Below are 113,658 nucleotides of genomic sequence, written 5' to 3'. Positions count from 1 at the left end.
TGGCGTGGGTGTCCTGGAACCCCTGGGGACCCGTACAGGCGTTGGCACCGCCGGAGTTGAGGACGACGGCGGTGACCTCGCCGCCCTTGAGGACCTGCTCCGACCAGAGCACCGGGGCGGCCTTGACACGGTTGGAGGTGAAGACGCCCGCGGCGGCGCGACGCGGCCCGTTGTTGACCACGAGGGCCAGGTCCGGGTTACCGCTCTCCTTGATCCCCGCGGCGATGCCCGCCGCCGAGAATCCCTGTGCTGCCGTGACGCTCACGGTGCAACTCCGATCGTCGAAAGACCTGTGTCCTCGGGGAGCCCGAGGGCGATGTTCATGCTCTGCAGGGCGCCGCCGGCGGTGCCCTTGGCGAGATTGTCGATGGCGCAGATGACGACGATCCGTCCGGCGGCCTCGTCGTGGGCGACCTGTACCTGTACGGCGTTGGAGCCGTACACCGCGGCGGTGGCGGGCCACTGCCCCTCGGGCAGGAGGTCGACGAACGGCTCGTCCGCGAAGGCCTTCTCGTACACCGCGCGCAGGCTCTCGGCGCCCACGCCGGGCTTCGCCTTCGCGCTGCAGGTGGCGAGGATGCCGCGCGGCATGGGAGCGAGGGTCGGCGTGAAGGAGACGGTGACCGGCTCGCCGGCGGCGGCGCTGAGGTTCTGGATCATCTCGGGCGTGTGGCGGTGCCCGCCGCCGACGCCGTACGGGGTCATGTTGCCCATCACCTCGGAGCCCAGCAGATGCGGCTTGGCCGCCTTGCCCGCCCCGGAGGTGCCGGACGCGGCGACGATCACGGCCTCCGGCTCAGCGATTCCCGCTTCGTACGCCGGGAAGAGCGCGAGGGACACGGCGGTCGGGTAGCACCCCGGCACCGCGATCCGCTTGGACCCGGCGAGCACGGCCCGCCCACCCGGCAGCTCGGGCAGCCCGTAGGGCCAGGTCCCGGCGTGCGGGGACCCGTAGAACTTCTCCCAGTCACCGGCGTCCCGCAGCCGGAAGTCGGCCCCCATGTCGACCACGAGCACCTCGTCCCCGAGCTGCTCGGCGACGGCGGCGGACTGCCCGTGCGGCAGCGCCAGGAAGACGACGTCGTGCCCGGCCAGCACCTCGGCGGTGGTGGGCTCCAGCACCCGCCCGGCCAGCGGCCGCAGGTGCGGCTGGAGCGAACCGAGCGTCTGCCCGGCGTTGGAGTGTCCGGTGAGGGCACCGATCTCGACGCCGGGGTGCACCAGCAGGAGACGTAGCAGCTCACCGCCGGCGTATCCGCTCGCCCCTGCCACTGCTGCGCGTACCACCATCGGAACCCTCCTCGTTGATGGCATGACTATACGCAGGGCTGCACTTTTATGCAATCAATGTCGGCTGGGCGGCGTCCGGCGCATGAGACGTTGCGCTTCAAATGGCGGGCTTGCAGTTGATGTGGCGCGCTAAGCACGGACTGGACCGGCATGTCGCCTGCATCGACGAGCACGACACCCAGCGGGCCACGCCTCCGATAATCCGATAGGATGCCGCACCTCTCGGCGGTGCCATACCCATGGCCCTCCCACCCGCCGGTGATCTACAGGGAGACGATCTTGAGCCTACCGATACCTCAAGGCCACCAGCGCGACGTTGTCTACTTGACTGCGCAAGGCCATCAGGTTGTCCTGGGAACCGCTGGCACTGGCAAGACCGTGATGGCTATCCATCGCGCAGCACATCTCGCTGACGCCCGCACCCGAAACGCCGGGCCCACGCTGCTACTCACGTACAACAACTCTCTGGTGACCTACCTGCGGCATCTTGCCAGCAAGCTGCCGGGCGTCACGATCGAGACGTACGGGACATTCACCCGCGGATATCTGGCCGCGCAGGGGCGGATGGGCTACAACCAGATCGCCGGCCCAGACCAACGCAGGATATTCATCGAGCAGGCTGTCAAGGAAGCCGCAGCGTCATACAAGCCAAGCTCATTCTTCGATCGTGCGACAGACTTCTTCCTGGACGAGCTGGAGTGGATCGACGGTAACGGCCTCGCTACCGTCGAGGCGTACCTCGCCGTGAACCGGGTCGGCCGGATGGCTGCGCTGCAGCCAGGGCAACGCCGAGCGGTCTGGGATATTCGTAAGAACTATCTGATCGCCCGCTCATCTGGCGGATACCCCTATGACTGGGCCTCACTGCCGGCCGCGGTTCGCGCATCGTTGGCGGCCGATGCGACTGCCCGCCGGTACAAGCACATCGTCGTTGATGAGGCACAAGACCTCTCCCCCGAGTCGATCCGTTCGCTGGCTGAGGCGATCCCCTCAGAGGGCAGCCTGACGCTGTTCGCAGACTACGCCCAGCAGATCTACGGACAGCGGGTGTCATGGCGCTCCTGCGGCCTGAGAGTCGCCAAGACCGAGGTGTTCCTCGACAACTATCGCAACAGCCCTGAGATCGCTCGCCTTGCCATCGCCATGGCCCAGATGCCCCACTTCCGGGACTCTGCTGATCTTGTAGAGCCACGGGCGCCGCAACGCGCAGCTGGCGCCAGGCCCACTCTGGTTGGCTACCCGTCGATCGAGACCGAGGCGGCCGCAGTCGCCACAAGTGTTGCGAGCTTCGCCAAGGTTGCACGCGTCGGGGTGCTGGCCCGCACACGCGCAGAAGCGCGCCTAGCCGTCCACGGTGTGACGGGCGTCCGGATGCTGCACGACAGGATGCAGCGATGGGAAATCGAAGCAGGCGTGTACGCGGGTACGTATCACTCAGCCAAGGGCCTGGAGTTTGATGTTGTGTTCCTCCCCTTCTGCGGAGCCACCCGTTGCCCCGATGGCGATACGGTCGCTGCCTTCGGGTACGACGAAGCCGCTAGCCGGGAGAGTCGCTTGCTCTACGTCGGCGTGACTCGTGCTCGCGATGAACTCGTGATCACCCATACCGGCGAATTGACACCGCTACTCCCCACCTCCGAATCTGGTCTCTACCAGGTGACAACGTGACCGGCCGCGTCAACACCGAGGTGGCCGCTGCGCTGGCCACAATGCCGCTGGCCCGGCTGACGCACTTCAGCCCTGCGTTGAATTTGCCCAGCATCTTCGCCGACCAGCAGCTGCGCAGCGTCAAAGACCTGTCTGAGGACGTGCGTGCCTGCTACCGGGCCACTGATCTCCAGCGTCTTGATGGCTACCCGGACAGAGTCTGTTGCAGCATGCAATACCCGAACGGCTTCTACTTTGACATCGCCCGGCGTAAGGACCATGTCGTCAACTACCCCGACTGGGTCTGCCTTCTACTGGACAAGTCCGTCGCCGCATTGGAGGGCACCCTGTTCTGCCCGCGGAACGCTGCCGCAGCCCCTGGCCTCGCCGTCCCTGGTGTGACCGGCCTGAACGGGTGCTACGCAGCGGCAGTACGAGGCCAGGGTGGACAGACCCGCACCCGCAGCCCACGCCACGACCCTGGCAGTCCGACCGATGTCCAAGCCGAAGTGCTGGTGACGACGCCAGTGCCAGTGTCAGCAATCCAGGCGATCGTGTTCCCAACCGAAGCCGCAGCATCGGAAGAGTACGGTCGGCTGGAACGATTCGGCACGCTCCCACCGAACGGGATCCGTTGGGTGATTTCGCCGGGTATGTTTGACAAGGGGACCATCACAGCCGCCGTCCAGAACAGCCGCTACTTCCCCGAGGCCACCTGGTCATCGGTGGCCTCATCAAAGGCAACACCATGACCAATACCAGCGACGCCATGACACAGACCGCACGGGGTATTTTCTTGGGCGCAGCAGTCGGCGACGCGCTTGGATGGCCGCAAGAGCTCCGTGGTGGTCTCATTGGCGGGCAGAAAGAACGCGACCGCGCTACCACACGGCCGGAGTTTCGGAACTGGACTCGAAACGCTGGCCACTACTCCAAGCGCTATCACGACCCGGTTCACGCTGGCGAGTACAGCGATGATACTCAACTGTTGCTTGCCACAGCCCGATCGTGCCTAGCAGGTGAGCGTTGGTGGGAGCGACTCACCGAGGTTGAACTTCCTACGTGGCCGCTATATCAACGCGGCGGCGGCGGAGCAGTCCTAGCCTCAGCGTCGTGCTGGGCTGACGGGCGTCCACCCTGGCAGGGCAAAGGCTCAGCGCGTACCCAGGCTATCGCGAAGCGGTATCGCGACGCCGGAGCCAATGGCGTCGCGATGCGCATTGCCCCCCATGTACTTTGGGCCGAGAACTCCGACGACCTGATCCGGCGGATTGTGCGCGACGGCATCACGACCCACGGCCACCCCCGGGCACTGGTTGGTGCGCTGGTCTATGCCTTTGCGCTCCGCGGCGCCGCCTCCTCACGAACGACGCACGGATTCGGCGACAGCGTCGAGGCCGCCGCCGCTGGTCTTATTGACGTGGACCGAGTCCTCCCAGTATTGCCCCCCGAATGGGGCAGCGCCCACGACCTTGAACGGTTCGCGGCCACTTGGCAGGACACCAATAAGGAGACCTCGCAACTCCTCTCACTCATCTCGGATTCCTTGCATCGCGGCGCCATGAGCAACCCCGAAGAAACGCTAGAACGGCTCGGATGCGCAGACCCAAAGATCAATGGCGCTGGGACCGTAAGCGCAGCCGCAGCTATTTACCTCGCGAGCCGATTTGCCGCCCGCCCGCAAGGTGGTCTACTCACTGCAGCGTTCCTCCGCAAGGCCGACACGGACACTTTGGCCTCGCTCGCTACCGCAATTCTCGGCGCATTGCATGAAACAAATTGGCTTGGCAACCTGGCGATCGACGTGCAAGATGCCAACTACATCGCAAAGTTGGCTGATCTCAGCGCCACCCACATCGCCGATCCACCAAAGTCGCCGACTCGTCGCCCTAAAGCGTTGCGCAACGCACTAGTTGAGGCCATGCTCTCTCGCCGTGCTACCCATGGAGAATTTCCCGATGGGCGCCAGTGCCGCTTCGATGACCTTGTCGTTCTCAATGACGGTCGCGTACTGCGCGCACGGATTTCCCTTGAAGATGGCCAAACCGTGCTTGTCGACCTGCCTACAGATCCCGCTTCAAGGCTCGGTGGGGAAAACCAGAAGCAGTCACCCCTACAGCGGCCAACATCCGGGCAAACCAGCGATACGCGTGAACTAGCTTCCACAGAAATCCGAAGCACAACACATTCCTCTCCGCTTACGACATCAGCAGCAGCCAACTCCCAGCCCGAAGCCGATGCGGTCCTCTCCACCCGTAGCCTCGCCCGCTCAGCGGCTTTTTATGCTCAAGTTACCGGCCATGACATCCCAGTCCGCGCTGGTACTGCAGAAATCACCCCTGGCCTACTCCTCCGTCAATCCGTAGCTGGCAGGCTATTCGACGTTACGTCTGTCACCGTGCACATCACTGTTGAAAGCCTTTCCGGGACGACACGCCGCCTTGGCATCGAAAGTGCCACAAAAAGCAGTTCACCCGAAACAATTGAGGTCCGTGATCCCGACGGGCGCACTGTCCGTATCAGCGAGCGCTCTGCGACGTAAAACCGGAATGATGAGCGAGTCGGGATTCCGTTCCTGACGTACAACTACAGCCGCAAGCACCGTCGGATGCTCCACCAACCTCAGAAGCGTGCACCAGGCCGGAGAGAACCTCTACTCACCGCACTTGTACTTAACCTGTCCAGAGTCACGGTCACCGAACCCCGAATCGACTCAGCCGGTATCAGCGGCGATCGCTGCTGACCCAGCGCCGTCACCATGCCGTCGAGTGCGGTCTCCGCACTCGAAGCAAGCGCCTCGACCAGGCGATCACCGAGCCTCCGTAGGCGCCCTCGATTTAGTGCGTAACTGACGGCTTCCTCTTCCAATTCCTGCGAGAGCTGCTCCGCCACGATCTGCTGCTGCTCGTCCAGGCCCGAGCTGAACAGGCTCTGCCGAGCCTCCGCTGCGAAGTGAACCAGCTGAACAAGTTCTGCTGGATCACTGCCCGAAGCGTTGTTCTGCGTAAGAGGTGGGCCGCTTCGCCGCCGAACACCGCCCGCTCCTCTGTGCTGTCCTGCCGGACAGCGACGGCGTACTGCGCGCCCGGTGGTGAGCTGTTCACCCACCCGGCGAGCACTGGGACGGGGAGGCTTTCCCCCGCCGGGCGGGCGGCGCAGCCGAAGGCGTCCGGAGGGTCATCCGGTCGGTTGGCCGAGACTCTTCTCGGCGTCCGAGTGGCGTCGGGTGATCAGGTAGCCGAAGGCCGTCGCGAGGACGTACATGAGGACCGAGTAGACGGCGCTGGGGATGGCGACCTCGGTGCTTTCCAGAACGCTGAGCGCGATGGTGAGCGCCACGGTCGTGTTGTGGATGCCGACCTCCATGGAGCTCGCTATCGCCTGGCGCTTGTCCAGACGGAGCAGCCGGGCACCGGCGTAGCCGAGGGTGAGGCTCGCTAGGCAGAAGATGCCGGTCACCAGCCCGACCTGCTGCATGTAGTCGGCCAGATTCTCCCGCTCACCCAGCAGGGCACCGACCGAAACGATCACCAGCACGACGATGGAGAAGATCCGGACCGGGCGGTCGGCGCGTGCGGCGAAGTCGGCGGAGCGCCGACGGACCGCCATACCGACGGCGACCGGGATGAGCACGATGGCGATCACCTGCACCACCTTGCCGAGTTGCAGACCGAGGTCGCCCTCGGCGTCGAAATGGTCGATGGCGAGGTTGGTGATGATCGGGATGGTGATGGCGGCGAGGACCGAGTTGATCGCGGTCAGCGTGATGTTGAGGGCCACGTCTCCGCGGAAGAGGTGGCTGAACAGGTTGGCCGTGGTCCCGCCGGGGGAAGCGGCCAACAGCATCACGCCGACGGCGAGCAAGGGGTCGAGGTCGAATATCTTCACCAGCCCGAACGCCACGAGCGGGAGTACCAGCACCTGCAGCACCAGCGCGACGACCACCGCCTTCGGTGACCGGGTGACCCTCCTGAAGTCGTCGGTGGTCAGGGACAGCCCGAGGCCGAACATGATGATCGCCAGGGCGATCGGCAGACCGGTGGTGATGAGTGCTGAGTCGTTCATCGGTGTCCTTCAGGTCTGGAACTGGAAGGGGCGAGGGCGGCGAGCGCGTTCCGGTCCACGTGGGTGCGCGTGCGAGGGGCGGGGGTTGTGGCCGCACGGAGGTTTGTGGAGTGGGCTGTCACCGTGGGGATGCCGGGACGCGTAGGACTGACTGCACGCTCGTGGACCTTGTCGGCCGCTTCAGGGCGTAGGTGAGTCTGACCCACCGCTGAGCTGATGGGGAAGGGTGGCGCAGACAGCGAATCCCCTCTGTGGTGGAGAGGGCCGAACCCGCCTGCCACGCGGCTTCCACTCCCCCGCACGGGGGAGGTGGATTCGTCCTGCGGGGGATGTGGCGAGGTGCGGTGACGTCGGACGCTGGGATTCCTGCTGATGGAAGGGGAGTTCGGGTGGAACGGTGGGATCGGATCGGGCGGGGGGCCGCTTATGGGGCCGCCCTGGCGTTGCTGCCGTACCTGCTGATCAAGGTGGTGTGGGTGGTCGGCTCGCTTGTGGGGACGCTGCCCGTCGGCACCGGATTCGGCGTGGCGGAATGGGTGGTCCTCAACACCGTCACGGTCGGTATGGCCGGGATCGGGGTCGCGCTGGCGCTCGCCCTCGTACGGCCGTGGGGGATGCGGATTCCGGGGGCCCTGGTCGCCTTCTGTGCCTGGGTGGGGTCGGGGCTCCTCGTCTCGATACTGCCGTTCGGCGTGCTCAGTACGCTGCTGGGCGCCGGCGCCGACTCACAGGACGGCGGCGACGAGCCGGTGAGGCCGGTCTGGGAAGGCTTGCTGGTCCAGTTCAGCTTTCTGGGGATGGGGCTGGGGCTGGCCCTCGCGGTCCCCGCCCATCTGCGGCGCCGCTGGCCGCAGGCGTTCACCGGGCGGGTCGGCGACGCACCACGTGCCGCGCCGCCGTGGGCTGCCGTCGTCGGCGCGGCGGTCGGGCTGGTCTGGCTCTACTGGGCGGCCGGCGGCACCGTGGGTATCGCGCACCCGGCCGAGCGAACCACCCACGGGTACGCGCTCGGGGCTGTCTCCGGGTTCTGGGCCCTCGCCGGATCAGCCGCCGTCTGGATGATCGCGCGGGCACGTCCTGCCCGGCTGCCCCGCCGGCTGCCCCTGGTGTTCGGCTGGGTCGGGTCGGGCTCGCTGTTCGCATGGAGCGGCTGGAAGCTGCCCTTCACCCTGTATGCAGCGCTGGCGGAGCCGGCCGGCTTCACCCCTCCGGAAAGCCCCGGCGCCGCGGTGATCCTGCATCTTGGTGCTGTAGCGAGCGGCGCGGCGATGCTGCGAATACTCGTCCGCGAACGCGAACGCGACCGGCTCACCGAGTCCCGTCACCGGCCCACACCGCACTAGCCTGGGGTCCCATGATCGTATGGCTCAACGGCACCCACGGCGCAGGCAAGACGACGACCAGTGCGCTTGTGCAGCAACTGATCCCGGATTCGCGGGTGTTCGACGCCGAGAAGGTCGGCGAGACGCTCATGGACATCACTCCGGGACTGCCCGGTACGGACAACTTCCAGCACTGGCCGCCGTGGCGGCCGCTCGTGGTCGAGACCGCCCGCCACGTACTCGACTACACCGGCGGCACCCTGGTGATGCCCATGACCGTCCTGGTCGAGCAGTACTGGCGTGAGATCAGCGCGGGCCTCGCCCAACACTCCATTCCGGTCCGGCACTTCGTCCTCCACGCCGACCAGGAGACGCTCCGCGGGCGCATCGAGGGAGATACGGCCATGGGCCCCTCCGCCTTCCGCCTCAAGTACCTCGCCCCCTATGCCGAGGCGGCCCGCACGTGGCTGCACGACGAGGCCGAGGTCATCGACACCACGCACCTCACGCCCACCCTGGCCGCCCAGCGGATCGCGGAGGCCGTCACGAGCTGAGGTCCTGCCCCGCACGGTCCGGAACGGGGCGCCGCCCACCCCGGAGGGAACCGTCAGGGAACGTCGTAGCGCACGAGGGCCCTGGCAATCGGTTCGCCGCTGCGCCCGGCGTACGCCATCCGTTCGCGCACCTCGCGGAGCGTGCGAGGCCGGTACCCGGGTCCACCGCAGCAGCTCTTGTGGAAGCCGACACCGGCGTTCAGCAGCACGGAGAGGGTCCGCCATGCCGCCACGTCACGTCGGCGGGGCACGGCGAACGCCGACCCCGCGTGAATCAGCGGCTCCGCACAGCGCGGACAGATCCGTTGCCTGGTGGAGTCATAGGGCTGCTTGTACGAAGCCCGGCACGGGAGGCAGACGTACGAGGTCTTCGCGTTGGCCATGTGCGCAGCTTAGGGATCTCGCCGTCACCGCACCATCGAGTTCTGCCTCAGGCAGTCTCAGCATGTGGCGTCGGGCGCGGACGGGCGCTGCCCGGTGCGCCACGGTCGGCGCACCGGGCGGGTCCGGGCCCGGTCGAGGCGCCCGGCGTGGTCCGCTCCCCCGTCGGACCGCGGGCCCGCCGTGCGCCTCACCGTCGGTCGGCGCCCCCGGGCGCCTCTCAGCCGGGGATCAGCGGGCGTTGGCGAATCGCTTGAACGCCGCCTGGGTGCCCGACCCGGCGATACCGTCGATCGCGCCGGTGTAGCCGTAGTGCGCCTTCAGCCAACGCTGCAGCGCCTTCACCGTGTTGGGTCCGACGACTCCGTCGATGGCGTCGTTGTAGTTGGCGGCCGACCTCAGGAACCGCTGGAAGGCCTTCCAGCTGTTGGTCCCGAGCTGCCCGTCGATCGCGTCGTTGTAGTTCCAGGAACCCGCCAGCCAGCGCTGGACCTCCTTCGCCTGCGCGGTGCTCAGCCCGAGGTTGACGACCGCGAGCGGCGCGACCTGCTGGGCGCTGACCGCAGGCGCCTGCTGGGCCGGCGTGGCCGCGAAGCCGGTGCCCGCCGCCGCCAGCGTTCCGGCCGCGATACCCACGGCGGTGGCGACACTCACGAACGTCCTTGTCATGGCTCGCATGTACTTCCCCTCCCCTGCACGGAACCGACCGGACGGGCCGGCTGACGACAACCCTGCGGGACGGGGGCAGCGGGCACCACCGCTGCCGGGGAAGTGACGCAATCCCGGGAATTCCCATCCCCTGACCTGCTGGGACGCCGTCCACGGGATCTGTCCGACGGGACGTCGGGACGTCGGGACGTCGGGACGTCGGGACGTCGGGACGTCGGGATCGTGTGGGGCAGAGAGGGGACCGTACAGATGCGGGGCGAGGCGTCCGCTCTACCGGCCGCGCGGCTTTCCGCGCTTGCCGCCCGCCTGGCCGCCCTTGGGGGCGCCCCCGCGGCGGCCGCCGGCGCCGGTCTGCTTGCCGGGGGCGGGCTTGCGCCCGGTGGAGCCGCCCGTTCCGGCCCGCTTGGCCTTCGCCTTCGCCTTCTCCTTCGCCGATGGCTGCGGAGGGGTCACCGCGCGGCCTCTGGTGCTGTTGACCGTGCGCCCCCGGACGATGCCGATGAACTCCTCCACCAGATCGGGGGTGGGCTCCTCCTGCGGCCACGACAGGGCGACGCGGGACTCGGGAGCGTCCAGGACCGGCCGGTACGTGAGGTCCTTGCGGTGGTGCAGGCGGGCCAGGGACTGCGGGACGAGGAGTACTCCGACGCCCGCCGCGACCAGCTCGATGGCGTCCGCAGTGGTGGCCGGGCGCTCGATCGCGGGGCTGCCGGGGAGCTTCTCCCAGTCGAGGAGGTCGTCGAGCGGGTGCAGGACGATCTCGTCGGCCAGATCGGCGAGCGTCACGTCCTCCGCCGCCGTGGCGACGTGGTCCTTGGGGATCACGACGACGGTCGTCTCGGTGTAGAGGGGGATCGCGCTGAGGACGTCCCGGTCGACCGGCAGCCGTACGAGCCCGGCCTCCGCACCGCCGTCCGCCAGCAGCCGGGAGGCCTCGGCAGCCGGGACCTGGACCAGCTCCAGGGGGGTGCCGGGCAGCCGCTCGTTCCAGACCCTCACCCACTTGGTCGGCGTCACGCCGGGGACGTACGCGAGCCTGAAGGAAGAGGGCTTAGCAGAGGGGGTATCCGAGCCTGTCACGGAACAAGGCTACCGGCAGGTGGTCGGAGGTATGTCCCATGGTCGATACCCTGGACCCATGACGTCGCACAAGACCGCCCAGACCATGAAGCCCGCCACCGCGGCGAAGAAGCTGGGTGTGTACCTCCAGGCCACCCCCGCCGAGTTCCAGGAGGGTGCCGTCTCGCGCACCGAGCTCAACGCCCTCCAGACCGATCCGCCCGCGTGGCTGGTGGAGCTGCGCCGCACCGGTCCGCACCCCCGCCCGGTGATCGCGGCGAAGCTCGGCATCTCCATCGCGGGGCTCGCCCGCGGCGGGGTCGCCGATGCCCTCACCACCGAGCAGGTCGACGCCCTCAAGGACGAGATGCCCGAGTGGCTCAAGAAGGAGCGGGCCACCCAGGCGGAGGTCCGCAAGGAGGCCGCCCGGATCAAGGAGCGCAACGCGGAGCGCGCCGCCCGGTCGAACTGACCGCAGCCGACGAAGACCAGGAAGCCCGGCCGACGCAGTGCGTCGGCCGGGCTTCCTGGTCTGCCGGGCCCGAAGGCCCCGCTTCGCTCAGAGGGTGCCGGACTCGGCGATGGTGACCTTGGCGCTGGTGCGGCCGCTGGAGGAGCCGAGCGCCTCGATCTTGCGGACCAGGGCCAGGCTGTCCTCGTCGGCGACCTCGCCGAAGACCACGTGCTTGCCGTCCAGCCACGGGGTGAGCACCGTGGTGATGAAGAACTGCGAGCCGTTGGTGTTCGGGCCGGCGTTGGCCATCGAGAGCAGGCCCACGCGGTCGTGCTTCAGCTTGAAGTTCTCGTCGGCGAACTTCTCGCCGTAGATGCTCTTGCCGCCGGTGCCGTCGCCGCGGGTGAAGTCCCCGCCCTGGAGCATGAAGTCGGTGATCACGCGGTGGAAGGAGGAGCCGGCGTAGCCGAAGCCCTTCTCACCGGTGGCGAGCGCGCGGAAGTTCTCCGCCGTCTTGGGGACGACGTCGTCGAACAGGTTGAACGTGATCCGCCCTGCGGGCGCGTCGTTGATGGTGATGTCGAAGTAGACCTTGGTTGTCATGGTGACATCCTCACATTCCTGGCAACCGCAGGCGAAACCCGGGTTGGGTAGGCGCAGTGGAATGTCACGTTCCTCTCACCCCGGGTCATCCGCGGGCGGCGTTCCGGGTCACCCTCGGGCGGCGTCCCGGTGGGCCGCGTAGACCGCGTCGACCAGGGCCGTCTTCCGCGGGTCGTCGGCCACACCGGAGCCCATGCGGTTCATGACGTACCCGAGGGCTATTCCCGCTTCCGGGTCGGCCAGTCCGCAGGAGCCGCCCGCGCCGTCGTGGCCCATCGCCCGCGGGTTGGGTCCGTAGGAGCGGTTGCGGCCGCTCAGCCAGAGGCCGAGGGCGATCTCCGTCTCGTGGGCGAAGGCATCCCCGAGGACGAGGTCGCGGCAGGAGCCCTGGCTCTCACGGACCCGTTCGACGGCCTGCTCGGAGAGGATCCGATGGCCGCCGAGGCTACCGCGTCCGGCGAGGATCCCGTAGAGCGCGGCGACCGCGCGGGCGGTGCCGTGGCCGTTGGCGGCGGGGATCTCGGCGGCGCGCCACCCGGGTGTGTTGGCGGCGGCCCGGCCGGTGGGCGGGTTGAGCAGGGAGGCGACGGCCACCGGTTGCATCCGGGCCAGCAGCGCGGCCTGGGCAGCCCGGTCGGTGCGGTCCTGGACGAGTTCGGCGAGCCGGTGGGTCTCCTTCTCCGGGAGGCCGAAGGTGAAGTCGATGCCCAGCGGGCCGGTGATCTCCTGCCGGAGAAACTCCCCGGGCAGCACCCCGCTGACCCTGCGGACCACCTCGCCGACGAGGAATCCGTACGAGATCGCGTGGTAGCCGGACCGGGTCCCCGGCTCCCACATGGGCGCGGTCGCGGCGAGCCGGGCGCAGGTCAGTTCCCAGTCGTACAGCTCGTCCAGGGTGTGCGGCACGCCCACTCCGGCGACCCCGGAGCGGTGCGACAGGAGGTGGCGTACGAGAACGGATCCCTTGCCGTTCGCCGCGAACTCCGGCCAGTACGCGGCGACGGGCGCGTCGAGGTCGAGGAGGCCCCGGTCGGCCAGGACGTGGGCGCAGAGCGCGGTGGGGCCCTTCCCGGTGGACCAGACGTTGACCAGGGTGTCCCGCTCCCAGGGGCGGGTGCGGGCCTCGTCGGCCCAGCCGCCCCAGAGGTCCACCACGGGTATGCCGTCGGAGAGGACGGTGAGCGCCGCGCCCAGTTCGCCGCGGGCCGTGAAGTTCTCCTCGAAGGCGTCCCGGACCCCGGCGAACCGGTCGTCGCAGTGGCCGTGGATCTGCGGCACGTGGCCTCCTTGGATACGGTCCGGACCGATGCCCCAGCAACGTACCGACTGGTCGGACTGGAGGGAAGGGCGGGTGCCCGCCGAGGTCAGCGGATGCCGGACTCCAGGCTCAGGCTCCAGCGGCCGGGCGAGCCGGCGAGCGTGATGGTGGAAAGCGGGCGGACGTCGATGTTCCAGTACGCCGTCGGCGGCACGTTCAGCGCGTAGACGAGGGCCGCGCGGATCACGGCGGGTTCGGCGACCGCGACGATGAAGCCGTCGCAGGCCGGGCGGGTGTCCAGCCAGCCCCCTATCCGCCCGATGAAGCCGAGGAGGGACTCCCCGCCGTGCGGGGCGCTGCCCGGGTCGGCGAGCCAGGCGTCCACGGCGGCCGGTTCCCGGGCGGCGACCTCGGCCAGGGTCATACCGCGCCAGCGGCCCATGTCGCAGTCGCGCAGGGCGGGCTGGGCCATCGGGGCGTAGCCGAGCGCGTCGCCGGTGGCACGGCTGCGCGGGGTGGGCGAGCAGTAACGCAGTTCGGCCGCCCCGAGCGGGACCAGGGTGTGGGCGACGAGCTGCACCTCGTGCCAGCCGGCGTGGTCGAGCGGCCGGTCGTCGTCGAAGCGCTCGGCCAGGCGGGGGGAGGTGCGCGCCGCCGCGACCAGGGTGACCCGATGCGTCATGGCCGGATGGTGGTGCCGAACGCCTGTCCGGTCAAGAGGGCGCCGGTGCGCGCGGGCCCGCCAGGTCGCATTCCGGGCGCGGCCGGGGTGCACGCGTCGCCTTGTGAGTTTGCGGACTCGCTGAAGTGCACGGGCCCGCCCGGTCGCATTCCGCGCGCCCGGTGTGCGCAGGTCTGCCCGGGCGCACGAGCCCGCCCGGTCGGATTCCGGGCGCGCCCGGTGCGCGCCCGTGGTGCCCGGACTCCCCCGGTCAGCTCCCGGACGCCCCGGGAGGCCGAAGCCCGTCGTACGCGGTACGGAGCCGGCGGACGCCCTCCGCGATCTCGGCCGCCCCCGAAACCGCGGCGAAGCTCAGCCGTACGTGTCCCGCCGGGGGTTCGGCGCAGAAGTACGGGCTGCCCGGGGCGATGGCGACCGAGGCGCGCAGGGCCGCGGAGGCGACGGCGGACTCGTCGGGGCCCGTTCCCGCGCCGGTCGCCGGGATCCGGAGCCAGAGGCTGCCGCCGCCCGTCGGCACGTGGGGCAGGGCGAGGGCGGGCAGCTCGGAGCGGAGGGCGGCGGCCATCACCGTACGGCGGCTGCGCAGCTCAGCCGCCACCGCGGCCAGGTGGCGGCCCCAGGAGGGGGAGCCGACGAGTTCGAGCGCGGCCTCCTGGAGCGGCCTCGGTACGAAGAAGCTGTCGACGACCTGGATGGCGCGCAGGCGTTCGAGGACCGGGCCCCGGGCGGCCAGTGCGCCGACCCGGAGGCTGGGCGAGGTGACCTTGGTGAGGGAGCAGACGTGGACGACCACGCCGTCGGGGTCGTCGGCGGCCAGGGGAGCCGGGAGCGGTCCGGCGTCCTCGTGGACGAGCCGCCGGGCGAAGTCGTCCTCGATGACGAACGCCCCGGCCGCCCGTGCGATCGCCAGGATCTCGGGCCTGCGGGCGGGGGTGAGCGTGACCCCCGTGGGATTCTGGAAGAGGGGCTGGGTGACGAAGACCCGGGCCCCGGTGGCGCGGAACGCGTCGGCGAGCAGCTCGGGCCGGACCCCGTCCCCGTCCATCGGGACGGGGACCGGGCGCAGCCCCGTGGCACGGGCCACGGCGAGCATCCCGGGGTAGGTGGGCGACTCGACCAGGACCGGGGCGCCGGGCGGGGCGAGGGCGCGCAGCGCGGTGGCCAGGGCGCTCTGGCCGCCCGCTGTGATCAGGACGTCGGAGCCGGAGACGGCCGGGCCGATCTCGCGGGCGAACCAGGACCGCAGTTCGGGCAGCCCGTCCGTGGGCGGGCGGCCCCAGGCGCCCGGGCGGCGGCCGGCCCTGGCGAGGGCGGCGGCCAGGGCCCGCTCGGGCTGGAGGGAGGCGTGGAGGTAGCCGCCGTTGAACTCGACGGTGCCGGGCGGTGGTGCGGCGAGGGTGGCCAGGACCCCGGAGGCGTCGACCGTACGGGGCACGACCTCGGGTCCGCCGTCGCCGCTCAGCGACACTTCCTGCCAGGAGGTGTCCCCGGGGGCGGGGACCTCGGCGCGGGGCTCGGCCCGGAAGGCGCCGGAGCCGGGGCGGGTGGTGACGAGCCCTTCGGCGGCGAGCTGGGCGATGGCGCGGGAGACGGTGACGGGGCTGACCCGGAACCGCTCGACGAGCGCACGACTGGACGGCAGCTTCCCACCCGGCGAGTAGCGGTTCAGTTCGGACCGCAGGGAAGTGACCAGTTCCGCGACGCTGCTACGCTCTTGCATGAGAGCACAGGATAGCGCTACCGCAGCAGGAACGATAGCGGTCACCATCGGTACGGAGACCTCCCCGACGCCCGGTACCGGCGCGCCGCAGCACACCGTGAAGGCCCCCGCCCGCCGCGGCTCCCTGCTCGCCGCGCTCGGCGTCGTCGCGTTCTCGCTCACCTTCCCCTCCACCGCCTGGGGCCTGGAGAGCTTCGGCCCCTGGTCACTCGTCGCCCTGCGCTCCACGCTCGCCGCCGTGATCGCGGGCGGCTTCCTGCTGGCGGTCCGGGCGCCGGTGCCCGCGCGCCACCACTGGGGCGGGCTCGCGGTGGTGGCGGGCGGCGTGGTCGTGGGGTTCCCGCTGCTGACGACCCTGGCCCTGCAGACCTCCACCACCTCGCACGCCGCCGTGGTCGTGGGGCTGCTGCCGCTGACGACCGCGGTGCTGGGGTCGCTGCGTACCGGCGAACGCCCCTCCCGTACGTTCTGGGCCGCGGCCCTGGCCGGGGCGGCCGTCGTGATCGGCTTCACCGTGCAGCAGAGCGGTGGCGCCCTGGCCCCGGGTGACCTGTATCTGTTCGGCGCGCTGCTGGTGTGCGCGGCCGGGTACACCGAGGGCGGCCGGCTGGCCCGGGTGATGCCGGGGTGGCAGGTGGTCGGCTGGGCGCTGATCCTGTGCCTGCCGCTCGCGGTGGCGGGCAGCGCGGTGGCCCTGCCGCTGGAGCCGGTCCACCTCACCGCGCACGGCATCCTCGGCCTGGTCTGGGTGGCCGCCGGATCGACCTTCTTCGGGCTCTACGTCTGGTACAAGGGCATGGCCGAGATCGGCGTCCCCCGGGCCAGTCAGCTCCAGCTCGCGCAGCCGCTGCTGACGCTGGCATGGTCCTTCCTGCTGCTCGGCGAGGAGGTGTCGGCGGCGGCTCCGCTCGCGGCGGTGGCGGTGCTGGTCTGCATCGCCGCCACCCAGCGGACGGGCCGCCGGGACCGGGCGGCCCAGCGTGCGGCAGGGGAATCCGCGCCCGTACGGTCATAGACTTGGCCGTACGGACAGGCGGACCGCCACCCCTGAGGAGGTCACCCCCGATGGAGGCACACGCGGGCGACCGGCTGCTGATGCACGGCAGGACCGTGGGACAGCACGACCGGGTCGCAGAGATCATCGAAGTACTCGGGGACGGGGGCGCCCCTCCGTACCGGATCCGGCTCCCCGACGGCCACGAGCACCTGATGTCCCCCGGCCCCGACAGCGTCGTCCAGCACGTCGAGGCGCCCCGGGACCAGCACTAGCAGGGCCGGGGCCGGGGTCCGAGCGGCTCCGGCCCCACTGCTCTCAGCGCGGCGCGCGCACCCGGTCCTGGTAGTGGTCGGCGACCACCCGGGCCATCGCCCCGATCCGGTCGGCCGCCACGTGCTTGGCGGAGAAGAAGATGTGCCCGCCCACCTCCTCGTGGTCCCTGGCGAGGGTGAGGTGGCGGGAGAGCTCCGCCGGGTCCTGCCAGGGGGCCGGCTGGGCCGGGTCGCCCGCCTTGTACAGCGCCTCCCCCACGTACAGGCCCACGCCCGTGCCCCGTACGGTCGCGCTCCACCAGGCGAGGACCTTGGCGTAGTCGGCGGCGGCGAGGCCGATATGCCAGTAGATCTGCGGGGCGATGTAGTCGATCCATCCCTCCTTGACCCATTTACGGGTGTCGGCGTGCAGGTCGTCGTAAGTCTCCACGCCGGCCCGGGTGTCGGAGCCGAGCGGGTCGGTCGAGGCGTTGCGCCAGACGGCGAAGGGGCTGATGCCGAACCGGACGCCCTGCCGGGTCTCCCGGATCCGCTCGCCCATCTCGCGGACCAGCCGGTCGGTGTTGTCGCGGCGCCAGGCGGCCCGGTCCGGGAACCCGGCCCCGTACCGCTCGTAGGCGGCGTCGTCCTTGAACGCCTCACCCGCCACCGGGTACGGGTAGAAGTAGTCATCCCAGTGCACCGCGTCGATCGCGTACCGGCGGACGGCGTCCAGCATGGCGTCCTGGACGAAGCTGCGGACCTCCGGCAGCCCGGGGTTGTAGTAGAGCTTCCCGCCGTACGGCAGGACCCACTCCGGGTGGAGCCGGGCCGGGTGGGAGGCGGCGAGGCGGGTGGGGTCGGTGTGGTTCGCCACCCGGTACGGGTTGAACCAGGCGTGCAGTTCGAGCCCCCGGTCATGTGCCTCGCGGACGGCGGTGGCGAGCGGGTCCCAGCCGGGGTCCTTGCCCTGGACCCCGGTGAGACACGCGGCCCACGGCTCGTACGGGGAGGGCCACAGGGCGTCCGCGGTCGGCCGGACCTGGAGCACCACCGCGTTGAGCCGCAGCGCGACCGCCCGGTCCAGGTGGGCGATCAGCTCGGCCTCCTGGGCCGCCGCCGTGAGGCCGGCCCTGGAGGGCCAGTCCAGGTTGGCGACCGTGGCGATCCACACCCCGCGCAGCTCGCCCCGCGCGAACCGGTCCTCGCCGTCGCCCCCTCCCCGCAGGGCCCGATCCGGCTGGGAGGCCACCGCGTCACCGCCCGTCGTCATCGCCGCCACCAGCGCGGCCGCACTGGCCACGAGTGATCTCCGGGTCATCCCTGTCCGTCGCATGCGCCACCCTCGTCTCTCACGTCGACCACGACCCCCCTTGCTGTACGTAACAGAATGATGCCCGTCCGTAGCCGGATGACCCGCAGGTCACCGGGGTGGGCTCGCGGAGTAACGTCGTGGGGTCGAGGCGGGCACCGGAATCACACGGGACCCTGCAATGCGGAGAACATCGAAAGGCACGAGGTGACGGACTCTATGGCCGACATTGCACGCGTCGGGGTGGTGGGCTGTGGCCAGATGGGCGCAGGGATCGCGGAGGTGTGCGCGCGCAGCGGCCTCGAAGTGAAGGTCGCCGAGACCACCGGCGAGGCGCTGGAGATCGGCCGCACCCGGCTGCACAACTCCCTCTCGAAGGCCGCCGAGCGCGGCAAGATCAGCGCGGAGGAGCGGGACGAGACCCTCGGCCGGCTGAGCTTCACCACCGATCTCGGGGAGTTCGCCGACCGCGATCTCGTCATCGAGGCCGTCGTGGAGAACGAGCAGGTCAAGACCGAGATCTTCCAGGTGCTCGACCAGGTGGTGACCCGGCAGGACGCGATCCTGGCCTCCAACACCTCCTCCATCCCGCTGGTGAAGCTGGCCGTGGCGACCTCGCGCCCGGACCGGGTCATCGGCATCCACTTCTTCAACCCGGCCCCGGTCCAGAAGCTGGTCGAGCTGATCCCGGCGCTGACCACGTCGGACGAGACGATCAAGCGCGCCGAGGCCGTGGTGCAGGACGTGCTGGGCAAGCACCCGATCCGCGCCCAGGACAGGTCCGGCTTCGTCGTGAACGCGCTGCTGATCCCGTACCTGCTCTCCGCGATCCGGATGTTCGAGTCGGGCATCGCGAGCCGTGAGGACATCGACAACGGCATGGAGATGGGCTGCGCCCACCCGATGGGCCCGCTGAAGCTCGCGGACCTGATCGGCCTGGACACCGTGGCCTCCGTCGCCGACTCGATGTACGCCGAGTACAAGGAGCCGCTGTACGCCGCTCCCCCGCTGCTCCAGCGCATGGTCGACGCGGGCCGCCTCGGCCGCAAGACGGGGTCGGGCTTCTACCCGTACGCCTGACGCCCCCGTCACCTCGTGGAGCCGGTCCCGGACACCCCGGGGCCGGCTCCTCGTGCGTACGAGGCGCTCAGGTGCCGGAAGGGCCTCAGCCCAGCCTCAGGTGGTGCAGCATCAGCAGCGCGGCCGCCATGTTCGCCGCGGGCACCTCTCCCCGGGCGATCATGTCCGGGACCAGCTTCAGCGGTATCCACTCCCGGCGCGAGGACTCGAAGGCGTCCTGCGGAGGCCCCGTGTACTGCGCCTCTTCTGCCCAGTAGAGGTGGTGGCGGGCGTCGGTGAGGCCGTTGGCGGGCTCCACGGTGAGCAGCGGGCGCAGCGGGCCGGGGCGCCAGCCGGTCTCCTCCTCCATCTCACGGGCCGCCGCCGCCGCGATGTCCTCGCCGTCATCGACGACCCCCGCGGCCAGCTCCCACCCCCAGCTGTCGGTGATGAACCGGTGGCGCCAGAGCAGCAGCACCTCGTCCGCCTCGTTGACGACGGTGGCCGCGGCGACGGGCCGCAGCCGGATGACGAAGTGGTCGAGATGGCTGCCGTCGGGGAGCTGGACATCCGCCAGGTTCACCCGGAACCAACGGTTCTGATACACATTCTGTTCGCTCAAGTTCGTCCACTGCACAGTTCTGCCGCCTTTCGACATGTTGGTGGCAACATGCCAGCAGGGTCGGCCGCGAAGCGGAATGAACGGCGGGTGCGCGGCGGAGCTCACAGAGGCACGCGGAGCGCCCCGCCGATCAGATGGGCCGTCTGTACGGCATCGGCGCAGCCGCTCTCCGCGAGCTGCTGCCGGACCTCGCACAGCCGGTCGCGCAGCCGCCGGGACTCCATGCCCCGGGCCCGCTCGGCCATTTCGGCCGCCGTACCGGCCGCCCGGTCCGGCTCGCCCTGGAGCAGCTCGATATGGCTGAGCATGGCCAGGCGGTGCACGCGCCCCCGGTCGTGCGCCGGGGCGCGCACCGCGGAGGCCGCGTGCTCCCGTGCTGCGGGCAGATCCCCGAGGCTGAGCAGTGCCTCCGCCACCTGGACGTCGACCAGACCCGGCTGGACGTATCCGGTCTCGTCCGGCTCCCGTCCGGTGTGGATCCGGCCCGCCTGGGCCTCGGCCCGGCCGATGCAGGCCCGGGCGGCCGCCGCGTCGCCGAGGTGGGCGTACGCCTTGGCCTGCATGGCGTGCAGATCGGCGGCGAGCGCCGGGGTGATGTGGCCGCCCGAGGCCCGCAGCGCGGCCTCGGCGAAGGCGATGGAACGGCGGTGGTCGCCGAGGAAGAGCGACTGGGTGACGAGCAGGGCGATCACATAGCCGCCGAGCGCGCGGTCGCCGCTGGACTTGGCGAGCCGCAGGGCCTGGTGGAAGTAGCGCTGGGCGAGGCCGTGGGCGTCGGAGTCGTACGCGCAGATACCGGCGACCGCCACCAGTGCCGCCGTCGCCCGGTGCAGCCTGCGGCCGAGTGCGTCGCTGTGGCCGCCACGCAGCAGGGGCGCGGCCTCGGCGTTGAGGAAGCGGACGATCCGGGGTCTGGTCGCGATGCCGCCCGCCTTGCGGTACATCTGCTCGTAGTGGTCGCGCGCGGACCGGAGGGTCTCTATGTCGGCCGAGCTGACCAGGGCGGGGCCCGGGCGGGAGACGTCGGTGTCCTCCGGCGGGTTCTCCCACTCCCAGACCGGCATCACCGCCGTCGTGCCGGTGACGGCGGGCACGGTGGCCAGGTGGGGGCGCTGCTGTTCGTCGGAGCGCCAGAGCGCGGTGGCCCGCTCGACGAAGCCGGAGAGGGAGGCGCTGCGCGGTGCGGTCCCGGTGTCGTGGCCGCCGGAGATGCCCATGCCCACGTCGTCCAGTGCGACCGGGCGCCCCAGCCGGCCGCCCAGCACCTCGCAGATGAGGTCCGGCACCTGACCGCGCGGACGCTGCCCCTTGAGCCAGCGGGAGACCGCGGTGTGTTCGTACCGCAGGCTCAGGCCGCGGGCCCGGCCCGCCCGGTTGATGTGACCGGCGAGCCCCGCCCGGGACATCCCGGCCTCGTCGATCAGGGATTCGAGCAGGACATTCGGCTCCATCGTCCCCCCAGTGCGTGTCGCAATGAGCCTAGTGGAGCACGATTCACACGGGGTGTGAACGGAATGCCCGAACCCTCCTGCTGTGCACTCTGCCGCGCACCACCGGGGCTCGGTTGAATGAGCTCCTCGCAAGAGGCGGCCGGGTCGTCGGCTCCCCCTCGTAACGGTTGACGACCCGCACCCGCGTCCGTCCGCACCGCCGGCCTGCCCGACACTCCGTGGCCGTGCGGACGGGCGCAGGATCGCACGACCCACTGCCCAACGACGAAGGAGGGTGGCTGCGGGTCGGGGCCGGAACCGCGCTTCCTCCCGGTTCCGTGTCCGGTCCGCGTGCGGTCCCTCCGCCGCCCGGCGGGACAAGAAGAAGGGGCGTATCCGGTGGCCGGATACGCCCCTTCTCCACGCTCCGGGGGTGCTACGCCCCGCGCAGCACCGCGCCCGTGCGCTCGGCGGCCAGGGCCACCGCGCTGTCCCGGGCGGCCGAGGCCTCCTCGACGGTCAGCGTGCGGTCGGCGGCGCGGAAGCGCAGCGCGTACGCCAGGGACTTGTTGCCCCCGCCGATCTGCTCGCCGGTGAAGACGTCGAACAGCCGCAGCGATTCGAGGAGTTCACCCGCGCCCTCGCGCAGCGCCCGCTCCACGTCGGCGGCCGGGACGTCCCCGGCGACGACGAGCGCGACGTCCTGGGTCGCCACCGGGAAGGTGGAGATCCGGGGTGCCTGGAGCGCTCCGTCGACGGCCTTCTCCAGGACGTCCAGCTCGACCTCGGCGGCGCAGGTCCGCTCGGGCAGGTGGAGCGCCTTGATGACGCGCGGGTGGAGTTCGCCCGCGTGTCCGAAGAGGGTCTCCTCGCCGTTCACGGTGACGTACAGCGCGGCGCAGCGGCCCGGGTGCCACGGGGCGTGCTGATCGGCGCGGACGATGACCTCCACACCGGCCTCGGCGGCGATGGACCGGGCCGCCTCGACGGCGTCCGCCCAGGTCGCCGGGGTGCCCTTGCCCCACCAGCCGGCCTGCTCACGGGCGCCCGCGAGGACGACGGCGGCGCGGCGCGGCTGACGCGGCAGGGCCGCGTCGAGACCGGCGATCTCCTCGTCGGTGGGCCGGCGGTCGACCGGGAGGCGGACGGCGGGCGTCTCCTCGCCGGTGGGCCGGAAGACCAGACCGGTCTCGAAGAGCGCCAGGTCGTGGCTGCCGCGGCCGTCGTTGCGCCGCAGTGCGCCGAGGAGGCCCGGCAGCAGCGTGGTGCGAAGCGCCGGCTCCTCGTCGGAGATCGGGTTGACGAGCTTCACCGTACGGCGGCGCTCGTCGTCCTTGTCCAGGCCGAGCTGGTCCAGGACCGCGTCACCGATGAACGGGTAGCTCAGCGCCTCGACGTAACCGGCTCCGGCCAGCACCCGGCCGATGCGGCGGTGCAGCCGCTGGCGGTCGGTGAGACCGCGGCCGGAGGGGGGCGTCGGCAGGGTGGAGGGCAGGTTCTCGTAGCCCTCAAGCCGGATGACCTCTTCGGCCAGGTCGTTCGGCTCGCCCAGGTCGGGCCGCCAGGACGGGACGGTGACGATCAGCTCGTCCTGCCCGTAGACGTCGCAGCCGACCTCCTGGAGGCGGCGGACGACGGTCTCGCGGCCGTACTCCACACCGGCCACCCGGTCGGGGTGGTTCGCCGGCATGGCGATGGTCCGGGGCGCGTGGGGCGAGGTGATCTCGGTGACCCCGGCCTCGGCGGTGCCGCCCGCGAGGAGGACCAGCAGGTCCACCGTGCGCTGCGCGGCAGCGGCGGCGGCCTGCGGGTCGACGCCCCGCTCGAAGCGCTTGGACGCCTCGGAGGACAGCTTGTGGCGGCGCGCGGTGCGGGCGATCGAGATCGCGTCGAAGTGCGCGGCCTCGATGACGACCTCGGTGGTGAGCGCGTGCTCGCCGTCCGCGTCGGCGATCTCGGTGTTGGCACCGCCCATGACGCCCGCGAGTCCGATCGGCCCGCGGTTGTCGGTGATGACGAGGTCCTCGGCGTCCAGCACGCGCACGGTGCCGTCCAGCGTGGTGAGCTTCTCGCCCTGCGTGGCGCGGCGCACACCGATCGGCCCGTCGACCCGGGTGCGGTCGTAGGCGTGCAGCGGCTGGCCGAGCTCCAGCATCACGTAGTTCGTGATGTCGACGGCCAGCGAGATCGGCCGCATCCCGGCCTTCTGCAGACGGCGCTGCATCCAGATCGGGGAGCGGGCCTCGGGCTGGAGACCGGTGACGGTGCGCGCGGTGAAGCGGTCGCAGCCGATCGGGTCCGAGATCTTGACCGGGTAGCCGTACGCGTTGGGCGCGGGCACGTCCAGGAGCGCCGGGTCGCGCAGCGGCAGCCCGTACGCGGTGGCGGTCTCGCGGGCGACACCGCGCATCGACAGGCAGTAGCCGCGGTCCGGGGTGACGGCGATGTCGAGGACCTCGTCGACGAGCTGGAGCAGCTCGATCGCGTCGGTGCCGACCTCGTGCTCCGGCGGCAGCACGATGATGCCGTGCGTTCCGTCGTCGCCCATGCCGAGCTCGTCGGTGGAACAGATCATGCCGTGCGAGGTCTTGCCGTACGTCTTGCGGGCGGCGATCGCGAAGTCGCCGGGCAGGACCGCGCCCGGGAGGACCACGACGACCTTGTCGCCGACCGAGAAGTTACGGGCGCCGCAGACGATCTCCTGCGGTTCGCCGGTGCCGTTGGCGGTGCCGACGTCGACCGTGCAGAAGCGGATGGGCTTCTTGAACCCCTCCAGCTCCTCGATGGTCAGGACCTTGCCGACGACCAGGGGGCCCTTGAGGCCCGCACCGATCTGCTCGACGGTCTCGACCTCGAGGCCGACGGAGACGAGCTTGGCCTGTACGTCACGGCCGGTCTCCGTCGCCGGCAGGTCGACGTACTCCCGCAGCCAGGAAAGCGGGACGCGCATCAGATCTCCATCCCGAACGGCCGGGTGAACCGGACGTCACCCTCGACCATGTCTCTCATGTCTTCGACGTTGTGGCGGAACATCAGCATCCGTTCGATGCCGAACCCGAAGGCGAATCCGCTGTACTTCTTGGGGTCGACACCGCAGGCGGTGAGCACCTTGGGGTTGACCATGCCGCAGCCGCCGAGCTCGATCCAGCCCTCGCTGCCGCAGGTGCGGCAGGGGCGGTCCGGGTTGCCGACGGACTCGCCGCGGCAGACGTAGCAGACCATGTCCATCTCGGCGGACGGCTCGGTGAACGGGAAGAAGTTCGGCCGCAGCCGGGTCTTCATGTCCGGTCCGAAGAGCGCCTGGACCATGTGGTCGAGGGTGCCCTTGAGGTCGGCCATGGTGAGGCCCTCGTCGACGGCGAGCAGCTCGATCTGGTGGAAGACCGGGGTGTGCGTGGCGTCCAGCTCGTCGGTGCGGTAGACCCGGCCGGGGCAGACCACGTAGACGGGGGGCTTGCGCTCCAGGAGCGAGCGGGCCTGGACCGGGGAGGTGTGCGTACGCAGCACGACGCCGGACTCGTCGCCCTCGGTCGCCTTCCCGTCGGGCGTGGTGCCCTGGACGAAGAAGGTGTCCTGCATCTGGCGGGCCGGGTGGTCGGGCACGAAGTTCAGGGCGTCGAAGTTGAACCACTCCGCCTCGACCTCGGGGCCCTCGGCGATCTCGTAGCCCATGGCCACGAAGACGTCCGCGACGCGCTCCATGATGGTCGTCAGCGGGTGGCGGGCGCCGGCCGGGATGCGGTCGTAGGGCAGCGTGACATCCACGGCCTCCTCGACGAGCACCCGGGCGTCGCGCTCGGCCTCCAGCTCGGCCTGGCGGGCGGCCAGTGCCTTGGAGACGGCGCCGCGGGCCTGGCCCACGCGCTTGCCCGCCTCGGCCTTGGCCTGCGGGGGCAGGGCGCCGATCTCGCGGTTGGCGAGCGACAGGGGCGAGGTGCCTCCGGTGTGCGCGGTCTTCGCCTGGGCGAGCGCGTCGAGGTCGCCGGCGGCGGCGAAGGCGGCGAGCGCCTCGTCCCGCATGCGCTCGATCTCTTCCGGTTTCAGTGCCTCGACCTCGACTGGGTCGTACGACTTGTTCGGTGCCGACATCTCTTCCCGTGCTTCCGATTGGCTGATACTGCGCTGAACCGGGGAGAACCCCGGACCCCGTGACCCCGCTCGACGGCTGGAGGACGCAAAGGTGCCAAAGGTCGAGTCTAAAGGCCGCGGGACGGTCGGGCGCCCGTGGGCCGCTCACACCAGGTAGGCGGGCATGCTCACGGGCAGAATAAATCGGAACTCGGCCCCGCCGCCGGGCCCCCGGCCGACGGTGATGGTGCCGCCGTGCGCCTCGACGATGCCCTTGACGATGTACAGGCCCAGCCCGGTGCCGCCGCGCTTGCTCCCCCGCCAGAAGCGGGTGAAGACACGGCCCATCGACTCCTCGGGGATGCCGGGGCCTTCGTCGCTCACGGTGACAGCCGTTCCCATCTCGTCGCTCGTCCCCGGCGCGGGTGCGGGGGCGATCTCCATGGTGACGGTTCCCTCGCCGTGACGCACCGCGTTTTCCAGGAGGTTCCCGAGGATCTGGTCGATCTTGTCGGGATCGGCCCACAGGTCGGGCAGCGGCCCCCGGGCGCGGACCCGGAAGCGGTCGGGGTCCTGGCCGCCCGCGATGAGGGCCTGGATGTGGCGGGCGACGGCGGCGGAGATGTCGACGGGCTGGCGGCGCAGCTCCAGCCGGCCGGAGTCGATCCGGGAGATGTCGAGCAGCTCGGCGATGAGCCGGGTGACCCGGCCGGCGTCGGCGTCGACGGTCTCCAGCATCAGCCGCTTCTGGTCGTCGGTGAACCGTTCCCACTTGGCGAGCAGGGTGGCGGTGAACCCTTTGACGGAGGTCAGCGGGGAGCGCAGCTCGTGGGCGACGGTGGCGATCAGCTCGGCGTGGCTGCGTTCGGTACGCCGGCGGGCCTCGGTGCCGCGCAGCGAGACGACCACCCGGCGCACCGGGCCGAGCGGGTGCTCGCGTACGTAACGGGCGGAGACCAGCACCTCACGGCCGCCGGGCAGCAGCAGGTTCCGCTCGGGCTGGCCGTTACGGGTGGCGAGGCCGCCGTACGGGTCGGTCAGCGTCCACCAGCGCTTCCCCTTGAGGTCCTCCAGCGGGAGGGCCACGTCGAGGGGGCGGCCGATCGCCTCGGCGCCGGGGGTGGCGGTGATGCGGGCGGCGGCGGCGTTGAAGCAGATGACCCGGCCGCTCCCGTCGGCGACGACGAGCCCGTCGGGAAGGTCGTCGGGGTCGATCCCGGTGGAGAGGGCGTCCAGGTGTCCGGTGCCGGTGGTGTCCGGAGCGGCCGTTTCCCCTCCCCGGTCCTCGCCCGCGGCGCGCGCGGCGGTGTGCGCCGGTCCCGGCGAGCTCATGCCGACAGCCATTCTCCCGTATCCCCACCTCTCGAACCGGTGCAGTGGGCCCCCGAGTTCGTCACCCTACTAGCCGTCGGCGAACCCGCGACACCCTGTGGGGGCGCGCGGTGGGAGTGCGCCGGTGGGCGGGAAAGCGGAATGGCCGGGACCGATCGGTGACGGGCCGTCGGAAGGCCCGGAGTTACGCCCCGGAGGCGCGGCGCGGGCGCTGGGCGCGGGCGGAGGCGTAGAGGCAGACGGCGGCGGCGGTGGCCAGGTTGAGGCTCTCCGCCCTGCCGTGGATCGGGACCCGGACGACGGCGTCGGCGAGGGCGCGGGTCTCCTCGGGCAGGCCCCAGGCCTCGTTGCCGAAGACCCAGGCGGTGGGCCCGCCCATGGTGCCCGCGTCCAGCTCGTCGTCCAGGTCGTCGGACCCGGCCCCGTCGGCGGCGAGAATGCGCACCCCGGCGTCCCGGAGCCCCTGCACGGCCTGCTCGACGGGGACGCCGACGGCGACGGGCAGGTGGAAGAGCGAACCCACGGACGCCCGTACGGACTTGGGGTTGTACAGGTCCACCGAGGCGTCGGTCAGCACCACGGCGTCCGCGCCGGCGGCGTCGGCGCAGCGCAGTACCGTACCGGCGTTCCCGGGGTCGCGGACGTTGGCCAGAACGGCCACCAGGGTGGGCTTCGCGTCCAGGATCTCCTGGAACGGGGAGTCCAGGAACCGGCAGACGCCGATGAGGCCCTGCGGGGTGACGGTCTGCGAGACGTCGGCGAGGACGTCGTCGCCGGCCAGGTGGACCCGGGCGCCCGCCGTGTGGGCGGCGTCGATGATGTCGGCGTACCGGTCGGCGGCCTCGGGGGTGGCGAACAGCTCGATGAGCGTCGGCTCGCCGTCACCGCCCCGGTGGGCGGCGGCCTCGCGTACGGCCTGGGGCCCCTCGGCGATGAACCTGCGCTCCTTGCCGCGGAAGTTGCGGCGGGCCAGCCGGCGGGCGGCGGCGACGCGCGGGGAGCGCGGGGAGATCAGTTCGGGGATGCCCATGGTCGGCGGCGAGCCTCTCTGCGTACGGCGGTGGGATTCAGCGGCAACGCACCGGACCCGCAGACGGCGTGCGCCTGCGGGTCCGGTTCACGTACCTGGAAGGTGGTGCCTGGATCAGGCGGCCTTCGGGGCGTTGACGTCGCTCGGGAGGGCCTTCTGAGCGACCTCGACGAGAGCGGCGAACGCGTTGGCGTCGTTGACCGCGAGCTCGGCCAGGATCTTGCGGTCCACCTCGATGTTGGCGGCCTTCAGACCCTGGATGAGGCGGTTGTACGTCATGCCGTTCTGGCGGGCAGCGGCGTTGATGCGCTGGATCCACAGCTGACGGAAGTCGCCCTTGCGCTTCTTGCGGTCGTTGTAGTTGTAGACCAGGGAGTGGGTGACCTGCTCCTTGGCCTTGCGGTACAGGCGCGAACGCTGCCCGCGGTAGCCCTTGGCCGCCTCGAGGATTGCCCGGCGCTTCTTGTGGGCGTTGACTGCCCGCTTGACGCGTGCCACTTGTTAACTCCTTGTAGCGGGGCCGTGGGTGTCTTCACACGGCCCGGAAACGAATTGGTCCCGGTGTGATCGAGGTCGTGCCCCCGGAACGGACCGGGGGCCGAGCCTCACTTGCCGAGAAGCTTCTTGATCTTCTTGGCGTCGGCCGGAGCCACGACGACCGTGCCGGTCAGCGAGCGGGTCTTCTTGGACGACTTGTGCTCGAGCAGGTGGCGCTTGCCGGCCCTCTCGCGGAGCACCTTGCCGGAGCCGGTGATCTTGAAGCGCTTGCTGGCACCGCTGTGCGTCTTGTTCTTCGGCATCGCGCCGTTCTCTCCTCGTCAGTGGCGCCCCTCGCGGTGCTGGGCACCGGACTGCAGGGGCGTCAGATCTCTATGGGATTCCGGGGGGACCCGGGGGCGCCTGGATGGCAGCCCCCGAAGGTCACGCCTCGGAAGGTGTCTCGGCCGGAGCCTCGACCGCTTCGGCCGGAGCCTCGGCGGTGTCATCCTCGGACGGTGCGTCGGTCGTGCCCTGACGCTCCGCCTTGCGGGCGGCCTGGGCCTCGCGGGCCTCGGCCATGGCTTCGGTCTTCTTCTTGTGCGGGCCCAGAACCATGATCATGTTCCGGCCGTCCTGCTTCGGGTTGGACTCGATGAAGCCCAGGTCCTCCACGTCCGAAGCGAGACGCTGGAGCAGTCGGAAGCCCAGCTCGGGGCGGGACTGCTCACGACCACGGAACATGATCGTGATCTTGACCTTGTCGCCCTGCTTGAGGAACCGGACGACGTGACCCTTCTTGGTGTCATAGTCGTGCGGGTCGATCTTCGGCCGGAGCTTCATCTCCTTGATGACCGTGTGCGCCTGGTTCTTGCGCGCTTCACGGGCCTTCATGGCCGACTCGTACTTGAACTTCCCGTAGTCCATGAGCTTGCACACGGGCGGACGGGCTGTCGCCGCCACCTCGACCAGGTCGAGGTCATACTCCTGTGCGAGTTCCAGGGCCTTGGCAAGCGGAACAATCCCGACCTGCTCACCGCTGGGACCGACAAGTCGGACCTCGGGAACGCGAATCCGGTCGTTGATGCGGGGCTCGGCGCTGATGGATCCTCCTCGGTAGCACCACGCGACCGCCTGGCGGACAGCCGCGTTACGTGTGTGACGTCAAGACCAACCGAGCCGGAACGGCAAAAATGCCCCGGACGGGACACAGGCGGGGCTCCTGGAAATACCGGAGCACCGCCGCGGTCAACCGCGGGGCGCATCGAGCGGCTCCATCGTCCGTACGGAACGATGGGGACCGCCTGACCGGTGACCCGCCGTCCGTGAGGACAGTCGGGTGGGAGATCGGAGCCTCCACTTGTGGGCCGAGCACATAGGTGTCCGGCCGGTCGTTACACAAGGTTAGCAGCCCGCTCGCGGAGGCGCTAATCCGCGGCCCGCGCGACTCCCGCGGACAGGACGGCCGCTCCCTGGCCTTATCGTGTGGGCATGAGTGACGCGACCCCCAGCACTGAGAATCCCGGCTTCGACGCCATGGCCCGCGACATCGCGGAGGTCCCGGCCGTCGAGGTGATCGTGACGGTCGCCGTCAACCTGATGAGCGCCGCCGCTGTGAAGCTCGGCCTCACCGAGGAGGGCGAGGAGCACAAGGACCTCGACGAGGCCCGCAAGCTGGTCCAGGCGCTGGCCGGACTGCTGGACGCGAGCACCACGGAGATCAGCACCTTCCACGCGTCCCCGCTGCGCGACGGCCTCAAGTCCCTCCAGCTCGCCTTCCGCGAGGCCTCGCTGGTGCCGGACGAGCCCGGCCAGGGTCCCGGCGAGAAGTACACGGGCCCGGTCTACGGCTAGACACCTTCCTCGTACGTACGAGAGCCCGCCTCCCCCTCGTCGGGGCGGCGGGCTCTCGCATGTCCGGGCTCAGCGGCTGAACAGCGGCTCCCCCGGTGCGGCCGCCCCGGCCGGCAGCAGCGCCAGGTCCAGTCCGCCGACCAGCCGGGCCCTCAGGGCCTCGCTGCCGGAGAGCGCCTCGGCGACCCGGCGGGCCGCCTCGGCGGGAGCGGCGTCCGGGGCGAGGACGAGGGCGAGGGTGCCGTCCGCCGGGCCCGGCCCGAGGTGGGCGCGGAGCACGGCGGGCTCGGCGGCGACGACCTCCCGTACCGCGTCGATCACCGCGGGGTCCTGGAGCGGGTCGGTGCTGGTGCGGTTCTCCGCCAGGGCCAGGAGCGTCTGGCCGGTCAGCTCGAAGGCGACGGGCCCGGCGAGGTCCAGCACCACGGTGTCGGCCTTCTCGTGCGCGGCGGCCTGGAGGGCCTGGTGCAGCGGTACGGCGACGGGGCGCGCCTCGGGGTCCCAGCGGGCCAGCGACTCGGTCGAGGTGAAGGCGGGCAGCGCACGCCGGTCGCCCGCCTGGAGGGTGGGGACGGCCATGTCGCTGGTCTTTTCGCGCCGCAAGCCCTTCTCGTCCTCCTCGACCTCGCCGAGGACGGCGACGACGGGGACCAGGAGCCGGGCCTCCCTGAGGGCCGCGAGGACCGGGCCGACGGCGGTGCGGTCCCGCGACCAGGCGTCGAGTGCACCGGTCAGGGCGGGAGAGGCCGAGCCGTCGTCGTCGGAGAAACCGGAGTCCGGGATGTTCTTGAGCGCCACGGGACGAGCGTAGTGCCTGGGCGTGGGGCCCTCGGCCGCCGGGTGGGGCGGGGGCCGGCCCGGTGCGGTGGAGTCTCAGCGGCGGCCGGGGGCGTTGCGGCCGCGCCACAGGACGACGGCCGCTGCCAGCAGGGCCGCGCCGAGGCCGCCCGCGAGCGGGGCCGCCCAGTTGACCGGGTCGTCGTCGGCGGGCGGCGGGGTGGGGCCGGGGCCGAAGTACTTCTTGCGGTGGCCGGCCGTGGCGGCCTGGGCGCTGAGGTCCCCGGGGCGGAGCCGGGAGCCCCCTTCGATGGCCTCCGCCGGGTCGACGATGCCGTACCCCCTGGCGTCGTCGCGCCCCTCGGTGGGGGCGTCGCGGGCGGTGTCCGCGAGCAGCTTCTTGATCTGGGCGGGGTCGAGGCCGGGGTGGGCCGCCCGGACCAGGGCGACGGCACCGGAGACGAAGGCGGCGGCGGCAGAGGTGCCCCACTCGATGTAGTAGTGGCCGTCCGGGTTGGCGACGACGATGTCCACGCCGGGGGCACTGACGGTGGCGTACCAGCGGCGGGTGGAGAAGGAGGCGTGTGTGCCGTACTCGTCGACGGCGGCGACCGCGATCACGCCCGGGTAGGCGGCCGGGTAGGAGATCCGGTCCCCCTTCTCGCCGCCGTTGCCCGCCGAGGCGACCACGGAGATGCCCTTGGACAGGGCGTACTGGATGGCGGAGTCCTCGCCGGGGTCCGGGTGGGCGGACTCGCTGTCGTCGCCCAGGGAGAGGTTGATGACGTCGGCGCCGTTGTCGGCGGCCCAGCGGATGCCCTGGGCGAGCGCGGTGCCCCGGGTCTTGCGGGCCTTGGCGCGGGCCGGGTCCTTGGATTCCAGGATCACCCGGACGGGGAGGATCCTGGCCTCGGGCGCGATGCCGAGGATGCCGTCGGCGCGGTCCGGTCCGCTGCCGCGTCCGGCGATGATCCCGGCCATCGCGGTGCCGTGCAGGGCCCAGGAGGAGTCGCCCCGGGTGGCGCCGAAGCCGACGAGGTCCTTGCCGGGGAGCACCTGGCCCACGAGGTCGGGGTGGGAGCCGTCGACCCCGGTGTCCAGCACCGCGACGGTGATGCCCCGGCCCTGGGTGGTCTGCCAGGCACGGTCGGTGTGCATCGCCGCCAGGGCCCACTGCTGGTCGCGGATGGCGTCCGCGTGGGCGGGGACGGGGGTGAGCGCGAGGACGGCGGCGGCGCAGACCGCGGCGAGGGCGCGGTGGGGTCGTCGTCGGGTCATTCGGGCGGCTCCACGAGATCGGTGACGGTCGTGCGCACCCCTCGCTCCACGCGGTCCGCGATGCCCTTCGCCTCGTGGCCGAGCCCGGCCTGGGCGATGTCCGTGGTGGCGGGTGTCTCCAGCGCCGCCTCGGCGGGCTGCGGCTCGTCGACGGTGCGCGCGTCGGCGAAGCCGGAGACGGCGAAGACGACGACGGGGATCTCGGTGAGCGGCCGCACGGTCCAGCTGGCGCGCTGACGGTCGCCGAACCCGGCGGCGAGGGTGCCCTCGGGGGCGTACGTACGTGGCATCAGGTCCTTGCGCGCGGCGAGCTTCTGCTCGGCGAACCGGGTGCTGAGGGCCTGCATCCCCGCGGCGTCCGTCTCGGTGACGACCATGCCGACGGTGGTGACGGCGGAGCGGGTCGCGTCGGTGTAGGTGGCCCGCACCATCCGCTCGCAGCCGACGGACCGGAGGGTGGTGCGCAGCAGCGGGTCGAGCCCCTTGGAGCAGTCGCTGTCGGCGGCGACGGCGAGCCGGGTCCAGTTGCGGTTCGTACCGCCGGGTCCGGCCCCGGTGCCCTTGAGCGTGCGCGGGAAGAGCGTGTCGACGGGGACGCTGTGCCAGACGGTACGGCCGGCGGTGTACGGGGTCCGGGTGGGTTCGGCGGAGGAGTCGCCGGTCAGCCAGGCCCCGGTGGCCGCACCGCCGATCAGCCCGAGGCCGAGGACGACACAGGCGGCGGCAGCGGCGCCCCGCCACCGCTGCCGGGGCGGGACCGGGCGGAGCCGGGTGGTGGTCTCCGCGGGGGTCTCGGGGTAGCCGTAGCGGGCCGGTACCCGGTACGCGCCCGGGGGCGGCGGGACGGCCCCCGGCGCGGGCGTCAGGTCGACGGCCCCCACGGGCCTGCGCCGGGTGGTGAAGGCGGCGGGCGGCCCGGAACCGGGGTGCGTGGGGTACGGGGCGGTGGCGGGCGCGGCCGCCGGCGGTACGGGGCCGGGCGGTGCGGGCGCCGACGGGGCCGCGGGGGCCGCCGTGTTCGGTGGTACGGGTGGGGCGGGGGGCGCCTGGGAGGTGCGCGGGGCCGCCGGGGCGGACCGTGCCTGTGGGGCAGCCTGTGCGGATGCGGCGCCGGATGCCTGCGGGGCTCTCGGTGCCTGCGGGGCGACCGATGTCTGTGGGGCGCTCGATGTCTGTGGGGCGCTCGAAGCGTGCGGGGCGGCCGCGGCGCGAGGCGTCGACGCAGATGGCGGGGGTGTCTGTGACGGTGGTGTCGTCGGGCGGGGCGGCACAGGAGCGCGCTGCGCTTCGGTACTCATCCGGCCCCCTGGTTCACGTCCCCGTACCGACCACGGATCACCGCCACCGTCAGGCGCGTTGGTGCTCGCGTGCCCGTCACTCTACGGGCTGCGGACGCACGGCGGGGAACGGGACGCCCGGCCTCGGCGGATCTGCCCCGAACGTCCCCTACCCAGCCGTAGCGCCTCTCTGGCAAGCTGCGGCCATGACTGCCCGCACCGCTGACCGGACCCGGTACGACCGGGCCACCGCCCATCTCGACGGACCGATCGCGATCGTCGATCTGGACGCCTTCGATGCCAACGCCGACGCCCTGGTGGCCCGGGCGGGCGGGAAGCCGATCCGGGTCGCGAGCAAGTCCGTGCGGTGCCGGACCCTGCTGGAGCGGGTCCTCCAGCGGCCCGGGTTCGCCGGGATCATGTCGTACACGCTGGCGGAGTCGCTCTGGCTGGCGCGGGCCGGGGCCAGGGACGTCCTGCTCGCCTACCCGTCGGCCGACCGGGGCGGCTTCGCCGAGCTGGCCGCCGAACCGAAGCTGGCCGCCGCGGTGACGGTGATGGTGGACGACCACTCCCAGCTGGAGCTGATCGACGCCTCCCGGGCCGGCGGGCAGGAGGAGATCCGGGTCTGCCTGGAGCTCGACACCTCGCTCCGGCTGCTGGGCGGCCGGGTCCGTATCGGGGCGCTGCGTTCACCGCTGCGCTCCCCCGCCCAGCTCGCCGAGCTGGCCCGCTCGGTGGCTCGCAGGCCGGGCTTCAAGCTGGTGGGGCTGATGGCGTACGAGGGGCACATCGCCGGGGTCGGCGACTCACTGGTGGGACGGCCGCTGCGGTCCCGGGCGATCCGGCTGATGCAGGCCACCGCCCGCAAGGAGCTGGCGGCCCGGCGGGCCGAGGTGGTGCGGGCGGTCCGCGCGGTCGCCCCGGACCTGGAGTTCGTGAACGGCGGCGGCACCGGCAGCGTGCAGCACACGGCGGCCGAGGCCGCGGTGACGGAGATCGCGGCGGGATCGGGGCTGTACGTGCCCCGCCTCTTCGACAACTACACGTCGTTCACCGCCCGCCCGGCGGCCCTGTTCGCGCAGCCCGTGGTGCGCCGGCCCGGCGTGGGCGTGGTGACGGTGCTCGGCGGCGGCTACCCGGCATCCGGCGCGGCCGGAGCGGACCGCTCACCGGTTCCGTACCTCCCGGAAGGGCTGCGCTACGACCCGCAGGAAGGCGCGGGCGAGGTCCAGACGCCGCTGCTGGGTTCCCCCGCCGACGATCTGCTGATCGGTGACAAGGTCTGGTTCCGGCACGCCAAGGCCGGGGAGCTGTGCGAGCGCTTCGACGCGCTGCAGCTGATCGAGGGCGACCGGATCACGGCGACCGTTCCGACGTACCGGGGCGAGGGGAAGACCTTCCTCTGACACCCGGCGTGACGTGGCTCAGGGGCCGATCGACGCGCCCACGCCGCCGCTGGTGGCGCTGTCCCCGATCGGGCGGATCGACCGGGTGATCGTGTCCATCAGCGAGACCGGCAGCTCCGGCCGGTCCGCGTCGAAGGCGAGCCGGACGATCACCGGCGTGCCGCTGCCCGTCTCCGAGGGGAAGGCCACGGACTGCACCACCCCGCCGGGGCCCTTCGCGGTGACGACCTGCCAGCGCACCAGGTGGCCGGTGCGTCCGGCCACGGTCACCGGCCCCGCCTTGAGCACCTTGTGGGACGTGATGCCGCCGTGGGTGCGCTGCCCGAGGATGTCCTCCTCGTAGGCCCGGTCGGCGGCGGCGGTGATGTCGGCCTCCGCGACGGCCTTGGGGTCGCTCCGGCCGGCCCTGGCGGTACGGGTGGAGACGGTGCCCCGGTAGCAGAAGGACGCGGCGGTGCCGGGGCAGTCGTAGGAGACGGCGGTACGGATGGTGGGGGCGTCGTCGGGGGTGTTCTTCGCCTTCTCCCAGCCGTCGGGCACCGCCAGCGTGATGCCGTTGAGCTGGTCGACGAGGACGGCGGGGTCGCCGTCCGGGCCGCCTTCGCCGGAGGGCGTGGCGGAGGCCGAGGCGGTGGCGGGTGCGGTGGGGGCCGGGTCGGAGGTGCTCGGTGCCGGGGCCGTTCGCGTACCGCTGTCGTCGGGGCCCAGCAGGAGGAAGGCGGCGGTGGCCGCGCCCAGGACCAGCAGGCCCGAGAGCGCGATGGCCAGGACTCGCGTACGGCCGCCGCCCCGGGCGGGCGGGGGTGGCACCGGGGGCCCGAACGACTGGGGCGCGTACGGCTGTCGCACCGGCTCGTGCTGTACGACGGCGGGCGGGCGGGTGTGCGCGGTCCAGGCCGTGCCGTCCCACCAGCGCTCGGTGCCGGGTGTCCCCGCGTCCGGGTACCAGCCGGGCGGTGTCGCGAAGCTCATGGAGCCACTCTAGGCGGCGTCCACAGCGTGTCCGAAGCGGTTACCCGGCGCGGTTACGGGGCGGAGGTCACCGGGTCCCGGCCGGTGCGGGAGAGCAGGTCGCGGGCCGGTCCGGTGGGGCGGTGGCCCGCCGGCCAGACGGCCCGGAGCTGGCGGCGCAGCCGTACACCGGCGACCGGGATCTTGACCAGGCGGCGGGACGACAGCTCCTCGCCGAGGGCCAGTTCGCTCAGGACGCAGGGTCCGGCGCCGCTCTCGGCCGCACCCTTCACGGCGGTCGTGGAGGAGAGTTCCAGCAGGGGCTGGGCGAGGCCGCCGTGGACGGCGAGGGCCGCGTCCAGGACCTGCCGGGTGCCGGAACCGCGCTCGCGCAGGATCAGCGGGGTGGCGGCCAGTTCACCGGGGAGCAGCGGGGTGCGGCGACGGGCCCACGGGTGGCTGGGGGCGACCACGACGACGAGGCGGTCGTGGGCGATGACGGTGCCGTCCAGGCCCTCCGGTATCGACAGGCCCTCGACGAAGCCCAGATCGGCCTCGCCGGTGACCAGGCGGCGGGCGACGTCCGCCGAGTTGCCGACGAGCAGCGAGACGGCCGTGTCCGGGCGCTCCGCGCGCAGGGCGATCAGCCAGCCGGGCAGCAGGTACTCGGCGATCGTCATGCTGGCCGCGACCCGCAGCCGGGAGTCCCGCCGGTCGCGCAGCGCCTGGGCCCCCGCGTCGAACGACTCGGCGGCCTCCACCACCCGGCGCGCCCAGTCGGTGACGAGCGCGCCCGCGTCGGTCAGCCGGGAGCCGCGCGGGGAGCGGTCGAGCAGGGCGACGCCGAGCTGCCGTTCCATGGAGCGGATGCGGCTGGAGGCGGCGGGCTGGGTGATGCCGACGTCCTTGGCGGCCCGTCCGAGGCTGCCGTGCCGGGCGACGGCGAGCAGCAGCTCCAGCGCTCCGAGGTCGGGGACCCGGTGGGAGAGGGGGGCGCGGGGGGCTCGGTCGTCGTTGGGCATAAAGCCAGCTTATGACCTCATAGGAACGGGGTCCCTGGTGGGCGGCGGCGGGCGCGCGAAGAATCGTGGCATGGCCATCTTTCCGCAGACCCGGACCGCCGCTCTCCTCCCCCGCCCCGCAGCCGGGTGGACGGACACGCGGCCGGTCGTGCGGCGGCTGCCGTCCCTGCGGCACATCGGCCCGAACTGGTACGCGAGCGTCATGGGCACCGCGATCGTCGCGAGCGCCGGGGTGGCGCTCCCGGTGGACGTGCCCGGGCTGCGTGCCGCGTGCACGGTGGTGTGGGCGCTGTCGGCCGTGCTGCTCGCCGCCGTCCTCGCCGCCCGCGCCGGCCACTGGCTCCACCACCGCGACCAGGCCCGCGCCCACCTCCTGGATCCGGCCGTCGCCCCCTTCTACGGGTGCCTGGCCATGGCGCTGCTCGCGGTCGGCGGGGCCACGCTGACCGTGGGCGTGGACGTCGTCGGCGTACGGGCCGCTCTCGCCGTGGATGTGGTGCTGTTCGTCGCGGGGACGGCGATCGGTCTGGTGGCCGCCGTCGTGGTCCCGTACCTGATGGTCGTACGCCACCGTCCCGCGCCCGGGACCGCTTCGCCGGTCTGGCTGCTGCCGCTGGTCGCCCCGATGGTCTCGGCCTCTCAGGGCGCGCTGCTGGTGCCCCACGTGGCGGCCGGGCAGGGGCGGGAGGCGCTGCTGCTGGCCTGCTACGCGATGTTCGGGCTCTCCCTGCTGGCCACGCTGGTGGTGCTGCCGCTCGTCTTCGCCCGGCTGGTCCACCAGGGGCCGCTGCCGCTCGCGCTGACCCCGACGCTGTTCCTGGTGCTGGGGCCGCTGGGCCAGTCGACGACCGCCGTCAATCAGCTGGCCGACGCGGCTCCGGGAGCGGTCGCGGGGCCCTATGCCTCGGCGTTCGGTGCGTTCGCGGTGCTCTATGGGGTGCCTGTGATGGGCTTCGCGCTGCTGTGGCTGGCGCTGGCCGGGGCGATGGTCATAAGGGCGACGCGTGACGGTATGGGTTTCGCGATGACGTGGTGGGCGTTCACGTTCCCTGTGGGTACGTGTGTGACGGGGGCGGCCGGGCTGGCCCGGCACACCGGGCTGGACGCCCTGACCTGGCTGGCCGTGGCCCTGTACGCGTTCCTGGTGGTGGCGTGGGCGGTGGCCGGGGCGCGGACCGTGCGCGGGGTGGTCAGCGGAGCGCTGACGGCAGCTCCCGTGCCGCCTGCAGCAGCGACGGCCCGTACCAGGTGAGCAGGCGGCCGTCGACGAGGGCCGCGGGCAGTCCGGGGAAGGCCTCGGGCCCGTCGTCGGTGGTGAAGCGGTAGGGCTCGTCGGGCAGCACGACCAGCTCGGCGCCGGACCCGTTCAGCTCGGCGAGCGGGATGCGCGGGTAGCGCTCGGCATGGTCCGCGTAGACGTTGCACACCCCGAGGCGGGCCAGCAGATCACCGGCGAAGGTGTCGCTGCCGAGCACCATCCAGGGCCTGCGCCAGATCGGCACGATCGCGGGGCGCGGGCTCCCGGACGGGGCGGGCAGCGCGGCCCAGGCGGCCTCGGCCTCGTCCAGCCAGCGGGGGCGGGGCAGACCGCAGCCGGTGGTGAGGACCCGGTCCAGTTCGGTGAAGGCCTGGTCCAGGGTGCGGATCTCGGTGACCAGGACGTCGATCCCGGCCTGGCGGAGGGCGGCGAGGTCGGGGGCGCGGTTCTCCTCCTCGTTGGCGATCACCAGATCCGGGGCGAGGGCGGTGATCGCGGCCACGTCCGGGTTCTTGGTGCCGCCGATCCGGGCGGCGGTGAGGCCGGCGGGGTGCGTGCACCAGTCGGTGACCCCGGTGAGCAGCCCGGGGGCGGTGGCGGCGACGGCCTCGGTGAGGGAGGGGACCAGGGAGACGACGCGCATGGGCCCGGCTCTCAGCGGCGGGAGTCGTACGTGGCGTCGATGTGCTCGGCGACCGCGACGAGCAGCAGCCGGGTGCCGGGCAGGGTGGCCCGCCAGCGGTGCCGTACGCCGCCGGAGAGAAACAGGGTGTCGCCGCGCTCCAGCCGGTACGCCTGGCCCTCGGCCTCGACCTCGGCGGCGCCCTCGACAACGTACATCAGTTCGTCGTTGCGGTGCTGGAACTCGCGCCCGAGGTCCTGCTCGCCGGTGAACTCCAGGGCGCTGAGCTGGTGGCGCCCTCGCACCACCCGGCGTACGCCGTCGCCGTCCTCACCCCGTACGACATCGACCGCGCGCGCCGAGTCGGCGGCGGCCCGCAGCCGTGAGGTGGTGGTCTCCAGGGCCTCGGCGACCCGGTCGAGGGAGCGGGCGCTGGGGCGGGCGCGCTCGTTCTCGATCTGGCTGAGGAAGGGCACGGAGAGCCCGCTGCGCTCGGCGACCACGGCCAGCGTGAGGCCCAGGGTGCGGCGCCGACGGCGGACCGCGGCACCCACGCGCGGTGTGTCCTTGTCGTCCATGTCCGGGCTCCCTCCCGCCTCAGCCATCCTCCCGGCTGCCAGCACCTTACGCACATGGTTGCGCGAGACGTCCGGTAATCGGCCCCCGGACAGCCGGAAGGGGTGGGCCCCGCCCGACGGCGGCACCCACCCCTCACCTGCGCTTTTCCGGTCCTGGATGCCCTACTGGGGTGCCAGGGTGTCCGCGATGCCGGGATTTTCGTCCATCCAGGCCTTCACGGCTTCCTCCTCGTGACCCGCGCCGTGCTTCTGGATCTCGTTCTCCAGACCGCCGAGCTGCTTCTCGGTCAGCTCGAAGTCCTTGAACCACTTCGTCAGCTGCGGGTACTGCTCGGGGAACGCCTTGGAGGCGATGGTGTGCAGCCGGTCGCCGTCACCGAACGCCTTCTTCGGGTCCTTCAGCTTGGTCATGCCGTACTCGTTGTACGCCCAGTGCGGGGTCCAGAGCAGGACGGCGACGGGCTCCTTCTTGGCGTACGCCCGCTTCAGCTCGGCGAGCATGCCGGGTGTGGAGGAGTCCAGGACCTTGTACTCCTTGTCCAGGCCGTACTGCGGCAGGACGTTCTTCTTGAGGTTCTCCATGGTCGCGGTGCCGGGCTCGATGCCGACGATCCGGCCCTTGAAGTCGGAGCCCTTGCCCTTGAGGTCGTCGAGGGTCTTGACGTCCTTGACGTAGTCGGGGACCGCGACCTCGATGGAGGTCGGCCCGTACCAGGAGCCGATGTCCGTCAGCTTGTCGCCGTACTTGTCCCAGTAGTTCTTCTGGGTGTACGGCAGCCAGCCGTCGAACTGCACGTCGATCTGGCCGCGTGACATGGCGGCGTACATCGGACCGACCTCGAACTGCTTGAGATTGATCTTGTAGCCGCGCTCCTCCAGGACCGCCTTCCACAGGTACGTGGCGGCGATGTCCTCCTCCCAGGGGAACCAGGCGACCTCCAGGGCACGGTCACGCTCGTCCTTGCCCCCGGGGGCGGCCTCGGCGCCCTTCGGGGCGGGGGACCACTTCTCGGCGACGCCCGGGTTGGCCTTCAGCCAGGTGCGGACGGCCTCCTGCTCCTTGCCGGAGCCGGCCTTCTGGATCTCGGCCTCAAGGCTGGTGAGCTGCTTCTCGCTCATCTTGAAGTCCTGGAGCCACTTGGCGACCACGGGGTTCTCGGCGGAGAAGCCCTTGCGCGCCAGGGTGTGGACGCCGTCGCCCTCGCCCCAGAGTTTCTTGGGGTCCTTGAGCTTGGTGAGGTCGTACTCGTTGTACGCCCAGTGCGGCGACCAGAGCGGAACGACGATCGGTTCCTTCTTGGCGTACGCGCGCTTCAGCTCGGCCAGCATGGACGGCGTGGAGCCGTCGATGAGCTTGTACTCCTTGTCCAGGCCGTAGCCCGGCAGGAGCTTGTCCTTGAGCAGGCCCATCTCACCGGCGCTCGGCTCGATGCCGACGATCCGGCCCTTGAACTCGGAGGCCCGGCCCTTCAGGTCGTCCATCGACTGGACGTCCTTCATGTACGCGGGGACGGCGAGCTCCAGCGAGGTGGGCTCGTACCAGGCGCCGAGGTCCTCAAGGCGGTCCTGGTACTTCTCCCAGTAGCTGGCGTGGGTGGTCGGGAGCCAGGAGTCGGTCTGGAAGTCGATCTGCCCGTTGGCCATGCCGGTGTAGAGCGAGCCGGCCTCGTACTGCTTGACGTCGACCTCGTAGCCGCGCTGTTCCAGCATCTCCTTCCAGAGGAAGGTGGAGGCGATGCCCTCGTCCCACGGGATGTAGCCGATGGAGACCTTCTTGCCGTCGCCGACCTGCGCGTCCGCGCCGGACGCGGTGTCCTTGGCGGAGCCGCCGAAGATGCCCATGCCGCCCGCGACGAGCGCGAGGGCCACGATGCCGGCGACCGCGACGACGGGCTGCGGACGGTAGGTCCAGATCTTCCAGCCCTCGGCCGAGGCCTGGACCTTGGCGGCCGCGCGGCGGGCCAGCGGGGAGACCTCGCGGCCGAGCGCGCCGGTCATCCGGTCCAGGTACATGGCGAGGATGACGATGGAGATGCCCGCCTCGAAGCCGAGACCGACGTCGATGTTGCCGATGGCGCGGTAGACGGAGCCACCGAGGCCGCCGCCGCCGACCATGCCCGCGATGACGACCATGGACAGGCCCAGCATGATGACCTGGTTGATGCCCGCCATGATCGTGGGCAGCGCGAGCGGCAGCTGGACGCGGAGGAGGGTGTTGCGCGAGGTGGTGCCGAAGGCCTCGGCCGCCTCGACGAGTTCGCCGTCGACCTGGCGGATGCCGAGTTCGGTCATCCGGACGCCCGGGGGCAGCGCGAAGATGATGGTGGCGATGATGCCGGGGACCACGCCGACGCCGAAGAAGATGACGCCGGGGATCAGGTAGACCATGGCGGGCATGGTCTGCATGAAGTCGAGGACCGGCCGGACCACCGCGCTGACGGTCTTGGACCGGGAGGCCCAGATGCCGAGCGGGACGGCGATGACCAGCGTGACGAGGGTCGCGACGAGCACCAGGGTGAGGGTGTCCATCGCCTCGGCCCACAGCTCGACGGAGTCGATGAGGGCGAAGCCGACGAAGGCCAGCAGCCCGGCCGGAAGCCCGCGCAGCCACCAGGCGATGACCGCGACGATGCCCGCGAAGAGGAGCGGGTGGGGGGCGGAGAGTACGGCGGCTATGCCGTCGAACATGCCACTGACGACGGAGCTGATCGCGTCGAAGAGCCAGGCGAGGTGGGTCTGGAGCCAGTCGACGGCGGAGTCGACCCAGTCACCGAGAGGGAGCCTAAACACTGGCCACCTTCTTCACGGCATCGTTGTCGGAGAGCGTCCTGGACGGCGCCTCGGAGTCCTTCATGGTCTCCGTGGGCGTCATCGGGTCGCCGAGCACGGCAAGGAGCCGGGAGCTCGGGACGACGCCGACGAGCTTGCCCTTGGAGTCGGTGACGGCCACCGGGTCCCCGCTCTGCGAGCAGGGGGTGAACAGCTCGATGATCGGCGTGGACTCCGAGACCGTGGCGGGGGCCGCCGCGATGACGTCCTGCGGGGTGCGCAGTTCCTTGCCGTCCTTCGTGGTGGAGCCCATGACGGTGTGCGGTTCGGCCATGATGGCGCCCGCGGTGAGCACCCGGGAGCGGTCGACGTCCTGGGTGAAGGAGGCGACGTAGTCGTTGGCCGGGGTGACGAGGATGTCCTCGGCGGTGCCGAGCTGGACGATCTTCCCGTCGCGCATCACGGCGATCCGGTCGCCCAGGCGCATGGCCTCGTTGAGGTCGTGGGTGATGAAGACGATGGTCTTCTTCAGCCGCTTCTGGAGCTCCAGGAGCTGGTCCTGCATGTCGCGCCGGATCAGCGGGTCGAGCGCGCTGAAGGACTCGTCCATGAGGAGCAGGTCGGCGTCGGTGGCGAGCGCGCGGGCGAGGCCGACGCGCTGCTGCATACCGCCGGACAGCTCGTCGGGCCAGGAATTCTCCCAGCCGGCGAGGCCGGTGAGCTCCAGCGCCTCGGTGGCACGCCTGATCCGCTCGGAACGGGGTACACCCTGGACCTCAAGGCCGTACGCGGCGTTGTCCAGGACGCTTCGGTGAGGGAAGAGCGCGAAGTGCTGGAAGACCATACTGATCTTGGAGGAGCGCACATGGCGCAGCTCGCGGGGGCTCAGGGCCGTCAGGTCCTGGTCGTCGAAGAGCACGCGTCCGGCGGTGGGTTCGAGCAGCCCGTTGAGCATCCGCAGCAGCGTGGACTTGCCCGAACCGGACAGTCCCATGACGACGAAGATCTGGCCCGGTTCCACCGTGAAGGAGGCGTCGATCACCGCTGCGGTCGTTCCTTCGGCGCGGAGTTCGTCGCGGTCGGTGCCGCTCTCCAGCTTTCGGACGGCTTGATCGGGTCGTCGGCCGAACACTTTGTACAAGTTCTCGGCTTGCAGCCTGGACACATACACCTCACGGGTTGAACCGAAAAACGGTCTGCCACCCCCGCCAGCAGACCGTGGAGCGGTGCGGGTTCGGTCCGCATGGCACGTGCACTAGTTGAAAAAGCGACGTGGTCCGCTCCGGTGGCGCGCCTGCCCGTACTTACACAGCCCAAACACAACAGTGATCCAGGTCACGGGCAGGGCTGTTTCCGGTCACCGGGAGCCATCGACGGCGACTGTCAGTGGTGTGGGGCATCATCGGTTCCGTGACGCGACGCCTGATGCTCCTCGACACCGCCTCCCTCTACTTCCGCGCCTATTTCGGCGTCCCCGACTCGGTGCGCGCGCCGGACGGGACCCCGGTCAACGCCGCGCGCGGACTCCTCGACTTCATCGCCCGCCTGGTGCAGGACCACCGGCCGGACGATCTGGTGGCCTGCTGGGACAACGACTGGCGCCCGCAGTGGCGGGTGGACCTGATCCCTACGTACAAGGCGCACCGGGTGGCCGTGGAGACGCCCGCGGGGCAGACCGACGAGGAGGAGATCCCCGACACGCTCTCCCCGCAGGTCCCGATCATCGAGGACGTGCTGGCCGCGCTCGGGATCGCCCGGATCGGCGTCACGCCGTACGAGGCGGACGACGTGATCGGCACGCTCACCGCCCGCGCGACCGGGCCGGTGGACATTGTGACCGGCGACCGCGACCTCTATCAGCTGGTCGACGACGCCCGTCAGGTGCGGGTGCTCTATCCGCTCAAGGGCGTCGGCACGCTCCAGATGACGGACGAGGCGTGGCTCCGCGAGAAGTACGGGGTGGACGGCGCGGGCTATGTCGACCTGGCCCTGCTCCGCGGCGACCCGAGCGACGGCCTCCCGGGCGTGCCCGGCATCGGCGAGAAGACGGCCGCGAAGCTGCTGGACGCCTACGGGGACGTGGCCGGGATCATGGCGGCGGTGGACGACCCGGCCGCGAAGCTGACCCCTTCGCAGCGCAAGCGGCTGGACGAGGCGCGGGACTACGTGGCGGTCGCACCGAAGGTCGTGCGGGTGGCCCAGGACGTGCCGCTGCCCGACTTCGACCCGGCGCTGCCGCGTGAGCCGCGCGATCCGGCCGCGCTGGAAGCGCTTGCGGACCAGTGGGGGCTGGGCGGGGCGCTTCAGCGGCTCCTCACCACTCTTCAGGCCTGAGGTGTTAACTTAGGCATACCTAAGTCATCGGGGCCGGAGGTGTACCGGGCCCGGTGCGCCGATATGTACGCCGCACCGGCACGTCCACCCGACGTGCGTGCCCGTACGTCGAACCCAGGGAGTACCTCGTGGCAGAGCGGCCGGCCCGGCAAGGACCCAAGGCCCAGGGGGCGCAGGTCGTGCGCACCGAGCAGATCACCCCGCACATGGTGCGGGTGGTCCTCGGCGGCGAAGGGCTCGCCGACTTCTCCCTCTCCGGCTTCACCGACCACTACATCAAGCTGTGCTTCGCGCCCGAGGGCGCGGACTACGCGCACCCGTTCGATATCGCCGCCATCCGCGAGAGCCACCCGCGCGAGCTGTGGCCCACCACCCGCACGTACACGGTGCGCTCGTGGGACCCGGCCGCCCGGGAGATGGCCGTGGACTTCGTCGTCCACGGCGACGAGGGCCTCGCGGGACCATGGGCGCAGCGTGCCCAGGTGGGCGAGCAGGTGACCTTCCTCGGCCCCGGCGGCGGCTACGGGCCGCAGGCCTCGGCCGACTGGCACCTCCTGGCCGGTGACGAGAGCGCCCTGCCGGCGATCGCCGCATCGCTGGAGCAGATGCCCGCGGGCTCCTTGGTGCACGCCTTCGTCGAGGTGCCGGACGCCTCCGAGGAGCAGAAGATCGTGACGCCCGACGGGGTGGCCGTGACCTGGCTGCACCGCGGCGGCCGGCCGGTCGGCGAGCTGCTGACCGCCGCCGTGAAGGAGCTGGACTTCCCCGAGGGCGAGGTCCAGGCGTTCGTGCACGGGGAGGCGGCCTTCGTGAAGGAGATCCGCCGCCACCTGCGCGTGGAGCGGCAGATCCCCCTCCAGCAGCTGTCGATCTCCGGCTACTGGCGCCTCGGCCAGAACGACGACGCCTGGCGCGAGGTCAAGCGCGAGTGGAACGAGCAGGTGGAGCGCGAGCAGGAGGGGCCGGGGGCGGCCGCGTAGGCGCGCCTCGCACCCGGAAGCACCCGGACCCCGCCCGCCGTCCTCGGCGGGCGGGGTCCGTGCACGTCCGCGGGGAATGTCAGGCCCCCGCAGCACCCCCGCCGGCCAACGGCCCACCGGCCGCCCGCGACTCGTACCGCCGGACCGAGACGTCCTCGTGGGCGAGCCTGCGCAGCGCGCCGAACATCGCCTCGCCCAGGACCGTACCGACGACGACGCCCTCGACCAGCTCCTCGCGCGCCACCCGGCTCATGACGTAGTCGAGGTCGGCGCCGGCGACCTTCTCGGCCGCGTCCGCGTAGACGTCCATCAGGTCGACGAGCCCGCCGTGCCCGACCCCGCGCAGTGCGGCGACCACTCCGGCCAGTGACTCGGCGGCCGAGGCCCCCTCGTCGACCTGCCAGCCGCGCCGCCGCAGCAGCTCGGCCACATCCTCCCGGGCCTGTTCCAGCTCCGGCCCGGCCTCGCCCTCACCGAGCGGGGGGACACCTTCCGCCGCCCGGCCCAGCACCCGTATCACCGGCTGTTCGGGGTCGTCCGCGGCCTCCAGGACCTCGGCGATGGCCGCGAGCGAGAGACCGCCCACCTCCAGCAGGACCCGGATCAGGCGCAGCCGCCTCTCGTGGTCCGGGCCGTAGTCCGCCTGGTTGGGGCTCGTCAGCTCCCCTGCGGGCAGGAGCCGTTCCCGTACGTAGAACTTGATCGTCGGGACCGGGACCCCGGACCTGCGACTCAACTCACCGATGCGCACCGCGTGTTCATCCTTCCGCCCTTGCCAGATCAGACCCCCATCATAGATAGTGCCACTAACCGATAGCAGTAAGTGCCACTATCCATACATCTCACGGGGGTCCCTCATGTCGTCCTGGCGTTCCTGGCATCGCCCCTTAGTCGTCTTCTCCGCCGTGATGGCCCTCTGGGCCCTCGTCTCCGCCGTGGGCCTCGTGGTCGACGACCGGGTGCTGGCGGGAGCTCCGATCTGGGCGAAGCCGTTCAAGTTCACCGTCTCCCTCGCCGCCTACGGTCTGACGCTGGCCTGGATGCTGACGCATCTCACCCGGGGGCACCGGACCGGCTGGTGGGCGGGGAACGTGGTCGTCCTCACGAGCCTCGTCGAGATGACGGTCATCACCGTGCAGGTGGTCCGCGGGAAGCGCAGCCATTTCAACGCCGCGACCCCGCTCGACACGGCCCTGTTCAGCGTGATGGGGATCACGATCATCGTGCTGTGGGCGGCGACCCTGGCGATCGGGATCCTGCTGCTGCGCGCCTCGATCGCGGACCGGGCGGCGGCCTGGGCGATCCGGGGTGGCGTGCTGATCGCCCTGGTGGGCGCGGGGCTCGGCTTCCTGATGACGCTGCCGAGCGCGGAGCAGCAGGCGGCCGGGAACCTGGACACCGCCGAGGTGATCGGCGCCCACTCGGTCGGCGTGCCGGACGGCGGCCCCGCGATGCCGCTGACCGGCTGGTCCACGACCGGCGGCGATCTGCGGGCCCCGCACTTCGTGGGCATGCACGCGCTCCAGCTGATCCCGCTGTTCCTGATCGCCCTGGTGCTGCTCGCGCCCCGGCTCGCCCGGCTGCGCGATGCGGGGGTGCGGCTGCGTCTCGTACGGGTGGCGACGGCCGGGTACGCGGGCCTCGTCGCGCTGACCACCTGGCAGGCGCTGCGGGGGCAGTCCCTGATCCACCCGGACGCGGCGACCCTCATGGCGGCCGGGGTGCTGCTTGCTGCGGTGGCGGCCGGGGTGTGGGCGGCGCTGCGCACCGCGCCCGGACCCGCATCCGTACGCGCAGAGACCGAACCGGCTTCCGACAGCAAGGAGTTCACCGCATGACCGGCACCCTCTTCGAGGTCACGTTCTATCTGGCCGCCCCGTTCTGGCTGCTGATGATCTTCGCTCCCGGGTGGTCCGTCACCACCCGCGTCGTCTCGTCACCGCTGACGGTCCTGCCGCTCCTCGCCGTCTACACCGTCCTGGCCGTCCAGGTCTTCCCGGAGCTCTGGACGGCGGTGAGCAGCCCGGACATCGATACCTTCCGGGAGCTGACAGCGCTGGCCGAGGGCGCCGGGGCCCTGTGGGCGCAGGTGATCGCCTGGGATCTGCTGATCGGCCAGTGGATGTTCCTCCAGGCCCGGAAGCTGGGGTTCTCCCCGTGGCTGATGGGCCCCCTGCTCGTCCTGACGATCCTGCTCTCGCCGTTCGGGCTGCTGGTCTTCCTCGCCCTGCGCGCCACCCGGCGGGGCCAGGAGAGGCCGGTGGAGCCACGGACCGGGCCGGTGGGAACGCGGGGCTGAATCTCACCGCTGCGTCGCACGGCCGGGCGGGGCCGGGTCTGGAAAGATCGCGGGCATCCGACCAATCCGCACGGCCGCCGGCTCCGAATCACTCCCGGAACCGATGACGTCCCGGGAGGAAACCCGCGTGAACGAAGCCGTACAGATCCGCGGGGTGCCCTCGCCAGGACCCGACCTCCAGGAACTCCTGGTCCGGGTCGCGCGGGGGGACCAGGACGCGTTCGCCAAGGTGTACGACGCCGTCTCCGGGCCCGTGTTCGGCCTCGTACGCAGTGTGCTCCGCGATCCGGCCCAGTCGGAGGAGGTCGCCCAGGAGGTCCTGGTGGAGGTGTGGCGTACCGCGCCGCGCTTCCAGGCCTCCCGGGGCAGCGCGATGAACTGGGTGCTGACCCTCGCCCACCACCGGGCCGTCGACCGGGTCCGCTCGGCCGAGGCGTCGGCGGCGCGGGAGCACAAGGCGGCGCTGCTGGACCGGACGCCCGCCTTCGACGAGGTCTCCGAACAGGTGGAGACCCGGCTGGAGAGAGAGCAGGTGCGCCGCTGTCTGCGGACGCTCTCCGAACTCCAGCGGCAGTCCGTGACCCTGGCCTACTACCGGGGCCTGACCTACCGTGAGGTGGCGGAACTCCTCACCGTGCCGCTGGGCACCATCAAGACACGACTCCGCGACGGCCTCATCCGGCTGCGCGACTGCCTGGGGGTGAGCGCATGACCACGGCCGATCTGCACACGCTGACCGGGGCCTATGCCCTGCATGCGCTGCCGGAGGACGAGCGCCGCGAGTTCGAGCGGCATCTGGGCGACTGCGAGGCCTGCACCCAGGAGGTGCGGGAGCTGTCGGCCACGGCCGCCCGGCTCGGGCTCGCCGTCGCCGAGACCCCGCCGCGCGAGCTGCGCGAGAGGGTGCTGCGGGAGATCACGACCGTACGCCAGGAGCCTCCGGCGCACGGCAGACGAGGACGTACGGTCGGCAATGGCCGCACCGGCCGCTGGTCCACCTACGCACTGGCCGCCTGCATCGCGGCGGCGGCCGCCTTCGGCGGGGTGGCGGTGTGGCAGAACCAGGTGGCGCAGGACGCCCGCCAGGAGGCGAACCAAGCCACGCGGCAGAACGAGCAGCTGGCCCAGGTGCTCTCCGCGCCCGACGCGAAGACCACGTCGGGCGAGCTGACCGGCGGGGCCCGCGGCACCGTCGTCGTCTCGCAGGGCCAAAACCGGGCCGTGTTCCTCGCCTCGGGGATGGAGCGGCCGCCGAGCGGCAAGGTGTACCAGCTCTGGTTCAACGACGAGGGCACCATGCGTTCGGCCGGCCTGATGAACCCGGCGGCGAGCGATGACGCGGTGCTGCTGGACGGGCCCGTGGACCGGGCGACGGGCATGGGCATCACGGTCGAACCGGCGGGCGGATCGGCCGAACCGACGTCCGACCCGGTGGCCCTGATGGACTTCCCAACGGCCTGACCGATCGACCCCAGCCCCCTCTGCAAGGAGCATCCGTTCCATGAACGTCGCGGTGGTGCTGTTCACCTCCGATCTGCGTCTGCACGACAACCCGGTGCTGCGTTCCGCCCTGCGGGACGCGGACCGGGTCGTCCCGCTCTTCGTCCGGGACGACGCCGTCCACCGGGCCGGGTTCGACGCCCCCAACCGGCTCGCCTTCCTCGCCGACTGCCTGGCGGACCTGGACGCCGGGCTACGGAAACGGGGCGGCCGGCTCATCGTCCGTACCGGTCCGGTGGCGAAGGAGGTGCGCCGGGTGGTCGAAGAGACCGGGGCGGGGGCGGTGCACCTGGCCGCCGGGGTGAGCGTGTACGCCGAACGGCGCGAGGAGCAGCTGCGTACCGCCCTGGCGGACAGCGGCTGCGAGCTGCGCCTCCACGACGCGGTGGTCACCGCGCTCGCTCCGGGCCGGGTGGTCCCGACGGGCAAGGACCACTTCGCGGTGTTCACCCCGTACTTCCGCCGTTGGGAGGCGGCGGGGGTACGGGGCACACTGACCGCACCCCGCGCGGTCCGGCTCCCGGAGGGGGAGCTCTCCTCCGATCCCCTCCCCTCCCGGGACGGTGTCGGGGACGTCTCCCCCGCTCTCGCCGACGGGGGCGAGCAGGCGGGCCGCAAGCTGGTGACGTCGTGGCTGAGCGGAGACCTGGCCGACTACGCCGACGGCCATGACGATCTCGCCGGGGACGCCACCTCCCGGCTCTCCCCCCACCTCCACTTCGGTACGGTCTCCGCCGCCGAACTGGTCGGCCGGGCGCGGGAGAAGGGCGGGCCGGGCGGCGAGGCGTTCGTCCGGCAGCTGGCCTGGCGCGACTTCCACCACCAGGTGCTGGCCGCCCGCCACGACGCCTCCTGGTCCGACTACCGGCCGCGCCAGGACCGCTGGCGCTCGGACGAGGACGAGATCACCGCCTGGAAGACCGGGCGGACCGGCTATCCCGTGGTGGACGCGGCGATGCGGCAGCTGGCCCACGAGGGGTGGATGCACAACCGGGGCCGGCTGCTCGCCGCGAGCTTCCTCACCAAGACGCTGTACGTGGACTGGCGGGTTGGCGCCCGGCACTTCCTGGAGCTGCTGGTCGACGGCGACATCGCCAACAACCAGCTCAACTGGCAGTGGGCCGCGGGCACCGGCACGGACACCCGCCCCAACCGGGTGCTCAACCCGGTGACCCAGGGCAAGCGCTACGACCCGCACGGCGACTACGTACGCCGGTGGGTGCCGGAGCTGGCGGAGGTGAAGGGGTCCGCGGTCCACGAGCCGTGGAAGGTGAAGGACTCGCTGGACTACCCGGACCCGGTGGTGGACCTGGGCGAGGCGCGGGCGCGGTTCGAGAAGGCGCGCGGGCTGGACTGAGGGCCTGTACGCGTGAGCGCGTACAGGCCCCCCACAGAGGTCAGCCGCGCCGCGGCGGCCGGGGGAAGAACCCGCTGGTCCGGGCCACGTACTCGGCGAACCCCGGGCGGTCGGCCATGTGCCGCTCCAGCAGGGCCGCCCCGCTCCCCTTCGTCAGCAGCAAGCTCATCACCAGCGGGGCCACGACGGTAGCGGCGGCGGCTCCGGGCGCCTGGCAGACGAAGAGGAACAGGCCCCACCAGACAAGGAAGTCGCCGAAGTAGTTCGGGTGCCGGGTCCAGGACCACAGGCCCCGGTCCATGATCTTCCCCTTGTTGGCGGGGTCGGCCTTGAACCGGGCGAGCTGGTGGTCCCCGATCCCCTCGAAGGCCAGCCCGACCGCCCACAGGACCGCACCCGCCCAGGCCCACCACACCAGGGGCCCGGTCAGGTACTGCGCGGCCTGCACCGGCAGCGAGACCAGCCAGACCAGTGCGCCCTGGAGCAGGTAGACCTTGCGCAGGGCGTAGAGCTGGGGGTTGCCGGGGGCCTTGGCGAGCATCTTCTCGTAGCGTGGGTCCTCCCCGTGGCCGCGCCCGCGCCGCCCGATGTGGACGGCGAGCCGCAGGCCCCAGACCACCGTCAGCACGGTCACCACCAGGCGCCGCGTGCCGTCACCCTCACCGGCCGAGAGGCCGTACGAGACGAGGGCGACGGCGGCGAAGCCGATGCCCCAGGCGACGTCGACGATGCGGTGGACGCCCTTCCTGAGGGCGATGGCGAAGGTGATCAGCATGACGGCGAGTGCGGCGCCGGCCGCGCCCGCGAGTCCGCTCGCGAACGCGGCCCAGGCGAAGCCACTCACCGCTGCGCCTCGTACCAGTCGCGCCGGGTGGGCTCCATCGCGGCCCTGCCGGTCCTGTCGGGGCGTACGCACAGGATCTGGTCGACGCCCATGCGCCGCTCCTCGAACGCGAGGGCGCCGCCGACGAGGTAGAGCCGCCAGACCCGCGCGGTCTCCTCCCCCACCAGGTCCACGAAGTCCGACCAGCGCTCCTCCAGCGTCCGCCGCCAGGCGTCCACGGTCAGCACGTAGTGCTCGCGCAGGGCTTCGACGTCCCGCACTTCGAGCCCGGAGCCCTCCAGCAGTCCGACGGTCTCCCCCACCGGCCGCATGTGCATGTCCGGGGCGATGTACGACTCGATGAACGCGCCGCCGCCCGGGGCGTCGGCACCCCGCGACATCTGCTGGACCAGCACCCGGCCCTGCGGCCGCAGGGAGTCGTGCAGGATCCGGGTGAAGGCGGGGTACTCGGCGTCCCCGACGTGCTCGCCCATCTCGATCGTGGAGACGGCGTCGTACGCGCCCCGGGTCTCCGGCCGCGCGGCGATGTCCCGGTAGTCGATGTTGAGGACCTCGACCAGTTCCTCCAGGCCGCGTTTCGCCACCTGCCCCCGTACGTACGCGGCCTGTTCGGCGGCGAGGGTGACGGCGGTGACCCGGACGCCGTGGTGCTGGGCCGCGTGGAGGGTCAGCGAGCCCCAGCCACAGCCGATGTCCAACAGGCGTGCGCCGGGCCGCAGTCCGAGCTTGCGGCAGATCAGCTCCAGCTTGTCGCGCTGCGCGTCGGCCGGGCCGTAGCCGGCCGCGTCGCTGGTCCAGTAGCCGCAGGAGTACGCCATGGTCTCGTCGAGGAGCAGCGCGTAGAAGGCGTTGGACAGGTCGTAGTGGTGGCTGATCGCCGCCCGGTCCCGGGCCTTGCTGTGCAGCGCTCCGCGCAGCCCGGCCCGCGCTGCGGGGACCGGCGGGCGGGGCCCCACGGCACCGAGCCGCAGGGCCGTGCCCGCCGCTCTGAGCCGGTCGGCGAGCGAGGGCGCGGGCGGGGCGAGACCCCGTTCGCTCACCGCCCGGCGCATGGCGCGCAGCCCGTCGCCCAGGTCCTCGGCGAGGTCGATGTCCCCGGTGATGTAGGCCTCGGCGAGGCCGAGTTCCCCCGGCTCCCAGAGCAGCCGGCGCAGCGCCCGGCGGGAGCGTACATGGACCGTGGGGGCGTCCTCGGGTCCGGCCTCGCTGCCGTCCCACATCCGTACCCGGACCGGCAGTTGGCCGCCGAGCAGCCGCTCTGCCAGGGGTTGGAGCCGCTGGGCGGCGCCGGTGGGGGTGCGGCGGGCGGCCGGCTTCGCGGGGGGCCTGTCGGCGGTGGTGGTCACCGGTTCTCCTGGTGGGTCGGTTCACGGGTCAGGAGCAGTTGCTGCACATCGAGGTAGCCGGAGCGGAAGCCCGCCTCGGAGTAGGCCAGGTAGAAGGTCCACATCCGGCGGAAGACGGCGTCGAAGCCGAGGGCGTCGACCTCGGCGGACCGCTCGGTGAACCGTTCGCGCCACAGGCGCAGCGTCTCGGCGTAGTGCGCGCCGTAGCCGATGCGCTGGACCGTCCGCAGCCGGGTGTGCTCGGTGGTGACCCGCTCGATCGCCTCGGTGGACGGCAGCAGTCCGCCGGGGAAGATGTACTTGTGGATCCAGGTGTACGTGGAGCGGCTGGCGCGCAGCCGGTCGTCCGGCATGGTGATGGCCTGGAGGGCGACCCGGCCGCCGGGGGCGAGGAGCCGGTCCAGGGTCCGGAAGTAGACGGGCCAGAACTCCTCGCCGACCGCCTCGATCATCTCGACGCTGACGATGGCGTCGTACTCGCCGGTGACCTGGCGGTAGTCGCAGAGCCGGACCTCCGCCCGGTCCTCGAAACCGGCCTCGCGGATGCGCGTACGGGCCAGTTGGCGCTGCTCGGCGGAGAGGGTGACGCTGACGACCCGGGCGCCGCGGGCCGCCGCGCGGACGGCGAGTTCGCCCCAGCCTGTGCCGATCTCCAGGAGCCGGGTGCCTTCGCCGACGCCGGCCGCGTCCAGCAGCAGGTCGATCTTGCGGTGCTGGGCGGCGGGCAGCAGGGACTGCTCGGCGGGGAAGCCCCGGAAGACGGCGGAGGAGTAGGAGAGCGTCTCGTCCAGGAAGAGGGCGAAGAGCTCGTTGGAGAGGTCGTAGTGGTGGCTGATGTTCTCCCGGGAGCCCTCGGGGGTGTTGAGCTGGGTCTCGGGCTTGCGCAACGCCCAGAGGGAACGCAGCCGTTGCAGCGGGGCGGGGATCAGTTCCGCCGCGTTGTCGGCGAGGACGGTGAGCACGCCCACCAGGTCGGGGGCGTCCCACTCGCCGGCCATGTAGGACTCGCCGAAGCCGATGAGCCCGCTCGCGCCGATCCGCCGGAAGAAGGCGTCGGGGTCCCGGATGTCCATGAGCGGCCCGCCGAGGCCGATGTCCTCCCCGCCCGCGAGCCGGGCGCGCAGCGGGAGTCCGGCGAGGGCGTGGCGGACGATGCGGGTGGCGAGTGCCGTACGGGCGCGGGAGACGCGGGGCCGGGTGACGATGTCGGGCCAGCGCCCGGGGTCGGCCGCGGGGGTCTGCTGCCGGGCCGGAGCGGAGGCGTGGCCCCTCGGCGCGGGGACGTGTCCCGCCGGGTCGGGGGTCCGGTCGGCGGGGTCGGAAGTCCGGTCTGCCGGGTCGGGGGTCCGGTCTGCCGGCAGCTGGTGGGTGGGCGCGGTCACTGCATGCCTTCCTGTGGGCGGTGCTGGGGACGGGGCTGCACGGGGAGGCCGCGCAGGTAGAGCCGGATGCCGTGCAGCCGGATGGCCAGGGAGACGGCGACGGTGGAGAAGGGGTGGCGCAGGGCGAGCCGGGCCAGAGCCCGGGGGGTGGCCCGGCGGCGGGTGCCCCGTACGGTCGCGGTGAACGGGCGGCCGCCCTCGCGCTCCAGATGGACGCTCAGGTCGAGCCGGTCGCCGGGTTCGGGCAGCCGCATCCGGTACCCGCCGTCGACGGGGAAGAACGGCGAGACGTAGAACTCCTTGCCGGTCGTGGCGCGGTCGTTGCCGTCCGGGTGGAGCAGATAACCGTGCCGTTCCCCGTACGTGTTGTGCACCTCGGCCACGACACAGAGCGGGGAGCCGTCGGTACGGCGGCACCAGTAGACGGTGAGCGGGTTGAAGACATGGCCGAGGACCCGGGCCTGGGTGAGCATGGTGACGGTCCCGTCGGCGAGGTCGACGCCCCGGGCTTCCAGGAACCGGCTCAGCCCGGCCCGGATGGTGGGTGCGGTGCCACCGAAGTGGTCCCGCGCCTCGAACCGGGCCAGGGGCCGCAGGGCGCGCGGCAGCCGGGGCGGGGCGTCCGGGTCTATGAGCCACAGGTAGGTCCGGTGCCGCAGCGCGTACTTGCTCGGCCTGGTCCGTACGTGCGTGATGGTGCACGGGTACAGGGATCCGCTGGGGCCGCTCACCAGGTCACCCCCAGAGCCGCGGCGGCCTCGGCCCCCGACCGGCAGCCGTCCTCGTGGAAGCCCCAGCCGTGGTACGCCCCCGCGTAGGCGGTGACAGGGCCGGAGAGCGCGGGCAGCCGGGCCTGGGCGGACACCGACTCCGGGGTGTAGACGGGGTGCTCGTAGACCATGCGGGCGCGTACGGAACCGGGGTCGACCCGGTCGGAGCCGTTCAGCGTGACGACGAAGGTCTCGGGCGCGTCGAGCCGCTGGAGCCGGTTCATGTCGTAGCTGACGGTGACCCGGTCGGCGTCGGCGGCGCAGGAGGGCATCAGGTAGTTCCAGGAGGCCCTGGCGCCCCTGCTGCGGGGCAGCAGCGTGGTGTCGGTGTGCAGGAGCGTCGGGTTGCGGGAGTACGTGAAGGCGCCGAGGGTGGTGCGTTCGGCGTCGGTCGGGTCGGCCAGCAGCCGGAGCGCCTGGTCGGGGTGGGTGGCGATGACGACGGCGTCGTACGGCGTGGTCGTGCCGTCCTCGGTCGTAAGCTCGACGCCGTCCGCGTGGCGGGTGATGGCGCGGACCGAGGTGGCCGTGTGGACGGCGGTGAGCTGTTTGACGACCCGCTCGACGTACGCGTGCGAGCCGCCGGTGACGGTCCGCCAGACCGGGGAGTCGCCGATGGTGAGCATGCCGTGGTGGGACAGGAACGCGAACAGGTAGCGGGCCGGGTAGCGCAGGGCGGTGACCGGGTCGCAGGACCAGACGGCGGAGACCATGGGGGTGAGGAAGTGGGCGTGGAAGTACGGGGAGAAGCGGCCGCGCCGGGCGAACTCCCCGAGGGTCATGTCGGTGGCCGGGCCCTCCGGCAGCTCCAGCAGCGCACGGGCGGCCCGGTGGAAGCGGGGCACCTCGGCGAGCATCCGCAGATACGGGCCGCGCAGGAGCGAGCGCGGCTGGGCGAGGAGTCCGGCGGGGCCGCGGGCGCCCGCGTACTCGAGGCCGCACCCCTCGCACCGTACGGACATCGACATCTCGGACTCCTGGGTGGCGATACCCAGTTCGTCGAAGAGCCGCAGGAGGTGGGGGTAGGTCCGCCGGTTGTGCACGATGAAGCCCGAGTCGACGCGGTGCACCCGGCCGTCGGACGCGCCCAGCTCATGCGTGTGGGCGTGGCCTCCGACCCGGTCGTCCGCCTCGTACAGCGTGACGTCGTGCGCCTTGCGCAGGACGTGGGCGGCGGTCAGTCCCGCCACTCCGCTCCCCACCACGGCTGTCCGCCGCCGCTCCCCTGCCATTCCGGCTCCCTCCGGTTCTACTGCGCTGTTCGGAGCAGTACGGAGACGCTCCTCGCACTCCATTCGTCGCAGGTGGCCGGAAGGATTGGTCGATGATCGGAACTACCTCGATCGAGTGAATGACCCGGCCGGACCAATCCGCCGGGCGCCCCGCGCCGAATCCCTTGCGTGAGAGCAGATCGGAACACTTCGCGGACGGACGGCGCCATCGGGCCCCGGCGGTCCCGCCCGGCGCGTGCCTTCTTCGCCGCGTCCGGCGGACGGGCCACCGGGCCCGGCGCCCGGTGTACCGCCCCCTCGCCCTCCGCGCCCCACGTGCACCGGCCGGCGCCGGTCACCGCGGTGGGCGGGGCGGGCCGGCGGTCCACCTCGTCGGCGGATCCGGTCTGCGATGCGGTCGGCGGCGGCAGCGCCGCCCGGACGGCCGGGGAGCCGTCCGTGCGGTGCGCCGCCTCCGGTCGGGAGAGCCGGGCCGGCCGCAGGAGCGAGGCGGCTCCTGGTCGGACGACCGGCTCCGGCACCGGGTCCGTCTCCCGCGGCTGGGAGACGGACCGCGGAACACCGGAATCCGCCCCCGCAGGCCCCCTGCACGAACTCTCCCTCCCACCCTCCCCACTCCCCCTCCCCTGAGCACCGTTCATTTCCCCCGCTCAGCACCTTCGATCCAGGAGAAACACCATGAACACCCTCCACTTCCGCCGCACCGCCGTCGCCGTGGCCGCCGCAGCCGTGCTGCCGCTGGCCCTGACCGCCTGCTCCTCGGGTGACTCCTCCAAGGACTCGGCGGCGGGCTCGACCCCCAGCGCGGCCGCCTCCACGAGCGCCTCGGCCGACGACTCCACGACCACGGACAAGCCGTTCGGTCCGGGCTGTGCGTCGGTGCCGCAGGACGGCGCGGGCTCGTTCGACGGCATGGCCCAGGACCCGGTCGCGACGGCCGCCTCGAACAACCCGGAGCTGTCGACGCTGGTCGCCGCCGTGAAGCAGGCCGGTCTGGTCGACACGCTGAACAACGCCGAGAACATCACGGTGTTCGCGCCGACCAACGACGCGTTCGCGAAGATCCCGAAGGCCGACCTGGACGCCCTGCTGGCGAACAAGGCCGAGCTCACCAAGGTCCTCACCTACCACGTGGTGGGCCAGAAGCTGACGCCGCAGCAGCTGGAGAAGGGCTCCTTCGACACGCTGGAGAAGAGCAAGCTGACGACGGCCGGCTCGGGCACGGAGTACACCGTGAACGACGCCTCGAAGGTCGTCTGCGGCAACGTCCCGACCGCCAACGCGACGGTCTACATCGTCGACTCGGTCCTGATGCCCCCGAAGTAGCCGACCGGGTGCGAGGGGCGGTGTGCCGCAGGGGATCGCGGCACACCGCCCTTTTGTCCGCCCGGGCACGGGGACCGGGTGCTGCGGACCCTGGATCTTCTGATCCTCGCCGAACAACTGGACGACAAGGGTGCACATAAGGGGCAGATAAGAGCAGAATAGACATGTGGGCACCTGACGCACACTCCGTCCGGCGCCGGGGCCCACAGGATCGAAGGAGACGAAATCTCATGAGCAACGTCTCAGACACCAGGAGTGACATATCGGGTCACCCCGATGCCTCCGAAATGCGTGCGCGGTACGACAGGGTGATGGGCGGCCGCGATGTGGCGCTGGTGGACGCGCCGGTGTTCCTCGTCGGCCTCTACTGCGCCGTCTCCCCCTGGGTGCTCCACTTCACGGCCAGCCAGCCCGCCCTGGTGACGCACAACCTCGTGATGGGTATCGCGATCGCGGTACTGGCCCTGGGCTTCACGATGATGCCCGAGCGGATGTACGGCCTGAGCTGGGCGATGTGCGCCATCGGTGCGTGGATCATCGTGTCGACCTGGGTGGTCGGGAACAGCCCCGACGCCGGAGTCGTCCTCAACAACATCATCGTCGGCGGACTCACGGTACTGCTGGGCCTGGTCTGCGCCGGAGCAGCGACAAGAAGCCGCAGCACCTGAAGGGCCCACTGCCCCGCCCTCCACTCAGCCCCTCCGGCGTTTGAGGAGCGGGGTCCTGGGCGGAGCCCCGGTTTCGGGAAGGGGTGGGTAGGGGAACAAGCCCGCCGCAGGCGCCCCACACCCCGCCCCACCCCCCGTCGGCGTCAGCCGACAGAGCTGTAGGCCACAACCCCCCGAAGCACCGCATCAACGGCCTTCCGAGCATTCCGAGCCACGGAACTCGCCCCCGCACTCCCCTCCCGAGGAGCCGCCGCAGCCACCTGCCCCAGCACGTCGATCACCTGCTTGCACCACCGTACGAAGTCCCCCGCCGGCATCTCCGCCTCGCGCAGCACCTCGTCCAGCGTGCGCCCGGAGGCCCACATGTAGACCGCCCAGGCAAAGCCGAGATCGGGCTCACGCTGCCCGACCCCCTCCGTCTGGTTGATCTTGAAGTCCTCCTCCAGCGCGTCCAGCCGCCCCCAGATCCGCACCATCTCGCCCATGGCGAGCTTCGCGGGCCCGGACGGCAGCTTGGGCGCGACCGCGTCATCGGCCTGCCGCGCCTCGTAGACCAGCGCCGAGACACACGCGGCGAGTTCGGCGGGGTTGAGCCCTTCCCAGACCCCGTCCCGCAGACACTCGCTGGCGAGCAGATCCAGCTCCCCGTACAACCGGGCCAGCCGTCGCCCGTTCTCCGTGACCTCGTTGCCCCGGAGGTAGTCCAACTCGGTCAGGAGCGCGACGATCCGGTCGAAGGTCCGGGCGATCGTGTTCGTCCGCCCCTCGATCCGGTTCTCCAGCTGCCGCGTGTCCCGCTGCAGCCGGTGGTAGCGCTCGGCCCACCGCGCATGGTCCTCGCGCTCGTCGCACCCGTGGCAGGGGTGGGCGCGCAGCTCGGTCCGCAGCCGGCTGATCTCGCGGTCGTCGGCCGCCGCCGCCCGCTCCTTGCGGTGCCGGTCGGGCACGATGTGCCCGGACTTCGTCCGCAGCGCGGAGGCCAGATCGCGCCGGGACTGCGGCGAGCGCGGGTTGAACGACTTCGGGACACGCATCCGGTCCAGCGCCTCCACCGGCACCGGGAAGTCCATCGAGGCCAGCCGCTTGACCTGCCGCTCGGCGGTCAGCACCAGCGGCCGGGGCCCGTCGTGGTGGTCGAATCCGCGGTGCCCGTTGGCCCGTCCGGCGGGCAGCCCCGGGTCCAGCACGAGCGCCAGCCCCGCGAACTTCCCCGTCGGCACATGGATGACATCGCCCGGCTTCAGCTTCTCCAGCGAGGAGGCCGCAGCCGCCCGCCGCTGCGCCGCGCCCTGCTTGGCGAGCTCCGTCTCCCGGTCCTTGAGGTCGCGGCGCAGCCGCGCGTACTCCTCGAAGTCACCGAGGTGGCAGGTCATGCCCTCCTTGTAGCCCTCCAGGCCCTCCTCGTTGCGCTGCACCTGCCGTGAGATCCCGACGACGGACTTGTCCGCCTGGAACTGGGCGAACGAGGTCTCCAGCAGCTCCCGCGAGCGGTGCCGCCCGAACTGCTGCACCAGGTTGACGGCCATGTTGTACGAGGGGCGGAAGCTGGAACGCAGCGGATACGTACGCGTCCCCGCGAGGCCGGCCAGCGCCGTCGGGTCCATGCCGCGCTGCCACAGGACCACCGCGTGGCCCTCGACGTCGATGCCGCGGCGCCCGGCCCGGCCGGTGAGCTGCGTGTACTCGCCGGGGGTGATGTCGGCGTGCTGCTCGCCGTTCCACTTGACGAGCTTCTCCAGCACCACGGACCGCGCGGGCATGTTGATGCCGAGCGCCAGGGTCTCGGTCGCGAAGACCGCCTTCACCAGGCCCCGTACGAACAGCTCCTCGACGACCTCCTTGAACGTCGGCAGCATGCCCGCGTGGTGCGCGGCGATGCCCCGCTCCAGGCCTTCGAGCCACTCGTAGTAGCCCAGGACGTGCAGGTCCTCGCCGGGGATGGAGGCGGTCCGCTCCTCGACGATCTCGCGCACCAGCCGGCGCTTGTCCTCGTCGTTGAGCCGGAGTCCGGCGTGCAGGCACTGCTGCACGGCGGCCTCGCAGCCGGCCCGGCTGAAGATGAACGTGATCGCGGGCAGCAGCCCCTCGTTGTCCAGCCGGTCGATGACCTCGGGCCGGCCGGGCGTCCAGATCCGGCTGCGCTGGCGCCGCTCGCGCTCGCGGTCGGCCTCGCGCACCATCTTGCCCCGGCGGCGGTCCCGGGGGTTGTAGACGTTCTGGTTCTCCTGCCGGGCGAGCCGGACCAGGTCCGGGTTGACCTCACGGCGTCCTGCGCCGCGGCCCCCGTGGTCGGTCGCCTCCTCGAAGAGGTCGTACATCTTGCGTCCGGCCATGACGTGCTGCCAGAGCGGCACCGGCCGGTGCTCGGAGACGATCACCTCGGTGTCGCCGCGCACGGTGTCCAGCCAGTCGCCGAACTCCTCCGCGTTGGACACGGTGGCCGAGAGGGACACCAGGGTCACCGACTCGGGGAGGTGGATGATCACTTCCTCCCACACCGCGCCCCGGAAGCGGTCGGAGAGGTAGTGCACCTCGTCCATGACCACGTAGCCGAGGCCGGACAGCGACTGGGAGCCCGCGTACAGCATGTTCCGCAGGACCTCGGTGGTCATCACGACGACCGGCGCCTCGGAGTTGACGCTGTTGTCGCCGGTCAGCAGGCCGACCTTGTCCGCGCCGTACCGCTTGACCAGGTCGGCGAACTTCTGGTTGGAGAGCGCCTTGATCGGCGTGGTGTAGAAGCACTTGCGGCCCTGCTCCAGGGCCAGGTGCACGGCGAACTCGCCGACGATCGTCTTGCCCGACCCCGTCGGGGCCGCGACCAGCACCCCCTTGCCCGCCTCAAGGGCCTGGCAGGCCTCGATCTGGAACGGGTCCAGTCCGAACTCGTACATCTCCCGGAAGGGCCCGAGGGCCGTCGCCATCTCGGCCGCACGGGCGCGGGATGCCTGGTATCGCTCAGCTGGTGAAAGGTCCTCTGTCATCTTGGATACGAGCCTACCCGTCACCTCCGACACTCAGCCCGATCTTTAAATCCCCTTGGCCCGTCACCCCGCCAGCACCTGTACGGCACCCGGTACGCAGGTCGCGGTGAGCGGCAGCGGACCCAGGGGTTCACCGTCCGCGTACGCCGTGACACCGGCCGCCGCCAGCTCGATCGAGGAGACCCGGTGGACGGTGACGGCGGGGTGGCCCAGGTGCGTGCCCTTGTAGACCTTCGGGAACACCTTGAGGAGGGTGGCGCGGGAGCACTCCCCCACCACGGTCACGTCGAAGAGGCCGTCGTCCATCTCGGCCTCGGCGCAGATCCGCATGCCGCCGCCGTAGGTGGTGCCGTTGCCCACGGCGATGAGCGTGGCCTCGATCTCGCGGGTCTCTCCCCCATCGAGCCGGATCCGGTACGGGATCGGGGCGAAGGCGGCCAGCTCCGCGAGGATGGCGAGGTCGTACTTGAACCGGCCGCCGACGAAGCGCATCCGGTTGCCCCGGTCGTTGACCCGGGAGTCGAAGCCGGAGGCGAGCACCGAGCCGAACCAGCGCTCCCCGACCCGTCCGAGGTCGATCGCGCGGTGGTCCCCCTCCTTGAGCGCCCGCGCGGCCAGCCGTCCGGCGGCGGCCGGGTCGCGGATCGGCAGGCCCAGCGCGCGGGCGAAGTCGTTGCCGGTGCCCACGGCGACGACGCCGAGCGGGGTGGCCGTCCCGGCGACGGCCTGGAGGGCGAGGGACATGAGCCCGTCCCCGCCCACGGCTATCAGCGCCCCGGTTCCCGCCGCCACGGCCTCGCGGGCCCGGCGCAGCGCGTCGTCGGCGTCCTCGCCCAGGACCGTACGGACGGAGAATCCGGCGTCCCGCAACGCGGAAGCGGCCGGCTGCGCGGCGTGCGCGCCCCGGCCGCGTCCTGCGGTGGGATTGACGAAGAGGGTGATCTCGCTGGTCACCCTTCCGGACCCTACAAGGTCAGGTGATGTCGTCGTAACCGTTGAGCCGGTGCGAACGGGAACCGTCGCTCTCGCCGGACGCCTGCTCCGGCAGCGCCCTGCGCGGGGCCGCCACGGGCTCGATCCCGCCGACCGGCTCGGGGGTCAGATCCAGCTCGGAGGCCTCGTCGTCGCTGAGCTCGGCGTCGGGGTTGTTGCGGTTGCGGCGCTTGTCGTTCAGCAGGGAGAAGCCGACGGCGACGAAGTAGAGCACCGCGAGCGGACCGGCCAGCAGCAGCATGGAGATGGGTTCGCCGCCGGGGGTGGCGATGGCCGCGAAGGCGGTGAGGCCGACGATCATCCCGCGCCACCAGCCGAGCATCCGCTTTCCGGTTACGACGCCCGTCATGTTCAGCGCGATGAGCAGCAGGGGCAACTCGAAGGCGAGCCCGAAGACGATCACCATACGGACGAGCAGGTCCAGATAGCTGTCGAGCTCGATCTGGTTCTGCACGTTCGCGGGGCTGAACCCGAGCATGATCTCCGCGGTCTGCGGGAGGATCGCGTACGCGAGGTAGCCACCGGAGAGGAACAGAGGAGCGCCCACGACGGCGAAGGCGTAGGCGTAGCGCTTCTCGCCCTTGTGCAGGCCGGGAGCCACGAAGGCCCACAGCTGGTAGAGCCAGACCGGGGTCGCCAGCAGGACGCCGGACATCAGGGCGACCTTGAGGGCGTTGGTGAACGGCGCCAGGAGCGTGTTGGTCTTCAGCAGCGCGCACGGCTTGCCGTTGACCGCGTAGACCACGCCGTCCTTGCATCCGACGGAGTCGAGAAGGGGGCGCAGAAGGAAGTCGTAGATCTCCTTCTGGAAAAACGCTGCCACGATCGTCACGACGACGATCGCCAGCACGGCCTTCAGCAGCCGGTTACGCAGCTCACGCAGGTGATCGAGGAGAGGCATCCGCCCCTCTTCGTCCTTCTCCTGCTTGCGGGCAGACTTGAGCAACCCACTTCCCTCGTCTCGTGCGGCGGCTGTCGGCGGAGCGCGTCAGCTGTCAGCTCTGGGTGGTGGGCTTGGGCTCGTTGACCGGGCGGGAGCTGGTGACGTCACCCGGAGCGGCCTGGATGGTGCGCGCGGTGGTGGACTGCGGAGGGGCCGGGTCCGCGACGGTCTCCGTCGTGGGCGTGGCGGTCGCCGCGTCGTCCTTCTTCATCGCCTTGGCCTCGCTCTTGAGGATGCGGGCCGACTTGCCGAGCGAACGCGCCATGTCGGGAAGCTTCTTGGCACCGAAGAGCAGCAGGATGACAGCGATGATCAGAACGATCTCGAGGGGCTTCAGATTGCCGATCATGTGCGACTTCCTTCTCACTGAGGCGGCTGGAGGGTGGGCTCGCTACCCGTTCGACCGGGCATACGTCCGATCGTTGCGCTTGGCAGCGATCGTAACCCGCAGGGGTAAACGCGGGGCAATGCCCGTGCGTACTGCGGCTTGCGGCCCGCGCCTCCCTGCCTGGGCCGTCCCCTGCAGCGTACCCCTCGGTGCTGTCGAACATCAGGCCGCGGGCCCGTTATCGCAGGCTGTCCCCGGTGGCCGCGAGGCGTGTCGCCGCCCGTTCGAGCTCTTCCGACGCCTGGTTGATCCGCTCGGTGGTGGTCGTGACCTGACGCCCGAGACGCTGGGCCTCGACGAAGACCTTGATGGCCAGTACGCCGAGGACGGCGACCCCCAGGAATCCCAGGGCGATGGCGAGCATGGGCCAGAACATGCGGCGGTGCCTCTTCCTCAGGGGGTTACGGGGTGGCGTGCAGGCGCAGGGTCCGTACGCCGCCGCCGGTGAGCAGTTCGATGATGCGCTCCCCGGCGGGCTTGCGGACCGGGGCGGCGCACTCCGGGCAGGTGAAGGTGTAGAAGGTGGTGCGGCTGCTGGCTCCGATCGCCAGGCGCAGCGCGCCCGCCGCGAGCTCGAAGCGCCCGCGGCAGTCGGGGCAGGCGGCCCGGAACCGTACGGCGGCGGGTACGGGTACCGGGACCGGGCCGGTGCGGACGGCCGGGCCGGTGGCGACCGGTACGAGGTGGGTCGGGTTCATCTCGTCTCCGCTCCGGGCCCGCTCAGGCCGTTTCGTAGGCGGTGAGCGCCTCGCGGGCCGCCGTCCGGGCGCTGTCGGCGAGCTCCGGCGGGGCGACGATGCGGCCCTCGCCGCCGAGGCGCAGGGCGAGGCGGCGCAGGGAGGCCGGGTCGGGGGTGCGCAGGGTGATCCGCAGTCCGCCGTCGGGCAGTTCCTCGGCGGAGTCGTGCGGGTAGTACTCGGCGACCCAGCGGCCTCCGGTGCCGACCTCGATGACGACCTCGGGGTCTTCGGCGGCAGGCTGGACCAGCCCTTCGGAGAGGTCGCGCAGTTCCAGCTCCGGCGGGGCGGAGGGGGCGTCGAGGATGCGGATCTCGGCGACGCGGTCGAGGCGGAAGGTCCGGCGGGCCTCGGAGAGCCGGCACCAGCCCTCCATGTAGGTGTGGCCGACGGCGAAGAGCCGGATCGGGTCGACCTCGCGCTCGGTGAGCTCGTCGCGGGCGGGCGAGTAGTAGCGCAGCCAGAGGCGGCGGCGCTCGGAGATGGCCCGGTCGACGTCGGCGAAGACGCCGCCCTCCGCCTCGAAGGTCACCGAGAGCCGGGAGCTGGCCGCACCGGACTCCCCGGCCGCGGTCTCCAGCTTGGCGGTGGCGCGGACCAGGGCGAGCCGGTCGCTCTCGCGGAGTCCGGGCAGGGTCGCGACGGCGCGGGCGGCGACCAGTAGCGCGGTGGCCTCGTCGGCGGCGAGCCGGAGGGGCTCGGCGACGTCGTCCGGGTTGTGCCACCAGATCCGGTCGCCGTCGGTGTCGATGTCGAGGAGGTCGCCGCCGCGGAAGCTGGTCCCGCACATGGGCAGCACGTCGAGGTCCGAGATCAGCTCGTCCTCGGTGATCCCGAAGGCCCGAGCCACGTCCTGGACGTGGGCGCCGGGGCGCTCACGGAGGTACGTCACCAGGGAGAGCATCCGGCGGGTCTGGTCGATCGCGTTCGTGGCCATCGTCTCGGTCCCCTAGTCCTTGGCCACGGCTCGGAGCCGGTCCACCACATCGGCCCGCAGATCGGCGGGTTCCTCCACGACGACGTCCGGCCCGAACTCGACGAGCCAGGCGTCGAGGCCGTGTCCGTACGGGATCTCCAGCTCGTCCCAGCCGTCGCCGCGCTCGTGGACGGATATGGCCCGCGACCGCAGCGGGTAGCCGGACCCGGCGCGGAGCCTGATCCGGGCGGTCCGGGTGGCGGTCTCGCCGGCCCAGCTCTCGACGGTCTCGCGGACCGTGACGACGTCGGGCACCTCGGCGGTGAAGGCGCCGACGCGGGAGCGGACCTTGCCGGTGATGCGGGAGAGCCGGAAGACGCGTTCGGCGCCGCGGCCCCGGTCCCAGCCCGCGAGGTACCAGTGGCCGCGCCAGCATTCGAGGGTCCAGGGTTCGACCTGTCGCTGCACGGGGGCGGCGGAGTTGGCCTTGCGGTAGTCGAAGGTGACCGGGCGGCGGTCACGGCAGGCGAGCATCAGGGGCTCGAAGGCGGCCTCGTGGACGGGGATGCGGGGTTCGAGGGCGCTGTGCACCTCGTAGGCGTCCTCGGCCTCGGGCATTCCGGCGGCGCGCAGCTTCTGCAGGGCGCCGCTGGCGGCACCGGCGAGGCGGGCCTGCTGCCAGACCTTGGCGGCGAGGCCGAGGGCCGCGGCCTCCTCGGCGTCCAAGGTGATGGGGGGCAGCCGGTTGCTGTCGCGGCGGGCCAGGTATCCGGTGTCGCCGTCGAGGTTCTCGACGGTCTCGATGACGAGGCCGAGCTCGCGCAGATCGTCCTTGTCGCGCTCGAACATCCGGTTGAAGGAGTCGTCGGAGCCCGCTTCGAGGTAGGCCTCGATGGAGCCGCGGAGTTCGCGCTTGCTGAGCGGGCGCCGGGTCCCCAGCAGGCACAGCGCGAGGTTCATCAACCGCTCGGCCTTGGCAATCGCCATCGACGCCCTTTCTCTTGTGCTCTACGACCGTCGACCGTACCGCCCCGTGGTGTGGGGACCAAAGCGGGCCCGTGGGCCGGACAGCGGTGAGGGCCCCCGCCAGGTGGCGGGGGCCCTCACTCGGCTGACCGGAACGGAGCGTACGGGACCGGAACAGACCGGATCGCACTGCTCACGCGACCGGAACTGATCAGACCGAGACCAGGTCGCAGACGAAGATCAGCGTCTCGCCCGGGGCGATCGCGCTGCCGGCGCCGCGGTCGCCGTAGGCGAGCTTCGCGGGGATGGTCAGCTGGCGGCGGCCGCCGACCTTCATGCCCTGCACGCCCTGGTCCCAGCCGGCGATGACCTGGCCGGCGCCGAGGTTGAAGGCCAGCGGCGTACCGCGGTTCCAGGAGGCGTCGAACTCCTCGCCGGTGGAGAAGGCCACGCCCACGTAGTGGACCCTGACCTGGTCGCCGGCCTTGGCGACGGGGCCGTCGCCCTCCCAGATGTCCTTGATCTCCAGGTCGGCCGGCGGCTCGCCACCCGGGAAGTCGATCTCGGGCTTCTCGATGCTCACTGAACTGCTCCTCTAAATGATGAACTGGGCAACCGGGACAGTCTTACATCTTGGCCAGGACGTCCACGGCGAAGACCAGCGTGGAGTTCTTCGGGATGGCCTGCTGCTGCTGGTCGCCGAAGGCCTGGTCCGGCGGGATCACGAGGAGCACCCGGCTGCCGACCTTCTTGCCGATCAGGCCGTCCTTGAGTCCCTTGAGGGTGACCTGGGCCAGCGGGAAGGTCTGCGTCTTGCCCTGGGTGTAGGTGCTGTCGAACTCCTTGGCACCCTTCCACACCAGACCGACGTAGTTCACGACGACGCTGTCGCTCTCCTTGATGACCTCACCGTCGGACTCCAGGATGTAGTTGGAGGCCAGCTTCTTCGGCGGGTCGCTCTTGGGGATGGTGACCTTCGGCGCCTTGCCGTCGTCGTTGGTGCCGACCTTGGGCAGGTCGATGTTGTCCTGGGCGACCTCGGTGCCCTTGGCGGAGGCCGGGATCTGGGTGGCCTTCAGGATGTCGACGACGAACACGAGGGTGGCGTTCGGCTTGATGTCGCCCTGGCCCTGCTCGCCGTAGCCGAGCTCCGGCGGGATGACCAGCTGGACGCGGCTGCCGACCTTCTGGCCGACCAGGCCCTTGTCCCAGCCCTGGATGACCATGCCCGCGCCGAGCGTCAGGTCGAAGGGCTGCTTGCGGTCGAAGCTGTTGTCGAACGGCTTGTCGGAGTCCCACGACTGACCGAGGTAGTTGACCTGGATCGCGTCGCCGTTCTTGAGCTTCGCACCGTCGCCCTCACTGATGACCTCGGTCTTCAGCTCCTTGGGCGGTTCTCCCTTGCCCTTGGAGAGGGTGGGCTTCTCGCCGAACTTCGCACCTGCGGTGATCGCGGGCACGCCGTTCTTGGACGAGGCGGAGTCGGAGGCCTTGTCGTCGCTGCCGCAGGCCACTGCCGACAGCAGCAGGAGGGGGGCGACGAGAAGGCCGGCAATTCGGCGCACTGGTTCCTCAGATCTCAGGGGGCACTGTGGTTGAGTCCGACCACTCTAGGCCGTGGACAGGGCCCCGTACGAGGAACGTACGGGGCCCTGTCACGCTACGGCCGGCCGAGAGGTACCCCCGGAGCGGCTCACATGCCCGCGATCAGCTTCTCCACTCGCTCGTCCACGGAACGGAACGGGTCCTTGCAGAGCACCGTGCGCTGCGCCTGGTCGTTGAGCTTGAGGTGGACCCAGTCGACGGTGAAGTCCCGCCGCTGCTCCTGGGCCCTGCGGATGAAGTCGCCGCGCAGCCTCGCCCGGGTGGTCTGCGGGGGCACCGACTTGCCCTCGAAGATCTTCAGGTCGTTGCAGATGCGGGCGGTCTGGCCCTTCCTCTCCAGGAGGTAGAACAGACCGCGGCGACGGTGGATGTCGTGGTAGGCGAGGTCTATCTGGGCGACCCGCGGGTTCGACATGGTCATGTTGTGCTTGGCCCGGTACCGCTCGATGAGCTTGTACTTCATGACCCAGTCGATCTCGGTGTCGATCCGGTCGAGGTCCTCGGCCTCGATGGCGTCGAGCGTGCGGCCCCACAGCTCCAGGACCTGGTCGACGGTGCCGGTGCGGATGCCCCGGCGCTCTACGAAGTCCACAGCCTTCTCGTAGTACTCCCGCTGGACCTCGATGGCCGAGGCCTCGCGGCCGCTGGCCAGGCGCACCTTGCGCCGGCCGGTGAGGTCGTGGCTGACCTCGCGGATGGCCCGGATCGGGTTCTCCAGGGTCAGGTCGCGCATCACCGTGCCCGCCTCGATCATGCGGAGCACCAGGTCGGTGGCGCCGACCTTGAGCAGCATGGTCGTCTCGGACATGTTCGAGTCACCGACGATGACGTGGAGGCGGCGGTACCGCTCCGCGTCGGCGTGTGGTTCGTCCCGGGTGTTGATGATCGGCCGGGAGCGGGTGGTCGCGGAGCTGACGCCCTCCCAGATGTGCTCGGCACGCTGGCTGACGCAGTAGACGGCTCCGCGCGGCGTCTGGAGCACCTTGCCCGCGCCGCAGATGAGCTGCCGGGTGACGAGGAAGGGGATGAGGATGTCCGCGAGCCGGGAGAATTCTCCGTGCCGGGCCACGAGATAGTTCTCGTGGCATCCGTAGGAGTTTCCCGCCGAGTCGGTGTTGTTCTTGAAGAGATAGACGTCGCCCGCGATTCCCTCCTCGTGCAGGCGGCGTTCGGCGTCGACGAGCAGGCCTTCGAGAATGCGCTCGCCCGCCTTGTCGTGCGTGACCAGTTCGGTCAGGTCGTCGCATTCCGGGGTTGCATATTCCGGATGCGATCCCACGTCGAGGTAGAGGCGGGCGCCGTTCCGCAGAAAGACATTGCTGCTGCGGCCCCATGACACAACACGGCGGAAGAGGTAGCGCGCCACTTCGTCAGGTGACAGTCGGCGCTGTCCCCTGAACGTGCACGTGACGCCGTACTCGTTCTCCAGCCCGAAAATGCGGCGGTCCATGACTGAACATTACGCCTTACGGCCGGTGCTGAAACCGGGTTCGACAGCACCGTTTCGATCATTTTCCGATCCCGTCACGACGGCGGGGTCATGTACGGGAGCTGCGAGGACGTTCCCGGTGGCCAGCAGGACCACCAGGGCGAGCACTCCGCCGACGCCCGCCACGCCGAAGCTCCAGGCGGTCGAGCCGAGCTCGACGGCCGGTCCGGCGACGGCCGTTCCGGCTGCCGCGCCGACGCCGAAGGTGGTGACGAGCCAGGAGAACGCCTCGGTCACCGTGCCCCGCGGGGCGTGCCGGTCCACCACGATGAACGAGCACGCGATGGCCGGGGCGAGGAAGACTCCGGCCAGGGCGGCGAGAGCGGTCATGGCGGGGACCGAAGGGGTGAGCATCAACGGCAGGTAGCCGAGCGCGAGGAGGCCGACGATGACGCGCAGCCGCCGCTCGGGCGCCCCGGCCCACTGCCGCGCCCCGTAGCCCAGGCCCCCGATCAGGGCGCCGAGGCCGAGCGCGGCCATCAGCCAGCCGTACACCGACTCGCGGCCGTGGTCGTCCGCGTAGGCCACGCCGGCCACCGTGATGGAGCCGAGCGCGAGCCCGACGAAGAAGAACGCGCCGAGCAGGGCGAGGAGTCCGGGCGAGCGCAGGGCGCCGAGCCAGTGCGCCTCGCGGGGTGCGGAGCGCCAGGTGCGCGAGGGCTCGGAGAGGACGACCGACAACGCGCCGAGGACGCCGATGGCGTTGATGACGAGCAGGGCGGCGGCCGGGGACCAGAGCGATACGAGGACCGTCACCAGGAGCGGCCCGACCGTGAACATGATCTCCTGCGCCACGGCGTCCATGGCGTACGCCCGGTGCACCTGGTCCTCGCGCTTCAGCACGCTGGGCCACAGGGCCCGCAGCCCGCCCTCCAGAGGCGGTGTGGCGACTCCGGCGACGACGACGGCCGCGTAGGCCAGCGGGAGCGAGCCGAGGCCCGCCAGAGCCAGCAGGGCCATGCCGAGCGCGGAGAGCACGGCGGCGGGGAGCTGGACGCGCGGCTGCCCGTAGAGGTCGACCGCCCGGCCCAGCAGCGGCTGTCCGACGGCGGTGGCCAGCCCGTACGCGGCGGCCAGGGCGCCGGCCAGGGTGTAGCTGCCGCCCTCGGCACGGGTGAACAGCACGATCGCGATGTGGGCGGTGCCGTTGGGCAGCCGCCCCACCAGGGTGCCCGTCAGCAGCCGGGCGGCGTGCCGCGCCCGGAGGATGTCCAGATATCCCGCGGCCATTCCCGCCCCTTTCCGCCGGACGACTGCCGCCACCCGAGGTTTTACGTATAACTTCGAGGCTCATACGTACCATGTGCGCAGCCCGCGGGTCCACCTCGCGGCATCACGGAACATCCCGCACGGAGGCCCGAGTGACCGACTCGCACCAGCCCGCCCCGCCCCGGCCCACCAGCCGCGACGTGGCCCGAGCGGCGGGTGTCTCGCAGGCGACGGTCTCGCTCGTGCTCGGCGGGAAGTGGCCGGGCCGGGTGTCCGAGGCCACGGCGCAGCGGGTCCGGGAGTGCGCGGCGGAGCTCGGCTACCGGCCCAATCTGGCCGCCCGCAGTCTGCGGCTCGGCCGCACCAGGACCGCGCTGCTGGTGGTCCCGGCGCTCACCAACGAGTTCTTCGCCCGCGTCTACACCGGGGCCGCCGCCGTCGCCGCCGAGCACGATTTCGGCGTGGTGCTCTACCCCTCGCCGGACGGCACCGGACCGGCCCGGGACCCGTTCGCATCGGCCCGTGCCGCCCTGGACGGGGTGATCGCCTCCTCCATGGCCTCCGACGCCCTGAGCGCCCTGCACGGGGCCGAGCTGCCGCTGGTGATGCTGGACAGCGACCCGGCCGGGACGGACGCGGCGGCCCATGTGAACCTGGACATCGCCGACGGCATGCGCCAGGTGACGGACCATCTGCTGGGCCTCGGCCACCGCCGCTTCGTCCATCTGGCATCCGCCGTGGACACCTGGACGTTCGCGGTCCGGGCGCAGGCACTGCGGGAGGCGGTGGGCGCGGTGCCGGATGCCGAGATGCGTACGGTACGGGCCCCGCTCAACGTACGGGCCGGGCGGGAGGCCACCGAGCAGGCGCTCGCCGTCGCCGGGGAGCGGCCCACCGCGATCGTCTGCGACGACGACATCCTGGCGGCCGGTGCCTGCAAGGCGGCCCGCCGGCTCGGGCTGCGGGTGCCGGACGACCTCTCGGTCACCGGCTTCGACGACCTCGCCCTGGCCACCGCCGTCGAACCGGAGCTCACCACCGTGCAGCTGCCCGCCGAGCAGGTCGGGGAGCGGGGCATGGCGGCGCTGCTCGCCGTGCTGGAGGGCCGCCCCGCCGAGCCGGGCGGTCTGCCGGTCCGGCTGGTCGTACGCGGCTCCACCGGGCCGCCCGCCGCCCGGGCATGACCGTGCCCCCGGGCCGGGACCCGGGGGCACGTCGAGGCGCGGGCGCCTACTCCTCCGTGGAACCGGGCGCGGTGCCGGTGCCGTTGTCGGTTTCGGTGGTGGTGGAGTCGGTCTCCTCGATGTCGGACGGGGCGTCCGTCGGGGTGGTGCCCGCCGCGTCCGCGTCGAGCAGCCGGGTCAGCTGGCGGCCGACGATCCGCTTGAACTTGCGCTGCTGGGGCCGCGTACGGTCCAGCACCGCGACTTCGAGACGCTCGGCGGGAATCTCCCGCTCCCCGCCGCCCGGCTCCCGGGAGAGCGCCTGGACGGCCAGCTTGAGCGCCTCGGCGAGCGTCATGCCGTCCCGGTGGCGCTGGTCCAGGAAGCTGCTGATCTGCTCGGCGTTGCCGCCGACCGCGACCGAGCCGTGCTCGTCCACGATCGAACCGTCGTGCGGCAGCCGGTAGATCTGGTCACCCTCGGCCGCGGAGCCGACCTCGGCGACGACCAGCTCCACCTCGTACGGCTTCTCGGCCGCGCTGGAGAAGATGGTGCCGAGCGTCTGCGCGTAGACGTTGGCCAGCCCACGGGCCGTCACATCGTCCCGGTCGTAGGTGTATCCGCGCAGATCTGCGTAGCGGACTCCGCCGATGCGGAGGTTCTCGTACTCGTTGTACTTGCCGGCGGCCGCGAAGCCGATCCGGTCATAGATCTCGCTGAACTTGTGCAGCGCGCGGGACGGGTTCTCGCCGACGAACACAATGCCGTCGGCATACTGCAGCACAACGAGGCTGCGACCACGGGCGATGCCCTTCCGGGCGTATTCCGCCCGGTCGGCCATGGCCTGCTGGGGTGAGACATAGAACGGCGTCGACACCGGCTATCCGTCCCTTTCTGTCAGTGACGAGTGCGTCGGGGGAGGCTGGAGTCCTGGTCAGAGCAGCGCGGCGCGCGGGCCGTCGGGCTGCTCCAGCCGGCGTTCCAGGATGGAGCGCGCGATGTCGGCGGACTCCTGGTCGCCCAGCCTCCGGAAGCCTTCGTCGGTGATCACGGTGACGATCGGGTAGATCCGGCGGGCCACGTCCGGGCCGCCGGTCGCCGAGTCGTCGTCCGCGGCGTCGTACAGCGCCTGCACGACCAGGGTGAGGGCCTGCTCCTCCGTCAGATCCTCGCGGTAGAGCTTCTTCATCGCGTTGCGGGCGAAGATCGACCCGGAGCCGGTGGAGGCGTAGCCGGTCTCCTCGGAGCGGCCGCCGGTGACGTCGTAGGAGAAGATGCGGCCCTTCTCGCGGTCGACGTCGTAACCCGCGAAGAGGGGCACCACGGCGAGGCCCTGCATGGCCATGGCCAGGTTGCTGCGGATCATGGTGGAGAGCCGGTTGGCCTTGCCCTCCAGGGAGAGCTGGGCGCCCTCGACCTTTTCGAAGTGCTCCAGCTCCAGCTGGAAGAGCTTGACCATCTCCACGGCCAGTCCGGCGGTGCCGGCGATGCCCACCGCCGAGTACTCGTCGGCCGGGAAGACCTTCTCGATGTCGCGCTGCGCGATCATGTTGCCCATGGTGGCGCGCCGGTCACCGGCCAGGACGACGCCACCGGGGAAGGACGCCGCGACGATGGTCGTCCCGTGCGGTGCCTCGATGGCCCCCTGGAGCGGCGGCAGGCTCCGGTTGCCCGGGAGCATCTCGGGCGACTGGTCGGACAGGAAGTCCATGAACGAGGACGAACCCGGCGTCAGGAAGGCAGCTGGTAGACGCCCGGTGCTACGAGTGTTGGCTTCCACGCGTTTCCCTCCAGGTATGCGATGGCCCTGCGCAAGAGAGTCAGGATCATCCCCCAACTTGCCGATGGCCGAATTGCAGTTGAAGCAACGTACGCCACGGACCCTACCCGCCCTGGGGCGGTGATCCACATGTTCGGCGGAGGGATCTGCGACGATCCCGCGCTCGCGAACCGGAGGGGCTCCACCGGTTGGCGGGCGGGGTGACGGCGCACGCCGTGGCGGTCGCCGTCACCCCGTCTCCCCCGAGTACCGCGGTCGCCCGGAACGCTACCGGGCGTTCACACTCGTGAACTACTGTCCACCCTTTTGAACGAAGGACCGGACGAAGTCCTCGGCGTTCTCTTCGAGGACGTCGTCGATCTCGTCCAGAACCGAGTCGACATCGTCGCTCAGCTTCTCCTGGCGCTCCGCAAGGTCCTCGGAAGCCTGCGCGTCCTGCGTCTGCTCCTCGGTCTCCTCGGTGGAACGCGTCGCCTTCTGCTGTCCGCCGCCGGTGTCCTTGGTCGCCATGTAGCTCACCCCGCTCGGTTCGAAGCAATCGAAGCTCTTGATCAGACCCTACCCACGAGGTCCGACATTTGGCCCGGTAGTTGTTCAACGTCCGGGCCTCGGTTGATTGATTCCCAGCCCGGACACCTTTCAGCCGCCCGAGAGCACCCGGACCAGCTCCTCCGCCGTACGACAGCGGTCGAGCAGGTCCTTGACGTGCTCCTTGGTGCCGCGCAGCGGCTCCAGCGTGGGTACCCGCTGGAGCGAGTCGCGGTCCGGCAGGTCGAAGATGACCGAGTCCCAGGAGGCGGCCGCCACGTCGTCGGCGTACTGCTCCAGGCAGCGGCCCCGGAAATAGGCCCTGGTGTCCTCCGGAGGCTTCGTACGGGCCCTGGTGACGTCGTCCTCGTCCAGCAGCCGCTTCATCTTCCCGCGGGCCGCCAGACGGTTGTAGAGGCCCTTGTCGGGGCGTACGTCCGCGTACTGGAGGTCGACGAGGTGGAGCCGGGGGGCGTCCCAGTCCAGCGAGTCGCGGCGGCGGTAGCCCTCCATGAGCTCCCGCTTGGCGATCCAGTCCAGCTCCCCGGACAGGCTCATCGGATCGGTCTCCAGCCGGTTGAGCGTGTCCTCCCAGCGGATCAGGATGTCCTTGGTCTGCTCGTCGGCGTCGGTGCCGTACCGCTCGTCGACATACTTGCGGGCCAGCTCGAAGTACTCCATCTGGAGCTGTACGGCGGTGAGTGTCCGGCCGTTACGGAGCGTGATGAGCTGCCTGAGGTCGGGGTCGTGCGAGACCTGGTGCAACGTGCGTACGGGCTGGTCGACGGCGAGGTCGACGTTGATGAAGGCGTCCTCGATCATGGACAGCACCAGGGATGTGGTGCCGAGCTTCAGGTAGGTCGAGATCTCCGAGAGGTTCGCGTCGCCGATGATCACATGGAGCCGGCGGTACTTCTCCGCGTCGGAGTGCGGCTCGTCCCGGGTGTTGATGATGGGGCGCTTGAGGGTCGTCTCCAGGCCGACCTCGACCTCGAAGTAGTCGGCGCGCTGGCTGATCTGGAAGCCGTGCTCGTGGCCGTCCTGGCCGATGCCGACCCGCCCCGCGCCGGTGACGACCTGGCGGGAGACGAAGAACGGCGTCAGATGGCGCACGATGTCCGAGAACGGGGTCTCCCGCTGCATCAGATAGTTCTCGTGCGTGCCGTAGGAGGCGCCCTTGTTGTCGGTGTTGTTCTTGTAGAGGTGGATCGGCTGGGCGCCGGGGATGGCGGCCGCCCGTTCGGCGGCCTCGGCCATGATCCGTTCGCCGGCCTTGTCCCAGAGCACCGCGTCGAGCGGGTTGGTGATCTCCGGTGAGCTGTATTCGGGGTGCGCGTGGTCGACGTAGAGCCGGGCACCGTTGGTGAGGATGACATTGGCCAGGCCGATGTCCTCGTCGGTGAGCTGGCTGGAGTCGGCGGTCTCACGGGCGAGGTCGAAGCCTCGCGCGTCGCGCAGCGGATTCTCCTCCTCGAAGTCCCAGCGGGCGCGTCGGGCCCGGTGCATCGCCGCCGCGTAGGCGTTGACGATCTGGGACGAGGTGAGCATGGCATTGGCGTTGGGGTGGCCGGGGACGGAGATCCCGTACTCCGTCTCGATGCCCATTACTCGCCGTACGGTCATGCGGCCCTCCTTGCCCGGCGTCGGTCCCGTCCGGGAGCGACGCTCAAGTACCGCTGTTTGTCCGGTGCGTATGCGGTGCCCGTCACCGCACTGCGCGACTCGGCGGTACCGCAGAGCCTAGAGCGCCTCTGCGCCGGTGGGGAGATCAATTACGACATTGTTCCGGCATGGCCGGAACGGGGGAAAACGACCGGCTGCGGATGCCCCTCCAGGCATCCGCAGCCGGTCGGCGTATTACAGGTACTGGCCGGTATTGGCCACCGTATCGATGGAGCGACCGGTGTCCGCGCCCTGCTTTCCGGTGACGAGTGTGCGGATGAAGACGATCCGCTCACCCTTCTTACCGGAAATCCTGGCCCAGTCGTCCGGGTTGGTGGTGTTGGGCAGGTCCTCGTTCTCCTTGAACTCATCCACGCATGCCTGGAGGAGATGGGAGACGCGCAGACCCTTCTGGCCCTGTTCCAGAAATGCCTTGATGGCCATTTTCTTTGCCCGGTCGACGATGTTCTGAATCATCGCGCCGGAGTTGAAGTCCTTGAAGTAAAGGACTTCCTTGTCGCCGTTGGCGTACGTGACCTCGAGGAAGCGGTTCTCCTCGGACTCCGTGTACATCCGCTCCACGACGGACTGGATCATGGCGTGGGCGGCGGCCGGCCGGGAGCCGGTGTGCTCGGCCAGATCGTCCGCGTGCAGCGGGAGCGACGGGGTCAGGTACTTCGCGAAGATGTCCTTCGCCGCCTCGGCGTCCGGACGCTCGATCTTGATCTTCACATCGAGTCGGCCGGGTCGCAGGATGGCGGGGTCGATCATGTCCTCGCGGTTGGAGGCGCCGATGACGATGACGTTCTCCAGGCCCTCCACACCGTCGATCTCGGCGAGCAGCTGCGGGACGATGGTGTTCTCCACGTCCGAGCTGACGCCGCTGCCGCGGGTGCGGAAGAGGGATTCCATCTCGTCGAAGAAGACGATGACGGGGGTACCCTCGCTCGCCTTCTCCCGGGCACGCTGGAAGACCAGGCGGATGTGCCGCTCGGTCTCGCCGACGTACTTGTTGAGGAGCTCGGGGCCCTTGATATTGAGGAAGTAGCTCTTCCCCGTGGGCTGCCCGGTCACCTCGGCGACCTTCTTGGCGAGCGAATTGGCGACGGCCTTGGCGATGAGCGTCTTGCCGCAGCCGGGCGGACCGTAGAGCAGGATGCCCTTCGGCGGTCGCAGTTCGTGTTCCTTGAAGAGGTCGGGGTGGAGGTAGGGGAGCTCGACCGCGTCGCGGATCAGCTCGATCTGGTCGCCCAGACCGCCGATCTTGTCGTAGTCGATGTCCGGAACCTCTTCGAGGACGAGCTCCTCGACCTCGCTCTTGGGGACCACCTCGTAGACGTATCCGGACCTGGAGTCGAGCAGCAGGGCGTCACCGGAGCGGATGGTGATGTCCAGCAGGGGCTCGGCGAGCCGTACCACCCTCTCCTCGTCGGTGTGCCCGACCACCAGGGCGCGCTCGCCGTCCTCAAGGATCTCCTTGAGGGTGACGATGTCCCCGGCCCGTTCGAACTCCATGGCCTCGACCACGTTGAGCGCTTCGTTGAGCATGACCTCCTGGCCTCGCCGGAGGTCTTCGAGCTCGACGCTGGGGCTGACGTTCACCCGGAGCTTGCGGCCCCCGGTGAAGATGTCGCAGGTGCCGTCCTCGTTGGCCTGCAGGAAAACACCGAAGCCGGCCGGCGGCTGTGCGAGCCGGTCGACCTCCTCCTTGAGGGCCACGATCTGGTCACGCGCCTCGCGGAGCGTGTTGGCGAGCCGCTCGTTCTGTGCGGACACGCCTGCCAGACTCGTCTGCAACTCGACGATCCGCTCTTCGAGAATCCTCGTATGACGCGGAGAGTCGGCGAGCTTACGTCGCAGGACGGCGATTTCCTGCTCGAGATAGGCAACCTGGCCGGCCGGGTCTTCTGACCCTCGCGCGGGCCGGATGCCGCGGTTGATGTCGTCGTCGTGGGCTGCCACGGTCCTCACCTCCTCCATGGGGAGCTGGACGCTTCCTGACCCTACCTGGGTGGGTGGTGATTGAAACCCCTAGATCACAAAGACTGCGGGGTGTGTCCGATCTTCACCCTTGCGCTCTCCCTCACGTCAAGGGAATACCCACCCTTCGGCATCGGAAAGCCGCCGGTTGTATCGTCGAAGCGTTCAACACCCGTCAGGGCTGGCTCCAATGGGTTCGATACGCAGGGAACGGCAGGACCACATGACCGTGCAGCAGGACGCGCCGGGCGACAGTGACACGCAGGACCTGGAGGTCTGGATCGACCAGGACCTCTGTACGGGGGACGGCATCTGCGTGCAGTACGCGCCGGAGGTCTTCGAGCTGGACATCGACGGTCTGGCGTACGTGAAGAGCGGCGACGACGAGCTCCTCCAGAACCCGGGGGCCACCACTCCGGTGCCGCTGCCGCTCCTCCAGGACGTGGTCGATTCGGCCAAGGAGTGCCCCGGGGACTGCATCCACGTGCGGCGCGTGAAGGACAGCGTCGAGGTGTACGGGCCGGACGCGGCCTGATCGCGGGGGCGGCGCCCTCTCAGACGGCGCGCGCCAGGTCTCCCGAGGTGCGGACGAAGGCGTTGCCCTTCCACCGCCAGGAGGCCTGTTCCTCCTGGTCGGGGCAGCAGCGGGGCACTTCCAGGGAGGAGTAGCCCAGCAGGGTCGCCGAGACGCGCCCCTCGCGTACGGCGAAGTCACCGACCGTCTTCTTGTCGGCGGGGTCCACCAGGGTCGCCACGACCCTGGGTGCGGCCCCGCTTCCCTGTGTCAGGACGTAGATGCCGCTCGGCGGGGTCCCCGAGCCCGCGTCGCAGTGCACCACGGCGACGGTTTCCGGCCGCCCGTCGCCGTCGAGGTCTCCGGGCGCCTGCTTGGCCACCGTGGTCCCGGCCCCGCCGCACTCCAGGGGGAACTCCACCCGGGCCGGGTCCGGAGCGGCCGGGGGTGCGCCCTGCTGGGTCGTGGGCCGCTGCTCGGGGGCCGTGGCGGTGGCGGTGGCCGTACCGGGCTGGAGCAGCCCGGCCGCGGCGACGACGCCCGCCATGGCCGCGGCCGTGGCGAGCCAGTGCACCGGCTTCGTGGCGGTGTGCGCGAGGTCCGGGAGCGCGGAGGTCTGCACGCGGTGTGTCTCCATGTGGTTCGTGGGAGCCCGGGGAGGGGGTGGGGGCACCCCCGAGGGGTGGCCAGCATCGTGCCACACCTCACACGCCGGGGGAACGGCGGGGTGTGCGCCGGTTTCACCGCGGGGGCGCGTAGGGCGGCAACGAGAAGGCGCCGCCGCCGAGTTCCCCGGTCGGTCGGGGAACTCGGCGGCGGCGCCGGTTCGTTGGGCCGATCAGCCGCGGTCGGCGGCGGAGCCTCCGCGGCTCTGGCTGCCCGGACCGTCGTAGTCCTCGCCGTAGGCGCCCTTGGAGGGGCGGCGGCGGCGCAGCGGCGGCTCAACGCCGTCCGCGAGCCGGCGGGCGGTGACCAGGAAGCCGGTGTGGCCGATCATCCGGTGGTCGGGGCGCACGGCCAGGCCCTCGACGTGCCAGTTGCGGATCATCGACTCCCAGGGCTGCGGTTCGGCGAAGCAGCCGATCTCGCGGATGGACTCGACGGTCCGCGAGAGCTGGGTGGTGGTGGCGACGTAGGCGCAGAGGATGCCGCCGGGCACCAGGGCCTTGGAGACGGCCTCCAGGCACTCCCAGGGGGCGAGCATGTCCAGCACGACGCGGTCGACGTCGGTGTCGGAGAGGTTGTCCTGGAGGTCTCCGACGGTCAGCTGCCAGGCGGGGTGCGGCGAACCGAAGTAGCGCTCGACGTTCTGCTGGGCGATCTCGGCGAAGTCCTCGCGGCGCTCGTAGGAGTGCAGCATGCCCTGCTCACCGATGGCGCGCAGCAGGAAGGTGGAGAGCGAGCCGGATCCGACCCCGGCCTCCACGACTCGGGCGCCGGGGAAGATGTCGGCGAAGGCCAGGATCTGCCCCGCGTCCTTGGGGTAGACCACGGCGGCGCCGCGGGGCATGGACAGGACGTAGTCGGGGAGCAGGGGGCGCAGCGCGAGATAGGCGACGTTTCCCGTGGTTCGGACAACACTGCCCTCGGGAGCACCGATCAGCTCGTCGTGCGGGAAAGAACCCTTGTGGGTGTGGAAGTTCTTTCCGGCTTCGAGCGTGAAGGTGTAGTGGCGTCCCTTGGGGTCGGTGAGCTGGACCTGGTCCCCGACCTTGAAGGGCCCACGTCGGCGGGCGGCACCGGTCGGTTCAGACATGTGACCAGCGTACCGGTGTTTCGGGGGCCCTTTTCCGGGGCCTTCAGGACTCGGGGCGGGCCATGGCCTTGACGAAGGCGCGCTCGACGTCGGCGGTGGAGAGGACTCCGTAGATCTCGCCGGTCTCCTCGACGACCAGGTACTCGGTGGCCGGGGTGGCCTTGAGCCGGTCCAGGAGGGCTTCTCCGGCGAGCTCGGCGGGGACCTTCATGCCGTCGGTGAGGTCCTGGGCGAGGCCGCTGACGGCGACCCAGGGGCGGCGGTGTTCGGGGACGCCGACGATGGCGGCCTCGCGGACGACGCCCTTGGGGTTGCCCTGTCCGTCGACGACGACCAGGGCGCGGGCCCCTGCCTCGTTGGCCCGGCGCAGTGCCTCGGAGAGGGGGGTGGCGGACTCGACGGGGACGGCGCGCCGGGTGAGGGTGCGGGCCCGCAGGTCGGGGAGGTGTTCGCGGAGCCGGGCCATGCGCAGGCTGTTCCCGGCGCCGGTCCAGATGATGCCGGCGAGGATCGCGGCGAGCAGGGCGTCCATGACGGTCTCGACCCCGCCGATGCCCTCGTTGCCGCCGCCGAGCGCCCCGGTGTGGGTGAGCAGCGGGAGCCCGATGAGGACGATGACGGCGAGGCCCCGGCCGACCCAGGCGGCGGCGATGGTGCCGCTCATGGGCTTGCCGGTGATCTTCCACACGATGGCGCGGAGCATCCGGCCGCCGTCGAGGGGCAGACCGGGCAGCAGGTTGAAGGCGGCCACGATGAGGTTGGAGATCATCAGCCCGGCGAGCAGGACGCCGGGGACGGTGCCGGGCTCGACGAACTGCATCGCGCCGTAGAAGACACCGCCGAGGACGAGGGAGAGGAGGGGGCCGACGAAGGCGAGGACGAACTCGCGGCCGGGGGTCTCGGTCTCCTTCTCGATCTCGGAGACGCCCCCGAAGAACTGGAGCTGGATGCGGCGGACGGGCAGCTTGTACCGCAGGGCGGCGACCGTGTGGGCCAGTTCGTGGACGAGCACGGAGGCGTAGAAGGCGATCGCGAAGAAGAGGGCGACGAGATAGCGGGCGCCGCCGAGCTCGGGCAGCACCCGGTCGAGCTGGCCGCCGAAGACCCAGGTGATCAGTGCGGCGACGACGAACCAGCTGGGCGCGACGTACACGGGCACCCCGAAGGGGCGGCCCATGAGCAGGCCACCGCCCGGGTCGGCGGGGCGTTTCGGCTTGCCGCCGTCGGGGGCGGCGGCGGGGTCCGTTCCCCCTGCGCCGGGCTGCGGCCGCCCGCTGTCGCCGCTCTCGTCCACGTGGTCCCTTCGGTTCGGTGCGTGGCCTGCGCCACGATCATGCAGTCTGCGAGGGTCTGCGGTCGATGGTATGCCGCTGACTGTCAGTGGCGGGCCGTAGGGTCTGGAGACATGACTTCCGTGCCCCGGCCGCCGCAGCCGCCTTCGTCCCTGTCGCCGTCGCGGGCGAGCGATTTCATGCAGTGCCCTCTGCTCTACCGCTTCCGGGTCATCGACAAACTGCCGGAGAAGCCCAGCGAGGCGGCTACCCGGGGCACGCTGGTCCATGCGGTGCTGGAGCGGCTCTTCGACGCCCCGGCGGCGGACCGTACGGCACCGCGGGCGCGGGCGTTGATTCCCGGCCAGTGGGACCGGCTGCTGGAGTCGAAGCCGGAGCTGACCGAGCTGTTCGCCGGGGACACCGAGGGCGAGCGGCTGTCGCGCTGGCTGGGCGAGGCGGAGCGGCTGGTGGAGCGGTGGTTCTCGCTGGAGGACCCGACGCGGCTCGAGCCGGCCGAGCGTGAGCTGTTCGTCGAGACGGAGCTGGAGTCGGGGCTGCGGCTGCGCGGGGTGATCGACCGGATCGATGTGGCGCCGACCGGTGACGTCCGGATCGTCGACTACAAGACGGGGAAGGCGCCGCGGCCGGAGTATGCCGAGGGTCCGCTGTTCCAGATGAAGTTCTACGCGCTGGTGATCTGGCGGCTGAAGGGGATCGTGCCGCGCCGGCTCCAGCTGGTCTATCTGGGCAGCGGCGATGTGCTGACGTACGACCCGGTGGTGGCGGACCTGGAGCGGGTGGAGCGCAAGCTCCTCGCGTTGTGGGAGGCGATCGCGCTGGCGACGGAGACCGGTGACTGGCGGCCGCGTCCGACGAAGCTGTGCGGGTGGTGCGACCACCAGGCGGTGTGTCCGGAATTCGGCGGGACTCCCCCGGTATACCCGCTGTCGGTACGCCCGGCGGGGCCGGGCGAGGATGGCCAGGGCACAATGGGCCCCGACCGGGCCGAGGCCGGCCGACCCGTGGCTCTTGAGGGCCTGTGAGGAGTTTCCGTGGCGATCCGCGTCCTACTGGTCGATGACCAGCCGCTGCTGCGCACCGGTTTCCGGATGATTCTGGAGGCCGAGGGCGATCTGGCGGTGGTCGGTGAGGCCGGTGACGGTCTGCAGGCCATCGACCAGGTGCGGGCGCTGCAGCCCGATGTGGTGCTGATGGACATCCGGATGCCGCGGATGGACGGGGTGGAGGCGACCCGCCAGATCTCCGGCCCCGGGAAGGACGGCCCGGCGAAGGTGCTGGTGCTGACCACGTTCGATCTCGACGAGTACGTGGTGGAGGCGCTGCGGGCGGGGGCGAGCGGCTTCCTGCTGAAGGACGCTCCGGCCAACGAGCTGGTCCAGGCGATCCGGGTGGTGGCGGCGGGCGAGGCGATGCTCGCGCCGAGCATCACGCGCCGGCTGCTCGACAAGTACGCGAACCATCTGCCGTCCGGCGAGGACCCGGTCCCGGACGCCCTGCACACGCTGACGGACCGTGAGGTGGAGGTCCTGAAGCTGGTGGCGCGCGGCCTGTCCAACGCGGAGATCGCGGCGGATCTGTTCGTCAGCGAGACGACGGTCAAGACGCATGTGGGCCATGTGCTCACAAAGCTGGGCCTGCGCGACCGGGTGCAGGCCGCGGTGTACGCGTACGAGAGCGGCCTGGTGCGCCCCGGCGCGCAGTAGGTGCCGCGAACACGAAGCCGTCCGGCCCGCTCCGGTCCTGTGCGCAGGACGGGGCGGGCTGGACGGCTTTCGTGGTTCCGGGCCGGCTGTCAGGTGGTCTTGTTGAGCTCCCAGAGCTGGAGCTCGGAGGTGGCGCTGACGGACCGCTCGACCCCGGCGACCCCGCTGCGGGAGGCCACGTACTGCTTGCCCTGCCAGATCGGCAGGACGGGCACGTCGTCGGCGACGATCTCCTGGAGCTTCTCGTAGGTCGTGGCGGCGGCGCTGCGGTCGGCCACCCGGCGCGACGCCGGGATGAGGACGTTCTGCGCTTCGCGCGACCGGTAGGGGGAGTTGAGGAAGTTGTTCTTGTCCAGGAACGGTGCGGTGTAGTTGTCCGGGTCCGGGAAGTCGGGGAACCAGCCCATGCCGTAGGCCGCGTAGTCGCCGCGCTTCTGCTCCGGCCGGTACTTCGACCACTCCTTGCCCTGCACGTCGACGTCGAAGAGGCCCGAGCCGTTCAGCTGTGCCTGGAGCGCCTTGAACTCCTTGGCGGTGGCGGAGCCGTAGTGGTCGTTGGTGTAGTGCAGGGTGAACTTGACCGGTGTCTTGATCCCGGCGTCCTTGAGGGTCTTCGCGGCCTTGGCGGTGCTGGGCTCGCCGTACTTGTTGAAGAAGGCGTTGGTGTGCCCGGTGATGCTGGAGGGGATCAGCGAGTAGAGCGGCTCGGCGGTGGTGCCGTACACCTTGCCCGCGATCTCGCCCCGGTCGATGAGCTGCGCCATGGCCTGCCGTACGGCCTTGCTGACCACGGGGTCCTTGGTGTTGAAGCCGAGGTAGCTGATGGCGAGGCCGGGCATCTCGGTGAGCTCGATGCCCTCCTTGGGCTTCACGAGCATGTCGCGGGCCTGCTCGGGCGACATGGCCCGGGTCATCATGTGGATCTTCTTCTCCTCCAGCGCCTTGCCCATGGCCTCGGCGTCGGGGAAGAGGTCCATGTCGACCTTGTCGTTGAGGACCTTCAGCTCGCCCTTGTAGGAGGGGTTCTTGGTGAAGGTGATCCGGGTGACCCGGCCGTCCTCGGTCTGCGGCTTCATGGTGTACGGCCCCGAGCCGTCGACCTGGAAGCCGTCGCGCGCCTCCTTCGCCGGGTACTTCCCCTTGGGGACGATGCCGGCGGCGGGCGTGGCGAGCTTGTACGGGAAGGTGGCGTCGGGCGTGTTCAGGTGGAAGACCACCTGGTTGTCGCCCTTGGTCTCGATCGTGTCGATGTTGGCGAGGAGCCCGACCGGACCGCTGTCGGAGTTGATGTCGATGACGCGCTGGATGGAGAACTTCACATCCTCGGCGGTGACGGGGGTGCCGTCGGCGAACTTCAGGCCCGCGCGCAGGGTGCAGCGGTAGCTCTCGTTCGCGTTGTCCGTGAAGGTGCAGCTCCGGGCGGCCTCGGGCACCGGCTCGCCTCCGCCGCCGGGCACGGTGGTCAGGGTCTGCACGGTCTGCCGCAGGACGTTCCAGACGCCTGCCTCGTACCCGATGGCCGGGTCGAGAGGAGCGGGGTTCTCCTCGGAGGCCACGAGCTGGTCCGTGGTGCCGACGACGATGGCGCCTTCGCCACCGGCGCCGCTGTCCGTGCTGCCGCAGGCGGCGAGCACGGGGGCGAGCAGGCCGACGACGGCCGGCAGCACCAGGATCTTGCGGTTCATACGGGCGTTCTCCCTCATCACGGTGGGTGAGGAATCAAAGTTAGTAGCCGCCGGTGGCCGCTCCGACCGCGCTCGGAGCGGCTTGCTCTCCTCCGGGGTTCGGAGGGGGCGATATTTGATCACCATTCCGGACAGATCAACTGATCACTGCAGGTCAGAGGCAGCTTTCGGGTGAGGAAGGTCACCCGTCCGACCTCTTCACATATGTGGGCTGTGGCTGATTCACGTCCACGAAAAGTTGCCGGAACGCACACGGATCCTTCAGCTCGTGGCGGTGATGAGCTTCCGCAGGAAGGCGAGGTCGACCTCTTCGAGGGAGCCGACGACGACCCGCCCCGAGGCGGGTGCGATGGGCGCCACGGACGGTACGGCGACGACCCGGCACCCCGCCGCCTCGGCCGCGGCCACCCCGGTCGCGGTGTCCTCGATGACCGCGCAGCGCCACGGGTCGGCGCCGAAGCCCGCGGCGGCGGTGAGATAGGGCTCGGGGTGCGGCTTGGTACGGGTGACCTCGTCGCCGGCGACCGTGAGCGCGAAGTGGTGGTGGCCGACCGAGTCCAGCACCCGGTCGATGATCCGACGGTGCGAGGCCGAGACGAGCGCGGTGGGAATCCGTGACGCGGACAGCTCGGCGAGCAGCCGCTCGGCGCCCGGCATCAGGGGCACGCCGTGCCGGATGCGCTTCTCGAAGCGGTCGTTGAGCAGCACGGTCAGCTCGTCCAGGGCGATGTCCGCCCCGGTGACGTCGATGAGGTAGCCGGCGCTGCGGGTCATCGGCCCGCCGACGACCACGTCCCGCCAGGACTCCTCCAGCCCGTGGCCCAGGTCGGCGAAGACCTCCTTCTCGACGTCCCACCAGAAGCCCTCGGTATCGACCAGGGTTCCGTCCATGTCGAGAAGGACCGCCTGCAGGGCGGCGCCTTCGGCCGTGCGGGTCAAGGACGCGGGGACCGTACTGGTCATCCGGCACACCTTCCGTAAGGGACGAGAAGGCCGGCCGCCACTCCCGGATGGGGAGGGCGACCGGCCTGCACTGGACCGACCAGTGTACGACCTGTCCGGCGACGGTGCGCGAACGACGCGAGGCGGCAGGGGGAAGAGCCGACTACCGTGCGTTGAAGTACTTCGCCTCGGGGTGATGGATGACGATGGCGTCGGTGGACTGCTCCGGGTGGAGCTGGAACTCCTCGGAGAGCTCCACGCCGATGCGCTCCGGCCCGAGGAGGTCGGCAATCTTCGCCCGGTCCTCCAGGTCCGGGCACGCCCCGTAACCGAGCGAGAACCGTGCGCCCCGGTACTTCAGCGCGAACATGTCCTCGACGTCGGCGGGGTCCTCCCCCGCGAAGCCGAGCTCGCTGCGGACCCGGGCGTGCCAGTACTCGGCGAGGGCCTCGGCGAGCTGGACGGAGAGGCCGTGCAGCTCCAGGTAGTCGCGGTAGGAGTTGGCGGCGAACAGTTCGGCGGTGGCCCCGCCGATCCGGGAACCGACGGTGACGATCTGGAGGCCGATCACATCGGTCTCCCCGGACTCCTCGGGGCGGAAGAAGTCGGCGAGGCAGAGGCGGCGGCCTCGGCGCTGGCGCGGGAAGGTGAAGCGGGTGCGCTCGGAGCCGTCGTCGTGGAGGAGGATGAGGTCCTCGCCCTTGGAGACGCAGGGGAAGTAGCCGTAGACGACGGCCGCCTCCAGCAGGTTGTTGGACTGGAGGTGGTCGAGCCAGCCGCGCAGGTGCGGGCGTCCCTCGGTCTCCACCAGCTCCTCGTACGTCGGTCCGTCGCCGGTCCGGGCCTGCTTGAGGCCCCACTGACCCTTGAACAGGGCGCCCTCGTCGAGCCAGGAGGCGTAATCCTTGAGCGGGATGCCCTTGATGACCCGGGTGCCCCAGAACGGCGGCTCGGGGACGGGGTTGGTGGTGGAGACGTCCGAGCGCACCGAGCCCTCGGGCTCCTCGACCTCCAGTACGGCGGTGTCGGTGGTCTTCTTGGGGACCCGGCGCTGCTTGAGCTCGGGCAGGGCGGCACCCGGCACACCGCGCTTGACGCCGATGAGCGCGTCCATGAGGCGCAGGCCCTCGAAGGCGTCACGGGCGTAGCGGACCTCGCCCTCGTAGATCTCGTGCAGGTCCTGCTCCACATAGGCCCTGGTCAGCGCGGCGCCACCGAGGATCACCGGGAAGTCGGCGGCCATCTTGCGCTGGTTCAGCTCCTGGAGGTTCTCCTTCATGATCACGGTGGACTTCACCAGGAGGCCGGACATGCCGATGACGTCGGCGCGGTGCTCCTCGGCAGCCTCCAGGATCGCGGAGACGGGCTGCTTGATACCGAGGTTGACGACGTTGTAGCCGTTGTTGGAGAGGATGATGTCGACGAGGTTCTTGCCGATGTCGTGGACGTCGCCGCGGACGGTGGCCAGCACGATCGTGCCCTTGCCGTCGGCGTCGGACTTCTCCATGTGCGGCTCCAGATGGGCCACCGCGATCTTCATGACCTCGGCGGACTGGAGGACGAACGGCAGCTGCATCTGGCCGGAGCCGAACAGCTCGCCGACCACCTTCATGCCTTCGAGCAGCGTGTTGTTGACGATGTCCAGGGCCGGGGTGTCCTGGAGCGCCTCGTCCAGGTCGGCCTCCAGGCCGTTCTTCTCGCCGTCGATGATGCGGCGCTGGAGCCGCTCGTCGAGCGGAAGGGCCATCAGCTCCTCGGCCCGGCCCGCCTTCATCGACTTCATGTTGACGCCCTCGAAGAGGCCCATGAGCTTCTGGAGGGGGTCGTAGCCCTCGCTGCGGCGGTCGTAGATCAGGTCGAGGGCGACCTTGACCTGCTCCTCCTCCAGCCGTGCGATGGGCAGGATCTTGGAGGCGTGCACGATCGCGGAGTCCAGGCCCGCCTTGACGCACTCGTCGAGGAAGACGGAGTTGAGCACGACCCGGGCGGCCGGGTTCAGGCCGAAGGAGATGTTGGAGAGGCCCAGCGTGGTCTGGACGTCCGGGTGGCGCTTCTTCAGCTCGCGGATCGCACCGATCGTCGCGATGCCGTCGCCGCGGGACTCCTCCTGGCCGGTGCAGATGGTGAAGGTCAGGGTGTCGATGAGGATGTCGGACTCGTGGATGCCCCAGTTGGTGGTGAGGTCCTCGATCAGCCGCTCGGCGATGGCGACCTTGTGCTCGACCGTGCGGGCCTGGCCCTCCTCGTCGATCGTCAGGGCGATCAGGGCGGCGCCGTGCTCCGAGGCCAGGGCGCTGACCTGTGCGAAGCGGGACTCGGGGCCGTCGCCGTCCTCGTAGTTCACCGAGTTCAGCACCGCACGGCCGCCGAGCTTCTCCAGGCCGGCGCGCAGGACGGGCAGCTCGGTGGAGTCCAGCACGATCGGGAGGGTGGAGGCGGTCGCGAAGCGGCCCGCCAGCTCCGCCATGTCGGCGGCGCCGTCGCGGCCCACGTAGTCGACGCAGAGGTCGAGCATGTGCGCGCCCTCGCGGATCTGGTCGCGGGCCATCTCCACGCAGTCGTCCCAGCGGGCCTCCAGCATGGCCTCGCGGAACTTCTTGGAGCCGTTGGCGTTGGTGCGCTCACCGATGGCCAGGTACGCGGTGTCCTGGCGGAAGGGGATCGTCTGGTAGAGGGAGGCCGCGCCGGGCTCGGGGCGCGGGTTCCGCTCGCCCGGGGTGAGCCCGCGGGCCCGCTCCACGACGGCCTTCATGTGCGCCGGGGTCGTACCGCAGCAGCCGCCGATGAGGGAGAGGCCGTAGTCCCGGACGAACGTCTCCTGGGAGTCGGCGAGGCCGTCGGGGCCGAGCGGGAAGTGCGCGCCGTCCTTGGTGAGGACGGGCAGGCCCGCGTTGGGCATGCACATCAGGGGCGTACGGGAGTGGCGGGCGAGGTAGCGCAGGTGCTCGCTCATCTCGTCCGGGCCGGTCGAGCAGTTCAGACCGATCAGGTCGATGCCGAGCGGCTCCAGGGCGGTGAGGGCGGCGCCGATCTCGGAGCCGAGCAGCATGACGCCGGTCGTCTCGAAGGCGAGGGAGCAGATCAGGGGCACGTCGATGCCGAGGGCGTCCATCGCCCGGCGCGCGCCGATGATGCTGGACTTGGTCTGCAGCAGGTCCTGGGTGGTCTCGACGATCAGAGCGTCCGAGCCGCCCGCGAGGAGGCCCTCGGCGTTCTTCTGGTAGCCGTCGCGCAGGACGTCGTACGTGATGTGGCCGAGCGAGGGCAGCTTGGTGCCGGGGCCGATCGAGCCGAGGACCCAGCGCTGGCGGCCGTCCTTGCCGGAGAACTCGTCCGCGACCTCACGGGCGATGCGGGCGCCCGACTCGGAGAGCTCGAAGATCCGGTCGGCGACCTCGTACTCGTTGGCCGCGGAGTGGTTCGCGCCGAAGGTGTTGGTCTCGACGCAGTCGACGCCGACCGCGAAATACTCCTCGTGGACGGAGCGCACGATGTCGGGGCGGGTGATGTTGAGGATCTCGTTGCAGCCTTCGAGGTTCTCGAAGTCCTCAAGGGTCGGGTCCTGTGCCTGGAGCATGGTGCCCATCGCACCGTCTGCTACCACCACCCGGGTGGCGAGTGCCTCGCGCAGGGCTGCTGCGCGGGTCCGGCTGTCGGGGGCGGGTGTCGGCAACGAGGCCATGGATGATCTCCCAGGGATGCGACGGCTGTCGGCTTTGCGTCCTTCTTGGGGAAGGCGCACCCCGTCAGCGTAGCCGGACACCCCTGCCCGTGGTCGGTCCGTCCAGGAGACGGACTGCATGCTGTGCGGGTGCGGCACCGTCGGCCGGCCGGGGGCGACTTTCCCCCGGAGTCAGACAGAGGTCGGCATCGACCGATAGTGTTCAGCATTGTCGAACCGAGGTGGAGGAGTACGGCGCGATGGCCAAGAACATCCAGTCGCTGGAGCGGGCGGCCGCGATGCTGCGTCTGCTGGCGGGCGGCGAGCGGCGGCTCGGGCTGTCCGACATCGCCTCCTCCCTGGGGCTGGCCAAGGGCACCGCCCACGGAATCCTGCGCACCCTCCAGCTGGAGGGGTTCGTCGAGCAGGACGCGACGTCGGGGCGCTACCAGCTCGGCGCCGAGCTGCTGCGGCTGGGCAACAGCTATCTGGACGTCCACGAGCTGCGGGCCCGGGCCCTGGTCTGGACGGACGACCTGGCCCGCTCCAGCGGCGAGAGCGTCCACCTCGGCGTGCTGCACCAGCACGGTGTGCTCATCGTCCACCACGTCTTCCGGCCCGACGACAGCCGCCAGGTGCTGGAGGTCGGGGCGATGCAGCCGCTGCACTCCACGGCGCTCGGCAAGGTGCTGTCCGCGTTCGACCCGGTGGCGCACAGCGAGGTCATGGAGGCGGAGCGCCGCTCCTTCACCGGGCGCACGGTCACGGCCGCCGACGAGTTCGAGGCGATGCTCGACCTGATCCGCGCGCAGGGCTGGGCCGCCGACGCCGAGGAGACCTGGGAGGGCGTGGCCGCCGTGTCGGCCCCCGTCCACGACCGGCGCAGGATGCCGGTGGGCGCGGTGGCCGTGACGGGCGCGGTGGAGCGGGTGGCGCCTGGCGGCGTCCTGCGCCCCGAGCTGATCGCCGCCGTACGGGACTGCGCCCGCGCGGTCTCCCGGGACCTGGGCGCCGGGCGCTTCTGAGCCGGGCCGTGGATACCGGCCTCTTCTGAGGGCCGGGCGACCGCCCCCGTAACACCTTCCGTATGCGCCCGCTCGCGCCCGCGCACGTCCGGGCGCATCGTGGGGTAACGATCGCGTCGCGCACCGAGTCCTGCACCACAGAACCCTTGACGCTTCCTTCACTCGGGGGAAACACTGCCGTTCAACGGTCGGCATTGTCGAACGCCTAACGGCAATACGCGTTAGGGTGTGACAGTGCCAAGGGCCGGTCAAGCCCTTACAGGTGGGCTGCCCACGCTTCGTGGATACCCATCTGGGGCGCGGACCATCGGAGGGACCCGATGTGTTCCGCTCTCCCCTGGACGAAGGACAAAGGAGTCGCGGGTGTCCAGCTCCGACATTTTCATCGGCGAGACCATCGGTACCGCCATACTCATCCTGCTCGGCGGCGGTGTCTGTGCCGCCGTCACGCTGAAGCGCTCGAAGGCCCAGAACGCGGGCTGGCTGGCCATCACCTTCGGGTGGGGTTTCGCCGTGCTGACCGGCGCCTACCTGGCCGGCGGCGTCTCGGGTGCCCACCTCAACCCCGCGGTCACCCTCGGCCTCGCCATTCAGGGCGGCACCGCGTGGGGCGACGTGCCCCTCTACCTCGCCTCCCAGCTGCTCGGCGCGATGATCGGCGCCGTACTGGTCTACGCGGTGTACTACGGGCAGTTCCACGCCCACCTCAACGACCCGGAGATCATCAAGGCGCAGCCCGCCGACGAGGCCATGGTCGACCAGACCGCCGCCCCCAAGGCCGGCCCGGTGCTCGGGATCTTCTCCACCGGCCCCGAGATCCGCAACGGCGTCCAGAACGTGCTCACCGAGGTCATCGCCACGGTCGTGCTGGTCCTGGCGATCCTGACCCAGGGCCTCAACAACGAGGGCAACGGCCTCGGCACGCTCGGCGCGCTGATCACGGCCCTGGTCGTCGTCGGTATCGGCCTCTCGCTCGGCGGGCCCACGGGCTACGCCATCAACCCGGTCCGCGACCTGGGACCGCGCATCGTGCACGCGGTGCTCCCGCTGCCGAACAAGGGTGGTTCGGACTGGGGCTACGCGTGGGTACCCATCGTGGGTCCGCTCATCGGCGGCGCCCTCGCCGGTGGGCTCTACAACCTGGCCTTCGCCTAGCCCACGCGGGTATCAGCGCCGTAACCCTTCCACTCACAGACTTCCGGGAGCACACCGTGACCGAAGCACACACCACCGGCACCCACGGCACCGGCCCGTTCATCGCGGCCATCGACCAGGGCACCACCTCCAGCCGCTGCATCGTCTTCGACAAGGACGGCCGGATCGTCTCGGTCGACCAGAAGGAGCACGAGCAGATCTTCCCGAAGCCGGGATGGGTCGAGCACGACGCGACCGAGATCTGGGAGAACGTGCAGGAGGTCGTCGCCGGGGCCATCGTCAAGGCCGGCATCACCTCCGCCGACGTCAAGGCGATCGGCATCACCAACCAGCGCGAGACCACCCTGCTGTGGGACAAGAACACCGGTGAGCCGGTGCACAACGCCCTGGTCTGGCAGGACACCCGCACCGACGCGCTCTGCCGGGAGCTCGGCCGCAACGTGGGCCAGGACCGCTTCCGCCGCGAGACCGGGCTGCCGCTCGCCTCGTACTTCGCCGGACCCAAGGTCCGCTGGCTGCTCGACAACGTCGAGGGGCTGCGCGAGCGCGCCGAGGCCGGCGACATCCTCTTCGGCACGATGGACTCCTGGGTCATCTGGAACCTGACCGGCGGCACCGACGGCGGCGTGCACGTCACCGACGTCACCAACGCCTCGCGCACCCTCCTGATGAACCTGCACCGGATGGAGTGGGACGAGAAGATCCTCTCCTCCATCGGCATCCCGGCCGCGGTCCTCCCCGAGATCCGCTCCTCCGCCGAGGTGTACGGCCACGCCAAGGGCGGCATCCTCGACGGCGTGCCCGTCGCCTCCGCGCTCGGCGACCAGCAGGCGGCCCTCTTCGGCCAGACCTGTTTCGCCGAGGGCGAGGCCAAGTCCACGTACGGCACCGGCACCTTCATGCTGATGAACACCGGCGGTACCCCGGTCAACTCGTACAACGGTCTGCTCACCACCGTCGGCTACCAGATCGGCGACAAGCCCCCGGTGTACGCCCTGGAGGGCTCCATCGCGGTCACCGGTTCGCTGGTGCAGTGGATGCGCGACCAGATGGGCCTGATCAAGTCGGCCGCCGAGATCGAGACGCTGGCCTCCTCGGTCGAGGACAACGGCGGCGCCTACTTCGTGCCCGCCTTCTCCGGCCTGTTCGCCCCCTACTGGCGTCCCGACGCCCGCGGGGTGATCACCGGCCTCACCCGTTACGTCACCAAGGCGCACATCGCCCGTGCCGTCCTGGAGGCCACCGCCTGGCAGACCCGCGAGATCAGCGATGCCATGACGAAGGACTCCGGCGTCGAACTGACCGCGCTCAAGGTCGACGGCGGCATGACGTCCAACAACCTGCTGATGCAGACGCTCGCCGACTTCCTGGACGCACCCGTGGTGCGCCCCATGGTCGCCGAGACCACCTGCCTCGGCGCCGCCTACGCCGCCGGCCTGGCCGTCGGCTTCTGGCCGGACACCGACGCGCTGCGCGCCAACTGGCGCCGGGCCGCCGAGTGGACCCCCCGCATGGACGCGGACACCCGTGCCCGCGAGTACAAGAGCTGGCTCAAGGCCGTCGAACGGACCATGGGCTGGGTCGAGGACGAAGAAAGCTGACGAGGAGCATTCACCATGACCACCCTGCAGAGCGTTCCCGCCCTCGGAACGCACCCGGCCTCCGGCTCCCTGCCGAGCCGCGCCGAGACCCGGGAGCAGCTGTCCCGGGCGACCTACGACCTCCTGGTCATCGGCGGCGGCATCCTGGGCATCTCCACCGCCTGGCATGCCGCGCAGTCCGGGCTGCGGGTGGCACTGGTGGACGCCGGTGACTTCGCCGGCGCCACCTCCTCCGCCTCCTCCAAGCTGCTCCACGGCGGTCTGCGCTACCTCCAGACCGGCGCGGTCAAGCTGGTCGCGGAGAACCACTTCGAGCGCCGCGCGATCTCCCGCGAGGTGGCCCCGCACCTGGCCAACCCGCTCACCTTCTACCTGCCCGTCTACAAGGGCGGCCCGCACGGCGCGGCCAAGCTCGGCGCGGGCGTCTTCGCCTACTCCGCGCTCTCCGCGTTCGGCGACGGCGTCGGCCATGTCATCTCCCCGGCCAAGGCGCAGCGCGACGTGCCCGAGCTGCGCACCGACAACCTGAAGGCCGTCGCGGTCTACGGCGACGACCAGATGAACGACGCCCGCATGGCGCTGATGACGGTCCGCGCGGCCGTCGACGCGGGCGCGGCCGTCCTCAACCACGCGGCCGTCACCGGTCTCCGCTTCACCCGGGGCCGGGTCACGGGCGCCGATCTGAAGGACAGCGTCGACGGTACGGAGTTCGGCGTCACCGCCCGGCTCGTGCTGAACGCGACCGGCCCCTGGGTCGACCACCTGCGGAAGATGGAGGACCCGAACGCGGCCCCCTCCATCCGCCTCTCCAAGGGCGCCCACCTGGTCCTCAAGCGGACCCGTCCGTGGCGGGCGGCGCTGGCCACCCCGATAGACAAGTACCGCATCACGTTCGCCCTGCCGTGGGAGGACATGCTGCTCCTCGGCACGACGGACGAGGAGTACGAGGGCGACCCGGCGGACGTGTCGGTGACCGAGGCGGACACCGCGCAGATCCTCGACGAGGCGGCGTTCTCGATCAAGGACCAGCAGCTCTCCCGCGACCTGATCACCTACTCCTTCGCCGGTCTGCGGGTGCTGCCCGGCGGTCCGGGCGACACCTCCAAGGCCAAGCGCGAGACGGTCGTCACGGAGGGCCGCGGCGGAATGCTGTCGGTCGCGGGCGGCAAGTGGACGACGTTCCGCCACATCGGCCGCACGGTCATGAACAAGCTGGCCGCCCTGCCGGGGCACCCGCTGGCGGAGGACATGGAGCCGATGAACCGGCTGCCGAGGAAGCTGCCGCTGCCCGGGATCGCCAACCCGAACGCGGTCGCGCACCGGCTGCTGATCGACGGCGGCACCCCCGGCCCCCGGATGGCGCCGGACACCGCCCGGCACCTGGCCACGCACTACGGCTCGCTCGCCTTCGACATCGCGCGGCTGGCCAACGAGAGCCCGGAGCTGGCCGAGCGCGTCCACCCGGACGCCCCGGAGATCTGGGCCCAGGTCGCCTACGCCCGCGACCACGAGTGGGCCGAGACGGCGGACGACGTGCTGCGCCGCCGGACGACGCTGACGATCCGGGGCCTGGCGACGGACGACGTCCGCGACGGCGTCGAGAAGCTGCTGGCCGACCGGGACTGATCTCCCCGCGGGTACGGCGGACGGGGGCGGCTTCCACGCGGGAGCCGCCCCCGTTCACGTACGCGCGCGTCCCCGGCACGCGCCACACTCCCGCCATACCCGTGCAATGTGCCGCGAGGAAAGTGGAGGGCATGAGATTCTCGGTGCTTTCCCTGATCGGCCATGACCCGCACCCTCTGACCGGCGAACTCCCCTCCCCCGCCGACCGGTTCGAGGAGGTGATCGCCACCGCGTCCGTCGCGGAGGAGCTCGGCTTCGACTCCTACTCGGTCGGTGAGCGGCACGCCGGAGCCTTCCTCTCCTCCAGCCCGAGCGTCGTGCTCGGCGCGATCGCGGCCCGTACCACCACGATCCGGCTGCTCACCGGGGTGACCGTCGTCGCGATCCTCGACCCGGTCCGGGTGGCGGAGGACTTCGCGACGCTCGACCAGATCTCCCGGGGCCGGATCGAACTGGTCGTCGGGAAGGGCGCCGAGGCGGGCCACTTCGACCTCTTCGGGCTCGACGAGGAACGGCAGTGGGACCTCCAGAAGGAGAAGTACGAGCTGCTGCGCCGGCTGTGGAGCGAGGAGGGCGTCGACTGGGAGGGCGAGTTCCGCCCGCCGCTGAAGAACGTGACGACCGTGCCACGTCCGTACGACGGGCTCCCGCGCATCTGGCACGGCTCGGCGACCAGCCTCAACTCCCCCGAGCTGGCGGCCAAGCACGGCGACCCTCTGTTCACCGCCAACGCCATCCAGCCGCGTGAGGCGTACGCGAAGCTCATCGCGCACTACCGGGAGCGGTTCGAGGCGTACGGCCACGATCCGGCGGACGCCCGGGTGGCGGCGGGCTCCGGCGGGCTGCTCATCGCGGACAGCTCGCAGGCGGCCGTCCGGCAGTACAAGGAGCTGTACGAGGCGCGGGTGCGGCAGACGTTCAAGCCGCACCTGGCGGGCAAGGCCGGCTACAACACCCCGTTCCGGACCATCGAGGACGCGATCGAGGGCGGCCCCCAGCTGATCGGCTCCCCGCAGCAGATCATCGACAAGATCCTCGGCTGGCACACGGTCTACCGCCACGACCTCCAGTCGATCACCGTGGACGGCTTCGGGCTGAGCCGGCCGGAACAGCTGGAGACGCTCCAGCGGTTCGCCGAGGAGATCGCCCCGGTGGTGCGGCGGGAGGCTCCTTCCACGCTCTGGCAGTGAGAGCGGATCCAGGCTGATGCACTGTTCGTCCCGATGATCCACTCCTGCTGGCAAGGTTCACCCGGCCGTGCAAACGGGCTGCGGTCCAAGGGTCCCGAAGCCGTAAGGTTGCTCCGTACGTACGGAGACATCGGAAGGGGGCCCGGGTGATCGAGCTCGAGTCAGTGCCCGAGCTGATCGACCCGGTCATGGTGGCCGCGTTCGAAGGCTGGAACGACGCCGGTGACGCCGCCTCCACAGCGGTCGGCCATCTGGACCGGGAGTGGAAGGGCGAGGTGTTCGCGGCGCTGGACGCCGAGGACTACTACGACTTCCAGGTCAACCGGCCCACGGTGTGGCTGGACAACGGAGTGCGCAAGGTCACCTGGCCGACGACCAGGCTGTCGGTGGTGCGCGTCGGCGGGGAGAAGCCGCGGGACCTCGTCCTGGTGCGCGGCATCGAACCGTCGATGCGCTGGCGCTCGTTCTGCAACGAGATCCTCGGCTTCGCCCATGAGCTGGGCGTCGAAATGGTCGTCATCCTGGGCGCGTTGCTCGGTGACACCCCGCACACCCGGCCGGTGCCGGTGAGCGGGGTCACCTCCGACGCGGACCTGGCGCGCACGATGGACCTGGAGGAGACCCGCTACGAGGGCCCGACGGGGATCGTCGGCATCCTCCAGGAGGCGTGCACCCATGCCGGGGTGCCGGCGGTGAGCCTGTGGGCGGCGGTGCCGCACTACGTGTCGCAGCCGCCGAACCCGAAGGCGACGCTGGCCCTGCTGAACCGGCTGGAGGATCTGATCGGGCTGCGCATCCCGCTGGGCGAGCTGCCCGAGGACGCGCGGGCCTGGCAGCTCGGGGTGGACCAGCTGGCGGCGGAGGACAGCGAGGTCGCGGAGTACGTCCAGACGCTGGAGGAGGCGCGGGACACCGCGGAGCTGCCCGAGGCGTCCGGAGAGGCCATCGCCCGGGAGTTCGAGCGGTATCTGCGGCGCCGGGACGGCGGCCCCGGGCCGGGACCCGGTGGCCATGCGACGGAGAGCGGGGACTCGACGTACCTGCGGGACCCGTCGACCGGCCGCACCCGGCCTCCGAAGCCGCCGCGGCCGGAGTCCGGTCAGGGTCCGGGGCCCGGTCAGGGTCCGGGGAAGAAGCCCGAGGACAAGGGCCCTGACGAGGCGTCCGGGGAGAGCCCCGACGAGGAGTGACGAGGCGCGCGGGCGGGGGTGCTGTACGGGAGATGTCGTCCCGTACAGCACCCCTTTCCTCATGCGCGGGACTCAGGCGCAGTGGAACTTCGCCGCGGCCCAGTCGCCGTGGTCCCCGGTCTTGGACCCGTTGCTGTCGGTGACCTTCAGACGCACCTGCCGTACGCCGTCGAGCTTCACGTCCACCGGTACGGTCGCCGAGGCTCCGGTGAGCTTCGGCGAGGTCCACAGCGTCTTGCCGTCACCCTCTACTGAGAACGCGACCTCTCCATAGCCGTTGATCTCGTCGTCGATCCCGACGTCGGCGGTGAGGGCGGTGCAGCGGCCGCCGAGGTGGATCGCGATGTCGGAGTCGGCGTGGGTGCCGATGCCCTTCTCGTACGTGGTGCCCGCGAGCGTCAGTGTCCTGCCGTCGGCCGCCCCCGACTCCCCGTTGGAGCGGTCGCGTTCGGCGGGCCCGTAGCCGTTGGTCTCGGAGAGCCAGACCAGGTCGCTCGCCCAGGCCTGTCCGGTGGGCGGCGGTGGCAGTACGGAGAGCGCGAGCCGCTGTTCGGTGGTGCGGGCGTCCCCGGCGGCCCGGTAGCGGGCAAGGGCGGTGAGCCGGGTCTCCCGTACCTCCGCGTCCTTCACCGGGGTCACCTCCACCGCGACCCGGCGGGTGGCGCCCGCCGGTATCCGGCCCGGGACCTTCGCCGGGGTGCTCTTCCAGCCCGCCGGCACCTGGAGGGTGACCGAGGCGTCGGTGAGGTCGGCGCTGCCCGCGGTGATGTCGACCTGGACCTGGCCGGGCGTTCCCGCGCCGGCCTCCTGGCCCGTGGGGGCGGAGAGCACGGCTGCCGCGGAGGCCTTCTTGCCGCCGACCGCGCTGGTGCCGCTCAGCTTCACGGTGAACTTCTTGTCCGTGCGCAGGGGCGCGGTCTTGACGTGCACCACCCCGCCGCGGTCGTCCCGGTCGTACCACCAGCCCTGCTGGGCGGCCTCGTACGCGGCCTCCGAGGTCAGCCGGGGCAGGGTGCGGTCCAGCCGCACCGAGCGGGGTTCGGAGCCGGTGTGCACGGTGAACTCGTAGGGGCGCTTGCTCTGTTTGCCGGTGAAGCTCCCCCGGCTCTCGTTGACGGTGACCTTGACGTCGCCCGCCCCGCGCACGGGGGCGCGGACGTCGGCGCGCTGGGTGGCGTACTTGCCGTCCCGGTGCTGCCGGGTGACGCCGTCGTCCTCGTACAGGGTGAAGGAGGTGTTGCCCTGCGGGTAGATGTCCCAGGCGAGCGGGGAGGAGGCGGTGCGGTCGCGGTAGGAACGGATGCCCGGCCACATGGGGACGGCGGCGCCCGCCTTCACGAAGAGGGGCAGGGTGTCGAGCGGGGCGCTGTAGGAGTCGATGGTGGTGGGGCCTTCGTAGGTGCGGCCGCTCCAGTAGTCGATCCAGGTGCCCTTGGGGAGGTAGATGTCCCGGCGCTCGGTGGTGTCCTGGTAGACGGGCGCGACGAGGAAGTGCTCGCCGGAGAGGAACTCGTACTTCGCCGCCTCCGTGGACGCCTTGGGGTCGTCCGGGTATTCGAGGACCAGCGGACGGACCATGCCGACACCGCTCTTGGTCGCCTCGTGGGCGTAGGAGTACTGGTAGGGCAGCAGCGACTCCTTGAGCTTCAGGTAGTCGCGGTTGATGGAGGTGTACGGCTCCCCGTGACGGAACGGCTGCTTGTCCATGGGGGCCCAGCCGTCCATGGTCATCGTCGTGCCGAGGAACATCTTCCACTGGAGGTCACGCGTGTACGTCTTGGCGCTGCCGCCGAAGATGCCGTCGATGTCACCCGTGGTGTAGGCGAGTCCGGACATCGTGGCGCCCGCGTAGGTGGGGATCTGCCAGCGGATGTACTCCCAGGTGCCGTACTGGTCGCCGGACCACTGGACTCCGCAGCGCTGCGCGCCCGCCCAGCTCTCGGGGGCCCAGGTGAAGCCGCGGGCGTCGCTGTTGTCCTCGATGCCCTTGTAGGCGTCCTTGCAGCCGTCGAGGGCGAACTTGTAGCCCTCGCCGACCCAGGCGACGTCCAGTTTGGCGACCCGCTGACCGGCCTTCACCTGGGCGGCGAGGTCCTCGATGCCGTCCTCGGTCCACAGGCCGAGCTCCATCTTGCGGTCCTTCAGGCCCTGGGCGGTCTCCTCCAGGTCCTCGTAGCCGCAGCCGTAGCCGTCGTTGACCAGCATCCAGCCGTTGGGCATGTCGTTCTCGACGTACCCGTCCGCGACCTTCAGCGCGTCCAGGGTGCGGCGCTCGCCCCGGTTGGCGTTGTGGAGGTAGCAGTCGGCGTCGCCCACCTCCATGCCGTAGACGGGCGGCAGGAAGGGTTTGCCGGTGAGGTCAGTGTACTGCCCGATGACGTCCTTGGCCCCGTCACCGGCGAAGTAGTAGGCGTCGAAGCGCTGTTCCTTCGCGCTGGTCGTCACCGGGTCGGTGAACGCGTAGGTGCCCGGGGCGTAGGTGTTGCGGAAGACGCCGTAGCCGGCCGACGAGAGGTAGAAGGGTACGGAGTTGGGGTGGCCGCCGTCGTTCCAGTTGTAGTCGACGGCGACCTGGACGGTCTTGTCACGGTGGGAGGTGTTGCCGCGGCCGTTCTGCATCCCGGCGCCGTAGAACTGCTCCCCGGCGCCCCGGGCCAGGGTCTGGACGGTGGTGTCGCCGGTCCAGCTCAGCCCCTTCGCCTCGGACCAGACGCGGCTGCCGTCGGCCCGGTGCAGGGCGAAGCGCAGCGGCTTCTTGTAGGCCCGCAGGGTGACCTCGTCGGTCGACAGCTCGTAGCGGTCGCCGCGGTCCTTCCAGCGGGTGCGGGGCGCCTTGCCCTGCGGCAGGACGATGTCCTCGCCCGTGGGGTCGGTGAACCGGCCGTCGGGGGCGAGTTCGATGCGGAAGGTCTCCTCGGAGACGAAGCTGACGCGGGCCTCGGCCGGGCCGGCGCTCAGCCGGTACACGGGCCCCTCGGCACGGAACCCGGTCACGTCGCCGACCGTGGTGGACTCCGGCGGGGCGTCTTCGGCGCGGGCGTTGCCGGGCCCGGCCAGGGCGGCGAACAACCCGAGCGCCACAGCAACAGCTGCCGCTCTGATGCGCGTTGTTGATTGCATAGGAAGCTTTTAGCGCAACTTCGAGCATGTGACTACGGACAAAAGGGGACCGGCCCCGAACTTCGTAGAGAAGTCCGAGGCCGGTCCGGAGAATCTGATCGGGCGGCGGTGGGCCGCCCTCCGTACTACAGCGCGACCCCCAGAAGGGCGTCGACGGTACGGGAGACGAGGCCGGGTGCCCCCTCGTCCGCACCGCCCTCGGCACTCTGCAGCTCGGCCCAGCGGTCCACCGCGGCGAGCGCCGTGGGCGTGTCCAGGTCGTCGGAGAGGGCCTCGCGGACCTCCTCGACCAGCGCGTCGGCCGGCCGCCCGTCGGGGCGCGAGACCGCGGCCCGCCAGCGGGCGAGGCGCTCGACGGCGTCGGCGAGCACCTGGTCGGTCCACTCCCAGTCGGAGCGGTAGTGGTGGGAGAGCAGCGCGAGGCGCAGGGCCGCCGGGTCCACGCCCTCGCGGCGCAGGGCCGAGACGAAGACGAGGTTGCCGCGGGATTTGGACATCTTCTCGCCGTCGAGACCGACCATGCCGGCGTGGACGTACGCCTTGGCGAACGGGTGCTCGCCGGTCAGCGCCTGGGCGTGCGAGGCGCCCATCTCGTGGTGCGGGAAGGCGAGGTCGGAGCCGCCGCCCTGGATGTCGAAGCCCATGCCGAGGTGGTCGAGCGCGATGGCGACGCACTCGATGTGCCAGCCCGGGCGGCCCTCGCCCAGGGAGGCCCCGTCCCAGCTCGGCTCGCCCGGACGGGCGGCCATCCAGAGCATCGGGTCGAGGGGGTTCTTCTTGCCGGGGCGCTCGGGGTCGCCGCCGCGCTCGGCGGAGAGCAGCCGCATCGCCGCCGCGTCGAGCCCGGAGACCTCGCCGAAGTGCGGGTCGGCGTCGACGGAGAAGTACACATCGCCTTCGAGGTCGTAGGCGGCGCCCGACTCCCTCAGCCGTTCGACGAGCGGCACGATGCCCGGTATGGCCTCGACCGCTCCGATGTAGTGCTGCGGGGGCAGCATCCGCAGGGCGGTCATGTCCTCGCGGAAGAGTGCCGTCTCGCGCTCCGCGAGCTCGGTCCAGTCCTGACCGTCGCGCACGGCCCGCTCCAGGAGCGGATCGTCCACGTCGGTCACGTTCTGGACGTAGTGAACCTGCCGCTTGGTGTCGAGCCACACGCGTTGAACGAGGTCGAACGCGTTGTAGGTCGCCGCATGACCCATGTGGGTCGCGTCGTACGGCGTGATGCCGCAGACGTAGATGCGGGCGACGGGACCGGGGTCAAGGGTGATCCGTCCGCCGGTCGCGGTGTCGTGGATCCGAAGGTCGCGGCCCTTGCCAGGCAGGGCGGGGACCTCAGAAGCGGGCCAGGCATGCATGTCATGAGCGTAACCGGACGACGCTTCCGGATACGAACCGGATCCGGAATCCTGTCCGAAGAGGCACTCTTGCGATAAACCCCCGAAAGGCTGTACGAGCGTGGCGCCCGCAGGTGACCCGGGGCCGGCCGCTACACGGGCGGCCAGGGGATCGGCGGCCACTGGCCGCCCGGCTTCGGGTGCACCCCGTCGGCGAGCAGCCCCGCCACCCGCTCCCGCAGGGCTTCCAGCTCGGCCGCCGTGATGAGTTGCGCCATCCGGGTGGCCAGGGGCTCCCCCGCCGCCAGCTCCCCGGCGAGCAGACCGAGCACCCGCAGCGCCTCCTCGGTGAGCGGCTCGCCGGCCCAGCCCCACAGGAGGGTGCGCAGCTTGTCGTCCGCGTTGAAGGTGACCCCGTGGTCGATGCCGTACAGCAGTCCGCCGGGGGCGCGCAGCAGATGGCCGCCCTTGCGGTCACCGTTGTTGATCACCGCGTCCAGCACCGCGAGCCGCCGCAGCCGGGGGTCGTCCGCGTGCACCAGCAGCGCGGTCTTCCCCTCCCCGACGTCGGCGAAGCCCACGGCCTTCCAGCCCTCGCCCGGCTCGTCGTCCTCGACGAGGGCCAGCAGCGCCTGTTCACCCTCCGTGGGGTCGGGCCCGTCGATCCAGAGCTGGCACATGCCCTCGCCGTACGGCCCGTCCCGCAGCACGGTGGGCGGTACGAGGTCCCACCCGGTCGCCCGGGAGATCTCGTACGCGGCCACCTCCCGCTGCGCGAGCGTCCCGTCCGGGAAGTCCCACAGCGGCTGCTCCCCCGCGACCGGCTTGTAGGCACAGGTGCGCTCCTCGCCCTCGTGGGCGACGGTGCAGTGCAGCACCGCGTTGGACGCTCCGCCGACCTGCCCGAGCACGGTGAGCGTGCCCTCGGTGAGCAGGGTGAGCAGCTCGGTGTCCGTCAGGCTCCGCGACGGTATCCGTTCTGGCGCGGGCATACGTGTCCTTCCGGATCGAGCGGGAGGCTGCACAACGGGCACGGCGGGCGACCGGCGTTGACGACGTCCAGGGCGCGCTTGGCGAACGCGCGGGCCTGGGCGCCGCTGAGCCGGACGCGGAGCATCGGCGGGCCGTTCTCCTCGTCCTGGAGGAGCTTCTCCTCGGCCTCCGCGAGGTCGTCCTCGGAGTCCGCGTCGAGCTCGACGAGGGCCTGCGCCTCGACGATCATGCGCTGTTCGTCACCGTCCCAGGCCAGGGCCATGGTGCCGACCCTGAACTCCTCCTCGACGGGGACGTCCAGCGGGGCGGTGTCGGTGACGGCGGCGGGAGCCACGGCGGGCACCGGCGAGTTGCCCCCGGTACGCCGGACCACCTCGTCGAGCAGTTCGTCGATCCGCTCGGCCAGGGCGGCCACCTGGGTCTTCTCCAGGGCGACGCTGGTGACCCGCCCCTTGGAGGAGGCCTGCAGGAAAAACGTACGACGGCCAGGCAACCCGACCGTACCGGCCACGAATCGGTCCGGTGGGTCGTAGAGGAACACCTGACGGGACACGTCCTGTCTCCCTTGAGAATCGATGGGCGGATAGCGGCGCTACGGCGCGTCCACCCTACTGCCCGCAGAGATCACGGCGCGCCCCCGCCGCCGCCCACCGCCGCATCGGACGTGCCGTCACCCCCGCCGGAGGGCACGGCGTCAGCCCCGACGGGCTGTTCGCGCGGTGCCAGCGGGGTGAGATCGCCGGTGTCGCCGACCCGCAGGAGGAAGGGGCGCAGCCGCGTGTAGCGGATCGCGGTGACCGAGCAGGGGTCCACGTGGATGCGCTGGAAGAGGTCCAGATGCATGCCGAGGGCGTCGGCGACGAGCGACTTGATGATGTCGCCGTGCGAGCACATCACGTACGTGGCGTCCTCGCCGTGCTCCGCCTCGACGCGGTCGTTCCAGTCGCGTACGGCGTCGACGGCGCGGGCCTGCATGGCGCGCATCGACTCGCCGCCGGGGAAGGCCGCGGCGGAGGGGTGCTGCTGGACGACGGACATCAGCGGTTCGTCGGAGAGCTCGGCGAGCTTGCGGCCCGACCAGTCGCCGTAGTCGCACTCGCTGATGCGTTCCTCGGTGTGGACGGGCAGCCCGGGGCGGGCGTCGAGCAGCGGCTGGAGCGTCTGCCGGCAGCGCTCCAGGGGGCTGGTGACGGCGGCGGCGATGGCGAGGGCGGACAGCCGTGCGGGCAGGGCGGCGGCCTGTTCGGTGCCGCGCTCGTCGAGGAGGACCCCGGGGGTGCGGCCCGCGAGCACTCCGGCGGTGTTGGCGGTGGAGCGTCCGTGGCGTACGAGGATCAGCGTGGGCATACCGGCAGCCTAGATGTCCCGGGGATCCGGGTGCGAGGACGGGCCTGCCGGGGAAGGAGGGGGCGGTGGGCCGCCCCCGCCCACCTTGTACGTTGTGGTCCTTAACCTCCCGAGGATGCCGAAATGATCGTGGACTGTGCCATCTACCAGGACGGACGCCGGACCGAAGGGCCCGCCGACTTCTCCGACGCCCTCGACGCGGCGCGGAAGTCCGACGACGCCTTTCTCTGGATCGGCCTGCACGAGCCGACCGAGCGGGAATTCGACCTGGTGCGCCATGAGTTCGGGCTGCACCCGCTCGCGGTCGAGGACGCGCTGCGCGCGCACCAGCGCCCCAAGCTGGAGGTGTACGACGACTCCCTGTTCGCGGTGCTGAAGCCGGTCGTCTACGAGTCGAGCAGCGACACGGTGAGCACCGACGAGCTGATGATCTTCATCGGGGACTCGTTCGTGGTGACGGTCCGGCACGGCGACAGCGCGCCGCTGGCGGATGTGCGCAGCCGGCTGGAGGCGGACCCGCAGATACTGGCGCACGGGCCGACCGCGGTGCTGTACGCGATCAGCGACGCGGTGGTGGACCACTACATCGACGTGGCCGGGGAGCTCCAGGTGGACCTGGAGGAGCTGGAGACCGAGGTCTTCGCCCCGAGCGGCGGCGACTCCTCGAACACGGCCGCGAGCATCTACACGTTCAAGCGGCAGGTGCTGGAGTTCCGCCGGGCCACGGGTCCGCTGACGGCGCCGATGACCCGGCTCGCGGGGGCCGGGGTGCCGTTCGTCCACCAGGAGGCGCAGCCGTTCTTCCGTGATGTCGCCGACCACCTGGCGCGGGTCAACGAGCAGGTGGAGGGGTTGGACCGGCTGCTGTCGGACATCCTCTCGGCCCATCTCGCGCAGATGGGGGTGCGGCAGAACGACGACATGCGCAAGATCTCGGCGTGGGCGGCCATGGCCGCCGTCCCGACGATGGTGGCGGGCATCTACGGCATGAACTTCGACCACATGCCGGAGCTGCACTGGACGTGGACGTATCCGGCCGTCGTCCTGTTCATGGCCCTGGCGGTGTTCGGCCTCCACCGCCAGTTCAAGCGGCGCGGGTGGCTCTGAGGATCACGCGTGTACGTAGGAGGAGCTCGCGTGCTCGTAGAGGGAGCTCACGCGTACTCGGGTTCCGGCACGGCCCGGCCGCCGAGCGCGTCGCGCCGCTCGGGCATCTCCAGGCTCACCATGCGCCGCCAGCCGACGAGGCGCTCGTACGCGTACACCGCGCGGATTCCGGCCGCCAGGGCCGCGGCCCTGGGGCGCGACCAGCCCAGCAGCCGGCCCATGTGGTCCATCACCGCGAGGCTGACGTCACGGTAGACCCGGATCTCCGCCAGCGCGCACTCCCGCATGATCCGCTGGATGGTCCGGCCGTGGCCCTGGCGGGCGAGCCGCAGCAGTTCCTCGTGGCAGTACGCGAGGTGGTTGTCCTCGTCGTCGGAGATCATCCGTACCGCGCGGCCGATGTCGGGGTGGTCGGCGAAGTACCGCCGCAGCAGCCGCATCTGCTCGGAGGCGCGCTGCTCGGTGATCCTGCTGTGAGCCAGATAGGTGATGATGTCGCGCTCGGTGAGCCGCTCCTCGCCGCGCAGCCGGGAGTGGGCGAGGCCGATGCCCTGCTGCTCCAGCAGCATCGTGTAGTCGGTCTCCGGCGGAACGTCGGCCGGGCGCAGCCCGCGCCTCTTCAGGAGGGCGTTGAAGATCCGGCCGTGCTTGTCCTCGTCGGCGCCGTGCCGGACGATCCTGGGCGCCAGGCCCCGGTGGCTCTCGGGGACCAAGGCGGCGATGCGGGCGTTCTCCCAGCCGCCCTGGGACTCCCCGCTGGCGGCGATGGAGCAGAAGAGCCGATAGGCCTCGTCGTCGTCCAGGATCTCCTGGAACAGGCTTCGGGCTGAGAGCATGAAGGCCACCTCCGTACCGGTCTCCGCGGCATCACGCCGCGGAGCAGTAGTGCGCAGAGCAGCAGTCAAATGCGCCGGGGAGCAGTCGGCAACCGGAGCAGTTGGGGACGGCGGCGCGGGGCCGGGCCGCGCGGCCCGGCGTAACCCCGGGGCGCGCGGCGCGTTGTTCCCGGTGACGGCCGTGGCGGGGAAGACCCCCGAGCCCCCACCACGGCCGTAGTGCTGCCCCTGGGGCTCCTGGAGGCTCAGGCGAGACCGGAGCGCTCCAGGGCGTCCGTACCGGCGCGCAGGGCGGTGAGCCGCTCCTCCAGGGTGAAGCCGGCGGGGGCGAGGTTGAGCGTGGTGACCCCGGCGGCGGCGTATGCCTGCATCCGCTCGGCGATGCGCTCGATCGGACCGAGCAGCGTGGTCTGGTCGATCAGCTGGTGCGGTACGGCGGCGGCGGCCCCGGCCTTGTCCCCGTCCAGGTACTTGTCCTGGATCTCGGCGGCCTCCTTCTCGTACCCCATGCGCTGCGCGAGCTGGTTGTAGAAGTTCTGCTTCCGGCTGCCCATCCCGCCGACGTACAGGGCGGTGTACGGGCGGAACATGTCGGCGAGGCCCTTGACGTCGTCACCGACGGCGAGCGGCAGCGTCGGGGAGACGTCGAAGCCCTCCATGGTCTTCCCTGCCTTCTCCCGGCCCGCGCGCAGATAGGTGAGCGCGGTCTCCTCCAGGTGCTCGGCGGAGGGGAAGATCAGCAGGGCGCCGTCGGCGATCTCGCCGGTCTGCTCCAGGTTCTTCGGGCCGATCGCGGCGATGTAGAGCGGGATGTGCTCGCGCTCCGGGTGGACCGTGAGCTTGATCGGCTTGCCGGGGCCGCCGGGCAGCGGGAGCGTCCAGTGCTGCCCCTCGTACGAGAGGCGCTCGCGGGTCATCGCCTTGCGGACGATCTCGACGTACTCGCGGGTGCGGGCCAGCGGCTTGTCGAACTTGACACCGTACCAGCCCTCGGAGACCTGCGGGCCCGAGACGCCGAGGCCGAGCCGGAAGCGGCCGCCGGAGAGCGAGTCCAGGGTGGCGGCGGTCATCGCGGTCATGGCGGGCTGGCGGGCCGGGATCTGCATGATCGCGGAGCCGACGTCGATGGATTCGGTCTGTGCCGCGACCCAGGTCAGCACGGTCGGCGCGTCCGAGCCGTAGGCCTCGGCCGCCCAGCAGACGTCGTAGCCGAGGCGGTCGGCCTCCTGGGCGACGGCGAGGTTGTCGCCGTCCATCCCCGCGCCCCAGTAACCGAGATTGATGCCGAGCCGCATAGCCGCTCCCCTTACTGATCAGTAACGTCCCTTTCTCCGGACTCTAGCGCGGGTGGCGGCGATCCGGCAGGCCCGCGCGACCTCCCGTTGTCCACAGGCCTCCACCCGGTGGGGCCATGGCCAGTAATCTCAGCGCCCATGGAGCAGAGGCATCTCGGCCGCACCGGCCTACGCGTGTCCCGGATCGGGCTCGGCACCCTGACCTGGGGCCGGGACACGGACGAGCACGACGCCGCCGAACAGCTCAAGACCTTCTGGGACGCGGGCGGCACCCTGGTGGACACCGCCGATGTGTACGGGGGCGGGGAGGCCGAGTACCTGCTCGGGCGGCTCGTCGGCAGCCTGGTGCCGCGCGAGGATCTGGTCATCGCCACGAAGGCGGGCAACGTCCCGGACCCCTACCGCCGCTTCAACGGCTCGCGCGGGCACCTGCTGGCCGCCCTGGACGCCTCCCTGGAGCGGCTCGGCACGGACTACGTGGACCTGTGGCAGATCCACGCCTTCGACCCGGAGACCCCGCTGGAGGAGACGCTCCAGGCGGTGGACCTGGCCGTCTCGTCCGGCCGGGTCCGGTATGCGGGCGTGTCGAACTTCTGCGGCTGGCAGCTGGCCAAGGCCGCCACCTGGCAGCTCACCGCGCCCGGGGTGCGCACCAGGCTGGCCAGTACGCAGATGGAGTACTCGCTGCTCCAGCGCGGCATCGAGCGGGAGGTGCTGCCCGCCGCGCTGGACCTGGGGATCGGGCTGCTGCCGTCCTCGCCGCTGGGCCGGGGCGTGCTGACGGGCAAGTACCGGCAGGGCACCCCGTCCGGCTCCCGGGGCGCGTCCGAGCGGCTCGCCCCGTTCGTCGAGCCGTATCTGGACGACGCCGCGGCCCGGATCACCGACGCGGTCGCGACGGCGGCGGACGGCCTTGCGACGAGCCCCCTCCATGTGGCACTGGCATGGGTGCGGGACCGGCCGGGGGTGGCCGCGCCGATCGTCGGCGCGCGCAACGCCGGGCAGCTCGCGGAGGCTTTGTCAGTGGAGGCGCTTAGTCTTCCCTACGAGATCTGCCAGGCGCTCGACGATGTGTCGGCGCCCGTGCACCGCTATCCCGACCAGGACTGGAGCACGCTGTGACTGCGCTTCCCGGGGAGACCCCCGGCACCGTCGGCACGGACACACCGCAGGGCGCCGAGCCCCCGGCGGCCACCGACGCCGAAGGCCCCGCGCACGCCGAAGCGCCCGACACCGAGGAGTCCGGGGGCTCGGAGGAGTCCGAGGGCGCCCGGGAGCCCGGGGAGCCCGCAGCGGACGGCTCCGAGGTGGACACCCCTGGGGCCGACGCGCCCACCGGTGACGCACCGGACGGTACGGAGGCCGGTGAAGCATCGGCCGGTGACGCATCTGCCGGTGCGGAGGGCGACGCGGCGGCCGCCGCCGTGCTGTCGGAAGCACAGGCCGAGCTGGCCGCCCAGCGCGAACTGCGCGAGCGGATCGCGAAGCGCAAGGCGGAGAAGGACGGCCCGGTGGCCGCCGGTGCGAAGCTGAGCGGCACCGCCGCCGACCTCCTCGCAGCCGTACGGGCCGTGGAGAGCGGCGAGAAGGCGGGCACGGAGTTCTTCGACTCCCCCGCCGCCGCCCCCGCACCCCGCCGCCCCGCCCCGGCCCTCACCGGACAGCCTCAGCGCCCCGTGCCCGCCACGGCCGCACCCGCCGACTTGGCAGCCTCCCCCGAGGCCATGGACGCGGTGCGGGCGGTCCTCACCGAGGGCGGGGCCCCCGAGGCCCTGGCCCGCCCGGCCACCGGGACCCTGGGCGAGCAGGCCGCCGAGCTGCTGCGCGCCGACCCCTGGCAGCTGCTGGCGGTGCCGGGCGTCCGGCCCGAGCAGGCGGACGGCTTCGCCCGGGCCCTGCTGGGAGCCGCGTGCGGCCCGGACGACGGGCGCCGCACCTCGGCGCTGGTCGGCTGGCTGCTGGAGCGCGCCGCCCTCCAGGGCCACACCGCGCTGGACGCCGAGGCCGTACGGGCGGCGCTCGCCGAGCGTTCGGTGAGCGACCCGGAGGAGGCCGTGCGCAACGCCGTGGAGGAGGGGGTCGTCCTGGTCTTCCAGGAGGGCGCCGACCCCACGGAGCTGGACGCCTCCGACGAGGACCAGGAGAGCGAGGACACCACCGGAGAGACCGCCGAGGCCCCGGAGCCGGTCCAGGTGCTGCTGGGCCTGGACCGCTACGCGCTGGCCGAGGAGAGCCTCGCCGACGGCCTGGCCCGCCTGATGAACGCCTGCGAGAAGGGGGCCGACTGGGCCGAGGCTGCAGCCGCCGCCCCGTCCCCCTCGGCCGCCGAGCTGATCCGTACGGCGGCCGCCGCCGGACTGGTCGCGCACAGCGGCGGCGAGGCGGCCCGGGCCGAGCCCGCCGCCCTGATCGCGGCGGCGCGGGGCCTGGGGCTGCGGGCCCTGGGCGCCACCCACAGCGAGGACGGCCGCCGCCGGCTGGCCGACGCGGCCGGCGCCCCGGACGCGGCCGTCACCCTGGCCGGGCTGCTCTCCGGCACCGAGGGCCCCGGCCGGGACGAGGACGGGGCGCTCGCGCTGGACCTGCTCGTGGTGCTGGACGCCCCCCAGCTGGACGTGGAGGGCGCCGCCGTCCTCGTCGAGGCGCTGGCGGACGGCGCCCGGCTGGTGCTGAGCGGTGACCCCGGCGTGCTGGGCTCGGCGGGTGCCGGGCGGGTCTTCGCCGATGTGCTGGCCGCGCGGGCGTGCCCGCAGGTCGTCTCCCGTACGCCGGACCCCGGGCCGATCGGCGAGCTGGTCTCCGGTATCGGCATCGGTGAGCTGCTCCAGGTCGAGGCCCCCGGCAAGGAGGTCGTGATCGTCCCGGTCCGCGATGCGGGCGAGGCGGTCCACCGCACGGTGCAGCTGGTCGCGGACTCGGTGCCCCGGGCCTTCTCCATCCCCGCCACCGACACCCAGGTCATCACCGTCGGCCATGGCGGGGCGGCCGGGACCCGGGTGCTCAACGAGGCCCTGAAGCAGCGGCTCAACCCCGGCCCCGGCCGGTTCGGCGGGTTCGACCCGGGCGACCGCGTGATCCATGTCCCCGCTCCCGGCCGTGCGGTGCCCGGGGTGGTGCGCTCGGCCGATGCCGAGGGACTGCACCTGGAGTGCGCGGGCGTCGCCGTCGTCGTACCGCAGGAGCGGGTGGAGTCGGCGGTGCGGCACGGCTGGGCGCTCAGTGCCCACCAGGCGGCCGGGATGCGCTGGCCCGCCGCGGTGGTGGTGCTGCCGGGCGACGCCGCGGCGGGGCTGAGCCGGCCGTGGGTCTACACCGCCTTCGGCCGGGGTGAGCTCCATCTCTCCGTGGTGCACGGGGTGGACCAGGCGCTCCCGCACGCGGTGGCGCAGGTCCCGGCACAGGAGCGGACCACCAGGCTGCGCCCGCTGCTGGAGGCGCTCCCGACGCCCGACGCGGCTTCCTGAGCCACGCATGACGGCGGACCCCGGCGCAGTGCGCCGGGGCCCGCTGTCATCTCACGCGCGGCCGGCCGCCGGTTCGTCGAGCTCCTCGTCCAGCTCCTCCTCGTCGAAGACGGCGCTGACGTCGAAGCGGCACACCACCAGCTCGGGGTCGGCGTCCTCGAACGGGGCGCCGAGCCACTCCCCCGGCTCGGGGAGCGCCTCCGCCGCCGAGACCCAGAGGGTGGAGTCGCCCTCCTCCAGGCCGAACTCCTTGTGCCGGGAGGCGATCTCGTCCGGTTCGTACTCCCCGAAGAGCACGCCGAGCGCGGAGTGGACGCTGGTGCCGACGACGGCGCCCGTGTAACCGTCCGCGCCGGGCCCCGCGTCGATGTCGGCGAGGCGCTGGGCCTGGGCCAGCAGCCGCGGGGGTTCCACGACCGCGTAGTCGCGCCGGATCAGCACGCTGAGCGCGCTGGGCTCGGCGGGGCCGGCATAGGGCGGCAGGGAGTCGTCCACGCCGGGGATCTCGAAGGGGGTGACCTCGTCGTAGCGGTCGTAGAGGAGCTCGTCGTAGACCTCGGCCGCAGCGGCCAGTGAGTTGAACGCTTCGTAGACGGCGGGGTCGTCGTCCCCGGTACGGCGTTCGACCGCGTCGAGGTGACGGTCGATCGCGGCTTTGACCGCCTCGGCGGCGGCACGTACCTCGGCAGCGGTGGGCTGCGCAGCATCAGACATAGTGCAGACGCTATCCGTACCGGGGCTCTGCCCGCACAATAGATGCGATGCCGGAATACGAATTTGTCGACGTGTACGTGCCGCGCGGGGTCTCCCGCAAGGAAGCGGCCCGACTGCTGACCGACCACGCCGAGTACGGACACTGGGAGCTGGACCGCCTGACGCTGCGCCGCGACGGCAGCCGCAGAGTGCGGCTGCGCAGACGGATCATCCGTCAGCTACGAGCCACCTGGTGACAGGGAACGACCTGGTGACAGGGGACGGGCCCCGCGGTTGCGGGGCCCGTCCGTTTTCGTCCTGCTGTGCCCGGTGTGCGCGCCCGGATCAGGCGGCGCTGCGGGAGCGGCGGTAGAGCACCGATCCCAGTCCGGCCAGCAGCAGTCCGGCGCTGGCCGGGATGAGCATCTCCATACCGCCCGCACCGGTCTGCGCGAGCTGCTCCTCCGGTTCGAGCTGGGGCCCGGGGACGTTCGGCTCGGGCGGCTGGTTGGCCGGCGGGTCGACCGGCGTCTCCGGCGTGACCGGGGGCTTCACCGGCGGCGGCGGGGGCGGCGGCGGCTCGGCGTCGTTGGAGCAGCTGTTGCCGAAGGTCGGGTTCAGCAGCCCGATCACGGAGACGCTGTTGCCGCAGACGTTCACGGGAATGTCGATCGGAGCCTGGACCGAGTTGCCGGAGAGGATGCCGGGCGAACCCTGCGCGACCCCTTCCGCACCCGCGCCGCCGGCCCGGTGACGGCCCGTTCCGGGCTGCTCGCCGTGCCGGTCCGACGCGGTGGTGCTCCCGGCCCGGGCGCCGTTACCGGCCTGTGCCCCGTCGCCGGAGACTCCGCCGATACGGTTCTGCGGTCCGGCGTCCTGGCTCGATTCCGCCGACCCGTTCTCGCAGTCGTTCCCGAAGGTCGGGTTGATGAGACCGCCGACGGTGACCGAGTTGCCGCAGACGTTGACCGGGATGTCGATCGGGACCGAGACCGAGTTGCCGGACAGCACGCCCGGCGAGCCGGTGGCCGCCGAGGCCGCCCCGGCGTCGGCGTGGGCGTAACCGCCGCTGAGCGCGAGTACACCGCCCGCCGCCGCCATGGTGATCAGGCCTTTACGAGTGACCTGTCGCATAGGTTCGTTTCCTGCCTTCTGCCTTCCGAAAAACCCCCGGACATGACCGTGCGGGAGCCGAATGCCGAACGGTCCCGGAGTGCATGGCACGCACTCCGGGACCGACCGAGCTCAAGCCCTTACGGGCTGACGTACAACGTCACGCGTTGACGCAGGTGTTGCCGAAGGCGGGGTTCAGCAGCCCGATCACGGAGACCGTGTTGCCGCACAGGTTGATCGGCACGTGGACCGGGACCTGGACGACGTTGCCGGAGAGCACACCGGGGCTGCCGATGGCCGCACCCTGGGCGCCCGCGTCGGCGGAAGCCATGCCCGCACCCGCGAGAACGAGGCCACCGGTAGCAGCCGCAACTGCGACGACCTTCTTGATCATGATTCCTCCTAGTTGGAAAGTGCGGTCCCAGCCGCGGACCGCAAACCTTGTAACGAGGAGGGTGGGGCGGAGCTACGCATGAACGGCGCGTTTCACCCTTTCGGTCACGTACGCACAGGCAGGCGAATTACGTACGGGCCCGGTCGGCAGTTCGTGCGGGCCGGTCAGCAGTGGTCGATGAACCGGTCGAGCACCCGCACGCCGAACTGCAGACCGTCGACCGGGACGCGCTCGTCGACGCCGTGGAACATCCCGGCGAAGTCCAGCTCCGGGGGCAGCTTCAGCGGGGCGAAGCCGAAGCCCCGGATCCCCAGGTCGTCGAAGGACTTGGCGTCGGTACCGGCCGAGAGCATGTACGGCACGGCCCGGGCGATCGGGTCCTCGGCGACCAGCGCGGTCTGCATGGCGTCGACCAGGGCGCCGTCGAACGTGGTCTCCAGCGCCTTGTCCGCGTGCACGTCCTCGCGCCTCACGTTGGGGCCGAGGATCCGGTCGAGGTCGGCGAGGAACTCCTCCTCGTACCCCGGCAGGTACCGGCCGTCGACATGGGCGGTGGCCTGGCCCGGGATCACGTTGACCTTGTAGCCGGCGCCGAGCTGGGTGGGGTTGGCGGTGTTCTGCAGGGAGGCCCCGATCAGCTTGGAGATGCCGCCCAGCTTGGCGAGCGTCTCGTCCATGTTCTCCGGGTCCAGCTCGGTGCCGAGCGCGTCCGAGAGCTCGTCCAGGAAGTGCCGCAGCGTCTTGGTGACGCGCACCGGGAACTTGTGCCGCCCCAGCCGCCCGACCGCCTCGGACAGCTCCGTGATGGCGTTGTCCTTGTGGATCATCGAACCGTGCCCGGCGGTGCCGTCCACGGTGAGCTTCATCCAGTGCATGCCCTTCTGGGCCGTCTCCACCAGATAGAGGCGCAGCTTCTCGTTGACGGTGAACGAGAACCCGCCGACCTCGCTGATCGCCTCGTTGACGCCCTCGAAGAGCCCCGGGTGCTTGTCGACGAGATAGCGGGCCCCGTACGTCCCGCCCGCCTCCTCGTCGGCTACGAAGGCCAGCACGATGTCGCGCGGGGGCTTGCGGCCGGTGCGCATCCGCTCGCGTACGACCGCGAGGGTCATCGCGTCCATGTCCTTCATGTCGACGGCGCCCCGGCCCCAGACGCAGCCG

The 113,658-nt window shown here is 71.2% G+C and carries 104 protein-coding genes and 1 pseudogene (2 of these 105 running past the window's edge); 35 read left to right on the top strand and 70 right to left on the bottom strand.

Going from position 1 to position 113,658, the window contains the following annotated elements; genetic code table 11:
* Together argJ and argC are read right to left on the bottom strand one after the other, a co-directional pair.
* Positions 1 to 265, bottom strand: partial view of a bifunctional glutamate N-acetyltransferase/amino-acid acetyltransferase ArgJ gene (argJ, locus tag IE264_RS29995; protein ID WP_032758406.1) — the beginning only. It extends 890 nt beyond the left edge of the window; the window shows 265 of its 1,155 coding nt (coding positions 1-265); its start codon is at positions 263 to 265; its stop codon lies beyond the left edge, outside the window.
* Positions 262 to 1,290, bottom strand: a complete 1,029-nt coding sequence (gene argC, locus IE264_RS29990; protein WP_032758405.1) for an N-acetyl-gamma-glutamyl-phosphate reductase — start codon at positions 1,288 to 1,290, stop codon at positions 262 to 264. Before argC ends, argJ begins: the two co-directional genes overlap by 4 nt.
* Before the next feature lie 324 nt (positions 1,291 to 1,614).
* On the opposite strand from argC, the gene IE264_RS29985 reads away from it, so the two are divergent.
* Genes IE264_RS29985 through IE264_RS29975 form a run of 3 tightly spaced genes read left to right on the top strand, consistent with a single transcriptional unit; the run spans position 1,615 to position 5,479 of the window.
* Positions 1,615 to 2,958 carry a 3'-5' exonuclease gene (locus IE264_RS29985; protein WP_158706548.1) on the top strand — a complete coding sequence of 448 codons (1,344 nt, stop codon included), beginning with the start codon at positions 1,615 to 1,617 and terminating at the stop codon, positions 2,956 to 2,958.
* Positions 2,955 to 3,689: a DarT ssDNA thymidine ADP-ribosyltransferase family protein gene (locus tag IE264_RS29980; protein WP_078657522.1), complete on the top strand. Its 735-nt coding sequence runs from the start codon at positions 2,955 to 2,957 to the stop codon at positions 3,687 to 3,689. Before IE264_RS29985 ends, IE264_RS29980 begins: the two co-directional genes overlap by 4 nt.
* The gene (locus IE264_RS29975; RefSeq protein ID WP_078657521.1) at positions 3,686 to 5,479 is read left to right on the top strand and encodes an ADP-ribosylglycohydrolase family protein; all 1,794 of its coding nucleotides are present in this window, start codon (positions 3,686 to 3,688) and stop codon (positions 5,477 to 5,479) included. The genes IE264_RS29980 and IE264_RS29975 overlap by 4 nt, the downstream gene beginning before the upstream one ends.
* Before the next feature lie 635 nt (positions 5,480 to 6,114).
* Here IE264_RS29975 and IE264_RS29970 read toward each other — a convergent pair.
* Positions 6,115 to 7,002 (bottom strand): bile acid:sodium symporter family protein, encoded by an 888-nt coding sequence (locus tag IE264_RS29970; RefSeq protein WP_032758404.1) that lies wholly within the window; start codon positions 7,000 to 7,002, stop codon positions 6,115 to 6,117.
* Between the two features lie 389 nt (positions 7,003 to 7,391).
* Here IE264_RS29970 and IE264_RS29965 point away from each other — a divergent pair, with 389 nt between their 5' ends.
* Both IE264_RS29965 and IE264_RS29960 read left to right on the top strand, forming a co-directional pair.
* Complete coding sequence (locus tag IE264_RS29965) at positions 7,392 to 8,345, top strand: hypothetical protein (RefSeq protein WP_032758403.1); 954 nt, start codon at positions 7,392 to 7,394, stop codon at positions 8,343 to 8,345.
* 11 nt (positions 8,346 to 8,356) lie between these two features.
* The gene (locus IE264_RS29960; protein ID WP_032758402.1) at positions 8,357 to 8,878 is read left to right on the top strand and encodes an AAA family ATPase; all 522 of its coding nucleotides are present in this window, start codon (positions 8,357 to 8,359) and stop codon (positions 8,876 to 8,878) included.
* Between the two features lie 53 nt (positions 8,879 to 8,931).
* Here IE264_RS29960 and IE264_RS29955 read toward each other — a convergent pair whose 3' ends face one another.
* The 3 genes from IE264_RS29955 to IE264_RS29945 all read right to left on the bottom strand — a co-directional run bounded on the left by IE264_RS29955 (position 8,932) and on the right by IE264_RS29945 (position 11,008).
* Positions 8,932 to 9,261: a hypothetical protein gene (locus IE264_RS29955; RefSeq protein WP_015607452.1), complete on the bottom strand. Its 330-nt coding sequence runs from the start codon at positions 9,259 to 9,261 to the stop codon at positions 8,932 to 8,934.
* 229 nt (positions 9,262 to 9,490) lie between these two features.
* Complete coding sequence (locus IE264_RS29950) at positions 9,491 to 9,937, bottom strand: peptidoglycan-binding domain-containing protein (protein ID WP_032758400.1); 447 nt, start codon at positions 9,935 to 9,937, stop codon at positions 9,491 to 9,493.
* A 261-nt stretch (positions 9,938 to 10,198) separates the two neighbouring features.
* The gene (locus IE264_RS29945) at positions 10,199 to 11,008 is read right to left on the bottom strand and encodes a LysR family substrate-binding domain-containing protein (protein ID WP_032758398.1); all 810 of its coding nucleotides are present in this window, start codon (positions 11,006 to 11,008) and stop codon (positions 10,199 to 10,201) included.
* Between the two features lie 58 nt (positions 11,009 to 11,066).
* Between IE264_RS29945 and IE264_RS29940 the strand changes: the two genes are divergently transcribed.
* Positions 11,067 to 11,459 carry a DUF5997 family protein gene (locus IE264_RS29940; protein ID WP_015607455.1) on the top strand — a complete coding sequence of 131 codons (393 nt, stop codon included), beginning with the start codon at positions 11,067 to 11,069 and terminating at the stop codon, positions 11,457 to 11,459.
* 87 nt (positions 11,460 to 11,546) lie between these two features.
* Here IE264_RS29940 and IE264_RS29935 read toward each other — a convergent pair whose 3' ends face one another.
* The 4 genes from IE264_RS29935 to IE264_RS29920 all read right to left on the bottom strand — a co-directional run bounded on the left by IE264_RS29935 (position 11,547) and on the right by IE264_RS29920 (position 15,704).
* Entirely contained in the window at positions 11,547 to 12,044 is a 498-nt protein-coding gene (locus tag IE264_RS29935) for a peptidylprolyl isomerase (protein WP_015607456.1), read from the bottom strand.
* A gap of 108 nt (positions 12,045 to 12,152) precedes the next feature.
* On the bottom strand, positions 12,153 to 13,322 hold the full coding sequence (locus IE264_RS29930) for an EstA family serine hydrolase (protein ID WP_032758397.1): 1,170 nt from the start codon (positions 13,320 to 13,322) through the stop codon (positions 12,153 to 12,155).
* 86 nt (positions 13,323 to 13,408) lie between these two features.
* On the bottom strand, positions 13,409 to 13,984 hold the full coding sequence (locus IE264_RS29925) for a histidine phosphatase family protein (protein ID WP_032758396.1): 576 nt from the start codon (positions 13,982 to 13,984) through the stop codon (positions 13,409 to 13,411).
* A 250-nt stretch (positions 13,985 to 14,234) separates the two neighbouring features.
* Complete coding sequence (locus tag IE264_RS29920; RefSeq protein ID WP_032758395.1) at positions 14,235 to 15,704, bottom strand: aminotransferase-like domain-containing protein; 1,470 nt, start codon at positions 15,702 to 15,704, stop codon at positions 14,235 to 14,237.
* Here IE264_RS29920 and IE264_RS29915 point away from each other — a divergent pair.
* Together IE264_RS29915 and IE264_RS29910 are read left to right on the top strand one after the other, a co-directional pair.
* The gene (locus IE264_RS29915; RefSeq protein WP_078657520.1) at positions 15,703 to 16,719 is read left to right on the top strand and encodes a DMT family transporter; all 1,017 of its coding nucleotides are present in this window, start codon (positions 15,703 to 15,705) and stop codon (positions 16,717 to 16,719) included. The two genes, IE264_RS29920 and IE264_RS29915, sit on opposite strands and share 2 nt — an antisense overlap.
* A gap of 50 nt (positions 16,720 to 16,769) precedes the next feature.
* Entirely contained in the window at positions 16,770 to 16,973 is a 204-nt protein-coding gene (locus IE264_RS29910) for a DUF1918 domain-containing protein (RefSeq protein ID WP_015607461.1), read from the top strand.
* Between the two features lie 43 nt (positions 16,974 to 17,016).
* On the opposite strand, the gene IE264_RS29905 is transcribed toward IE264_RS29910, so the two are convergent.
* On the bottom strand, positions 17,017 to 18,288 hold the full coding sequence (locus tag IE264_RS29905) for a glycoside hydrolase family 10-like protein (RefSeq protein WP_439904094.1): 1,272 nt from the start codon (positions 18,286 to 18,288) through the stop codon (positions 17,017 to 17,019).
* A gap of 195 nt (positions 18,289 to 18,483) precedes the next feature.
* On the opposite strand from IE264_RS29905, the gene IE264_RS29900 reads away from it, so the two are divergent.
* The gene (locus IE264_RS29900) at positions 18,484 to 19,344 is read left to right on the top strand and encodes a 3-hydroxybutyryl-CoA dehydrogenase (RefSeq protein WP_015607463.1); all 861 of its coding nucleotides are present in this window, start codon (positions 18,484 to 18,486) and stop codon (positions 19,342 to 19,344) included.
* 85 nt (positions 19,345 to 19,429) lie between these two features.
* Here the strand turns inward: IE264_RS29900 and IE264_RS29895 are convergent, their stop codons facing one another.
* The 9 genes from IE264_RS29895 to infC form a co-directional block, all read right to left on the bottom strand.
* A complete protein-coding gene (locus tag IE264_RS29895) occupies positions 19,430 to 19,960 on the bottom strand; it encodes an NUDIX domain-containing protein (RefSeq protein WP_015607464.1) in 531 nt (176 codons plus the stop codon).
* A gap of 86 nt (positions 19,961 to 20,046) precedes the next feature.
* Positions 20,047 to 21,396, bottom strand: coding sequence for an NsdA family TPR-like regulatory protein (locus tag IE264_RS29890; protein ID WP_032758393.1), 1,350 nt, complete (start codon positions 21,394 to 21,396; stop codon positions 20,047 to 20,049).
* 415 nt (positions 21,397 to 21,811) lie between these two features.
* Positions 21,812 to 24,325, bottom strand: a complete 2,514-nt coding sequence (gene pheT, locus IE264_RS29885) for a phenylalanine--tRNA ligase subunit beta (protein ID WP_032758392.1) — start codon at positions 24,323 to 24,325, stop codon at positions 21,812 to 21,814.
* Positions 24,325 to 25,464 (bottom strand): phenylalanine--tRNA ligase subunit alpha, encoded by a 1,140-nt coding sequence (gene pheS / locus IE264_RS29880; RefSeq protein WP_015607467.1) that lies wholly within the window; start codon positions 25,462 to 25,464, stop codon positions 24,325 to 24,327. Before pheS ends, pheT begins: the two co-directional genes overlap by 1 nt.
* Positions 25,465 to 25,608: 144 nt before the next feature.
* On the bottom strand, positions 25,609 to 26,787 hold the full coding sequence (locus IE264_RS29875; protein ID WP_032758391.1) for a sensor histidine kinase: 1,179 nt from the start codon (positions 26,785 to 26,787) through the stop codon (positions 25,609 to 25,611).
* Positions 26,788 to 26,959: 172 nt separating this feature from the next.
* Entirely contained in the window at positions 26,960 to 27,805 is an 846-nt protein-coding gene (locus IE264_RS29870; protein WP_032758390.1) for a TrmH family RNA methyltransferase, read from the bottom strand.
* A 114-nt stretch (positions 27,806 to 27,919) separates the two neighbouring features.
* Positions 27,920 to 28,303, bottom strand: coding sequence for a 50S ribosomal protein L20 (gene rplT / locus IE264_RS29865; RefSeq protein ID WP_007457565.1), 384 nt, complete (start codon positions 28,301 to 28,303; stop codon positions 27,920 to 27,922).
* A 107-nt stretch (positions 28,304 to 28,410) separates the two neighbouring features.
* Positions 28,411 to 28,605, bottom strand: coding sequence for a 50S ribosomal protein L35 (rpmI, locus tag IE264_RS29860; protein WP_003970213.1), 195 nt, complete (start codon positions 28,603 to 28,605; stop codon positions 28,411 to 28,413).
* Positions 28,606 to 28,726: 121 nt separating this feature from the next.
* The gene (gene infC / locus IE264_RS29855) at positions 28,727 to 29,386 is read right to left on the bottom strand and encodes a translation initiation factor IF-3 (RefSeq protein ID WP_078618642.1); all 660 of its coding nucleotides are present in this window, start codon (positions 29,384 to 29,386) and stop codon (positions 28,727 to 28,729) included.
* 387 nt (positions 29,387 to 29,773) lie between these two features.
* Between infC and IE264_RS29850 the strand changes: the two genes are divergently transcribed.
* Entirely contained in the window at positions 29,774 to 30,136 is a 363-nt protein-coding gene (locus IE264_RS29850; protein ID WP_032758388.1) for a DUF1844 domain-containing protein, read from the top strand.
* 69 nt (positions 30,137 to 30,205) lie between these two features.
* Here IE264_RS29850 and IE264_RS29845 read toward each other — a convergent pair whose 3' ends face one another.
* The 3 genes from IE264_RS29845 to IE264_RS29835 form a co-directional block, all read right to left on the bottom strand.
* A complete protein-coding gene (locus tag IE264_RS29845) occupies positions 30,206 to 30,934 on the bottom strand; it encodes an SseB family protein (protein WP_032758386.1) in 729 nt (242 codons plus the stop codon).
* Between the two features lie 75 nt (positions 30,935 to 31,009).
* Entirely contained in the window at positions 31,010 to 32,191 is a 1,182-nt protein-coding gene (gene mycP / locus IE264_RS29840; protein WP_032758384.1) for a type VII secretion-associated serine protease mycosin, read from the bottom strand.
* Positions 32,188 to 33,072, bottom strand: coding sequence for a hypothetical protein (locus tag IE264_RS29835; protein WP_078657519.1), 885 nt, complete (start codon positions 33,070 to 33,072; stop codon positions 32,188 to 32,190). Before IE264_RS29835 ends, mycP begins: the two co-directional genes overlap by 4 nt.
* A gap of 602 nt (positions 33,073 to 33,674) precedes the next feature.
* On the opposite strand from IE264_RS29835, the gene IE264_RS29830 reads away from it, so the two are divergent.
* Positions 33,675 to 34,877 carry an amino acid deaminase/aldolase gene (locus tag IE264_RS29830; protein WP_032758383.1) on the top strand — a complete coding sequence of 401 codons (1,203 nt, stop codon included), beginning with the start codon at positions 33,675 to 33,677 and terminating at the stop codon, positions 34,875 to 34,877.
* Between the two features lie 18 nt (positions 34,878 to 34,895).
* Here IE264_RS29830 and IE264_RS29825 read toward each other — a convergent pair whose 3' ends face one another.
* A complete protein-coding gene (locus IE264_RS29825; protein WP_015607476.1) occupies positions 34,896 to 35,849 on the bottom strand; it encodes a DUF2510 domain-containing protein in 954 nt (317 codons plus the stop codon).
* Positions 35,850 to 35,902: 53 nt separating this feature from the next.
* Entirely contained in the window at positions 35,903 to 36,850 is a 948-nt protein-coding gene (locus IE264_RS29820) for a LysR family transcriptional regulator (protein WP_015607477.1), read from the bottom strand.
* A gap of 70 nt (positions 36,851 to 36,920) precedes the next feature.
* On the opposite strand from IE264_RS29820, the gene IE264_RS29815 reads away from it, so the two are divergent.
* Positions 36,921 to 38,102, top strand: coding sequence for a TDT family transporter (locus IE264_RS29815; protein WP_032758382.1), 1,182 nt, complete (start codon positions 36,921 to 36,923; stop codon positions 38,100 to 38,102).
* Here IE264_RS29815 and IE264_RS29810 read toward each other — a convergent pair.
* The 4 genes from IE264_RS29810 to IE264_RS29795 form a co-directional block, all read right to left on the bottom strand.
* The gene (locus tag IE264_RS29810; protein WP_032758380.1) at positions 38,041 to 38,751 is read right to left on the bottom strand and encodes a helical backbone metal receptor; all 711 of its coding nucleotides are present in this window, start codon (positions 38,749 to 38,751) and stop codon (positions 38,041 to 38,043) included. The two genes, IE264_RS29815 and IE264_RS29810, sit on opposite strands and share 62 nt — an antisense overlap.
* Before the next feature lie 11 nt (positions 38,752 to 38,762).
* The gene (locus tag IE264_RS29805) at positions 38,763 to 39,308 is read right to left on the bottom strand and encodes a helix-turn-helix domain-containing protein (RefSeq protein WP_032758379.1); all 546 of its coding nucleotides are present in this window, start codon (positions 39,306 to 39,308) and stop codon (positions 38,763 to 38,765) included.
* A gap of 162 nt (positions 39,309 to 39,470) precedes the next feature.
* Entirely contained in the window at positions 39,471 to 42,098 is a 2,628-nt protein-coding gene (locus tag IE264_RS29800; protein ID WP_032758378.1) for an ABC transporter permease/substrate binding protein, read from the bottom strand.
* Positions 42,091 to 43,242: a quaternary amine ABC transporter ATP-binding protein gene (locus IE264_RS29795; RefSeq protein ID WP_043971760.1), complete on the bottom strand. Its 1,152-nt coding sequence runs from the start codon at positions 43,240 to 43,242 to the stop codon at positions 42,091 to 42,093. The genes IE264_RS29800 and IE264_RS29795 overlap by 8 nt, the downstream gene beginning before the upstream one ends.
* Before the next feature lie 260 nt (positions 43,243 to 43,502).
* Here IE264_RS29795 and IE264_RS29790 point away from each other — a divergent pair, with 260 nt between their 5' ends.
* Together IE264_RS29790 and IE264_RS29785 are read left to right on the top strand one after the other, a co-directional pair.
* A complete protein-coding gene (locus IE264_RS29790) occupies positions 43,503 to 44,411 on the top strand; it encodes a 5'-3' exonuclease (protein WP_180288865.1) in 909 nt (302 codons plus the stop codon).
* 128 nt (positions 44,412 to 44,539) lie between these two features.
* Complete coding sequence (locus tag IE264_RS29785) at positions 44,540 to 45,391, top strand: siderophore-interacting protein (RefSeq protein WP_015607484.1); 852 nt, start codon at positions 44,540 to 44,542, stop codon at positions 45,389 to 45,391.
* 79 nt (positions 45,392 to 45,470) lie between these two features.
* Here the strand turns inward: IE264_RS29785 and IE264_RS29780 are convergent, their stop codons facing one another.
* Entirely contained in the window at positions 45,471 to 46,142 is a 672-nt protein-coding gene (locus tag IE264_RS29780; protein WP_032758376.1) for a MerR family transcriptional regulator, read from the bottom strand.
* A 106-nt stretch (positions 46,143 to 46,248) separates the two neighbouring features.
* Here IE264_RS29780 and IE264_RS29775 point away from each other — a divergent pair, with 106 nt between their 5' ends.
* The 5 genes from IE264_RS29775 (at position 46,249) to IE264_RS29755 (ending at position 50,547) form a co-directional block, all read left to right on the top strand.
* Positions 46,249 to 47,229, top strand: a complete 981-nt coding sequence (locus IE264_RS29775) for a hypothetical protein (protein ID WP_032758375.1) — start codon at positions 46,249 to 46,251, stop codon at positions 47,227 to 47,229.
* Positions 47,226 to 47,690 carry an ABA4-like family protein gene (locus tag IE264_RS29770; RefSeq protein ID WP_032758374.1) on the top strand — a complete coding sequence of 155 codons (465 nt, stop codon included), beginning with the start codon at positions 47,226 to 47,228 and terminating at the stop codon, positions 47,688 to 47,690. Before IE264_RS29775 ends, IE264_RS29770 begins: the two co-directional genes overlap by 4 nt.
* Before the next feature lie 127 nt (positions 47,691 to 47,817).
* Entirely contained in the window at positions 47,818 to 48,402 is a 585-nt protein-coding gene (locus IE264_RS29765) for a sigma-70 family RNA polymerase sigma factor (RefSeq protein WP_032758371.1), read from the top strand.
* Entirely contained in the window at positions 48,399 to 49,151 is a 753-nt protein-coding gene (locus tag IE264_RS29760; protein WP_032758369.1) for an anti-sigma factor, read from the top strand. Before IE264_RS29765 ends, IE264_RS29760 begins: the two co-directional genes overlap by 4 nt.
* Positions 49,152 to 49,191: 40 nt before the next feature.
* Complete coding sequence (locus IE264_RS29755; RefSeq protein WP_032758368.1) at positions 49,192 to 50,547, top strand: cryptochrome/photolyase family protein; 1,356 nt, start codon at positions 49,192 to 49,194, stop codon at positions 50,545 to 50,547.
* A 40-nt stretch (positions 50,548 to 50,587) separates the two neighbouring features.
* Here IE264_RS29755 and IE264_RS29750 read toward each other — a convergent pair whose 3' ends face one another.
* The 5 genes from IE264_RS29750 to IE264_RS29730 all read right to left on the bottom strand — a co-directional run bounded on the left by IE264_RS29750 (position 50,588) and on the right by IE264_RS29730 (position 56,121).
* Entirely contained in the window at positions 50,588 to 51,391 is an 804-nt protein-coding gene (locus IE264_RS29750; RefSeq protein ID WP_032758365.1) for a DUF1295 domain-containing protein, read from the bottom strand.
* Positions 51,388 to 52,737, bottom strand: a complete 1,350-nt coding sequence (locus IE264_RS29745; protein WP_032758364.1) for a class I SAM-dependent methyltransferase — start codon at positions 52,735 to 52,737, stop codon at positions 51,388 to 51,390. The genes IE264_RS29750 and IE264_RS29745 overlap by 4 nt, the downstream gene beginning before the upstream one ends.
* The gene (locus tag IE264_RS29740) at positions 52,734 to 53,942 is read right to left on the bottom strand and encodes an SAM-dependent methyltransferase (RefSeq protein WP_229887842.1); all 1,209 of its coding nucleotides are present in this window, start codon (positions 53,940 to 53,942) and stop codon (positions 52,734 to 52,736) included. The genes IE264_RS29745 and IE264_RS29740 overlap by 4 nt, the downstream gene beginning before the upstream one ends.
* Before the next feature lie 173 nt (positions 53,943 to 54,115).
* Entirely contained in the window at positions 54,116 to 54,850 is a 735-nt protein-coding gene (locus tag IE264_RS29735; protein WP_015607494.1) for a DUF1365 domain-containing protein, read from the bottom strand.
* A complete protein-coding gene (locus IE264_RS29730) occupies positions 54,847 to 56,121 on the bottom strand; it encodes an NAD(P)/FAD-dependent oxidoreductase (RefSeq protein ID WP_032758362.1) in 1,275 nt (424 codons plus the stop codon). The genes IE264_RS29735 and IE264_RS29730 overlap by 4 nt, the downstream gene beginning before the upstream one ends.
* 678 nt (positions 56,122 to 56,799) lie before the next feature.
* Here IE264_RS29730 and IE264_RS29725 point away from each other — a divergent pair.
* Both IE264_RS29725 and IE264_RS29720 read left to right on the top strand, forming a co-directional pair.
* Positions 56,800 to 57,447, top strand: a complete 648-nt coding sequence (locus IE264_RS29725; protein ID WP_015607496.1) for a fasciclin domain-containing protein — start codon at positions 56,800 to 56,802, stop codon at positions 57,445 to 57,447.
* Between the two features lie 230 nt (positions 57,448 to 57,677).
* Positions 57,678 to 58,115 carry an SPW repeat protein gene (locus IE264_RS29720; RefSeq protein WP_031123717.1) on the top strand — a complete coding sequence of 146 codons (438 nt, stop codon included), beginning with the start codon at positions 57,678 to 57,680 and terminating at the stop codon, positions 58,113 to 58,115.
* Between the two features lie 143 nt (positions 58,116 to 58,258).
* Here IE264_RS29720 and IE264_RS29715 read toward each other — a convergent pair whose 3' ends face one another.
* From IE264_RS29715 to IE264_RS29660, 12 genes are all read right to left on the bottom strand, one after another.
* On the bottom strand, positions 58,259 to 61,099 hold the full coding sequence (locus IE264_RS29715; RefSeq protein ID WP_032758361.1) for a DEAD/DEAH box helicase: 2,841 nt from the start codon (positions 61,097 to 61,099) through the stop codon (positions 58,259 to 58,261).
* A 63-nt stretch (positions 61,100 to 61,162) separates the two neighbouring features.
* Positions 61,163 to 62,053 carry a diacylglycerol kinase gene (locus tag IE264_RS29710; protein WP_032758360.1) on the bottom strand — a complete coding sequence of 297 codons (891 nt, stop codon included), beginning with the start codon at positions 62,051 to 62,053 and terminating at the stop codon, positions 61,163 to 61,165.
* A gap of 19 nt (positions 62,054 to 62,072) precedes the next feature.
* Complete coding sequence (gene tatC / locus IE264_RS29705; protein ID WP_032758358.1) at positions 62,073 to 63,038, bottom strand: twin-arginine translocase subunit TatC; 966 nt, start codon at positions 63,036 to 63,038, stop codon at positions 62,073 to 62,075.
* Positions 63,039 to 63,087: 49 nt separating this feature from the next.
* Positions 63,088 to 63,384, bottom strand: a complete 297-nt coding sequence (gene tatA / locus IE264_RS29700; RefSeq protein ID WP_015607501.1) for a Sec-independent protein translocase subunit TatA — start codon at positions 63,382 to 63,384, stop codon at positions 63,088 to 63,090.
* A gap of 217 nt (positions 63,385 to 63,601) precedes the next feature.
* Positions 63,602 to 63,799 (bottom strand): hypothetical protein, encoded by a 198-nt coding sequence (locus IE264_RS29695; protein ID WP_015607502.1) that lies wholly within the window; start codon positions 63,797 to 63,799, stop codon positions 63,602 to 63,604.
* A gap of 25 nt (positions 63,800 to 63,824) precedes the next feature.
* A complete protein-coding gene (locus IE264_RS29690; RefSeq protein ID WP_015607503.1) occupies positions 63,825 to 64,121 on the bottom strand; it encodes a hypothetical protein in 297 nt (98 codons plus the stop codon).
* A 22-nt stretch (positions 64,122 to 64,143) separates the two neighbouring features.
* Positions 64,144 to 65,097 carry a helix-turn-helix transcriptional regulator gene (locus IE264_RS29685; RefSeq protein ID WP_015607504.1) on the bottom strand — a complete coding sequence of 318 codons (954 nt, stop codon included), beginning with the start codon at positions 65,095 to 65,097 and terminating at the stop codon, positions 64,144 to 64,146.
* A gap of 12 nt (positions 65,098 to 65,109) precedes the next feature.
* Complete coding sequence (locus IE264_RS29680; protein ID WP_032758357.1) at positions 65,110 to 66,063, bottom strand: helix-turn-helix transcriptional regulator; 954 nt, start codon at positions 66,061 to 66,063, stop codon at positions 65,110 to 65,112.
* Positions 66,064 to 66,253: 190 nt separating this feature from the next.
* Positions 66,254 to 66,625, bottom strand: coding sequence for an FKBP-type peptidyl-prolyl cis-trans isomerase (locus IE264_RS29675; RefSeq protein ID WP_032758356.1), 372 nt, complete (start codon positions 66,623 to 66,625; stop codon positions 66,254 to 66,256).
* Between the two features lie 43 nt (positions 66,626 to 66,668).
* Positions 66,669 to 67,607, bottom strand: a complete 939-nt coding sequence (locus IE264_RS29670) for an FKBP-type peptidyl-prolyl cis-trans isomerase (RefSeq protein WP_015607507.1) — start codon at positions 67,605 to 67,607, stop codon at positions 66,669 to 66,671.
* A gap of 128 nt (positions 67,608 to 67,735) precedes the next feature.
* On the bottom strand, positions 67,736 to 69,097 hold the full coding sequence (gene pafA / locus IE264_RS29665; protein WP_015607508.1) for a Pup--protein ligase: 1,362 nt from the start codon (positions 69,095 to 69,097) through the stop codon (positions 67,736 to 67,738).
* A 9-nt stretch (positions 69,098 to 69,106) separates the two neighbouring features.
* Entirely contained in the window at positions 69,107 to 70,366 is a 1,260-nt protein-coding gene (locus tag IE264_RS29660) for an MFS transporter (protein WP_015607509.1), read from the bottom strand.
* Positions 70,367 to 70,497: 131 nt separating this feature from the next.
* Between IE264_RS29660 and IE264_RS29655 the strand changes: the two genes are divergently transcribed.
* Entirely contained in the window at positions 70,498 to 71,529 is a 1,032-nt protein-coding gene (locus tag IE264_RS29655) for a LacI family DNA-binding transcriptional regulator (RefSeq protein WP_032758355.1), read from the top strand.
* A gap of 46 nt (positions 71,530 to 71,575) precedes the next feature.
* On the opposite strand, the gene prcA is transcribed toward IE264_RS29655, so the two are convergent.
* The 6 genes and pseudogenes from prcA to arc all read right to left on the bottom strand — a co-directional run bounded on the left by prcA (position 71,576) and on the right by arc (position 77,440).
* Entirely contained in the window at positions 71,576 to 72,385 is an 810-nt protein-coding gene (prcA, locus tag IE264_RS29650) for a proteasome subunit alpha (RefSeq protein ID WP_015607511.1), read from the bottom strand.
* A 57-nt stretch (positions 72,386 to 72,442) separates the two neighbouring features.
* Positions 72,443 to 73,288, bottom strand: coding sequence for a proteasome subunit beta (prcB, locus tag IE264_RS29645; RefSeq protein WP_015607512.1), 846 nt, complete (start codon positions 73,286 to 73,288; stop codon positions 72,443 to 72,445).
* A pseudogene (locus IE264_RS29640) lies at positions 73,240 to 73,426 on the bottom strand (endonuclease domain-containing protein); the annotation flags it as partial. The gene prcB and the pseudogene IE264_RS29640, both read right to left, overlap by 49 nt.
* Positions 73,427 to 73,579: 153 nt before the next feature.
* Positions 73,580 to 73,798: a ubiquitin-like protein Pup gene (locus tag IE264_RS29635; RefSeq protein WP_031123725.1), complete on the bottom strand. Its 219-nt coding sequence runs from the start codon at positions 73,796 to 73,798 to the stop codon at positions 73,580 to 73,582.
* Positions 73,799 to 73,927: 129 nt separating this feature from the next.
* Positions 73,928 to 75,439 (bottom strand): depupylase/deamidase Dop, encoded by a 1,512-nt coding sequence (gene dop / locus IE264_RS29630; protein WP_015607514.1) that lies wholly within the window; start codon positions 75,437 to 75,439, stop codon positions 73,928 to 73,930.
* 234 nt (positions 75,440 to 75,673) lie between these two features.
* Complete coding sequence (gene arc, locus IE264_RS29625) at positions 75,674 to 77,440, bottom strand: proteasome ATPase (protein WP_032758445.1); 1,767 nt, start codon at positions 77,438 to 77,440, stop codon at positions 75,674 to 75,676.
* A gap of 241 nt (positions 77,441 to 77,681) precedes the next feature.
* On the opposite strand from arc, the gene IE264_RS29620 reads away from it, so the two are divergent.
* Positions 77,682 to 77,993 carry a ferredoxin gene (locus IE264_RS29620; RefSeq protein WP_031123728.1) on the top strand — a complete coding sequence of 104 codons (312 nt, stop codon included), beginning with the start codon at positions 77,682 to 77,684 and terminating at the stop codon, positions 77,991 to 77,993.
* Positions 77,994 to 78,012: 19 nt separating this feature from the next.
* Here the strand turns inward: IE264_RS29620 and IE264_RS29615 are convergent, their stop codons facing one another.
* From IE264_RS29615 to IE264_RS29605, 3 genes are all read right to left on the bottom strand, one after another.
* The gene (locus IE264_RS29615) at positions 78,013 to 78,594 is read right to left on the bottom strand and encodes a hypothetical protein (RefSeq protein WP_032758444.1); all 582 of its coding nucleotides are present in this window, start codon (positions 78,592 to 78,594) and stop codon (positions 78,013 to 78,015) included.
* A gap of 216 nt (positions 78,595 to 78,810) precedes the next feature.
* Complete coding sequence (locus IE264_RS29610; protein WP_015607518.1) at positions 78,811 to 79,728, bottom strand: tRNA (adenine-N1)-methyltransferase; 918 nt, start codon at positions 79,726 to 79,728, stop codon at positions 78,811 to 78,813.
* A gap of 43 nt (positions 79,729 to 79,771) precedes the next feature.
* Positions 79,772 to 81,022, bottom strand: a complete 1,251-nt coding sequence (locus tag IE264_RS29605; RefSeq protein WP_015607519.1) for a site-2 protease family protein — start codon at positions 81,020 to 81,022, stop codon at positions 79,772 to 79,774.
* 177 nt (positions 81,023 to 81,199) lie between these two features.
* On the opposite strand from IE264_RS29605, the gene IE264_RS29600 reads away from it, so the two are divergent.
* Positions 81,200 to 82,045, top strand: a complete 846-nt coding sequence (locus IE264_RS29600) for a RecB family exonuclease (RefSeq protein ID WP_032758354.1) — start codon at positions 81,200 to 81,202, stop codon at positions 82,043 to 82,045.
* A gap of 9 nt (positions 82,046 to 82,054) precedes the next feature.
* The gene (locus IE264_RS29595; protein ID WP_032758352.1) at positions 82,055 to 82,726 is read left to right on the top strand and encodes a response regulator; all 672 of its coding nucleotides are present in this window, start codon (positions 82,055 to 82,057) and stop codon (positions 82,724 to 82,726) included.
* Positions 82,727 to 82,815: 89 nt separating this feature from the next.
* On the opposite strand, the gene IE264_RS29590 is transcribed toward IE264_RS29595, so the two are convergent.
* The 3 genes from IE264_RS29590 to metH form a co-directional block, all read right to left on the bottom strand.
* Positions 82,816 to 84,411, bottom strand: coding sequence for an ABC transporter substrate-binding protein (locus IE264_RS29590; protein WP_032758351.1), 1,596 nt, complete (start codon positions 84,409 to 84,411; stop codon positions 82,816 to 82,818).
* A gap of 261 nt (positions 84,412 to 84,672) precedes the next feature.
* The gene (locus IE264_RS29585) at positions 84,673 to 85,374 is read right to left on the bottom strand and encodes an HAD family hydrolase (RefSeq protein ID WP_015607523.1); all 702 of its coding nucleotides are present in this window, start codon (positions 85,372 to 85,374) and stop codon (positions 84,673 to 84,675) included.
* Positions 85,375 to 85,516: 142 nt separating this feature from the next.
* Entirely contained in the window at positions 85,517 to 89,035 is a 3,519-nt protein-coding gene (metH, locus tag IE264_RS29580; protein WP_015607524.1) for a methionine synthase, read from the bottom strand.
* Between the two features lie 239 nt (positions 89,036 to 89,274).
* On the opposite strand from metH, the gene IE264_RS29575 reads away from it, so the two are divergent.
* From IE264_RS29575 to IE264_RS29550, 6 genes are all read left to right on the top strand, one after another.
* Positions 89,275 to 90,039, top strand: coding sequence for an IclR family transcriptional regulator (locus IE264_RS29575; protein WP_031123735.1), 765 nt, complete (start codon positions 89,275 to 89,277; stop codon positions 90,037 to 90,039).
* Positions 90,040 to 90,402: 363 nt separating this feature from the next.
* On the top strand, positions 90,403 to 91,194 hold the full coding sequence (locus tag IE264_RS29570; RefSeq protein WP_015607526.1) for an MIP/aquaporin family protein: 792 nt from the start codon (positions 90,403 to 90,405) through the stop codon (positions 91,192 to 91,194).
* A 56-nt stretch (positions 91,195 to 91,250) separates the two neighbouring features.
* Positions 91,251 to 92,795: a glycerol kinase GlpK gene (gene glpK / locus IE264_RS29565; protein ID WP_015607527.1), complete on the top strand. Its 1,545-nt coding sequence runs from the start codon at positions 91,251 to 91,253 to the stop codon at positions 92,793 to 92,795.
* A 15-nt stretch (positions 92,796 to 92,810) separates the two neighbouring features.
* A complete protein-coding gene (locus IE264_RS29560) occupies positions 92,811 to 94,421 on the top strand; it encodes a glycerol-3-phosphate dehydrogenase/oxidase (protein ID WP_032758350.1) in 1,611 nt (536 codons plus the stop codon).
* Between the two features lie 131 nt (positions 94,422 to 94,552).
* Positions 94,553 to 95,611, top strand: coding sequence for an LLM class flavin-dependent oxidoreductase (locus IE264_RS29555; RefSeq protein WP_032758349.1), 1,059 nt, complete (start codon positions 94,553 to 94,555; stop codon positions 95,609 to 95,611).
* Between the two features lie 146 nt (positions 95,612 to 95,757).
* Positions 95,758 to 96,801, top strand: coding sequence for a PAC2 family protein (locus IE264_RS29550; protein ID WP_015607530.1), 1,044 nt, complete (start codon positions 95,758 to 95,760; stop codon positions 96,799 to 96,801).
* Between the two features lie 72 nt (positions 96,802 to 96,873).
* On the opposite strand, the gene IE264_RS29545 is transcribed toward IE264_RS29550, so the two are convergent.
* The 5 genes from IE264_RS29545 to IE264_RS29525 all read right to left on the bottom strand — a co-directional run bounded on the left by IE264_RS29545 (position 96,874) and on the right by IE264_RS29525 (position 103,595).
* Positions 96,874 to 99,921: an NPCBM/NEW2 domain-containing protein gene (locus tag IE264_RS29545; protein ID WP_032758348.1), complete on the bottom strand. Its 3,048-nt coding sequence runs from the start codon at positions 99,919 to 99,921 to the stop codon at positions 96,874 to 96,876.
* 125 nt (positions 99,922 to 100,046) lie between these two features.
* On the bottom strand, positions 100,047 to 101,276 hold the full coding sequence (gene mshC / locus IE264_RS29540; protein WP_032758347.1) for a cysteine--1-D-myo-inosityl 2-amino-2-deoxy-alpha-D-glucopyranoside ligase: 1,230 nt from the start codon (positions 101,274 to 101,276) through the stop codon (positions 100,047 to 100,049).
* 131 nt (positions 101,277 to 101,407) lie between these two features.
* A complete protein-coding gene (locus IE264_RS29535; protein ID WP_015607533.1) occupies positions 101,408 to 102,247 on the bottom strand; it encodes an SCO1664 family protein in 840 nt (279 codons plus the stop codon).
* On the bottom strand, positions 102,211 to 102,801 hold the full coding sequence (locus IE264_RS29530) for a DUF3090 domain-containing protein (RefSeq protein WP_015607534.1): 591 nt from the start codon (positions 102,799 to 102,801) through the stop codon (positions 102,211 to 102,213). Before IE264_RS29530 ends, IE264_RS29535 begins: the two co-directional genes overlap by 37 nt.
* 71 nt (positions 102,802 to 102,872) lie before the next feature.
* The gene (locus IE264_RS29525) at positions 102,873 to 103,595 is read right to left on the bottom strand and encodes a histidine phosphatase family protein (RefSeq protein ID WP_032758346.1); all 723 of its coding nucleotides are present in this window, start codon (positions 103,593 to 103,595) and stop codon (positions 102,873 to 102,875) included.
* A 123-nt stretch (positions 103,596 to 103,718) separates the two neighbouring features.
* Between IE264_RS29525 and corA the strand changes: the two genes are divergently transcribed.
* Entirely contained in the window at positions 103,719 to 104,702 is a 984-nt protein-coding gene (corA, locus tag IE264_RS29520; RefSeq protein ID WP_032758345.1) for a magnesium/cobalt transporter CorA, read from the top strand.
* 47 nt (positions 104,703 to 104,749) lie between these two features.
* Here the strand turns inward: corA and IE264_RS29515 are convergent, their stop codons facing one another.
* Entirely contained in the window at positions 104,750 to 105,538 is a 789-nt protein-coding gene (locus tag IE264_RS29515; protein ID WP_032758441.1) for a hypothetical protein, read from the bottom strand.
* Between the two features lie 245 nt (positions 105,539 to 105,783).
* Complete coding sequence (locus IE264_RS29510) at positions 105,784 to 106,833, bottom strand: LLM class F420-dependent oxidoreductase (protein WP_031123748.1); 1,050 nt, start codon at positions 106,831 to 106,833, stop codon at positions 105,784 to 105,786.
* 138 nt (positions 106,834 to 106,971) lie between these two features.
* On the opposite strand from IE264_RS29510, the gene IE264_RS29505 reads away from it, so the two are divergent.
* Both IE264_RS29505 and IE264_RS29500 read left to right on the top strand, forming a co-directional pair.
* Entirely contained in the window at positions 106,972 to 107,955 is a 984-nt protein-coding gene (locus tag IE264_RS29505; protein WP_015607539.1) for an aldo/keto reductase, read from the top strand.
* Positions 107,952 to 110,297 (top strand): helix-hairpin-helix domain-containing protein, encoded by a 2,346-nt coding sequence (locus tag IE264_RS29500; RefSeq protein WP_032758344.1) that lies wholly within the window; start codon positions 107,952 to 107,954, stop codon positions 110,295 to 110,297. Before IE264_RS29505 ends, IE264_RS29500 begins: the two co-directional genes overlap by 4 nt.
* A gap of 51 nt (positions 110,298 to 110,348) precedes the next feature.
* On the opposite strand, the gene IE264_RS29495 is transcribed toward IE264_RS29500, so the two are convergent.
* On the bottom strand, positions 110,349 to 111,011 hold the full coding sequence (locus tag IE264_RS29495; RefSeq protein WP_031123751.1) for a hypothetical protein: 663 nt from the start codon (positions 111,009 to 111,011) through the stop codon (positions 110,349 to 110,351).
* Positions 111,012 to 111,058: 47 nt separating this feature from the next.
* Between IE264_RS29495 and IE264_RS29490 the strand changes: the two genes are divergently transcribed.
* Complete coding sequence (locus IE264_RS29490) at positions 111,059 to 111,247, top strand: DUF5703 family protein (RefSeq protein WP_003970138.1); 189 nt, start codon at positions 111,059 to 111,061, stop codon at positions 111,245 to 111,247.
* A gap of 88 nt (positions 111,248 to 111,335) precedes the next feature.
* Here the strand turns inward: IE264_RS29490 and IE264_RS38585 are convergent, their stop codons facing one another.
* The 3 genes from IE264_RS38585 to IE264_RS29475 all read right to left on the bottom strand — a co-directional run.
* A complete protein-coding gene (locus IE264_RS38585) occupies positions 111,336 to 112,124 on the bottom strand; it encodes a chaplin (protein WP_032758343.1) in 789 nt (262 codons plus the stop codon).
* A gap of 139 nt (positions 112,125 to 112,263) precedes the next feature.
* A complete protein-coding gene (gene chpH, locus IE264_RS29480; protein WP_015607544.1) occupies positions 112,264 to 112,497 on the bottom strand; it encodes a chaplin ChpH in 234 nt (77 codons plus the stop codon).
* Positions 112,498 to 112,661: 164 nt separating this feature from the next.
* Positions 112,662 to 113,658, bottom strand: partial view of a M20/M25/M40 family metallo-hydrolase gene (locus IE264_RS29475; protein ID WP_031123753.1) — the 3' portion only. Its footprint extends 338 nt past the window's final position; the window shows 997 of its 1,335 coding nt (coding positions 339-1,335); its start codon lies off the right edge, out of view — the gene reads right to left on this strand; the stop codon is at positions 112,662 to 112,664.

Origin of the sequence: Streptomyces microflavus (genome assembly GCF_014650075.1) — a bacterium.
Lineage (GTDB): Bacteria > Actinomycetota > Actinomycetes > Streptomycetales > Streptomycetaceae > Streptomyces > Streptomyces microflavus.
Note: the sequence above shows the minus strand (reverse complement) of the source record. Positions and strands in the feature narration are given on the sequence as shown.

Coding starts and splice junctions, on each gene's coding strand:
- IE264_RS29890 (WP_032758393.1), bottom strand. CDS start 21,396: ATGGAGCCGAATGTCCTGCTCGAATCCCTGATCGACGAGGCCGGGATG.
- IE264_RS29495 (WP_031123751.1), bottom strand. CDS start 111,011: ATGTCTGATGCTGCGCAGCCCACCGCTGCCGAGGTACGTGCCGCCGCC.
- IE264_RS29830 (WP_032758383.1), top strand. CDS start 33,675: ATGACTGCCCGCACCGCTGACCGGACCCGGTACGACCGGGCCACCGCC.
- IE264_RS29970 (WP_032758404.1), bottom strand. CDS start 7,002: ATGAACGACTCAGCACTCATCACCACCGGTCTGCCGATCGCCCTGGCG.
- IE264_RS29575 (WP_031123735.1), top strand. CDS start 89,275: ATGGCCAAGAACATCCAGTCGCTGGAGCGGGCGGCCGCGATGCTGCGT.
- IE264_RS29610 (WP_015607518.1), bottom strand. CDS start 79,728: ATGTCTGAACCGACCGGTGCCGCCCGCCGACGTGGGCCCTTCAAGGTC.
- IE264_RS29910 (WP_015607461.1), top strand. CDS start 16,770: ATGGAGGCACACGCGGGCGACCGGCTGCTGATGCACGGCAGGACCGTG.
- IE264_RS29950 (WP_032758400.1), bottom strand. CDS start 9,937: ATGCGAGCCATGACAAGGACGTTCGTGAGTGTCGCCACCGCCGTGGGT.
- chpH (WP_015607544.1), bottom strand. CDS start 112,497: ATGATCAAGAAGGTCGTCGCAGTTGCGGCTGCTACCGGTGGCCTCGTT.
- IE264_RS29940 (WP_015607455.1), top strand. CDS start 11,067: ATGACGTCGCACAAGACCGCCCAGACCATGAAGCCCGCCACCGCGGCG.
- IE264_RS29810 (WP_032758380.1), bottom strand. CDS start 38,751: ATGCGCGTCGTCTCCCTGGTCCCCTCCCTCACCGAGGCCGTCGCCGCC.
- rpmI (WP_003970213.1), bottom strand. CDS start 28,605: ATGCCGAAGAACAAGACGCACAGCGGTGCCAGCAAGCGCTTCAAGATC.
- pheT (WP_032758392.1), bottom strand. CDS start 24,325: ATGCGCGTCCCGCTTTCCTGGCTGCGGGAGTACGTCGACCTGCCGGCG.
- IE264_RS29620 (WP_031123728.1), top strand. CDS start 77,682: ATGACCGTGCAGCAGGACGCGCCGGGCGACAGTGACACGCAGGACCTG.
- IE264_RS29730 (WP_032758362.1), bottom strand. CDS start 56,121: ATGGCAGGGGAGCGGCGGCGGACAGCCGTGGTGGGGAGCGGAGTGGCG.
- dop (WP_015607514.1), bottom strand. CDS start 75,439: ATGACCGTACGGCGAGTAATGGGCATCGAGACGGAGTACGGGATCTCC.
- mshC (WP_032758347.1), bottom strand. CDS start 101,276: ATGCATGCCTGGCCCGCTTCTGAGGTCCCCGCCCTGCCTGGCAAGGGC.
- mycP (WP_032758384.1), bottom strand. CDS start 32,191: ATGACCCGACGACGACCCCACCGCGCCCTCGCCGCGGTCTGCGCCGCC.
- IE264_RS29680 (WP_032758357.1), bottom strand. CDS start 66,063: ATGGCGATTGCCAAGGCCGAGCGGTTGATGAACCTCGCGCTGTGCCTG.
- IE264_RS29695 (WP_015607502.1), bottom strand. CDS start 63,799: ATGTTCTGGCCCATGCTCGCCATCGCCCTGGGATTCCTGGGGGTCGCC.
- IE264_RS29585 (WP_015607523.1), bottom strand. CDS start 85,374: ATGACCAGTACGGTCCCCGCGTCCTTGACCCGCACGGCCGAAGGCGCC.
- IE264_RS29720 (WP_031123717.1), top strand. CDS start 57,678: ATGAGCAACGTCTCAGACACCAGGAGTGACATATCGGGTCACCCCGAT.
- IE264_RS29515 (WP_032758441.1), bottom strand. CDS start 105,538: ATGCTCTCAGCCCGAAGCCTGTTCCAGGAGATCCTGGACGACGACGAG.
- IE264_RS29510 (WP_031123748.1), bottom strand. CDS start 106,833: ATGCGGCTCGGCATCAATCTCGGTTACTGGGGCGCGGGGATGGACGGC.
- IE264_RS29960 (WP_032758402.1), top strand. CDS start 8,357: ATGATCGTATGGCTCAACGGCACCCACGGCGCAGGCAAGACGACGACC.
- IE264_RS29925 (WP_032758396.1), bottom strand. CDS start 13,984: ATGACGCATCGGGTCACCCTGGTCGCGGCGGCGCGCACCTCCCCCCGC.
- IE264_RS29535 (WP_015607533.1), bottom strand. CDS start 102,247: ATGCCCGCGCCAGAACGGATACCGTCGCGGAGCCTGACGGACACCGAG.
- IE264_RS29660 (WP_015607509.1), bottom strand. CDS start 70,366: ATGGCCGCGGGATATCTGGACATCCTCCGGGCGCGGCACGCCGCCCGG.
- IE264_RS29690 (WP_015607503.1), bottom strand. CDS start 64,121: ATGAACCCGACCCACCTCGTACCGGTCGCCACCGGCCCGGCCGTCCGC.
- tatA (WP_015607501.1), bottom strand. CDS start 63,384: ATGATCGGCAATCTGAAGCCCCTCGAGATCGTTCTGATCATCGCTGTC.
- IE264_RS29560 (WP_032758350.1), top strand. CDS start 92,811: ATGACCACCCTGCAGAGCGTTCCCGCCCTCGGAACGCACCCGGCCTCC.
- IE264_RS29920 (WP_032758395.1), bottom strand. CDS start 15,704: ATGCAAGAGCGTAGCAGCGTCGCGGAACTGGTCACTTCCCTGCGGTCC.
- IE264_RS29715 (WP_032758361.1), bottom strand. CDS start 61,099: ATGACAGAGGACCTTTCACCAGCTGAGCGATACCAGGCATCCCGCGCC.
- IE264_RS38585 (WP_032758343.1), bottom strand. CDS start 112,124: ATGCGACAGGTCACTCGTAAAGGCCTGATCACCATGGCGGCGGCGGGC.
- pheS (WP_015607467.1), bottom strand. CDS start 25,464: ATGTCGGCACCGAACAAGTCGTACGACCCAGTCGAGGTCGAGGCACTG.
- IE264_RS29975 (WP_078657521.1), top strand. CDS start 3,686: ATGACCAATACCAGCGACGCCATGACACAGACCGCACGGGGTATTTTC.
- IE264_RS29775 (WP_032758375.1), top strand. CDS start 46,249: ATGTCGTCCTGGCGTTCCTGGCATCGCCCCTTAGTCGTCTTCTCCGCC.
- IE264_RS29770 (WP_032758374.1), top strand. CDS start 47,226: ATGACCGGCACCCTCTTCGAGGTCACGTTCTATCTGGCCGCCCCGTTC.
- IE264_RS29590 (WP_032758351.1), bottom strand. CDS start 84,411: ATGAACCGCAAGATCCTGGTGCTGCCGGCCGTCGTCGGCCTGCTCGCC.
- IE264_RS29600 (WP_032758354.1), top strand. CDS start 81,200: ATGCAGTGCCCTCTGCTCTACCGCTTCCGGGTCATCGACAAACTGCCG.
- IE264_RS29755 (WP_032758368.1), top strand. CDS start 49,192: ATGAACGTCGCGGTGGTGCTGTTCACCTCCGATCTGCGTCTGCACGAC.
- IE264_RS29875 (WP_032758391.1), bottom strand. CDS start 26,787: ATGGCTGTCGGCATGAGCTCGCCGGGACCGGCGCACACCGCCGCGCGC.
- IE264_RS29820 (WP_015607477.1), bottom strand. CDS start 36,850: ATGCCCAACGACGACCGAGCCCCCCGCGCCCCCCTCTCCCACCGGGTC.
- IE264_RS29805 (WP_032758379.1), bottom strand. CDS start 39,308: ATGGACGACAAGGACACACCGCGCGTGGGTGCCGCGGTCCGCCGTCGG.
- IE264_RS29545 (WP_032758348.1), bottom strand. CDS start 99,921: ATGCAATCAACAACGCGCATCAGAGCGGCAGCTGTTGCTGTGGCGCTC.
- IE264_RS29790 (WP_180288865.1), top strand. CDS start 43,503: ATGCTCCTCGACACCGCCTCCCTCTACTTCCGCGCCTATTTCGGCGTC.
- IE264_RS29725 (WP_015607496.1), top strand. CDS start 56,800: ATGAACACCCTCCACTTCCGCCGCACCGCCGTCGCCGTGGCCGCCGCA.
- IE264_RS29525 (WP_032758346.1), bottom strand. CDS start 103,595: ATGCCCACGCTGATCCTCGTACGCCACGGACGCTCCACCGCCAACACC.
- IE264_RS29815 (WP_032758382.1), top strand. CDS start 36,921: ATGGCCATCTTTCCGCAGACCCGGACCGCCGCTCTCCTCCCCCGCCCC.
- IE264_RS29955 (WP_015607452.1), bottom strand. CDS start 9,261: ATGGCCAACGCGAAGACCTCGTACGTCTGCCTCCCGTGCCGGGCTTCG.
- pafA (WP_015607508.1), bottom strand. CDS start 69,097: ATGGACCGCCGCATTTTCGGGCTGGAGAACGAGTACGGCGTCACGTGC.
- IE264_RS29935 (WP_015607456.1), bottom strand. CDS start 12,044: ATGACAACCAAGGTCTACTTCGACATCACCATCAACGACGCGCCCGCA.
- corA (WP_032758345.1), top strand. CDS start 103,719: ATGATCGTGGACTGTGCCATCTACCAGGACGGACGCCGGACCGAAGGG.
- IE264_RS29635 (WP_031123725.1), bottom strand. CDS start 73,798: ATGGCGACCAAGGACACCGGCGGCGGACAGCAGAAGGCGACGCGTTCC.
- IE264_RS29905 (WP_439904094.1), bottom strand. CDS start 18,288: ATGCGACGGACAGGGATGACCCGGAGATCACTCGTGGCCAGTGCGGCC.
- argC (WP_032758405.1), bottom strand. CDS start 1,290: ATGGTGGTACGCGCAGCAGTGGCAGGGGCGAGCGGATACGCCGGCGGT.
- IE264_RS29760 (WP_032758369.1), top strand. CDS start 48,399: ATGACCACGGCCGATCTGCACACGCTGACCGGGGCCTATGCCCTGCAT.
- IE264_RS29900 (WP_015607463.1), top strand. CDS start 18,484: ATGGCCGACATTGCACGCGTCGGGGTGGTGGGCTGTGGCCAGATGGGC.
- IE264_RS29505 (WP_015607539.1), top strand. CDS start 106,972: ATGGAGCAGAGGCATCTCGGCCGCACCGGCCTACGCGTGTCCCGGATC.
- IE264_RS29490 (WP_003970138.1), top strand. CDS start 111,059: ATGCCGGAATACGAATTTGTCGACGTGTACGTGCCGCGCGGGGTCTCC.
- metH (WP_015607524.1), bottom strand. CDS start 89,035: ATGGCCTCGTTGCCGACACCCGCCCCCGACAGCCGGACCCGCGCAGCA.
- IE264_RS29825 (WP_015607476.1), bottom strand. CDS start 35,849: ATGAGCTTCGCGACACCGCCCGGCTGGTACCCGGACGCGGGGACACCC.
- IE264_RS29915 (WP_078657520.1), top strand. CDS start 15,703: ATGAGAGCACAGGATAGCGCTACCGCAGCAGGAACGATAGCGGTCACC.
- IE264_RS29870 (WP_032758390.1), bottom strand. CDS start 27,805: ATGGGCATCCCCGAACTGATCTCCCCGCGCTCCCCGCGCGTCGCCGCC.
- IE264_RS29555 (WP_032758349.1), top strand. CDS start 94,553: ATGAGATTCTCGGTGCTTTCCCTGATCGGCCATGACCCGCACCCTCTG.
- IE264_RS29685 (WP_015607504.1), bottom strand. CDS start 65,097: ATGGCCACGAACGCGATCGACCAGACCCGCCGGATGCTCTCCCTGGTG.
- IE264_RS29850 (WP_032758388.1), top strand. CDS start 29,774: ATGAGTGACGCGACCCCCAGCACTGAGAATCCCGGCTTCGACGCCATG.